Below are 110,470 nucleotides of genomic sequence, written 5' to 3' on the forward strand. Positions count from 1 at the left end.
CGTCGTGATGGTGGCCACGCCCGGCTTGCGGACACCGCGCATCGACATGCACTGATGCACGGCCTCGATCATCACCGCAACGCCCTTCGGCTTCAGGACGCGATCGATCGTTTCGGCGATCTGCGCCGTCATGGTTTCCTGTGTCTGCAGGCGGCGGCCGAACACCTCCACGACACGGGCGAGCTTGGATAGCCCCACGACCCGGTCCGTCGGGAAATAGGCGATATGGGCCTTGCCGATAAACGGGACCATATGGTGTTCGCAATGGGAGTTGAGCTCGATATCGCGCAGCATGACGATGTCGTCGTAGCCGCCGACATCGTCGAACGTGCGGGAAAGGACCTCGATCGGGTCGTCCTTGTAACCGGCGAAGAACTCGTCATAGGCGCCGACCACGCGCTTGGGCGTATCGCGCAGGCCCTCACGTTCCGGGTCGTCGCCCGCATAGGCGATCAAGGTCCGCACGGCCCGTTCGGCTTCCTCGCGCGAGGGACGGGCGATTTGCGGTCCCTTGCCGATCTCGATGCCCGCATAGAGTTTCCGACCTTTGCGGTCATCGGTCTTCGTGGCCATGACGTGACTGATCCTTCAGGTTGTCTAAGCGCTTGATTTTCTTTCAAAGAGAAAGATCGCGCAAGGCGAATGACGCAAGGTGCAGCAGCGCGTCATGTGGCGCATAGAAGATAAAATCCTCCGAGCATATATAGTGCGTAACCATGGCCTGCAAGCCGAAGGGCCGTTGCGACCGAGACGACAGGTTCATCGAAGAGGATTTGGAAGAGGATTTGAATGACGCGGCCCGAGGACATCTACAACGATCGATTGCTTGCCCTGGCCGCTTCGATCCCCCGAACGGAACGGCTGGCGTCGCCGCAAGCCACGGCCAAGGCGCACTCGAAACTGTGCGGCAGCACGGTCGAGATCGATCTCGACATGGATGGCGACGTCGTCACGGATTACGGGCAGACCGTTCGGGCGTGCCTTCTGGGGCAGACCGCGGCCTCGATCATGGGCCGGGAGATCGTGGGCTCGACCGCGGCGGAGTTACGCGCGGTGGGCGCCGCGATGCGGGCGATGCTGAAGCAAGGCGGCCCGCCGCCCGGGGGCCGGTGGGCGGACCTGGCCCTGCTCGAATCCGTCCGGGACTACAAGGCCCGCCAGCCGTCCACGCTGCTGGTCTTCGATGCGGTCGAAGACGCGATCGCCCACATCGAGGAGAAAAGGGCGATGGTCGCGCAGCGTTCGGCATGAAACACGCCAACGACCAGAACGCGCCGTCCGCATGGGGGCCGAAGGTCTGGGGCCGGCGTGTGGCGAAGGCCGTCCTGCTCGCCCCGATCATGGCCTATCGCTATACGTTCTCGGGCCTTGTCGGCGCCCATTGCCGTCATCTTCCGACCTGCTCGGACTATGCGCGCGAGGCCATCGATCTGAATGGCGCTTGGAGAGGCGGCTGGCTCACGCTGGCGCGGCTGTGCCGCTGCCATCCCTGGGGCAGCCACGGGCACGACCCCGTGCCGGACATCCGCGCCGAGCGTCATCGGTTCGCGCCGTGGCGCTATGGCCGCTGGCGTCTGCGGCCTGAATGCCTATATACGGGTGACGCGGCGCGCGATTCCCGATAAAAGGACGCCGCCTACACTCAAGTTCCATCTTACCTGCGCCGGTACGCAGGAGTGAGAGGAGAGATAAGATGATTTCCCTGAAGTTTCCCGATGGTTCCGCACGCGACTTCGAATCCGGAGTCACGGGGCGTGACGTTGCGCAGTCGATCTCCAAGTCGCTCGAGAAAAACGCGGTCGCGGTCGCGATCGACGGCCAGCTCCGCGATCTCGGCGAGCCGATCGAGAGCGATGCGGACATTCGCATCGTCAAGCGCACCGACCCCGAGGCGCTCACGCTGATCCGTCACGACACCGCCCATGTGATGGCCGAGGCCGTGCAGGCGCTCTATCCCGAAACGCAAGTCACGATCGGCCCGGTCATCGAGAACGGGTTCTATTACGACTTTGCGCGCGAAACGTCGTTCACGCCCGAAGACCTGCCGGTCATCGAGAAGAAGATGGCCGAGATCGTCGCGTCCAACCACCCGTTCACGGTGGAGGTCTGGAGCCGCGACAAGGCGCGGAAGGTGTTCGCCGAGAAGGGCGAGCACTTCAAGGTCGAGTTGGTCGATGCGATCCCCGAAGGCGAGGACGTCAAGATCTATCACCAGGGCGACTGGTTCGATCTGTGCCGCGGACCCCACATGGACAAGACTGGCCGGATCGGGAAGGGCTTCAAGCTCCTGAAGATCGCCGGTGCCTATTGGCGCGGGGACTCGAACAACCCCATGCTCCAACGCATCTACGGCACGGCCTGGGCGAACGAGGACGACCTCAAGGCCTATCTCCATATGCTGGAGGAAGCGGAGAAGCGCGATCACCGCCGCTTGGGCCGGGAGATGGATCTGTTCCACTTCCAGGAAGAGGCGCCGGGGTCCGTCTTCTGGCATGCCAAGGGCTGGTCGCTGTTCCAGTCGCTGATCGGTTATATGCGCCGGCGTCAGCAGGAGTGGGGCTACTCCGAAGTGAACTCGCCGGACATGATGGAACGCACGCTCTGGGAGCAGTCGGGCCATTGGGAGAAGTTCCAGGAGAACATGTACATTGCCGAGACGCCGGACGAACGCGTCTTTTGCTGCAAGCCGATGAATTGTCCCGGCCATGTGCAGATCTTCAAGAACGGCCTGAAGAGCTACCGTGATCTTCCCTTGAAGATTGCCGAGTTCGGCAAGGTGCATCGCTACGAGCCTTCGGGCGCGCTGCATGGCCTGTTGCGCGTCCGGCACTTCACGCAGGACGACGCGCATATCTTCTGCACGGAAGATCAGATTACTGAGGAATGCGTGAAGCTCAACGAGCAGGTGCTCTCGATCTATCGCGACTTCGGCTTTACCGATGTCCGCATCAAGTTCTCGGACCGGCCGGAGAAGCGCGTCGGTGCGGACGAGGTCTGGGACAAGGCGGAAGCCGCGCTGAAGCGCGCCGTCGAGGCGGCGGGGCTTTCCTACGAGCTCAATCCGGGCGAGGGCGCCTTCTATGGGCCCAAGCTCGAATATGTTCTGCGCGATGCTATCGGCCGCGATTGGCAATGCGGCACGGTTCAGGTGGACCTCAACATGCCTGAGCGGCTCGGCGCCTACTACATTGGCGCCGACGGCGAGAAGACGGTTCCGGTGATGATCCATCGCGCCATGTTCGGGTCGCTGGAACGTTTCACGGGCATTCTCATTGAGCACCACGCGGGACATCTGCCGCTCTGGCTCGCGCCGACGCAGGCGGTCGTGGCAACGATCGTCTCCGACGCGAACGGTTATGCCGAAAAGGTGCTGGCGCGGCTGAAGGCGGCCGGGCTACGCGCCGACGCGGATCTCCGCAACGAGAAGATCAACTACAAGGTCCGTGAGCACTCCGTGGCGAAGGTGCCGGTGATCCTGGTGGCCGGCAAGCGCGAGGCGGAAGAGGGCACGGTCTCCGTGCGCCGGCTCGGCTCGCAGAAGCAAGAGGTGATGAGCCTCGACGACGCGGTCGCGATGATCGCCGCCGAGGCGGTGCCGCCCGACATGCGGGACGAACCGGACACGGCCGAAGCCGCTTGAGCCTTGCGTGCTCTCAGGCCGGGCTAACGCGACGGGCGCAACAGAGCACCTGGGTTGAGAAGCGGTGCATTGGGATCGGCGGGTGTTGAGAACCCGTCGAAGCCGCCCGGTCCTTCGCCCGCAAGGCCGCCCGTCCCCGGACGCGGCGCCTCCGGCGGATCGAGCAGGGCTTGGAGCGCTTCGGCCGATATGGGGCCGTCCTCGATGGCCACTTCGATCTGTTTGTCGCTTCCCGGTTCGATCGAGAACTTCCGCGAATAGGACTGACCGTCATGTTCGGCGACCACGGCATAGCTGCCGGCGGCGAGGATGTGGGTCGGGAGCGCGCCCACATTGGCTTTCACGTTGTCGCCGGCGGAGGTCAAGATCTGCCATTTGGTGTCGGCCAAGGCTTCGCCGCCCGCGGCTTGGACGAGGCGGAAGGTGATCTTCGCGCCGGTGTGCTTGATGGTGGCTTGGGTAATGCGCCCCGGTTCCACCGTGACGTCCACGCCGACATTCGCGTTGGCGTCGCCGTAAAGGCTCTGGATGTGATAGGCGCCTGCATTGAGGCGCACGACGCGGTTCGGTTTCGCGTCGGCGAGGATCGTTTCGCGCTTGCCGAACTGGTCCTGCTCGTCGGATTGGATATCAAAGTCGACGTCGCCCTCGGGACATTCCACGCCATCGGCAAGGACGGCCCGTAGCATCAGCCCGCCGGTGTTGAGGATAAAGGCTTCGTCCCGCGTGACGCCTCCCTCGACCCTGATCTTCTTCGTCAGGTTGGAAAGTCCGTAGGCGGCGTTGACCAGATATTCGCCCGGCAGCAGCGTCGTCGAGGGCGCCGCCTCGCGGTGCGTGCTGATCAGCGTGAAGCCGCCGTCGGCCTCGGTCTCGGTACTGTAGATGCGCCAGATCAGACCCGACTGCAGCCGCGGCCCTCCCTCGGTCACGAGGGCATGGAAGCTGACCGGTACGGGTTCGGCCGGCGGGGTCGGCACGGGGTCCGGCGGCAGCACGGCGATGATGCTTTCGGCGGTGTTCACGCTGCTCGATCCGCCGGACTTCGTAACGGCGGATTCGCCGGGGGCGCTCAGGCGGGATATGGCGGGTGCGGAGGACGTCCTCGGCGGCATCGCCGCTGGCGGTACGGCGGCCATGGTGGCTTCGGCCGACGCGTCGATGTCCGCGAACACCGCGCCGAGGGCGATCTCAAATCCGGCTCCGTTGGTCGCGGCGACAAATTTGCCGCCAGTGGTATTTGCCAGGCAGGCAAGCGGCTGGACGTCGTCCGGCTTATCGCTCAGGCCCACCACATGGATCCGCAAGTCCTTGTGCTTCTCTTTGAGCGCTTCAGCCGTGGCACAGGGGTCCGCCTCGCAATTGTCCCCGCCATCGGCGATCAAGACGATGTTGAGCGGCGTCCCCATTCCGCCGAGCATGGCGGCCGCGCCGATCGCCGAGGCAACGGGTGCCTTGCCTTTCGGCTCGACACTCTCGAGCAGCGTGGGCGCCGTCGCCGCTGTCACCGTGCCGGGTTCGGCCAGCGCCTCGATATCGGCACAGCTGTCGCTCTTGCCGTTTCCGAAGGCAACCAGCCCCAACGCGCGCTTGTCGGCCTCTTTGGATAGCGCCTTTGCAAGGGCGGCGCGGACGGTGTCGATCTTGGCCGTGTCGCCGATCTTGCCGCTCATGCTCTTCGAGGCATCGAGCACGACGACGGCGTCTTCCAGAGCGGGCGCGGACGCGTCTTCGGCGGCCGCCGATGCGGCGCCGAGGACGAGAACGGGCAAAAGCACAAGCTTTCGCGCCGCTAAGACCTTTCCGCGCATGCTGATTCTCTTTCAGATTTCTCTGCCGTGCGGCGCTCCACTATAGGCTCTGTCGGGGCGCCCCTCCTGTAAATTGACGCGGAATGAGGCCGATTTTTGGAGGGCGCTCCCCGTACGGAGGTCGAAAAGGCGCCATTGTGACGTACGCCGTTTCGCGATATGCACCACAGACTTAGCCAATCCAACGCATTCCATGTCCCAGCCCGTCATCCAACACCTGCTGACACGCCGCTCCGTTTCGGCCAACGCGCTTTCCGAACCCGGGCCTGATTCCGCCCAGCTCGATCAAATCCTGACCGCCGCGGCGAGGGTTCCCGACCACAAGAAGCTGGTGCCGTGGCGCTTTATCGTGTTCCGAGGCGGCGCCCGGGAGGCGTTCGGGCGCGAGCTTGCCGAAATCTGCCGCAAGGAGCAGCCCGAGCCGAGCGCCTTCCGGCTCGAGACGGAGTCCAAGCGCTTCATGCGCGCGCCGCTGGTGATCGCGGTGATTTCGCGCGTGGCAAAGCCGTCTCCCGCGCCCGAGTGGGAACAAGTGCTGTCGGCGGGCGCCGCGTGTCAGAATCTGGTTGTGGCCGCGAGCGCGCTCGGCTACGGCGTCAACTGGGTCACCGAGTGGTGCGCCTATAGCGAGGGCGTCAACCGGGCATTGGGGCTTGCGGAAAACGAGCGGGTGGCCGGATTCATCTATGTGGGCACCGCCAAGGAGCGGCCCGAGGAACGGCCGCGTCCGGCGCTGGACGAGGTCGTGTCGGTGTGGCAGGGCTGACGTCGTCCTGGTGCGGGCGCGCGTGTCATCGCTCACGTTCGCTTCCGGGCAGGACCGATGTTGAAACGGCTTAGGCCGGACGTACGGTAGGCTTCATGTTCTACGATGCAGTGGCCAATACGCATGGGCTGGAGCGCGACCCGTTCACGGCTCTGGTCAGTCCGCGGCCCATCGGCTGGATCTCGACCCTCGACGTGAACGGGGTGGTCAATCTCGCGCCCTACAGCTTCTTCAACGCGGTTTCGACCAATCCGCACTTCGTGATGTTTTCGTCCGGGGGCCGGAAGGACAGCCAGCGCAACGCCGAGGAGACCGGCGAGTTCGTCTGTTCGCTGGCGACGTACGATTTGCGCGAGGCCATGAACCGGACCTCGAAGCACGTGGAACCCCATGTGGACGAGATGGCGCTCGCAGGGCTCAGCCCCGCACCGTCGACCCTGGTCGCGCCGCCGCGCGTGGCGGAGTCCCCGGTGGCGTTCGAGTGCAAGTACTGGCGGACGGTCGAGCTTCCCGGCGTGGACGGAAAGCCGGGAAGCCATGCCATCGTGCTGGGCCAGGTCGTGGGGATTCATATCGACGACGACGCGCTGGTCGCCGGGAAGGTCGACGTCACCAAGCTGCGGCCCATCGCCCGGCTGGGCTATCGCGATTACGCGGTGATCGACGAGGTGTTCGAGCTCGGCGGGTCTCAGTAACCGAACTGTTCGGCCAGGATCCGCTCGGCCAGCGTATGGCCGGGATCGAACATCATGAAGATGTCGACACCGCTGGCTTCGGCGATGTCCACGGAGACCACGTTCCGGAACTCGGTGTGATCGGCCACCGCGCTGACGGGCCGTTTCTCGGGCTCGAGGACCTCGATCAGGACGCGCGCGTCGTTGGGCAGCAGTGCACCGCGCCAACGCCGGGGCCGGAACGGGCTGATCGGCGTGAGCGCCAGCAGCGGCGCCGTGATCGGCAGGATGGGTCCGTGGGCCGACAGATTGTAGGCGGTGCTGCCCGCAGGGGTGGAGACAAGCACGCCATCGCAGATCAGTTCACCCATCCGCGTGGTGCCATCGACGCCGATCTTGAGCTTTGCCGCCTGGTGGATTTGCCGGAACAGCGACACTTCGTTGATGGCAAGGGCCTCGTGGCTGTCCCCGTTCTCGTCGCGCACGAGCATGCGCAACGGGTGGATGACCGTGACCTCCGCCGCCGCCAAACGCTCTTTGAGCCGGTTTTCCTTGTAGTCGTTGAGCAGAAAGCCCACCGAGCCCCGGTTCATGCCGTAGATCGGGATGCGGCTGTGAAGGTGGTCGTGCATGGTCTGGAGCATCAGGCCGTCGCCCCCAAGCGCGACGATCGCGTCCGCCTGCTCGGGCGGGACGTTGCCGTAGCGCTTGACGAGCGCGGCGTATGCGTCTTCCGCATCGCGCGTCTCGCTGGCTACGAACGCGATCTTTTCGAAGTCTGCCATGACAAGTCTGCTGCGCTTTCAACCGCCCATTGAGAGAGGCCACACTAAAGCTGTGGTGTTAATGTCGTGCAAGTATCTCTTACAAGTATCTCTGTCTCGAACCATGTCCGACAGTGGCAAACGCCTCTCAAGAAGGGCGACTAGGGAGCGATCATGGAAGACACCGAACTGCCGGTTCTGATCTACACGACATTCGCCAGCCTCGACGATGCCAAGACCGTGGGCGGCGCGTTGGTCGATGCGCGTCTCGCGGCCTGCGTGAACGTCTTCCCGGGCATGGTCTCCATCTACCAATGGGAGGGTGTGCGGGAGACGGCGGACGAGGTGGCGATGATCGTCAAGACCCGCGCCGGGCTGACGGACGCGGTCCTGACCGAGGTCAAACGGCTGCATCCTTATGAGGTGCCCGCGCTGCTGGTCTTGCCCACGCAAGGGGGCGGCGCGGAGTATTGCGCTTGGATCGTCGAGGAGACGCAAGCCGGGCCACAAGGCGGGAGGGTATGATGGGGCATATCCTGGCCATCGATCAGGGGACCACGAGCACGCGCGCAATCGTGTTCGACGCGGCCGGACGGCCGGGCGCTTCGGCCGCGCGGCCCTTGACCCAGATCTTCCCGCAACCGGGCTGGGTGGAACACGACCCCAATGAGATCTGGCGTGCGGTCCGCGAGGTTTGCGCCGCGGTCGTTCGCGAGGTGGGGGCGGCGAACATCGCCGCGGTCGGCATTTCCAACCAGCGCGAGACGACCGTGGTGTGGGACCGCGCGACGGGTGCGCCGCTGCACAATGCCATTGTCTGGCAGGACCGGCGGACCGCGCCGTTGTGCGCCGATCTCGAGCGGGAAGGCTGGGGCGCGCATATCACCGATGTCACCGGCCTGCTGATCGATCCTTATTTCTCGGCCACGAAGCTGGCATGGCTGCTGGACAATGTTCCCGGCCTTCGTGAAAGGGCCGCGCGGGGCGAGGTGTGCTTCGGCACGGTCGACAGCTATCTCCTGTTCAAGCTCACGGGCGGGGCGTTGCACACGACCGACGCGACCAACGCGGCGCGCACGATGCTGTTCGATATCCGCAAAGGTGCGTGGGATCCGCCGCTTCTGGAGCGTCTCGGGGTTCCGCCCGCCATCCTGCCCGAAGTGCGCGACACGTGTGGCGATTTCGGCCAGACGCAAGACGAGGCGTTCGGCGCGGTGTTGCCCATTCGTGGCGTCGCGGGCGATCAACAAGCTGCGGCCAAAGGGCAGGCCTGTGTGCGGCCCAGCATGATCAAAGCGACCTACGGGACCGGTTGCTTCGTTGTTGCCAACACGGGCGACAGCAAGGCCCAATCCGCCAACCGCATGTTGTCGACCATCCTGTCCCAGGAGCGTGGCGTGCGGACCTTTGCGCTGGAGGGCGCGATCTTCATGGCCGGGGCCACCATTCAATGGCTGCGTGACAATCTCGGGCTCATCGCGGCGGCGGCCGACAGCGAGGCGTTGGCTCGGGAGGCGAACCCGGAGAGCGGAGTCTATCTGGTGCCCGCCTTCCAGGGGCTCGGCGCGCCGGTCTGGGACGCGGGCGCGCGCGGGTCGATCCTCGGCCTCTCCCGCGCATCGACCAAGGCGGACATCGTCGCCGCGGGGCTCGAGTCCGTCGCCTTTCAAACGCGGGACCTTCTCGGGGCCATGCGCGAAGACATGGCGGCGGCCGGAATCGGCGAGAACGACACGCTGCGGGTCGACGGGGGCATGACCGACAACGTCTGGGCCATGCAGCGTCTCGCCGACATCTTGGGGGAGTCTGTCGAGGTCGCGCCGATCCCGGAGACGACCGCCTTGGGGGCGGCCTATTTCGCGGGGCAAGCAGCCGGCGTCTACGGCGACGATGCGGAGCTGGCGAAGGCTTGGGCGCCGGCCCGGCGCTACGAACCGCAAATGGCCGCGGCCGAGCGCGAGGCCCGTTACGCCGGCTGGCTGGAGGCCGTCGACCGCGTCCGCAGCGGGAGAGCCTAGCCTCTTCATCCAAGTCCGAAAGGCTGCTCGCAGGGCCCGTTCTGCAAGGCCTCGGGGCGCGTTAACGCGTTGGGAATCCTTTGCGGGCAAGCTTGGCGCGAGGAGTGGCAACGGGTTGTTGTTGCCGCCGCGTCGTCGAGTATTGCGTTGGAGTTGCCCGTGTCCGCGAGACAGAGTGTCCTGAAGCAGGTCTCAGACAGCCTTGTGTCGTCGGGGCTGTACAGCAAGCCGGCCGCGCTGGCCTTGCTTGCCAAGCAATTCGTGGGTTTCGGCCCGCATCTGCCCGATCCTGACAAGGCTTTGAGTCAGCCGGAGGGACTGGTCGGACGCTGCGGGTCTCTCAACGTGCCGACCATGGTCGCGGCCTATGCGAAAGGGCTTTATCCGCAGGAGAAGAAGTGGTGGGCGCCTGCCGAGCGCGCGGTCTCGTTCCCCGAGCATGTCCGCATCTCCCAGCGCGTCTGGCGGCTGCTGCAAACGCAGGCCTACGGTGTCACCTTCGATGCGGATTTCGCGGCCGTGCTGCGCGGCTGCGCGCCGGAACCCGCCGTCGGAGAAGCCTTCATGGCGTTGCATCAGGCGGGCTATGCGCATTCGGTCGAAGCCTGGGACCGCAGCGGACGTCTCGCGGGCGGTCTTTTCGGACTGTCGGTCGGACGCGCCTTCTTCACCGAGGGCTTGTTTTCGCGCGAGCGCGATGCCGCCAATGTGGGCTTCGTGACCCTGAGCTGCCATCTGCAGCATTGGGGCTTCAAGCTCAATGACGGTAAACGCATGGGCGGTCATCTGAGCCAGCTCGGCTTCGTGGTCGTGCCCCGCTTTGCCTTCAACGGGCTCCTGTCCAAGGCGATCCTGTCTCCGACGCGCGTGCCGGTGGAGCGTCGAAACCGGGCTGGACGCCGCGCGCTGGAATCCGAAATACGCCGGCACGGGCAAGGCAACCGGGCGGTCGCCGCGCAAGGACCCCGTCACGCTGCCCCCATCGGCTTGAGGATTTGCGCCGGTCCGCGTGGGCGGGTGCTTTTTGCTGCGGCCACGGCCAATGCGGGCCTTGTCGGATCGCGGGCGCGGTCGGCGTTGCGGCCAAGAAAATGCTCACCAGGGCATTTTTGCTTGCATTGTCGTGTTGCCCGGCCATGATCGGTCCGAAATCAACCCCGTGAATTCCCGATACGCCTTTGTCTTTATTGGAAAATTTCGCGCCGAAGCGCCCGCAGAACATAGACGTTGCAACGCTTGGGCGCGACGCTATGGCGGGGACGATCTCGGCGATCGTCAATATCGCCTATTGCATCTCCTTTAGCGCGCTGATTTTCCAGGGCTCCATTGCCGCCGGTTTTCCGTTGGGACTGGCCGCGCTCATCATGGGCACCATGGTGACGGGCGTCGTCGTGTCGTTGACCACGACGCTCGTTCCGGCGGATGCGGGGCCGGACACGCCTGCGGTCGCGGTCATGAGCGTTCTGGCCACCACCGTGGCGGCGGGGCTTGCCGCGAAGGGCGTCGATACGGAGACGATGATCATCAACGTGATGATCGCCATCACCGTCAGCACGTTTCTCACCGGAGCGGTTCTGTTCGGCCTGGGCGGGCTGAAACTCGGACAATGGCTGCGGTTCGTTCCGTTCCCGGTCATCGGCGGCTTCCTGGCGGCATCGGGCTTTCTGCTCATTACCGGTGGCGTCGAGGTCATCACAGGCAGCAATCTGACCCTGTCGCCGTCGAGCTGGACCGTCATGGCCGATGGCCGCTATGCGCCTCAAATCGGGGTGGGTCTGGCCTTCGCCTTCTTCATCGTTCTGCTGAAGCGGTGGATGGACGACTACCTGACACTGCCCATCGCCTTCGTGGTCTTCCTGGTCGTACTGAACGTGATCCTGCTTTGGTTCGTGCGCGATCCCGAGACGCAAGCCGATTGGTATCTTGCCGCGGTGGGTGCGCTGCAACTGTGGTGGCCGATCGAGGCGCTTACGACCCATGACATCGATTGGGGCGTCATGGCCATGAGCAGCGCGGAAATCGGCGCCGTCTGCGGCGTGACTGCGATCTCGATGCTGCTCGACGTGTCGAGTCTCGAAGTCGCGCGGCAGAAATCGGCCGATCTCGACAAGGAGTTCCGCACCAACGGTCTGGCCAACGTGCTGGCGTCCGTCCTCGGCGGCGTCGCGGGCAATCTCTCCCTCAACAACAGCCTACTCTTGCAGCAGGCGGGCGCCGTCACGCGGATCAGCGGCGTATCGGTCGCGGCGATCTGCGGGCTGGTTCTGTTCGCAGGCGCCGATGTGGGCTCGTTCGTACCCAAGGCGATCCTCGGTGGGATGCTCGCCTATCTCGGGACGATGATCCTGATCGAGGCGCTGGTGCATTCCCCGGCGCAGCGGTCCCGGACGGATTTGGCGCTCGCGATCGCCATCGCGCTCGTCATTCTGTATTTCGGCTATCTGGTCGGCGTGGTGCTCGGCGTCATCGGCGCCTGCCTGCTGTTTGCTCTGTCCTATAGCCGGATCGGCGTGATCCGGCGTCACCTGACACGCTACGAACTGTCGAGCAGCGTGGATCGCTCGCCCGAACAATCGCGCCTTCTCCAAGAGGAAGGCAAGCGCGTGCATGTCTTCTGGCTGTCGGGCTTCATCTTCTTCGGATCCTCGAACGGCCTGTTCGAACGCATCCGGCGCGTGATCGAGGGACAGAAGGAGAAGCCCGTCGGCTATATCGTTCTCGACTTCAGCGCGGTGCAGGGGCTCGACACCTCGGCGGTTCTGAGCCTGGTCAAGCTGCGCAACTATTGCGAAGAACGGGACGTCACGCTCGTCTTCAGTGGTCTGAGCGATTCAATGCATGCCGCGTTCATGGGCGCGGGCTTCTTCGGCGCCGACCGGCCCCACCAGGCCTTTCCCACGCGCAACGATGCCGTCGAGTGGTGCGAGGACATGGTGCTGCTTTATCACGAGGTGGGCGAGGCCTCGTCGCACACCTTCGAGTCGTGGCTGCAGACCGAGCTCGGCGGCGACATCACCTTCGAGCGGGTCGAGCCCTACATGACACGGAGGGAACTGGACAGCGGCGTCGTGCTGTTCCGGCAGGGGGAGCCGTCCGATTCCGTCGTGTTCCAGGCCTCCGGGTGCGTCGCCATCACGATCACCGGCGAATACGGACGGGCGATCCGCCTGCGGCGCATGCTCGGTCACACGGTGGTGGGCGAGATGGGCTTCTATCGCGACGTGCCGCGCGGCGCGAACGTCGTCGCCGAGGGCGCGAGCGTGGTGTACATCCTAACCCGCGAGTCCTTCGACAAGATGCAGGACGAGGACCCGGCCGCCGCGGCCGCGCTCCATAAGCTCATCATCAGGCTGTTGTCCGACCGGCTTGAATTCGCGAACCGCGAAATTTCGGCGCTTCACTAATACATCGCCCAGACAAGCACGGCGACGATCCCAACATAGGTCAGTCCGTGCAGGAGCTGGTCCATGCCAAGCGCATGCCAATAGATCGATGTTTGTGGCGTTGCGTTGAGGCGGCGGCCGACTTGCTCCTTCGCCCAATCCACGTGGTAGTGGATCACGAACTCGCCAAGGGCGATGCCAAGGACCAGCAGCAAGGACGCGGGTACCAGCACTAGATACACGAACGGCGTCATTGCCACGTGAATGCCCGCGTGGAGAAGGCCGCCAGGATGTCCGTAGATGCCTTTGTTGCAGAACTGGTAGGGCGTCTGAAGGAAGAAATCCGCAGCGGTGTGCTTGACGAGCAGGACGGCGAGTGCGGCAAGACAGAGAATGGCAATTTCGGGCATGAGCGCGTTTGCTGAAGAGGCTTCCGGTTCGAACTGGCGATGGGTGGATGACTTGGCGCGGTGGACTACTTCGAGGTCGCTTGTGCGGTGCCGTCCCAGTCATCCGGCGGCGGCGTTGTCCGGAAGGTCCTGATGCGGTCGCGATAGAGGGCGTAAAGGCCCTTGAGCTTTTCGCCGCCCGGCGTTTCGCATTCCCGGAGCAGCGCGTCCGCACCGTCCCAGTCCCGGTCGCGATAGGCGGACAAGAAGGCCTCGTGTTTGGCCGTAAACGCCTTGAAGGCATCGCTTTGCCGAACGGTGTCGTCGCCCATTAGGGCGAAAATGCGAGTGGCCTCCGTCTTTCCTTTCACCTTCAAGAGATCGAGTTCGAGAAAGGCGAAGTCGTGCGCGCGCGTGGCGGTCTCCTCGCCGGCGATGATCACGAGGTCGTAGGTCTTCGATTGGCCCTCGAGGCGTGAGGCGACATTGACGTTATCGCCGATCACGGAATAGTCGAACCGGGTCTCCGAGCCGAGATTGCCGACGCAGCACAGCCCCGTGTTCAGACCGATGCCGAGTTTGACCGGTTTGAAGGTCCGTCCGGCCTCGTCGGCGGCTTGCTGCCAGCGCTCGTTCAGCACGGCCATCTCGTCGACCATGCGCAGCGCGGCGGCGCAGGCATTGCCCGGATGATTGGGGTCGTCGAGGGGCGCATTCCAGAAGGCCATCAACGCATCGCCCATGAATTTGTCGATCGTGCCGTTCTCGTCGAGGATGATGTTGCTCAGCGGCGTGAAGAGCTCGTTGAGAAAGCGCGTGAGTTCCTCCGCGTCGAGACCCTCGGAGATGGTCGTGAATCCGCGGACGTCGCTGAAAAGGAGCGTCATGTCGCGCGTCTCGCCACCGAGTTTCAGCCGGTCCGGTTCGTCGGCCAGCCGTTCGACGAGGGCCGGGGCCATGTAGTGCGAGAACGCGTTGCGCACGCGATTGCGCTCGCGCTCGGTTCGCAAGAACACGAAGGACGATCCGGTGAGATAGATCGCGGTCAACGCGATCGTCGGATAGACGGGGTCGACCAGCCAGCCCCAGCTCTCGAAGCATGCCAAGAGAGCCAGACGACGAAGCCGACGCAACGCCGCCGACAACGGCGCTGCCGAGTGCGCCGGCGCGGTAGATCAGGACGGCGATCAGGAGGCCCAGCAGGAGGATGTAGAGAAGTTCGGCAGGGGTCGCGAAGTCGGGCCGCAACAGATAGCTGCCGCGAATGATTTGCTCCACCGCCTGGGCGTGCAACTCGACGCCCGGAATCGAGGCTTCGAGCGGCGTGGCACGCAGGTCGAGCAGACCCGCCGCGCTCGTGCCGATCAGAAGAATGCGCCCGGCGATCTCTTCTTCGCCGAGTTCGCCGTTCAGGATCTTCCAGGCCGGCAGGTAGCGATCGCGAGTCTGAGGCGAGACGTGGAGAAACATCTGGCCGTTGGCGTCGGTCGGAATCTCGAAGTCGCCGACACGCACCTTCACGATTCCGGTTTGCTCGCCGAAGGCTTCTCGCCGCTCGCGCCCGAGGACTTGACCACATAGGTCGACGCCCCTTGGGCAACGCGCAAGAGATCCGCCGCAAAGGACGGGTACAGCGTTTCATCCAGGGTCACCAGAATAGGCATCCTCCGGATGATCTGATCGTGTTCGGGGACCCAGTTCAGCGCGCCCGCGCCGATCGCGGGGGTTTGCAGCGCCTTAAGACTCGAGGTTGCCCCCGGATAGTGGGGCGCGAACAGGCGCGGATCATCGCCGCCGAAGGAGATGCCGGACTCGATTCGGGCAGGGCGGTCTGGTTGCTGGGCGATGCGATGAACCCCATCACGACCGGCGCTGTGGCAATGGTCTCGGCGAAGATCTGGTCGTTGGAGGGCAATTCGTCGAGCTCGGTCTTGAGCTGGGTGAGCTGGTCGGATTGGGGCCAGAACTTCACCGCGTTGGCCGGCGACATCCGGTCCGGTTCCGGAAACACCATATCGAAACCGATGGTGGCGGCCCCTGCGTCGCGTAGCTTGGACAGGAGATCGCTCAGGATCGTCCGGGGCCACGGCCATTGGCCGATGCGCTTCAGGGACTCCTCGTCGATATCGACGATACGAACGGGTAGTTCCGGATCGAATTTGAGCGGCGACAGGCGCTGGTAGGAATCGAAGACGAGGGATCTGAGACGCGCGACGGGAGCCGGGTCCCAGACGCGAAGGGCCAGGGATGCCAAAATCGCGGCGCCCACGATGAGGCTATAGAGAAGACGTGGACCCATCCCGCTCGAAGTCCGTTGTTTTCGGCCGGGCGAGGGGCCCGCAGCGGCCAGACCCTAGCCGTTGACACGGGCCTGTCAATCGGGGCGACGGGAGCGGGAGGCCGGCCCGGAAGGGGGGAACGCCCCGAAGGGGGGCGTTCCGGCGCGGGCTAATCGGAGAAGCGCGTCGGGCGCAGGTTGCGCCACACGGCTTCGGTCTCCGTGTCGAGCGTATCGACGAACTTGCGCTTGGTACGGTAGGCGGGGGCGGCCTTTGCGCCGCGCTTCGTCACCACGACATCGTTGGTGTACGGCACGGGGCCGCCGATCCAGCGGGCTTTGCCGCGGTCGGCCAGGGCCGTATCGGTGCTAGCGGCCAGGACGGCCACGCCAAGACCGAGGCCAAAAACGGAAAGGCTCAGTTGCTTCAGCAATTCAGTCATCATGATCGGATCCTCCGGGGCGACAGTTCGCCGATCGGCGGTTGGGGGTCTGCCGTATATGGTGGGAGGCATGACCGGGATCAACGTGGCCTGGAACGGGGTGTGACGAACGTCACAGTTCCCAAATAACGCAGTATTTATCGTGCAGCCCGCGCGTTTGCGCTAAAATCGGGCAAATGGGCCAGACAAAGATGCCGGAGCACCGGCGACCCTTGTTTCGGGATACTTGGGGCACAGCCCCTCTTGGACGGAACGGCGCCGTCTTGCGGTTGCCGGCGTGTCTGGCCGCCGTGATCTCGTCTGTTTTCGTGGCGGCCTGCCTGACGCAGGTTTCGACGCCGGCGCGGGCCGGACGCTTCCTGCCCGAGGTCGAGAACCCGTATTGCAGCATCACGACCTACAAGCTGCGCGGCGTGGAGGAACAGGCCTCGTCGATGACGGACCGGCGCGGACGCCCCGTCATCGTGGTGAACGCCTCGACACTGCGCGACGACCCGAGCTACAGCCAGTTCCTTCTTGCCCACGAGTGCTGCCACCACACGCTGGGCCATGTCGCCAAGGCGAAGCAGGGGCTCGGGCATGTGGGGCCGCAAGCCTTTTTCTACATCGCTCCCGAGCTGAAGCGTATGGAACTCGAGGCCGATTGCTGTGCCGTGAGGCTCTTGCGCGAGCGCCACCAACAGGACGGGATCGATGCGGGGGCCGCTGCCATGGCCGAATTCGGCGAAAAACCGACGGGCGCTCATTACCCGACCGGTTTGCAGCGCGTCGAGACGATCCGCCGTTGTGCGGAGCTCGACCCGTAAGCCGTTACCAAGCCCGCGGTCTTTGGTGTAAGACGGTCGCAAGCACCATATCTTACAAGCGTCATCTCCGATCCGAGTGCGCGCCAATGTTCATTGGTCCGGCTCCCGATGCGGGGAGAAGGCTCACGACTAGGGCAGACAAGTGGTTTTGACTGAAGGCGAGTCACCAAGGACGCAGGCGACCGCATGGTCGAGGGCCGTGCGTTGGGTCGCGACCGCGGTTGCCATCGCGGCGCTTTGCTGTGCGGGGTCGGCCGCCGCAGGCGCGCGCGCGCTGCGCGTTTGTGCCGACCCCAACAACATGCCGTTTTCCAACGCCAAGGGCGAAGGTTTCGAGAACAAGCTCGCGGAGCTCATCGCCGACCGTCTGGGACGCGAGCTCGTCTACACGTGGTTCCCGGAGAATACCGGCTACGTGCCGAATACGATGGGGAGCAATGCCTGCGACCTGGTGATGGGCTATGCGCAAGGAACGGGGCTCATCGAGGATACGAACCCCTATTACTACGCCTCCTACGTTCTGATCACGCGCGGGGACGACGCCGGCCTGAACGGCGTGACGTCCCTTTCGGACCCCCGGTTGAAATCGAAGCGCATCGGCCTTGTGGCGCGGACGCCGCCCGCGAGCATCCTGGCCATGAATGGCCTGATCGCCAATGCAAAGCCGTTCGACGATCACTCCGGAGGGAGCCAAGCGGCTCTGGCACAGGAGATGATCGCCGAGATCGAGTCGGGCGAACTCGATGCAGGGCTTCTATGGGGGCCCATCGGTGGCTACTACGCGTCCCGTTCGAGCGTTCCGTTGACGGTTGTGCCGCTGGTCAAGGAAAACGCCGGGCCGGCGACGTTCTACGGGATCACCCTGGGGGTCCGTCCTAACGACCCGCAATTCAAGCATCAGTTGAACAAGGTGCTGGCCGAGAATTCGGCCGAGATCACCGCGATCCTGCAAGACTACGACGTCCCGGTCCTCGACCATGACGGGGAGCCTGTCACCAGCGACGGCGTGACGCCGCCAAGTCCCTGACGCCTACATCTTGCAGATGCTCTCGGGCTCGTCGATCCCGAGCGTGTCCACCTCGATCTCCGGATGGCTCGCATGGGGGAATCCCTTTTGCGGGGAAACGGAGACCGGCACCTTCTCGGTCGCGATCAGGATGGGCTGGCGGAACTGTCCGTCCCAGGGCCGGAATTGCTGCTTGATGCCTTTGAAGGGAGCAAGCTGGAGGTCCGGGCCATGGATGAAGGCCGAAACCGTGGCGAAATCGTTCTTCGGCTTGCGGGTCACCGCCTCGCCGACGGTCCGTGTCGCCACATAGGCCATGTGGTCGATCGGCAGCATGAGCCGCTCGAAGCGTTTCTCGAAATTGTTGTTCGCCTGGGTCGCGCCCCATTTCTCGTGGCCAGGGCTCCAGGTGGTGGCCGTCAGGCCCGTGGTGCCGGCCACGAGGCGCGCTTGTCCGCCGCCGCGATACGGTATCAGCGGTCCAAACTGCTGGTTTTCGTCCGCCACCACGATCACATCGTAATCCGCGCGCGGGACGATGCCGCTGCCGACGTTCGCTTCCTTGTGCGGCTTCGCGGGCGGGATGGGGCCGACCCCATCCCGGCGCCCGCCCGACACGTCGACATATTCGCGGACGCGACGATGTTGCCGCCAAATCGCTCTGCCGCCCGTTCGACCGCGTCGCGATAGGCGATGTCCGCATCGGTCGAGCCATGAACGACGAGCCAGTCGGTCCAGTCCATCTTGACGAGATATTGGGCGAGCGCGTCGGCCAGCATGTAGCGGTCCGGCACCACATGCATGATATTCGCACGGCAGTCCTGCTGACGCAGCGAGACATCCTCAGCGCGGATGTTGAACAGAAGCACGTCCTTGTCCTTGGCCCAGTCCGAGAGCTTCAGCAGGGTGGTCGCGGAGGCATCCACGACGATGTAGTTGTGGCCGGACTCGTAGAGCTTCTCGAGCGCGGCGACGGCATCCTCGGGGGAGGAAGCCGTTTCGACGTCAAGCGCGTAGAGATGGCCCACGAAACGGCCGCCCGCGTTGTTCTCCTTGATGCCCATTTCAGCGCCGGCGATGCCCGCATTCTCCGGCTCGATATCCAAGCGCGAGGCCGGCTGCGGGCCCCGGACCTCTTCACGCAGATAGCCGATATCGATCGGCACCATTTCGGGGGTTTGCTGAACGCGAATCGAAAAGCCGCCGTCTCGCTGACGGGATGGCCCGCGTTCGTCGGCGGCGGAGGCCGGGCTCGCCGTCAACGCGAGCAACAGGCCCGCGGCGACAAGCGCCACGCAGGCGAGAGGTCCGGCAGAAGCGTCTGTAAGCGTGTGGGTGCGCATAGGAGACCTCAAACGCCGGGCGTGCGTTTCCTCGGAGCCCGGTTCGCCCCTTGCCGGCGGCTTCCTCAGGGGCGGCCGAGTGGTTTTGGGGCATGGTACAGATGGCAAAACGCGTATGGCAAGTTAGAAAAAGTGACGGGAAAATACGGCAAATACTGCTGTTCGTTCATCCCGGCCTTCCAAAATGAGGATTCTGTTGGCGAATCGCGATCCCTCTCCAATATCTCGCGCGGCGGTGGTAGGTTCGGCCCATGCAGTTCTCACCTGGCGATGCAATCCGGTTTGGTTGGGAGACGTTCAAGAGGCGCCCCTGGTTCTTCATTGGCGCCGCGGCGATTTTGGTCTTGGCGAATATCGTCAACATGGGTGTCACGAGCGGGGTCAACAGTTTGACGGGCGGCACGCTCGAAGAGCCGAGCCTGCTATCGAACCTCGTCAATCTCGCTTTGAGCGCCTTGATCGTCATGGGGGCCATCGCCTTCTTCCTGGCCGCCCACGACAATCCGGAGGGCGTCGACTATTCGGCGTTGTGGCATCCGACCCCCTATTGGAAGTTTTTCGCCACCTCGCTTTTGACATCGCTCGCCATTGGCTTGGGACTCGTGCTCCTGATCGTGCCGGGCCTCATCGCCATGGTGCTGTTCATGTTCTCGACCTTCCTCGTCGTCGACCGCGGCTTGGGTCCGCTCGACGCGCTGAAGACGAGCATGGAGTTGACTAAGGGCAATCGCTGGCCCTTGTTCGGCTTTGCCCTCCTTACGGCGCTCATCGTCGCGCTTGGCGTGTTGGCGCTCGGGGTCGGGCTGCTCGTGGCGATCCCGATCGTGGGCCTCGCCACGGCTTATGCCTACCGATTGCTGTCGGGCGTGCCCGGTGCGATCCCGGTTGATGCGCGGCTCGCAGCGTGACGCCCAAGGCGCCTCAAACCTGGCGCCTCAAACCTGGCGGCTCAAACCTGGCGCCTCATACCTGGCGCCTCAAACCTGGCGCCTCACACCTGATCGCTGAAAAGACAAAGGCGCACCGCGACGGGGGCGCCTTTGGAACGGATCTGCGACGGCCGCCTATTCTGCCGGGACTAAAGGTTCGCCGTGCGCCTTGCCGACCTGCGCGGCATTGCGCGTGTTGCGGTAGACGAACTCCGTCGCGGGCTTCGCCGCTTCGGCCTTGGCCAGCTTCACCATCTCGCTGTGATAGGGCGAGAGCGAGCAGGCGGGGTCCGTGTTGCGCGGATCCTTCGTGATGGCCATGGCCTGGCAGCGGCAGCCGCCATAGTCCACTTCCCGGAACGCGCAGGACTTGCACGGCTCCTTCATCCAGTCGGTGCCGCGGAAGGCGTTGAACGCCTCCGAGTCCATCCAGATGTCGAGCAGCTTCTTGTCGCGCACGGTGTCGAAGTGTAGCTCGGGGATGCTTTCCGCCGCATGGCAGGGCAGCACCTTGCCGGCGGGCGTGATGTTCATGAAGCCCTTGCCCCAGCCGCCCATGCAGGGCTTCGGGCGCTTCGCGTAATAGTCCGGTACCACCATGTCGATGGTGAGCACGCCTTTCAGACGCTCGCGGGCGGCCTCCACATACTCGATCGAGGAGACCGTCTCCTCATAGGTCGGGATCAGCGCGGCGCGGTTGAGATAGGCCCAGCCGTAATATTGCGCGTGGGCGATCTCGATGCGTTGCGCGCCGAGTTCGACCGCCAGATCGAGATAACGCGGCACGTTATGGATGTTGTGGCGATGGATGGGGGCGTTGATCGTGAGCGGCATGCCGAGTTCGGTGACCCAGTGCGCGACCTCCAGCTTCTTTTCCAGCGCGTTCTTGAAGGCGCCAATGCGGTCCGCCCCGGCCGGGTCGACATCCTGGACCGAGATCTGGACGTGATCGAGCCCGAGCTCTTGGAGCTTCTCCAAACGCTCACGCTTCAGATTGACGGCGGCGGTAATGAGATTGGTGTAGAGGCCTGCGTCCGCGGCGGCCTTGATGATCTCCTCGAGGTCCTTGCGCGCGGTCGGCTCGCCGCCCGACAGATGAACCTGCAAAATGCCCATCTCGCCGGCCTGGCGCATGACCGAGCACCATTCCTCGGTCGAGAGCTCGTTCTTGACGCTCTCCAATTCCACCGGGTTCGAACAGTAAGGGCATTGCAGTGGGCAGCGGTGGGTGAGTTCTGCAAGCAGTCCCACCGGCGCGACGGCGCACAGCATGGCGGATTCGTCCGCGCTGCCGATGACGCCCGTCGTCGGCTCGTCGTCGACGGCGATGGCGTCGACATGTCCGTCAATCTTGAGGTCCTCGGTCATCCCATTATCCCTTGATGTATCCTTTGTCGGCCATGTCCTGGAGCAGTTCGACCACGTCGGCGGTAATCACGTCGACGGGAGCCGAATACTCCTCGGCCAGTTTCGCCGCGATGTCGTCCACGGTGCTTTCTCCGTTGCACAGCTTCAGCACCGAAACGGCGATGTTGTCCGGCGTCAGAATCCGTTCCGGCGCCAGCAGCACCCAACGGTCCCGCCCCGGGTCGTGGCGTAGCTTCAAGTAACGGGGCATCACCGGTTTCGTCGCCCGGTCGACCACAAGCCGGCCGGGCTGCTTCACGTCTGCCATCAGGCCGCGTCCGGCACGAAGGCGCCAGGCGGGATCATGCCCGGGTCCACATAGGCGAGGTAAAGCGCATCGAGCTGCGCCCACAAGACATGAGTCTTGAAGCGGAGCGCGTCGAGGGCGCCTTGCTGTGCCTCGGGGGTCCGGGCGTTCTGCTTGACATATTCCAGCGCGAAATTGGCGTCGCGCGGCGCTTGGGTCAGGCGACGCTTGAAATAGGCCATCACATCGTCGCTGATGAAGTCGTAGTTCTCGAGCATGCCCGAGATACGCTCCTTGTGAATGCTGGGCGCGAACAGTTCGGTCAGGGAAGACGCGACCGCCTCGACCAGCGTGTTTTCGCGCACGAAATTCACATAGGCCTCGACGGCGAAGACCGTCTCGGGTAGGGCGCCTTTCCGGGAGATCACGTAATCGCGGTCGAGGCCAAGCCCATCGGTGAGCACGAGCCAGCGTTCGATGCCGCCTTCTTCGGCGCCTTCGCCGTCATGGTCGGTGATGCGGTGGATCCACTCCCGCCGCAATTCGCGATCGTGGCAACGGCTCATCAGCGCCGCGTCCTTGCGCGGCACGGCCGCCTGGTAGCAATAGCGGTTCAGCGCCCAGGCCTGCACTTGGCCTTTGTTCAGCTTGCCGCCGTGCAGAAGCTTATGAAACGGATGCTTGTCGTGGTACTGCACGGCGCCGATGGCGCGCAGCTCCTCCTCGAGTTCTTCGGGGCTTAGAATCTTGGTCACGGGCCTACTTCCTCATCGGGTTTCCTTGTGCGGCGCTTCTTCCGGCGCCTCGCGAACGGTCTCTCCTAGATAAATGGGGAGAATCCGCAAGAAATCTACGGCGTGTTCATGAACACGGGCTTGAACCCGGATTAAGAACACCTGAAGCGCGCCGATGCGCGAGGACGGCACGGCTTCTCCAGTCAAGGCACTCTACTGGAAGGCCCTAGTCCGTTCCATTGCGCGCGGGTCGCAAATGGCATGTTCGCGCGGGGTGTGATAAGGAAATGCCCTTTCCGAAGCTGAGTTCATAACTAAGCGTTATCGCCGATGGTGTCTTTCCGACAGCTCCGCTACCTGGAGGCGCTTGCCCGCACGCGGCATTTTGGTCGGGCGGCACGGGATTGCGCGGTGAGCCAGCCCGCGCTCAGCATGCAGATCAAGGATCTCGAGGACGAGCTGAAGCTGAAACTGGTGGAGCGGCGCAAATCCGGGATCGGCCTGACCGACAAGGGCATAGAGGTTGCTGGCCGGGCCCGGACCATTCTCGCATCGGTCCAGGACCTTGTGGACTATGCCAAGGGGCAGGAGGGGATGCTGACGGGTGTCCTCAAACTGGGGGCCATCCCATCGATCGCGCCATACCTGCTGCCCGCCGCGTTGCCCGTCTTGCAGGCGCGGTTTCCAGACCTGTCTTTGCGCTTGCGCGAAACGGTCACCGAGACCCTGGTGCGCGAGCTTGTGAGCGGCGACCTCGACGTTATTCTCGTCGCGTTGCCGATCGACGATCCTGCCGTGGAGACCCATTTCTTGTTCGACGACGCCTTCATTCTCGCGACCAAGGCCACGCCGGACAATGCGGGCATCGAGTCCGCCACCCAAGATATGCTCGCGCAGGGCCGCCTGCTGCTGCTGGAGGAGGGGCACTGCCTCCGGGAGCAAGCCCTGTCCTATTGCCACTTGATGGCGCCCGATCTGCGTCAGAGTTTCGGCGCCTCCAGCCTCGCCACGATCATGCAGATGGTGGCGAATGGGTACGGGATTACGCTGCTGCCGGAGATGGCGAGCTCAATCGAGGTCCATCGCGGCGACGAGATTCGGCTCTTGCGTTTTGCCGAGCCGCGGCCCAAACGGGAAGTCGGACTCGCGTGGCGCAAGAGTTCGCCGCGAAAGGCCGAATTCATGCAGCTTGGCACCTTGTTGTGCCAGGCCGCGCCGCCACACTCGGATCCAGTCGCAACGCAGGGCCGGAAGGGAGACCGAAAATCCTAAGCACACAGCTCTCGCTTCTGATGGCTGCGCTGCTGTTCGCCCGGGCCGGACTGGTCCGGCTGACGCGTCCGCTCGCCGACTACTACGCGGCGGGCCGGCTCGTGCCCGCGTTTCTCAATAGCCTCGCCATTGCGGGATCTTCGGTGGCGGTCCTTGCCTTTGTCGGCGGGGCCGGCGCGATCGATTTCGACTGGCAGGGGGCGATCCTGCTGCTTCTGGGCGCGGGGGTGGGGCTGGTCCTGGCGGGCCTGTTGATCGCACCGTATCTGCGCGGCTATGGCGGCTACACGCTGCCGGACTTTCTGGCCGAGCGGTTCGATGCCGAGACGATGCGCCCGCTGGGCGTCTTCGCCGTTGTCCTGTGTTCGTTTCCGGCGCTGGGTGCCGTGTTGGTCGGCTTCGGCCTGTTGGGCCAAGCCGTGCTGGCACTGCCGGTGTGGACCGGCATCGCGGCCGGGCTCGTGATGATCTTCGTGGCAACGCTCCTTGGCGGCATGCGCTCGCTGAGCCTGTCGCAGATCGCGTATTACGCGGTGATGCTTCTCGCCGGGCTCATCGCCGTTCTCACCGTGCTTTGGCAGACAGGGTCGGCCGCGGCGCTGGACTCGCTGCTGATCGACGAGGTCGTCCCGACTCTGACGTGGCGGCCTTTTGCGCAGACAAGCCCGGTCAATTCGCTTGCGCTCCTCTTCTGCCTCGTCACGGGCTTCGCCTCGTTGCCCTATCTGCTGATGCGGAGTTTCGCCGCGCCTGATGCGGGCGATGCCCGGGTCTCGTTTCTGGGAGCGCCCGTCTTCCTATTCCTGCTTTGCGCCACGGCGCCCGCGCTTGCCGCGCTGTACGAGGCGGCGTCCGTTGCCTCAGGCGATGCGCTGTCGATGATCGGCGAAGCGGTTCTCGTCGTCGGGGCCGTGGCCGCGCTCCTGTCCGCGGGGGCCGCGCTGGCCCTGTCCATGGGAACCGTGCTGGCCTACGACGTCTACTTCAAGAGCGCATCGCCCACGCTCCGGTCAGCCGGCAGCTTTTCGTGGCGCGTCTGTCTGTTGTCCTGGTCGCCGTCTTGGCCGGCGCTGCCGCGCTGCTGAGGCCACAAGAGACGCTGCTCGGCGCCGCGGCAGCCTTGTCGCTGGCGGCAAGCGCCTTCCTGCCGGTTCTGGTGCTGGGACTGTGGTGGAAGCGGCTCGGCAGCGACGCGGCCGTGGCCGGCACGGTCGCGGGCCTCGTCGTGTGCCTCTATTACATGATCGCGCCGCAGACGATCCCGTTCCTATTCTACGAGTCGTCGAGTCTTCTATCGGACGCGACGAGCGCACAAACCTCCGCCTATGAGGCCTTGCGCTACGGCTACTACGCGGCGAGCGATCCGGCCGCACAAGCGGCCATCCTGACCGAGTGGGAGGCGTCGGTACGCCCGATCGCCAATTGGCTCGGTGTGCACGGCGTCTTGGCCGGCGTCTTCGCGGTGCCGGTCGGCTTCCTGGTCACCATCCTTGTGGGGCTGTTCGCATCCGCGCCGTCGGCCAGACGGCGGCGCTTCTTCGAGAACCTGCGGACGAAGGCGGCTTAGCGGCGCTGCGGGGCGGTCCGGGCCCTACTCAGAGTCAGGCGTTTTGGCCAGCTCGGGCGGCGGTCCGCCGAGGAGCCGGAAACTGTCGCGGAAGCGCAGCGCGTCGACGCTGGTGGCGTGCTTCTTGGGACCGGCGGAGATCAGCATGTAAATCCGATCGCCATTGGCGACCATCGTGATCAAGTGATTGAGCTTGCCGCGTCCGTCCTCGGCTTTGGCTTCGAAGCCCGGGCGTTCGTCGATCTTCAGGGCGTCTGGCGGCGCAGCTCCGTATCGCTGCCTTTGGCGTATGCCGTCACGACCTTTTCGAAATAGTCCTTCTTGGGCGGGTTCGGTGCGCGGCCCTCAGGATATTCGAACACGACCACGCAATAGACGGTGTCCTTGCCGGTCTTGACTTTGTATTCGTGCTGCAGCAGCGGATTTTGCCCGGGCACGGGTGTGCTCTCGGCCTTGGGCTTTTCCTCGACGCCCGGAAAAGAGACGACGAAGCCACGCTCGGGATAATGGAACTCGCGCCACACCAGTGGTGCCGCCTCGTCCTTCGAAGCGTCGTCCGTTTTCGCGGTGTCTTCCGTCGCGGCGTCTTGGGCCCCCGCGCGTCCGGGCAGGCCGAACGCCGCAAACCCAGTGCACAGCATCGCCACGGCCAGCGTGACACGCATATCGTGTGTGAAACCTCTAAGAGACATCACCGATCCTCTAATCGCCGATCAATTGGTCAAAGCCGTGGACCACAAAAAAGGGGCATCCGCAAGGGGGCAGAGATCCCCATGCCGCACATTGTCGTGTTTTGACAAAGTTGATCTGGAAACCCGTCAAGACAACAGCCGTGCGACGGCCAGGTTCTCCTTGCGCGAAACTGTCGTCGTTCGGTTACGCGGTTCGCCTAAGGACGTGACATGAAGCGAAAGTTTCAGCCAGCTCGTCCTATGGGGATCGCGCGCCTGTGCGCGGTCGCGACGCTCGTCTTGGCGACCCTCGTTCTTGCCGGTCCCGCCGGAGCGGTCACCCTGGCCGACTTCGACCTGCAGAGGAATTTGCCCTCGCTCCGGGTCTGGGGACCGGTCGCGATCGTCGCGCTGCGCCTCGTCGCAAGCCTCGTCGGCATCGTGCCGACGTCGCCGCTGTTGCTGGCCGCGGGAGCATCCGAGGGCCTCCTGCTCGGCAGTCTCTACGTCCTGATCGGGGCGGAGCTTGGCGCGCTGGCCGGTTTTCTCGTCGGCCGGCATCTCGGCCGCGACTTCGTGGACGCCGCGGCTGGCTCGACCGGGTCGCCCAAACGCGCATCGGCCGCTGGCTGCTCGACGAGAATACGCCGCAGTCGCAATTGATGCTGGCGGTCTTCCTGTGCCGGCTGGTTCCAGGGCTGAATATGGATGCGCTCAGCTACGTGGCAGGCATCACCGCACTCAGCGCGTGGCGCTTTTGCCTCGCGAGTTTCGCCGCGCTTCTGCCCTATACGCTGATCGTCGTGGCGGCGGGGCAGCAATTGGTGGCGTTCGGGTCGGACTCGCTGGCCATCGTCGTCATCGGTCTCGTGGCGTTCAGCGCGCTTGCCATCGTGTGCAAGCAGCACTGGCCGCGCCGCACCGCGCGGACAAAACCCGGCCTGGAAGCCAGCCCTTAGAAATCGGATGCCTAGGACCCGTTGTCGCCGAGCGCGCGGGCGTACATCGCCTTGGCGTCTTGTTTCAGATCCTGACGCGATGAGGCGCGCAGGTACAGCATGTGCCCGCCCGCATAGTTGCGCAGTTCGATCGGGTTCGCGCCTTTCAGCGGCGGCAATTGCGCCACGAGATAGGCAGGCACGGAATAGGGCGTGATCAGATCGGTGTAACCGCTGGCGATCAGGACTTCGAGTTTGCGATTGGCGGCGCGGGCATCCTGGATGTCGTCCAAGACGCCGGCATAGCCTTGCTTTGTCGGACTCGTGCCGAAGTCCCAGCTCTTGCTGACTTTCCGGTTGAGCAGATTGAAGCTCTCGTCGGTTTTGTACTGCAGGTCCTCCGAGACGTAGCGCACGAAGGCCGACGACCACAGCGGGACGGTCGCATCCAGCACCGGATCGGGGCCGCGTGGCCAGGCGCTCGACGGGTGCGGATCGGGGCCGCCGACGCTGCCGTCATACAGGCTGAGGACTTGTCCGCCGCTCCGGTCGAATTCCTTGACGAACAAGGACTGGGGGACGCGGGCGAAATGGCGCTGAACCTTCTCCAACGGAAGACCCGTGAGTTCGGCCACTTTTGCGCTTGCGGCTTCGCCACCCTTCTGCAGCCCTGCGGCGAGCGCCACGAGGTAGTCGGTCATGGCGTAGCGCTCCACGTCCTTCAGGGCGCTCGCGAGCGCTTCGCGCGTGGTGGTTCCCTCGCTTTCCAGCTTCACCGCGGTATAGGAGGGCAGTTGCAGGGCCCAAGGCAGCGGGTCGTAATCCTCGCCACGCAGCATAGAGAACTCGAGCGCCGGGGAGATCAGCACGAGGCCGCTCGGGGAGACGCTGCCTTTGCGCTGCAGTTTCCGGGTGACCACGGCCACGCGGAAGCCGCCATAGCTTTCGCCGGCAAGGAACACCGGCGCGCCCATGCGGCCCGTCTGGGTGAGATAAAGGCGAACGAATTCGGCGAGCGATTCCGCGTCCTGGTCGACGCCCCAAAAATCCTTATCGGACTTCGTGCCGGCGGCCCCGCTATAGCCCGTACCGACAGGATCGACGAACACGAGATCGGTGAAGTCCAGCCAGCTGGCATCGTTGGGAATGAGTCGGGGGGGCGGACCGGTGAGCGCGCCTTCCTCCGTCGTGGCCACGACCTTCGGCCCCATGGCGCCAAGGTGAAGATAGGTCGAGGCCGCGCCGGGGCCGCCATTGAAGACGAAGGTGATCGGCCGGTCGGGGTCCGCCGCTTGCGCGGTATAGGCGGTGTAGAAGATTTCCGCCACGGGTTTGCCGGACGTGTCGTGCGGTTTGATCGTTCCTGCGATCGCCGTGTAGGGAATGTCCTGCCCGTCTTGTTTCAGCACGTGATGGGTCGTCACGTCGGGCGGCAGGCGGAGGGGTTTTTCCGCGGTGCCTTCGCTCTTCTCCGCGCTCTTCGAGTCCTCTGCGCCGGACTCGGTGTTGTTGCTGGTTTCGGTTTTCGGCGCCTCGTCGGACGCGGCGTCGCCTTGATAGGTTTCGTCGGCGAAGCCTGCGCTTGGCAAGGCCGCCGTCATGGCGGCGAGTAAGAGGCCGGCAAGAAGGCAGACAAAGACCCAACTGGCGGGGGCTCCAGGGGAACGGCGTCTGGGGGGCGCTGGGGGAACGGTCACGGTGTCTCCGGTTTCGATATCGTCTGAGGGCATACACGCTCATATAGCCAGCTAAGCGCATATGCGGGCGGTCTCAAGGCAGGCCCGCTGCAATCACGGAGCTTTGACCTTGACCGCGCCATGATTGGGGCTCAAGCAACCGGCGATGGTGAGAAGGTTCTTCATTCCGGCGGCCCTGCTGTCTCTTGCGCTTGTGCTCTCCGCTTGCGCCTCGCGTGGGGAGGTGGAGGCTGGGCGCCTTGCCAAGGAGGAAGCCTTCAAGGCCGAGGACGATGCGAAATGCCGGAGCGCGGACATGACGCCGGGCGAACCGGCCTACGAGGCCTGCCGGCAGGATCTGGCGGCGAAACGGGCCCAAAAGGCCGAAATCGACTATCAGAAAGCACGCGATTTCGACCGGGTTCTCGGCGGCCTCAACGACCTCTAGGCGGCAAGAACCTCTCCGTTCCACCTAAATTCGTCACGATACAGAACGCCTTGCTAGAGGGCTATTGGCCGTCATGGCGATGACGGCTAAAGTGCCGTTTGGCGGAAATTGACAACGTGCTGTTCTCCCCGGCTCAGCCTGGCAGAAGTGGGTCGCACGCAAGGGTCCCGCCGGGGGAACTTGGCGTTCCAGCCCATGGCAGGGTGCATGGCGAGGGACGTGACAAGGCGCGTGGGCGGCGAAGGCCCGCTCATTTCGAAGTCGTTGCCGATCGAGGCTCGCGCCGTGCCGCGAGGCTCGTCGTGGTTGGAAGCCGGTCGCGGAGAAGGGGCCGGCTGGGAGTCAGGTGAGGGCAACCGCATGGGCAGTCCGACGCGAAAACGACGTGCCTGGACGACCTTTGATGACGATGTGGATGCGCAGGAGTCCGCGGCCCTAGAGGCGTCGCTTGCCGCAGCCAAGGATCGGGCCGCCGAATCCGGCGCGCTTCTGTCGAGCGCCAAGGAAGACCTCAGCGATCATCAGCGTTGGCTCCAGGCCCAGAGTGCCGCCGTCCGTCGGGACCGGGAACGTCATGAGCGGTGGCTTCAGCGTCAGCGTGACCTTCGGGCCGCCAGCGTCAAGAAGGACCGCCTCCGGCGTCACCGCAGGGTCATGCGGCAACGTGCACTCCAGGCGCTCCGGCAGGCCTTTCTCGATCTCTTCGGATTTTTCTGGTCGTGGGTCGCCTTTGGGTTAGGCAAGGTTGCGGGAGGCGTCGGTTTCATCGCGCGCTCCATCGCGATGGGCGCCACCTATGTGTGGCGGGCCATCGTGCGGGCCCTCTCGTCCGCGTTCCGAGGCGCGGGTCAATTCCTTGGCGCCGTGGGGGGCGCCTCTGCGCAAGGGGCGCTATGGACCGCGTCCAAGATCGGCGCGGCCGGGCGCGCGGCCGGCAAGGGCGTTGCGGCCGGAGCGGCCTGGAGCGGAGGGAAAGCGAAGGCCTCGGCCCGGGCCGGCGGCCAGGCGCTGTCGGGCCGGCTCGCTCGTCCGTCGCCTCCGAGGCCGCGAACTTCTCTCGCAAGGCCGGGAGTGCTCTCGGCAGCGGGCTGTCGACGACAGGGCACAGCGCGGCGGCTCTTGCCGCGACCACCGGCCATGGCCTTTCCTCCGGCGCTTCGGCCGCCGCTCAAAGGGCGTCCGCCTTGGGGGCGTCGGGCGGCCGTGGCCTGTCGCATGCCTTCGCGTGGACCGCATCGCGCGCCGCCGCCATCCCTTCGAAACTGTACATTCACGTCGCGCGGCTGGGTCACGAGGTTCAGCATTTTGCGCGTGTCCGCGCGGCCGCGCCGCGCTCGCTGCCAGAGGGATCCCAGAGCCATAATGTGCCCCGGGCGGACGTGGATGGTGCCGCGCATACGGCGTCGGTCCATGTGTTCGAGACCTATGGGCCCCACCCCGAGGGCACGATGCTTTTCGGCCAGCCCGCGAACGATCCGTGGACGGCAAGCGCGCTCCGGACCGCAGGTGCCGTCGATGATCGTGGCGTCCGGAGGTTGAGCGACGACGACGTCGCAGGAGCCCAAGGCCGCACGGACGCGCAGGCCTCTTGTCCGCAGCGGTTTCAGGCGTTGCCGTCGGGACGGCGACTGTGGTGTCATCGTGGGCGCGGGACGTGCGGGGCCGGGCCGATGGCTTTGCGGCGCGGGCGCGGCGTAACGCCACGACCGGCTCGGTCTGGCTGCGCGGACAGGCTGCACGCGCCGTTGCCTTTGTGCAGACCGGCGTCGATGCCTTGGGCGACCGCGTCGCAAGCAGGCAGGACAGCGTCGTCGCGCGGGGCGCAGACTGGGCGCGAAAGAAAGGCTCGACCTCAGTCACATGATGATCATCGCCGGTGCCGTGTTGCTGCTCCTTGGGGGCCTCCTGCTCGGAGGCGGCCTGTTGATGCGTTCGGCCTCTGGCCCCGTGATCGCCGCCGAAGCCCCGGAAGAGACCTTCTCGAAGATCTCCTGGGCCTTCGACGAGCCCGCGCTGCCGCTGGCGGAGCGGGCCGTCTTCACCCTTTCGGGGTCGCCCGAGTCGTTCCTGATCAACGGGATCTCCATCGCCGGCGTCAACAATTCCGACGAGACGCTGACGGGCTTGGAAGCCGCCCTCAGCCCCGATGTGAAACGGCCCGAGTTGCGGCTCGAAGTGGCCGTTGTGCCCCAGGATCCCAAGACGGGGACAAACGACGCCTTGAGCGTGCCGCCTGGCGCGTCCTTCCGCTTGAACTTCCTGTTTCCCCCGGAGGCGACGGGTAGCGCGGACGGCCTGTCGGTCGAGGACTTCTTCGAGTCCTATGGCGGCCTCCTGTTGACGCTTCGCTATGCCGCGGACGGCACGGAGAAATCGGTGATCCAATATCTGGAGCCGGAGATGCTCAAGACGCAGCTCGACGAGGTCTCCGCCCAAGCGGGCGAGTCCTAGGCCAAATGCGTTTGAGGGCTAATTGCAGTCGATCTTGAGCGCGGCGCAGTTCCGCATCTGAACGCAGACATTGTAGCGGTTGCAGCAGGACGTGCTGCACCCGGCGACATCGGCGTTCGCCGACAGCGCGCGCGCGGCGCAGACATCGTTGCAGGACTGCAGGCCGTTGGTGCAGACGCGCACGGACTGGCTTCCGGCACTGCAAGCCGACGGCGTGGGCACGAGCGATTGGGCCGGTTGCGAGGCATCTTGGGCGTGCGCCGTTTGGGCAAAGGCCCCGCAGCCGAGAAGAAGGACCACAAGCAAAAGCACTCCGAACCGTGTCATGTGACGCGCCACCCTATCGATCTGATCCTTGAACGTCTCACCCTTGTGGGGTCCCCGTGCCCGTCGGGCGGCGGGCCGCCCCCTCGGCGGCGCCATCATAGGGTCCTCGTCACGCGATGCGAAACCCCTTCTCGTGCCGCAGTTGGCCCTTGGACGGCCCCGGGGACGGGCGGGAGACCCTGTTACGAAAGCATCGCATTCGCGCGTTACCTATGCGTGTTCCTTCGATCCCCATGACGCTGAGGAAATTCAGGTGAAACACGCGCTGAACGGTCTTTCGACGATTGCTCTGGCCGCCGCTGTGACGGCCCTCTCCACGATCTCCGCAGTTGCGGAGGGTCCGATCCTCGTCACGAACGCTGAGGATAGCGGCGAAGGTTCGCTGCGGGCGGCCCTCGAGACGGCCGCCAAGTCCGACGGCCTCACCCAAATCCTGGTCGCGACCGACGGCGATGTCGAAATCGATTCCGCGCTCGTCTATGCGGGCAGGGCGCCGCTTGCGATCCACGGCAAGGGTCAGACCGTGAAGTCGAAGGTGGACACGACGCTGTTCGTCGTCAGCGAAGGCGCCGATCTCACGGTCGAGAGCTTGAACTTCGCAGGACCGGGAAACTTCAGCGTCGAGAACCGGGGCAAAGCCAGCAAGGGCCTCTTCGTGGATATGCGTGAGGACCAGATCGGCGTCGTGACGCTCGTCCTCGACGATGTGAAAGTGTCGGGCGTTGCCTATCACGGTGTCCACATCTCCGATTGCGATCTCGCCGACGAGTGCGGCGCGGGCCGCGGCGGCAAGGGCGGCGGCTCGGAGCCTCGATCGTGGTGCGGCTCAACGACGTGGAGATCGACGATGTCGGCAATGGGCATTTCGATGCGGACGGCATGCGGGTGGACGAGCGCGGCGGCGGCGACATCTTCTTCTATGCCAAGGACTCCGAATTTACGAATGCCGGCGCGGATGGTCTGGAACTCGACGAAGGCCAGGAGGGCAGCGTGTTCGTGACCGTGGTCGACTCCAAGTTCGACGACAACGGCAATTACTGCGACGGCAAGGTCCTGGAGAGCTTCCTGCCCAAGGAGCCGGAAGGCGAATTCGAGGACGGCGAGAAGAAGGATTCAGACATTCCGGCTGCCGTGACGGGCACGCCGGACGATGGTTGCTTCGAGCGCGAGGTCGAACTCTACGAGTCCGGTTCGGTCAAGGAATACGAGATCGGTCTCGACTTCGACGACGGTTTCGATGTCGACGAGGCGGGTCCCGGCGATTTGTGGGCCCTGATCGTCGACACCTCGGTCAACGGCAATCACGACGAGGGGCTGGATTTCGGCGAGGAAGACGAGGGCAGCCTCAAGCTTGGCGTCTGGAACACCGAAGCCAAGAACAACACCGACGACGGACTCAAGATGGTCGAGAGCGGGGCGGGGAATGTCGCGGCTCTGCTGGCCAAGCTGACGTCCAAGGACAATGGCGGCAAGGGCGCGGTCTCAAGCAGAAAGACGACGGCAATCTCAACGTGACCGTCAACAAGAGCCGGACGGCAGGCAATGACGACGGCGAGGAGTCGGGCCTGGAAGTGCTGCAAGAGGGCAGCGGCGAGGGGACCTTGCGGATCGTCGACTCGGAGATCGAAGACGGCGTCGACACCGAGAACGTCGACGTGACCGAAGAATAGCTTCCGGGCGCTTCGGCGGCGGGTCCATCGGCATCGCGGGGCGGCACTGGCCAGAGCCGCCCCGTTTGCGTGCCGGTCGACGTCCACAGCATTTGCGGTCTGGCGCGTTGACGGCCGCTCCGTCAGGACGCTGTATACGCGTCTATGACCGCACGCGAGCTCTCCGCCGTTATCCTGTACGACGCTCAACACAGGATCCTGCTGCAACATCGCACGGACGATGCGCCCACCTTTCCGGGCTATTGGTCCTTTTTCGGCGGCGGGGTTGAGCCTGGGGAGACGCCCGAACAGGCGGCTGTCCGGGAAGCGCTCGAGGAACTGTCCTATACGCTCAAGCGGCCCCAGCACTGGTTGACCCAGCCCTTCGTCCATGAGGGCCGGACCTACACCCAACACATCTTTCTCGAACGATATGACGGTGCGGCGCTGGTCCTCGGCGAAGGTCAGGCCATGAAGTGGTTCGCGACACACGAGACGGGGCCGCTTTTGATGAGCCCCCATTCCAGAGCCGCCGTGGAGGCTCTGGGCCGCTGGTTCGCACGGCACAAGGCACCGACGTGGAAGGTGACGGAGAGGCGGGCTCCTTCGATGCGCATCCTCAAGGAGATCCTGGTCCTGGCGATCATCGTCCTCGTCCTCGCCTATGCCGCGCGTCAACTGGAAGGCCTCGATGCCGGTGAGATTGACCCTCGCGTGCCACCCTTGACGACGACGCTCAAGCAGTGGCTCGGCTTCGACGACACCCCGGAAGAGGGACGATAGTGCGACAATGAACGCGTCCATCGTCGTGGACTTGGAGAGTGGTGGTGCCGGCTGCAGGAGTCGAACCCGCGACCTACTGATTACAAATCATTTTTAGTAAATTATGTATTAAAATCAATAACTTATGTTTTTGGAGGAATCGGTAGATAGACAGGGTTTTCCTAGGAAAAATCAAGCGCAGCCTTGTCAGTGATCGGGGACGATTTCGGCACTTTTCGAAAAGTTGGTAGCTATATGGTAGCTACGAGGGAGCCAGCAATCGAAGCAATAGAGCTGCGACAAAGGGCACTATGGTCGGAAGAATTGCGGGCGGGCGCAAAGTTCGATCGAAGGGGTTGGTAGGTGACGAGAAATCAAAACGATGAGACAGCCAACCGCTATGGCTTTGGCCGCGAGGTGTATCGTGCTGGCGCAATTCCACCCGAGCTGATTGAATTGGTGGAACATGCCAAGGCGTGGGATGCGGCCGCAAGTTTCGATGACGAGATGGCAGTTAAGCAGGGCCGGAGTGGGGACAGAGATCGCCATACAAGGCGAGGCGGCCCTTCCTAGGCACTGGCATCTTCTCGGGCAATTATGTTCGCAATCTGATCCTCCGTTTTCCTAAACATGACGGCGGACCTTCATTGGGGGAGGCTCACTCAGCTGCGGACGCGCGCGCAGTAGTCTTCAAAAGATTGAGCGGACGAAGTGCTACGGACATCAGCGTAAAACTCAGCGATGCGATCGAGACGCACCTCGGAGTTCTGATGGGTCAAGTTGCAATTGAATGCAACAATGGCATCGCTAGGCGGTGCCAACTTAGTCTCATTGACAATGAAGTTGGCGAGCGCACACGCCGAAAGGATACGCTCGTAGGCGCTGGTTAGGCGAGCTTTGTCCGCGGCAGAGCCGACAAAATCGTCGAAGTAAAGAGATACGAGTACGCCCTCGGCCATCGCTTCTTCAATTGCCTGTACTAAAGGCGACTGCAGAGTTACCAGTGTCGCCAGAATGGGAGACTGAACAAAACCGATTGGCAGCGTATACGAAGGCCGGACGTAGGGATTCTTCACACACGACCATTCGGCAGACGTGCGTGCATCTCGATATCGGAGCCCACGGAGCACGCGTGTGACTCTGTTTCTCGCGATCGAGTAGTAGAAGTCCTTCAAGTCGATACGGAAGAAGAAAGAGTTTTCTCGATGAGCATGGAGTGCGGCGACGTGACCTCCGGACCTGTAATGGTAGACGTACGCGGGCAGCTCAATCCCGGCGCAGAATTCGATGATGTCCTTCCCCCGCCTCTTGCACTCATCGTTTGGTACGAAGATGTGCTTGCCCTTACGCTGGTAGGAGAACCTGTAATTTTCGCGCATGGCAGTTGACGACCTTGTCCGCGAGTTCATGGACCGCCTCGATGACCTTCATAAGGGTCAACAAGAGGAACAATACCTCACGAACAAGGTGCGTCCAGCGAATGAATTTCTTCATCTTGGACACTCCATCGTTCTCCCGATGGCTATCCACGGCTCCATCCGAATGGAGCCGTCAACTGAGAGCGCAGCCATGGGATCATTCAATCCCTAGGTGCTCTAAAGGCATGCTCGTCCAAGCTAAACTATTGCATGGTCAAACAGCCAAGCCGTGGGTCATCGCCACCGGGTTAAGCCGAAATGATCACACACAGACCACTCCGTTTTCAAGCCGAACGAATCTCGAATTCTCTAGAAGGGGATTTCATCATCTGACCTGAGCCCCATAAACTCGTCCATAGGAAGGTAGAGTCCGTCGATAGCAGGAGACGGACGAATGAGGCGTTCAAGGTTTACGGAAGAGCAGATCATTGAAGTTTTGAGGGAGCAGGAGGCCGGCCTGGCGACCACCGATGTTTGCCGCAAGTACGGGACAGCCCCGCAAACCGTCGTTCCGATGGATCCAGGGCCGGTCATGCACTAGCAATCGAAATGGACCGCTCAAGCGGGGCTGGTCAGATTATATGCTGGTCAGATTATATATAGAACTTAAACGGCAATTTCGGACTCCCATCTTTCTGGGGGGCGGCGACCAGTATGTCACCCACGGCATTTGCAAAGCGTATTGTCACTGGCAGTCCGTCGTTGAAAAGGCAGCTATTGAAATTGATCTTTGTGAGGCTCATGACGTCACTGAGCACGGTTTGCAGCTCGCACTCGCCCCAGTGGACGTCTACAAAGACTGGGTTCGGGGTTTCCGGGCCGAGGTAAGTGTCTAGCCGGGGGACGTATCCAGACGTCCACAGGAAGGCTGCATGTTCGCTTAAGGGTAGCGACGTGCCGCGAATGACGGGGTAATTGCCCCATCGGAACAACTTGATCTCATTCTTTGAAGGCCTGATCTGGACGCAGACGAGTTTCGTTTCTGGCGGCGCGGCCTCGCTGAAGCCTTCCCACTCTTCCTTTGAGAAGCGGGAGCGACCGTGAAGAAATAGCTCCTTCGGAGGGGCTCCGTGTTTTTCTTCATATTCGCTCAGGACCATGGTGATGAGGTCCTTAGCGGCGGAGCGTGTGAGGTGGAACTCCTTCCGTGAGGGTGTGCGCCAGGGCCCCAACGCACCGCGAAAAACAACGCCGTCACCAGAAGCGAGAAACATCTGAGCGGCGCAGCAGGCGTTGGTGTCGTTCGCGAACGCGTCCGTTTGCTTAAACACCAGGCCTACGTAACAGACGCCGGGACGAACATTGGCTAAACGCCACGGCTGACCGCCTGCCTTGTAGTACGCGGTGGTGCAGAGCTTCCAAGCGATGGTGGCGGGATCCTCGACCGGTCGGAGCGGGAAGCCGCGATCATTCTTGAAGTCATCAGGGGCAATAGTGGTTTCGCGAATAAGCTGCGTAACAATTCGGTGTTCAAGCAAGCGAGCCTTCAGCTGTCGGCGAAAGTCCTGGCCATAATGATATACCTCCGCTTCCTCACTCTCCTCGGGAAAGAGAGGGGGTTCGGTTTGCAATCTCAAGGCGCGCTTTCTTGTGAGGGTTACGCTGCCGCTAGTTTGTTCCGCTTTAGGCACGGTCTGGTTTGGCCTGCCAAGGCGGTAGACAAACTCGGGGACCACGACGAACCACAATTTCGGTGCGCTTTCCTCTCGATCAGCGTGGGCGACGAGTTTTGTGACGAATAGGTCGACGGTTCTTTTGATTCCCTCTGCTCGGTTCCTGATGTGGATTGTGGCATCCAGATAAGCTTCGTCCAATTGGATTTGTGCTGCGGGATGAATCGGCCAAGCGGTGTCGAAAGCGGCCTCAAATCCCGGGAAAGTGATGTGGTGGAGGGCGTCGGGATTGAGTCTGGGTGTGTAACGGGGAATGGCCAAGCTAACTCGTTTAGCCCACCGGGAAAAACGCTCCAGCCCGGCGCTGGTGCCGATTACGCCGTAGTCCATAGACGTGGGGGAGCCGGGCTCCTTCAATGGTCCGTAAAGGTAGAGACCGTCACGTGGATGCTCGGCGCATTGGCCGTGAGCAAATTCCAATAGAGGTTCCGGAACAAAATCGAGCCGACGCGTCCAGGCAGATGGTTTGGGGCGTTCTGCGCGTGCTTTTCGGGTCTTATTTTTCATCATCCGGGCTTTCGTCGTCCGGTTCGCTGCGGAACACCGGATCATCTTCTTCGAGATGGGTTTGATCGGCGGTGTCATTGGCAGAGGTGATGCTAGCCGGCACCTGCATCGTTATTGGCATTGCGCCAAGACGCAGAGTGCGATTCTCCCCAAGGGGAATCTCAATTTGAGTCTTCCCGTCTGAGAGCCAAAAGAGAAACGAAAGCACGAGGTCTCGCCAGCGATCATTTCGCCAGCTCTTTGGTACTGAGCGCCGAAGGGAGTGCATCTTCGCGGCACTGGTGATTGGTTCGCGGCCATTGTCTGAGAAAATCAGACGAGGAGTGAGCTGGATGTAGGGTTCGTCACCAAGGCGTACGTATGGGCTTACGCCGTAATGCCAGTGAATCTTCTTGCCACCACCTCGGGTGATTTGGCCGGCAAGATTGCGGCGGCCTTTCCACCCGTTGTTCCAGTCAAAGGTGATGGGTTGTGTGCCAGGGGCAATGCCAGAGTGAACCCAGAAGGCTAGTGAATGACCAGAGTAGCTATAGGTTGCCAGGCCCTTCTGTTGAAGCAATTTCTCAAAGGCTGTGCGGATGAGAACGGAGACCACGTTCTTGGCCTCGCGAGACTGGATATTGAAGTCGTGGAACCCACGTTCGAGAAAATCATCAAGGGGAATTTCATGGGTAAGACGTGGCGTGGCCGCTCCTGGAGTGCCGGCGTAGTCTTTGGTGCCGCCAAAACCAAAGAAGCCTCTCGCATAGGGATAATGAGAGACCGTAAAGTTTCGCGTTGAGGCAGCTATCTGCTCTTCGGAGGCGGACCCCAAGAAGGAGAAGTATCGCACCGTTATCGGAAGCTGCACTATGGGAAGCCAGCTAGACACAAGCACTTCTGGTGTCGAATCAAGCATTGCAGTTTTACTGCTTTGCGCGGCCAACCAGCGGGCCATGCTCTCTGCGTTAAGGCCGTCGGTTTTGAAAAGGCCGCCAATTGTATCGAGTGTGTCCAGAAGTTCGGCTAGACCGCTGCCCCAGCCGTCTCTGAAGTCGATCCACTGATGTTGGACTGCTAGAAAGGGCGCTTCAAATGGCTCAAGCCGAAGCGGGATAATGAAGCTGTCATCGCCGAGCTTCTTGGCGGTTTCGCTCGCGATCTGAATCTCATTTCTACGCCCTGCTTCTTGACGCCTTGGCAGGTCGCGACGAGGAGCATCTTCCGAGACTTGGTGCGAAGTGCTTGCTCCAGATCCGCGCCCAATCGTCACCACCTTTCAAGCTCAATACGTCTGCCCAAACATCGTAACCAGCCGCACTAAGACGTGCGCCGATCCAGAGGGCAAAGTCCTTGTCCTCAGCTGCATGACTAATGAACAAGCCGCCTGGTACGACTCCATCATCTGAGGGGTGTTGGGTCTTAACAGCACGGCGGGCAGCCAAACTCATGTCTCTTCCACCAACTGAATTTCATCTTCGGAAAGTTGGTATAATTCGTACGCCGTTTCGTTGAGAGAGCGCTCACGTGAGTCGATTGCGGTCTCAACTTCGGAAAGCTCAGCCTGTAGCCCCTCAAGCTGGTCCACCAGAGCGATGTTGTTAGTCGTGGCTAGCGATAGCAGTCTGCGTATGAACTCATTAGGCTTGAGCTTTTCCGTGATGCTTACGGAGCGGGCGACGCGTTTCCAAGACAGTATTGCTTGGCGGCCTTCCTCCTCAGACACGAAGATGCCATCGATCGCAGGTGTCCCATCGATTCTTACGACTAGTTCGCCCTCTACGAATTCTGGCTGTATTGAACCACCAATTCGCATCGATGATTGGAGATCCTCGAACCTCTCTTCGAGGAGTTGAGCGAACTTCTCCTTCCCCCATGCAGTTTTCTGGCGAGCTGAGAGTGCGCAAGGGGCTTGGGCTTTCCAGTATTTGGCATCACGCAGCGAGGGCCACAGCCAGCTCGGCGGCCTAACGTCCTCCTCGCATTTGGAGAAGCGGCGCTCCATCAACTCAATTATGTCCCGGCGGCGGGAGTACAGGTCGGTGAGTTCCTGAGCATGTTCTGCTACTGCCCGACATTGGTCAACGTCTGCTTTTGGGATGTGCAGCGGTGCAATGAATTGCCTGTTAGCCTCGAAGTAGCCGCCGCCTTTCGGCTTCGCAATCCGTTGGAAAACCCAATCGGCTACACGAGAGTTAAGAATCCCCAGGAGATACCAGAAATCGTTAGGGTCGGCAGGGATTATCCCATTGACGCGGACGTTGTTGACGTAGAACTGTCCATCGTGGTCTGGGCACACCGCCATGTTCCGGACGGTCTGTGCCACAATGAGTTTTGTGGTCTCTTGCTTGTCGATGTTCTGATTACGTCCAAAGCGATACCAGATGTCGTCGTCAAACGCGCCGTTCTCTCGGGTGCGCAGTTGCTTCTCATATGAGCGGAGGTGCTTCCATGCGTTAGGGAAGGATGATGCCAGCTCGTTCCTCGACAGCAATCGCACGCTGCCTGCTTTGACCTCATACGGAAAGAGTATGTAGGTCTCCGTTTGGGGAAGCTCGTATCTGTTGGCTTCTTCGCCTGAAACGAGGGGATGCATAATTGCATCCTCGATTTGGATTTCAACAGGGGCTGGCTTGCGAGAGTCACTGTCCTTCTTTTTGGGATGGTGCAAATAGCGCCCGGGCCCCACGCGGTCGAGGTGGTAGACATAGTCTGCGCTTGTTTGGATACCGACAAATATCTCTCTTGTTACGTCGGTGTGGTCGAGCCGTCGATGGATGGCGTCAAGCTTGTTTAGTAGAGCACGTTCATGCCGCGGAACGAAAATCCAGGGGTCTCTCTGTGGCAGCTCTTCATAAGCTACATACCAGTTGGGATCATCCCAATCGGGCGTCTTTGCGATCTCGCCATCAGGTGCGAGCACGAAGCGCACGCGGTCATGAGCCCCCTTCGAATAGAACTGTAGCGCCGTATAGGTGATAGCCTCCTCGAAGATCTGGTAGGAGCCAAAGTCAATCCAGCGGTCGAGATAGCGTCCCTTGTGTAGGTAACTGCGCAGTCCTTCTCCATACTCGTTGTAGCGCCATAAGCTCGGGGCAATGTACCCAAGGCTGCCGTGCGCATTGAGCAGGGTGATTCCTTTTTCGATGAATGGCAGGAACAGGTCGAAGTTGCCGGTTTGAGTGCTGTGGTACAGAGGCAGCCCGGGCGCGGTCTCTGCTTTGACAAGAAACTCAGCCATCTCCGGATACACTTTTCGGAAGTGCTGAAGTTTCACATAGGGTGGATTTCCGACAACGCAGTCAAATCCGGGGCCATTTGCTTGCGAGCCGCCGAACACATTCGGGAATTCCGTGCCCCAATCGAAGGCATTGACGGTCTCTTGCTTCTCCTGCCCCCAACTAAGGAGATCCTCGCGCCAGGAATAGAACTCCGGCCCAACAAGGCTATTGCCACACTTGATGTTGCTGTCGAGGTTTGAAAGAGGCTGGTCGGATTTAGCAGTGTGGAGCCAAAGCGCGAGCTGAGCGATCTCTACCGAGGCCGGATTGATATCGACGCCGTATATGTTCTTCGAAAGGATGCTGCGGATTTCGTCGTCTGGTTTGAACTCAAAGAGACTGGCTCCCTTCCCACCGGTGATGCGCGCTAGTTCATTGATGACGCGGCGGCGCTCACGAAGCAAAAACTCCAATGTGTGGATGAGAAATGCACCGGAGCCACAGGCGGGGTCGCAAACCGTGAATCTGTCGAGTTCATCACGGAATTTGTGGACACCCTCAACATGTCTCGTAAATGCGGCGCTTCTCTTCGAGGGTGAGAGGGCGATCTGCTTGGCTACGAGCTTGTCGTCACCTTCTATCTCAACATCCCATCCGCATTCGGCGCGAAGTTGGTCGAGGCGAGGCGTGAGTGTTTCACGAACGATGTGTTCGACTATTGATTCGGGGGTATAATAGACTCCCGTCCGTTTGCGCTGAGTGACCTTGGTAAGCGATGGTCGGCCCTCGGCCTCAGCCTCTAGAACTTCAAGCTCGGTGATGGACTGCTCGAAGATGCGGCCGAGAGTATAAAGCGTGATGGCGTAACCAGAATTCCCCGCCGCCCCAAAGTTGTAATTCCCCGAGAGGTATAAAAGCGTGTCCGGTGAGCCGACCAGCGTCTCCTCGTTCTCGCCTTGCATTGGAGCGCAGAAAGCCTTGTTTGGGACAGTCAGGTTCTCAAGTGCCGGATCGTCTGCAAAGAGTCCGCCGTTAAAGCGATTTATGGGCTTGGACAGGAACGTCTTGCCTTCGTTCATCGCGTGGAAAAGTTCTTTAAGTTTGTTCCATGCGTCGAGGCCCTCTGGGTCAAAGCTTACCATACGGCTTAGCTCGGCGAGGTAGTCACGAAGTGCATTTGGGGGGAAGCTCAACGCCTCACCCATGTCTTCGCAAAACAAGACGAAGATGCAGCGATCAATCAGCTTCTGCGCGAGGCGGACGAGGCGGCCCTTGGTGCCCGAGAAGCTGGGATTGGCCTCTGTGATGATTGTGATGAGGCGTTCCCGATAAGCGCGATATTCTCGATAAAAGGCGTTCTCGATTTCCTTTTCTTGAACCCACTGCTTATGAAGCAACTGCAGGAGCGGTGATCGCCCGGCCTCTGTTAGGAGGGACTTCTGGCTCAGCAGGGTCAGAAACAGAAAGCGTTGGAAAGAAGCTGCTTCCGAATTATCCAGTAGGGAGATGACGTCGTCTCCCGTTTTGGCCGCGATGGTAAATTTCTGATACTGCGCAGGCATATTGTTCCGCCAGTAGAGGCGGAACTCGTTCATATCAGTGACAATGCCCCATGTGGGTTGAACGGCCTCATTGCCAAAGAGTGGCTTAGAGGCTTCCCTCAGATAATCCGTGCACTGCTTAACGGGCGAGCGCGTATTGCCTTTGCGCTTTTGGGGCGCGTCGAGGTTTGAGCGAACGTCTTTAAATTCGCAAAGTACCTGCGGTGTGGCAGGCACTTTCGGACGATCAAAGAAGCCCAGAGCGACGTCGGCTTCACCAGTGCCTCCGGTCGCGCCGGCACCCGCTACAGGGAATTTTGGATGGCATGTGTAACCCTGACCATCTCCTGTCTTGCCGCTTTGCGTATAGCCCCAGCTTTCCTCGAAGAAGACGTTTAGGAACGCCGCTTCAGCCTGGGTTTCAGTTTGAAAGGCTTTGTCGCGCCACTTGGTGAGGCGCACAATGAGCGCATTCTCTGTGTCGGAGCCGGAGAACTCAGCGAAGTCTTTAGCGAAGACAGACCAGAGAAAATCGTCGGATAGCAGTGGCTGGTAGGTCTTAGTCATGGTTTGCGAAGTCGCGCCCGATGAAGCCATAGAGCTGCTGAATTATTAGTCTGTGGTATGGGTTGTTCGTGCGCGCGGATCAGCCTGATAACTTCACCCGTTCTCATCGTGCCTCCCCCCAAGATCTTTTCTAATTCTACTATGAGGTGCTATCTATAATAAAACAAGTATAGATTGCGGGTGGTCCATATCGTCGATCTGGATCTGGCAGGAGAAATCTTCGCGTCTCATAGGCGAACCTTGCCATTGCGCGTTGGGAGCCGTTCGCAGGATACAGCTATTTAACGGTCGTCGATCCCCATCTAGCCTTTGGATGACTAGGAACGGTGCGTGGTCGTCACCCTAACGTCAATGTGGAAAGCGGTTTAGAACGCTTGGCCGGTCAAGCAGTGGTGCGAGTCGACGGGCTCGAAACTCGAACCTTCGTTGAGCGAGGTCGTGATAGTGATGCTTCGGATGGTTCAGCAAGACGATTCCTTGTGGCTGGGTACATGTCCCTGGCTCCAATCGCAAGAGCACCACAGCGGAGTTTCAGTGGTAGCTATTTGGTAGCTATGGACCCCAAATGTCTTGGTTCGATAAATGAGAAAAACCGTCTAACTTATTGATTTTGTTGGTGCCGGCTGCAGGAGTCGAACCCGCGACCTACTGATTACAAATCAGCCGCTCTACCAACTGAGCTAAGCCGGCACGCTAGAGGACGTTTGGTGCACCTCGCGTTTGCACGCGGGGCGGATCGTTTGCGTCCGTGAGCCCTTTATCCCACTTTGCCTTCAAGTCTCAAGCCCAAGCGCGGCCAGGGGAGCGATTGTCTGGCTTGGGCCCGGCGCTAGAACGTGCTGAAGCGGTAGGACACGTTGCCGAACACGCCGAAGCGTTCGCTCTTGAAGTCTTGCAGGTCCGATTCGACGTTGATGTTGACGAAGTCGCTGATGCCCCCGGTCTCGGCGTACCAGTAGCGGACGCCCGCCCCGAGGGTCCAGTTGTCGTCGACGTCGATCTTCAACTCGCCTTCGAGCTGGTAGCCCCAGCCGGTGCCGCTGTCCTCGATATTGGGCGTCCGCCCCAGATCCGAGCGCAGATAGTGACTGTCCTCGTTCATGAGATAGGCCGCGGGCAGGAAGGCCGCATCGCCGCGGAAGGTCACCCGGTCCAGCAGGCGCGCGGTGATCTCCGTGCCGAGCCGCAAGGACGACCACATCGACTTGTTGTTGATGGCCTCGGTTCCGAACCCTACGACCATGGTGCCCGGCGCCCCGCAATAGGCCCCGCCCACGTCGTCCCGGTTGCAGCGGACGCCATAGGCGCTCATCGATTCCTGCCAGTAATTGAAGCCGACGAAGGGGCTGATGACCAGGTTGCCGCTATAGCCGACGTCGAAGTCCTGACCGACATCCAAGGTGACGTAGAACGTGCCTTCGCCGTCGATCCTGCTGTAGGTGTCGGAGAACTTCACCTGACCGGCAAAGTAGTCCTCGTCGTCGAGGCTGCCGCCGCCGAGCCAGCCGCCGCCGATAAAACCCTTGAAGAATGTGTCCGTCTCGTTGCGCACGGACATGAAGAACTCGAGCGAGTTCCCCGTGACGCCGTCATAGGTGAGCGTGGAGGTGGGGCTGCCGTAATAGTCCGGGTCTGGCGCGAGGAATCGAGGTCGAACCGGTTCGACCCCTCGCTCCACCAATAGCGCATGCCGACTTCCCATTGGGGCCGCGGATTGGCGTTCGGGGGGAGGGGGATGGCGTAGGGGCGCGGAACGTCCACAGCGTTCTGCAGAGGGCCGTCGGTCGCGATGACCGCTTGTGCATATGCGCTGTCCGCGATGCCGGCGACAGCCAGCAGCGCCAGACCTAGGCTCCTCAGCATCTTCTCTTGGCCTCGCCCCTTGTTGGATACCGTTTTCGTTATCCAGAAGGTGCACGGCGCATGGTTAAGAGAGGCTTAAGACGCGTTCCGGAATGGTACGTTCGGCGCCCGAAACGCCTGTTCGGGGGCGCTCCGGCTGCGGCTCAACGGCGGCGGCTGGCGAGCAGGCCCGCGGCGAAGGCCACGGCCAGGAGGGTTAGGGGCCCGACCTGGTTCATGGCCTTGTTCACGCTCTGATCGACCAAGGCCAGGCCCTCCGCTGGCGCATTCACGAAATCCGGTTCGCGCGGGCGGGATTTCTGCAAGCCGATGAACAGCAGGACGAGACCGATCAGCGCAAGGATGCCGGCGATCAGCCCCGCGGCGGCGAGCGGCGAGAAATCGTACACCAGCAGGGCATGGTAGCCCGCGGTCAGGCCGAAGCCGACGGCGAACAGGAGCACCACGATTGCGGCCGCGACGATCACGGCCCGCCGGATGGACTGTTCGACCGATTGTTTGATCCTCGCGCCGGTCCGCAGCGAGGAGACCAGCGTAAGCGCGAGCCGCAGCATGGGCGCTCTCCTAACGGCGGGTCAGGATGCCGACGAGCAAGCCGAGCCCGGCCGCGATCGCGATGGCCTGGAGCGGGTTCTGTTTGATGGCCTCTTCGGCGCTCTCTTTCGTCTCAAGCGCCTTGTCCTGGGCGCGGTGCATGCCCTTTTCGGCGATGCGCCCCATAGTCGCGCTCATATTCTGCATTTCGGCGCGGATCGCCTCGATCTGTGCGGCGAGGTCTTCAGTCTCGTTACGCGAGGTCGCCATGTTCAGTGTCCTCCTTGGAAAACGGTTGACGTGTTCTGCATTCAGGTGAGGTGGGTCGGGGTCGGTATCAAGCTCAGCGGGTATACCATGCCCTGACATTTCTTGCCTGACTGTTGCTCAATCGGCGCAGTCGCTTGATTGCCCGCACCTTTCGCTTCGTTTAGAGTCCGAACGCTTAACGGGGTCCCGCAAATGGCCCCAAAAGGGGATCAGCAGGTATGGCTGGCGTGAAATTGGGATCCTTGTGCGCACTCGGTGCGAGCCTATGCGTCGCCTTCGCGTTGGCGCCGCAAGGCCCTGCGCGCGCCGGTGAGCAGGTGGACATCGTGACCAGCCGCGGGCTGATCGGCTTCGGCCATATGAAGCGGGTCACCGAGGCCCATTGCCTCGACCGGAACTATTGGTGGTTCTACCGGCCCTATACGACGGCCGGCGAGGACTTCCCCCGCTGCGAGCCCTATTTCCATTACCTCGACACCGGGGGCGGTACTGGCAATGCCTGGGCGGACCGCGCGATGAAATAGGGCGGCTCCGGCGCCGGCTCTAAGTTTTTCCGTGCAATTTGTGCCGCAATGCTTGCCGCGATCGAAAGTGTTCCATTTTGATGCAGCCATTAATGCTGTATCAATGCTTTTTCTTGGGCAAGTTCGAACGTATTAACTTTAGCGATACTTGACTCCATTAGCCTCGGAACTGTCAGCCGCGCCGCCTCTCAGAGGCCGGGGGCGGCGGACCTGCAAGTTCCGAGTGGAGTTCCAAGATGAAGATTCTGATGACTGTCGTTGTCGCCGTGATCGTGGCGGCCGGCTTCAGCCTTATGTCGGCACCCGAGGCGGAGGCAGGCTGCGCGGTCGGCTATGGTTGCGCCGGCGCAGTGCTCGTGCCGACGCCTCAGCCCATTCCGCTGCGCCGCCGCTGGGTCCGTCCGCGCGTCGCTGCCGTCGCGCCCTGTGTTTCGCCGTGTGCCGCTCGGCCGGTCGTGGTCGCACCGGTTGCGCCCTGTGTGGCGCCATGCGGTGTCCCTGCGCCGCGGGCCTACTACTACCGGTCGCCGAACTACTACGCGAACTACACGCAGCCGGCCTATGCCGGGGGCTGCAATCTCGGCCCCGGCAATTGCTACTGGCGCCGGAACTGCTGGTACGATTCCTTCGGCCGCCGCTTCTGCGACTAGAGACTTCGAGCTTCCAGTGCGTACTGGTTGATTCCCGGGCGTGAGGGGGAGGGTGCGAAAGTGCCGTCCTCCTCCCGCTCGTCCGGCATCACGGCTTGCGCACGCGCGCCCAGTGCAGCGCGACGGCCGCCGCGTTCGACACGTTGAGACTGGCGAGCGCGCTCGCCGTCGAAATCCGGCACAGGATGTCGCAGCGCTCCCGCGTGAGTTGCCGCAAGCCACGCCCCTCCGCGCCGAGGACGAGCGCGAGCGGGTACGTCAGGGGCGCGTCCTCGAGCGTCTGGTCCGCCTCTTCGGCCAGGCCCAGCCGGGTTGACCCCGCGTTCGCCAAGCTCCGCCAAGCTTCGGCGAGGTTCCGAACCTGCACGATCGGCACGAGGTCGAGCGCGCCGCTCGCCGATTTGGCCAGCACGCCGCTCAAGGGCGGGCTATGGCGCTGGGTCATGATCAGGCCCTTCGCGCCGAAAGCCGCGGCCGAGCGCAATGCCGCGCCCACATTGTGAGGGTCGGTCACCTGGTCCAGCACCAGAAGCGTGCCCGACAGGTCCAGGTCCTCCAGCGCCAGCGAATCGAGCGGCCCGGCTTCCAGGAGAACGCCCTGATGGACCGTGTCGGCCCCGAGTTGCCGGTCGAGGGCCTTGGGCAGAACCCGTTCCGGCTCGAGGCCGCGCCGCGCGATCAGGGGGGCCAGCCGGTGGGCCGCGTTCTCCGTCGCCTGGATGGCATAGACAGGCCGCTTCTCGTTGGCGAGGGCCGCCTCGACCGCATGAAGACCGAACAGTTGAACCCGCCCGGAATCGCGGTCTTTCGCCGGTTTTCGGCCCGGGCGCCCGCCGCCGCGTGTTACGGATTTGGAATGCCTTGGCTTTTGCTGCGTCATGATGGGCGGACTTTCCGGGGCGAGAATCGGCGCTGCTTTCGGTGCCTAGCATAAATCCCAAGGATTCCAGGCGCTCGACCCTGATTTACAGTTGACACGGACCGCCTGGCTACTCATAAACAGCGGCTATTGCGGACCCTGCCGGCCGACGGCGGGGTGTTTTTGCTTGGTTAAAATCACCAGTCAATCCATCTGACGCTATTGGTTTCAGGAGGGGTGCCCGAGTGGCTAAAGGGGACGGGCTGTAAACCCGTTGGCTATGCCTACGTTGGTTCGAATCCAACCCCCTCCACCAGCGCTCTAGGAGTTAGAGGCAGACGGTTGCGGGTGTAGCTCAATGGTAGAGCAGCAGCCTTCCAAGCTGACGATGAGGGTTCGATTCCCTTCACCCGCTCCAGTTTCCTAGGCGTCTAGCCTATTGGTTTGATTGTTGAATTTGGTTTGAGGACGACGAGGACGATAGGAGTGTAGCTCAACTGGCTAGAGCACCGGTCTCCAAAACCGGGGGTTGGGGGTTCGAGTCCCTCCACTCCTGCCACGGTCGGGGACAGGGTTTTGCGGCGGCGGCCAGGCGCACACGGTCCAAACGTTTAACGCAACGGCGGGAACAGTCGATTCCCGCGAGTAAGAACAGAGATGGCGAGAACGAACCCGTTTGAGTTTCTGCAGCAGGTGCGGACCGAGGTGTCGAAAGTCACCTGGCCGAGCCGGCGCGAGACGATCATCACCACGATCATGGTGGTCGTCATGTCGATCATCGCCGCCTTGTTCTTTCTCGGCGTGGATTGGGTGCTCGGCACGGTCGTTCAGCTGATTCTCGGCATCAGATTTTTCTAGGAGGTCGAAGCTTCAGTCCGATGGCTATGCGCTGGTATATCGTCCACGCCTACTCGAATTTCGAGCGGAAGGTCGCCGAATCCATCAGGGAGCGCGCCGATTCCGCGGGGCTCGGAGAGCAGTTCGAGGAAGTGCTCGTGCCCATGGAAGAGGTCGTGGAGATGCGGCGCGGCCGGAAGGTGGCGTCGGAGCGGAAGTTCTTTCCGGGTTATGTGCTGGTGAAGATGGAGCTCAACGACGAGACCTACCATCTGATCAAGGACACGCCCAAGGTGACGGGCTTTCTGGGCACGGAGAACAAGCCCATTCCGATCACCGAGGAGGAGGCGGGCCGCATCCTCCAGCAGGTTCAGGAAGGCGTGGAGCGGCCGAAGCCGTCCGTGACCTTCGAGATCGGAGAGCAGGTTCGGGTCGCCGATGGCCCATTCGCCTCCTTCAACGGCCTCGTGGAAGAGGTCGACGAGGAGCGGGCCCGGCTCAAGGTGGCGGTTTCGATTTTCGGCCGGGCGACGCCGGTCGAGCTCGAATACGCGCAAGTGGAAAAACTGTAGCGAACGCGCGTTTCAAGGCGCGCAACACGTGTAAACGCAGGACGTACTGGGATGGCGAAGAAAGTAGACGGTTACATCAAGCTGCAAGTGCCCGCCGGGCAGGCGAATCCCTCGCCGCCGATTGGCCCGGCGCTGGGGCAGCGCGGCGTGAACATTCAGGAGTTCTGCAAGTCGTTCAACGCGGCCACGCAGAAGATCGAGCCGGGTTCGCCGATCCCGACCGTCATCACGGTCTATGCGGATCGCTCTTTCACTTTCGAGATGAAGACGCCGCCGGCGTCCTATCTCCTGAAGAAGGCGGCGAAGGCGAAGAGCGGCTCCAAGGAGCCGGGCCGCACGGTTGCGGGCAAGGTCACACAGGACCAGTTGCGCGAGATCGCCGAAATGAAGATGCAGGATTTGAACGCCAACTCCATCGAGCAAGCGATGAAGATCATCGCCGGGTCCGCCCGTTCGATGGGTCTTGAGGTCCAGGAGTAGAGACGATGAGCAAGCCCGGTAAGAGGTTTCGTGCAGCGGCCGAGACGGTCGACAACACCAAGCTCTACGGTGTCGAAGAGGCGGTGAAGCTGCTCAAGGGGGCGGCCAAGGCCAAGTTCGACGAGACGGTCGAGATTGCGATGAATCTCGGCGTCGATCCGCGCCACGCCGACCAGATGGTACGCGGCGTCTGTCAGCTGCCCCACGGGTCGGGCCGAACCCTGCGCGTCGGCGTTTTCGCCAAGGGCGACAAGGCCGAGGAAGCCAAGAAGGCCGGCGCCGAGGTCGTTGGCGCCGAGGATCTCGTCGAGCAGGTGCAGAAGGGCACGATCGAGTTCGACCGCTGCATCGCCACGCCCGACATGATGCCGCTCGTGGGCCGTCTCGGTAAGGTGCTTGGGCCCCGCGGTCTGATGCCGAACCCGAAGGTCGGGACCGTGACCACCGATGTCGCCGCCGCCGTTCAGGCGCCAAGGGCGGCGCCGTGGAGTTTCGCGTCGAGAAGGCGGGCGTCATTCACGCCGGCGTCGGCAAGGCGAGCTTCACCGAGGAAGCGCTGGTCGCACATCCGCGCCTTCACGGACGCGGTGATCAAGGCCAAGCCGTCGGGTGCGAAGGGCACCTTTGTGAAGAAGATTGCCGTGACTTCCACGATGGGGCCCGGCGTCAAGATTGAGCCCGCCAGCGTCGGCGGCGCTTAGTCTAAAAAGAATTTCGGGACTTCGGTCCCGAAGGGGACGTTTTGTCCCGAAGGGTCGTCCGGTTCGCCGTACGGCCCAAACCTGTCCGAGATTGCAGGTGTGGGAAACCGCTTAAGCCTTCTGGGCCTGCATGAGACGGGAGACAAACGGTTCGAGGGGTGTGGGCCTTGCTTGGCAGGGACACGCATTCGGAAGATCGGTTGAACCTCGTATGTGGCTCACGCGCGTTTTTGCGTGAACGAGCGGGACAGGCAACAGAGCGCCGCGAACAATCGCGGGATGGCGTCGATGCCTTCTCCCGCATGTCTCGCGGCTCAGTGTGGCCTAAGCCCGCATCGGCTTTTGCTTTCGCGGGTTTGAAACAACGGAGTGAGCATGGAAAGAGCTGAAAAGCGCGAAGTCGTATCTGCGCTTAGCGATGTCTTCGCCAATACCGGCGTGGTCGTCGTGGCTCACTACGCGGGTCTTTCGGTGTCCGAAATGACCAAGCTGCGCAGCGACATGAGAGAAGCTGGCGGCCAGGTCAAGGTGGCGAAGAACAGGCTCGTTAAGCTCGCGCTGGATGGAACCGACGCCCAGGGGATTTCGGATCTCATGGCGGGGCCGACCTGCCTCGCTTATTCCGACGACCCCATCGCGGCGCCGAAGGTGGCCGTCAAGTTCGCCAAGGGGAACGAGAAGTTCGTGATCCTCGGCGGCACGATGGGCGCCACGGTTCTCGACGCCAAGGGGGTGAGCTCGCTAGCCGACTTGCCTTCGCTCGATGAACTGCGTGGAAAGCTGGTTGGTCTGCTTCAGGCACCGGCGGGCAAGATTGCCCGCACGGTCAGTGCACCGGCCGCTCAGCTCGCGCGGGTCTTCGGCGCATATGGCGCGAAGGACGCAGCGTAGGCCTTTGACGACTTACATCGAAACACAAGAGTTGAACGTACGAGGATAACGAAATGGCAGATCTTCAGAAGATTGCAGACGATCTTTCGGGCCTGACGGTGCTCGAAGCGGCCGAACTGGCCAAGATTCTCGAGGAGAAATGGGGCGTTTCCGCCGCAGCTCCCGTTGCCGTCGCGGCTGTCGCCGGCGGTGCCGGTGGGGATGCCGCCGCGGCCGAGGAGAAGACGGAATTCGACGTCATTCTGACCGGCGCCGGCGACAAGAAAATCAACGTCATCAAGGAAGTGCGCGCGATCACGAGCCTCGGCCTGAAAGAGGCCAAGGACTTGGTCGAAGGTGCGCCGAAGCCCGTCAAGGAAGGCGTTGACAAGGAAGAAGCCGAGAAGATCAAGAAGCAGCTTGAGGACGCCGGCGCGTCTGTCGAGCTCAAGTAGACTTGAGTTAAAAGCTTGGGTTGAAGAATTCCCGGGCCGATCCCATATGATGGGGTCGGCCCGGGCTTCCAACCCATCAACATGTGTATGACGTGACGGTTCCCCTGAGTTTCCGCCAAGGCGGGGACTTAGGAGAGCGGTCGCGACGAGCTTTGAGAGGACCACATGGCGCAAACGAACGGTCACAAGCGATATCGGAAATTTTTTGGTCACATCACCGAAGTGGCCGAGATGCCGAACCTCATCGAGGTTCAGAAGCAGTCTTACGATCAATTCCTCATGGTGGAGGAGCCGGAAGGCGGTCGCGGGGACGAGGGGCTTCAATCCGTATTTCGCTCTGTGTTTCCGATCAAGGATTTCGGCGAGCGGGCTCAGCTCGAGTTCGTGCGCTACGCGTTCGAAGCGCCCAAATACGACGTGGACGAGTGCCAGCAGCGGGACATGACCTTCGCCGCGCCGCTGAAGGTCACGCTGCGCCTCATCGTGTTCGATGTGAACGAGGAGACCGGCGCGCGTTCCGTCAAGGACATCAAGGAGCAGGACGTCTATATGGGCGACATGCCGCTGATGACCTCGAACGGCACGTTCGTCATCAACGGCACCGAGCGCGTGATCGTCTCGCAGATGCACCGTTCGCCGGGCGTGTTCTTCGACCATGACCGCGGCAAGACCCATTCGTCGGGCAAGCTGCTGTTCGCCGCGCGCATCATTCCCTATCGCGGGTCCTGGCTCGACTTCGAGTTCGATGCCAAGGATATCGTCTATGTCCGCATCGACCGTCGCCGCAAGCTGCCGGTGACGACGCTGCTTTATGCGCTCGGTCTCGACGACGAAGAGATTCTTTCGACGTTTTACGATCGGATTACGCTCAAGGCCGCCAAGGATGGCTGGAAGATGCCGTTCAACGCCGACGGGATGCGCGGCATCAAGCCGGCGACGGACCTGATCGACGCCAAGACGGGCAAGGTCGCGATCGAGGCGGGCCGCAAGATCACGGCGCGGCTGGCCCGGAAGCTCTCCGAGGAAGGCTTGAAGGAGCTCCTCGTGAAGGACGAGGACCTCTACGGCCGCTACCTCGCCGAGGACATCGTCAACCTGGAGTCGGGCGAGATCTACGGCGAGGCCGGCGAGGAGATCGAGGAGAAGCTGCTCGAGACGCTGAAGGGGCTCAATCTCAAGGAGATTCCGATCCTCGACATCGACCACGTGAATGTCGGTGCGTTCATCCGCAACACGCTCGCGGTCGACAAGAACTCGAACACGGACGAGGCGCTGCTCGACATCTACCGGGTGATGCGTCCGGGCGAGCCGCCGACGCCGGAAGCGGCGCAGAACCTGTTCAACGGGATCTTCTTCGACTCGGAGCGCTACGATCTGTCGTCGGTCGGCCGCGTGAAGATGAACATGCGCCTCGATCTCGATGCGCCGGACACCATGCGCACGCTGCGCAAGGAGGACATCCTCGCGGTCATCAAGACGCTGGTCGACTTGCGCGACGGCAAGGGCGAGATCGACGATATCGATCACCTCGGCAACCGGCGTGTGCGCTCGGTCGGCGAGTTGATGGAGAACCAGTACCGGGTCGGTCTGCTGCGCATGGAGCGCGCCATCAAGGAGCGCATGAGCTCTGTCGACATCGACACGGTGATGCCGCAGGACCTCATCAACGCGAAGCCGGCTGCGGCGGCCGTGCGCGAGTTCTTCGGATCCTCGCAGCTGTCGCAGTTCATGGACCAGACCAACCCGCTGTCGGAGATCACCCATAAGCGGCGTCTGTCGGCGCTTGGCCCGGGCGGCCTCACCCGCGAGCGCGCGGGCTTCGAGGTGCGCGACGTGCACCCCACCCATTATGGCCGCATCTGCCCGATCGAGACACCGGAAGGTCCGAATATCGGTCTGATCAATTCGCTCGCCACGTTCGCGCGGGTGAACAAGTACGGCTTCATCGAGAGCCCGTATCGCCGCGTGGTGAAGAGCAAGGTGACGGACGAGGTGGTTTATCTCTCCGCCATGGAAGAGGCGCGCTATATCATCGCGCAGGCCAATGCCGAGCTGAAGCCCGACGGCAGCTTCGTCGAGGACTTGGTGGTTTGCCGCCATGCCGGCGACGTGGAACTGTACCCGCAGGACCGGGTCGACCTCATCGACGTGTCGCCCAAGCAGCTCGTGTCGGTCGCCGCGGCGCTCATTCCGTTCCTGGAGAACGACGACGCCAACCGCGCGCTGATGGGCTCGAACATGCAACGCCAGGCGGTGCCCTTGCTGATGGCGGAAGCCCCGCTGGTGGGCACGGGCATGGAATCCGTCGTCGCGCGCGACTCGGGTGCGGCGATCAGCGCCCGCCGGACCGGTGTGGTCGATCAGGTCGACGCGACCCGTATCGTCATCCGCGCGACGGAGGAGACCGATCCGTCGAAGTCCGGCGTCGACATCTACAATCTGCGCAAGTTCCAGCGCTCGAACCAGAACACCTGCATCAACCAGCGTCCGCTGGTGCGTGTGGGCGATGCCATCCAGGCCGGCGAGATCATCGCCGACGGTCCCTCGACCGATCTGGGCGAGCTGGCCCTCGGCAAGAACGTGCTCGTCGCCTTCATGCCGTGGATGGGCTACAACTTCGAGGACTCCATCCTCATCTCCGAGCGCGTGGTCCGCGACGACGTGTTCACCTCGATCCATATCGAGGAATTCGAGGTCATGGCCCGCGACACCAAGCTCGGCCCGGAGGAGATCACGCGCGATATTCCGAACGTCTCCGAAGAGGCTCTGAAGAATCTCGACGAGGCGGGCATCGTCTATATCGGCGCCGAAGTGCAGCCGGGCGACATCCTGGTCGGCAAGATCACGCCGAAGGGCGAGAGCCCCATGACACCGGAAGAGAAGCTGCTGCGCGCCATCTTCGGCGAGAAGGCGTCCGACGTACGCGACACCTCGCTGAAGCTGCCGCCGGGCGTGCCGGGAACGGTTGTCGAGGTGCGCGTGTTCAATCGTCACGGCATCGAGAAGGACGAGCGCGCCATGGCGATCGAGCGCGAGGAGATCGAGCGTCTCGCCAAGGACCGGGACGACGAAATGGCGATCCTGGACCGCAACGTGTTCGCGCGGCTGCGCGACGTTCTGCTGCACAAGATCGTCGCCAAGGGTCCCAAGGCGGTCAAGAAGGACGCCAAGATCACCGAGGTCATGCTCGACGAGCTCCCCCGCAGCCAGTGGTGGGAAATCGCGCTCAAGAACGAAAAGGCGATGAGCGAAGTCGAGGCTATCGGCCGCCAGTACGACGAGGCCAAGAAGCGCCTCGAGCAGCGCTTCGTGGACAAGGTCGACAAGCTGCAGCGCGGCGACGAGCTGCCGCCTGGCGTCATGAAGATGGTCAAGGTCTTCGTGGCCGTGAAGCGTAAGATTCAGCCCGGCGACAAGATGGCGGGCCGTCACGGCAACAAGGGTGTGATCTCTCAGATCGTTCCGGTCGAGGACATGCCGTATCTCGAAGACGGCACGGCGGTCGATATCGTGCTCAACCCGCTCGGCGTGCCGAGCCGCATGAATGTCGGTCAGATCCTCGAGACCCATCTCGGCTGGGCGTGCCGCGGTCTTGGTAAGAAGATCGGCGAGGCCTTGGAGGAATATTACGAGTCCAACAAGCCCAAGCCGCTGAAGGACATGCTCAAGACCATCTACGGTGCCGACAAGGCCGTCGCGGCACTGGCCGACGATCAGCTGATCGATGTCGGCAAGGCTCTGCAGCCGGGCGTTCCGGTGGCGACGCCCGTTTTCGACGGCGCGCATGAGACCGATGTGTCCGACCTGCTGGAAATGGCGGGTTACGACCCGTCGGGTCAGGTCACGCTTTACGACGGCCGCTCGGGCGAGCCGTTCGAGCGCAAGGTGACGGTGGGCTACATCTATATGCTGAAGCTGCATCACCTGGTGGACGACAAGATCCACGCCCGTTCGATCGGCCCGTACAGCCTTGTGACCCAGCAGCCGCTGGGCGGTAAGGCGCAGTTCGGCGGTCAGCGCTTCGGTGAAATGGAGGTGTGGGCGCTCGAGGCTTACGGCGCCGCGTACACGCTCCAGGAAATGCTCACCGTGAAATCGGACGACGTTGCGGGCCGGACCAAGGTCTACGAGGCGATCGTCCGGGGTGACGACACGTTCGAGGCGGGTATCCCCGAGTCGTTCAACGTGCTCGTCAAGGAAATGCGTGCATTGGGACTGAATGTCGAACTGGTGCAACCGAAGCCGGACGAGGTGCAGCCGAACGCCATGCAGCTGCCCAAGCCGGCGGCGGAATAAGCGTCTGGCGCGGACGCTTCGACACACACCCGTTTCGACTAACCGAAGGGCGGCGCCCCCGCCCATTTGGAGACAAGCAGAATGAACCAAGATCTCGCGAACCTGTTCAACCCGCAGACTCCGCAGCAGCACTTCGAACAGATCCAGATCGGTATTGCGAGCCCGGAAAAGATCCTGTCGTGGTCGTTCGGGGAGATCAAAAAGCCGGAGACGATCAACTACCGGACGTTCAAGCCTGAACGCGACGGACTGTTCTGCGCGCGTATCTTCGGGCCGGTGAAGGACTATGAGTGCTTGTGCGGCAAGTACAAGCGCATGAAGTACAAGGGCGTCATCTGCGAGAAGTGCGGCGTCGAGGTCACGCTGGCCAAGGTGCGCCGCGAGCGCATGGGCCATATCGAGCTCGCCGCGCCGGTCGCGCATATCTGGTTCTTGAAGTCCCTACCGTCCCGGATCGGCCTTCTGCTGGACATGACGCTGAAGGATCTGGAGCGGGTCCTGTATTTCGAGAACTACATCGTGCTGGAGCCGGGACTCACCTCGCTCAAGCCGCTGCAGCTTCTGTCCGAGGAAGAGTACATCCAGGCGCAGGACGATTTCGGCGAGGATTCCTTCACCGCCGGGATCGGCGCCGAGGCCATCCGCGAACTGCTCAAGGGACTCGATCTCGAGAAGATCGCCGCGGATCTGCGCGTGGAGATCGCCGAGGCGACGACCGAGCTCAAGCCCAAGAAGCTGGCCAAGCGTCTGAAGGTGGTCGAGGCCTTCATCCAGTCCGGGAACCGTCCCGAATGGATGATCCTCACCGTCGTGCCGGTCATTCCGCCGGAGTTGCGTCCGCTGGTGCCGCTGGATGGCGGCCGCTTTGCGACCTCGGACCTCAACGACCTGTACCGCCGCGTCATCAACCGTAACAACCGTCTGAAGCGGCTCATGGAGCTGCGCGCCCCGGACATCATCATCCGGAACGAAAAGCGCATGCTGCAGGAGGCGGTCGACGCGCTGTTCGACAATGGCCGCCGTGGCCGCGTCATCACCGGCGCCAACAAGCGTCCGCTGAAGTCGCTGGCCGATATGCTCAAAGGCAAGCAGGGCCGCTTCCGTCAGAACCTGCTCGGCAAGCGCGTGGACTACTCGGGCCGTTCGGTCATCGTGGTCGGTCCCGAGCTGAAGCTGCATCAATGCGGTCTGCCGAAGAAGATGGCGCTCGAGCTGTTCAAGCCGTTCATCTATTCGCGGCTGGACGCCAAGGGGCATGCTTCGACTGTCAAGCAGGCCAAGAAGCTGGTCGAGAAGGAGAAGCCGGAAGTCTGGGATATCCTCGACGAGGTCATCCGCGAGCACCCGGTCATGCTGAACCGCGCGCCGACGCTCCATCGGTTGGGCATTCAGGCGTTCGAGCCGGTGCTCATCGAGGGCAAGGCCATTCAGCTCCATCCGCTGGTCTGCGCGGCCTTCAACGCCGACTTCGACGGCGACCAGATGGCCGTTCACGTGCCGTTGTCGCTGGAAGCCCAGCTCGAAGCCCGTGTGCTGATGATGTCGACCAACAACATCCTGCACCCGGCCAACGGTTCGCCGATCATCGTGCCGTCTCAGGATATCGTGCTTGGCCTCTACTACCTGTCGCTGGTCATGGACAACGAGCCGGGCGAGGGGATGATCTTCGGCGACGTCGCCGAGATCCATCACGCGCTCGAAGCCGGCGCGGTGACCATGCATGCCAAGGTCAAGGGCCGCTACATTACCAAGGACGAGAACGGCAATTGGGTCGCCTATATCTACGACACGACCCCTGGCCGCATGCTGCTGGGCGAGCTGTTGCCGCGGCGTGCGGAGGTCAGCTTCGATCTGGTCAACCAGCTCCTGACCAAGAAGGCGATCTCGAAGATGATCGACGTGGTCTACCGCCACTGCGGTCAGAAGGAGACGGTGATCTTCTGCGACAAGATCATGGGTCTCGGGTTCCGCTACGCCTGCCGGGCCGGCATCTCGTTCGGCAAGGACGACATGGTGATCCCGGAGACCAAGGACGAGATCATCCACAAGACCACCGATCTCGTGCGCGAATACGAGCAGCAGTACAATGACGGTCTGATCACGCGCGGCGAGAAGTACAACAAGGTGGTCGACACCTGGACCGAGTGCACCGAGCTCGTCGCGAAGGAAATGATGAAGCGCATTTCCTCGGTGCAGATCGACGAGGAGACCGGCCGCGAGAAGCCGATCAACTCGATCTACATGATGTCCCATTCCGGTGCGCGTGGCAGCCCTGCGCAGATGAAGCAGCTCGCCGGTATGCGCGGTCTGATGACCAAGCCGTCGGGCGAGATCATCGAGACGCCGATCATCTCGAACTTCAAGGAAGGCCTGTCGGTGATGGAGTACTTCAACTCCACCCACGGCGCCCGTAAGGGTCTGGCCGACACCGCCTTGAAGACGGCCAACTCCGGCTACCTGACCCGCCGCCTCGTCGACGTGGCGCAGGACAGCATCGTCACCGAGGAGGATTGCGGCACCGACGGCGGTATCACCGTTCGCGCCATTCTTGATGCCGGTGAGGTCACGGTGTCGCTCGGCCAGCGCGTGCTGGGCCGTACGGCCGCCGATTCGGTCAAGAATCCGGCGACCGGCGACGTCATCGTCGAGGCGGGAGAGCTGATCGAGGAAGAGCATGTCGAGGCCATCGAGAATGCGCGGGTCCAAGAGATTCGTGTGCGCTCGGCGCTGACGTGCGAAACCCGTAACGGCATTTGCGGCAAATGCTACGGGCGCGACTTGGCCCGGGGCACGCCCGTCAATATGGGCGAGGCCGTGGGCGTCATCGCGGCGCAGTCGATCGGTGAGCCGGGGACCCAGCTCACCATGCGGACCTTCCATCTGGGCGGCGTGGCGAGCTCCAAGGTCGCCGATCAGTCCTCGCTGGAGTCCGCGTTCGAAGGCACGGTGAAGATCAAGCAGCGCAACGTCGTCGAGGACTCGCAAGGCCGGCACATGGTCATGACCCGGAACACGGCCATCGTGATCCTGGACGAGGACGGCAACGAGCTGGCCACGCACCGGCTGCCTTACGGTACGCATCTGCGGGTGGACGACGGCGACAAGGTCAAGCGCGGCGATCGTCTCGCCGAGTGGGACCCCTATACCCGTCCGGTGCTCACCGAGATCGAAGGTACGGTCGAGTTCGAAGATCTCGTCGAAGGTGTCTCCGTTTCGGAGCAGCGTGACGAATCGACGGGCATCACCAACAGCGTGATCATCGACTGGCGTGCCTCGCCGCGTGGCGCCGATCTCCGTCCGGCCATGGCCATCAAGGACAAGACGGGCGAGATCGGTAAGCTGTCGCGCGGCGGCGAAGCCCGTTATCTGCTTCCGGTGGACGCGGTCTTGTCCGTGGAACCCGGCAGCGAGGTGAAGGCGGGCGATGTGCTGGCGCGTATCCCGATGGAGAGCGCCAAGACCCGCGACATCACGGGCGGTCTGCCGCGCGTCGCCGAACTGTTCGAGGCGCGTCGTCCCAAGGATCACGCCATTATCGCGGAGATCTCGGGCATCGTGCAGCTCGGCCGCGATTACAAGAACAAGCGGCGGATCAGCATCGTTCCGGACGAGGAGGGCGCGGAGCCCGTCGAGTTCCTGATTCCGAAGGGCCGGCATCTGACAGTGCAAGAGGGCGACCGGATCGAGAAGGGCGAGTACCTTCTCGACGGGCACCCGGCGCCGCACGATATCCTGGCCATCAAGGGCGTCGAGGAACTGGCCAACTATCTCGTCAACGAGATCCAGGAGGTCTATCGGCTCCAGGGCGTGACGATCAACGACAAGCATATCGAAGTGATCGTCAGCCAGATGCTCAAGAAGATCGAGATCGACGATCCGGGCGACACCGAGTTCCTGAAGGGCGAACAAGTGGACCGTATCGACTTCGAAGACGCCAATGCGGCCGCGGAAGCCGCCGGCGGCAAGAAGGCGGAAGGTCAGCACGTCCTGCTCGGTATCACGAAGGCGAGCCTCCAGACCCGGTCCTTCATTTCGGCGGCCTCGTTCCAGGAGACCACGCGCGTCCTCACCGACGCCGCGGTCAACGGAAAGAAGGATGCGCTCGAAGGGCTCAAGGAGAACGTCATCGTGGGCCGGCTCATCCCGGCCGGTACGGGCGGCATGCTGGCGCGGCTCAACCGTATCGCTACCCATCGTGACGAGCTGATTCTGGAAGAGCGCCAGCGTTCGGCCCAGGAGGCGATCGAGCAGGCCGGAGAGGCGGTCCCGGAAGAGGCGGAGAGCGCCGAAGCGGTGCCGGAAGACACCGGGGATGGCGCTTCGGCTTAGGCCGTATCCGGAGATATTGGGGGCCAAGCGGCAAAACCGTCAAAAAACGGCGCTTGGCCCCTGAATTCGGGCACTTGAGCCCTTGACGTTGCGAGAAATGGCCTGATACAACGCGGCCACTTAGCGGCAGGCGGTAGCCCACCGAAAGGTTGCCCATTAGGAGATAATACCTAGCGGGCGCGGGTTAGACGCTGCCGGACTAACCGGGATCAGATCGGGGTCATGATCTTGGGGGCTATCCCTCAAGGTCCTCTGTTTTTGGCGCTGAAGGACGCGAGGGACGACTCGCAGCTTCAGCTCTTGTGTTTTGGGCGCTCTCGCCCAGCTGGTTTGGGCGTTGTCGCCCATGGGTGAACGAGGCGATTTCGCCTTCAGAACGATTGGACGCTAAGGCTGCCATGCCAACGATTCAGCAATTGATCCGGAAGCCGCGCAAGGCTCCGGTGAAACGCAACAAAGTGCCGGCCATGCAGGCCTGCCCGCAGAAGCGTGGGGTTTGTACCCGCGTGTACACCACGACGCCGAAGAAGCCGAACTCGGCGCTTCGGAAGGTCGCGCGCGTGCGCCTGACGAACCAGCAGGAAGTGACGAGCTACATTCCTGGCGAGGGTCATAATCTTCAGGAGCACTCGGTGGTGATGATCCGCGGCGGCCGTGTGAAGGATCTTCCCGGCGTGCGCTACCACATCATTCGCGGCGTGCTCGACACGCAAGGCGTCGGCGCCCGCCGTCAGCGGCGCTCGAAATACGGAGCCAAGCGGCCCAAGTAGTGGGGCGCTTTTCTGGTTTTTAAGGAACGGATTGAAGCGATATGTCCAGGCGGCACAAAGCTGATAAGCGGGAGATCATCCCCGATCCCAAATTTGGGGATCAGGTGCTCACCAAGTTCATGAACTCCATCATGCTTGACGGCAAGAAATCGGCCGCCGAGCGGATCGTTTATGGCGCGCTCGACCAGATGGAAGACAAGGTCAAGCAGAACCCGATCGAGCTGTTCCATCAGGCGCTGCAGAACGTCATGCCGGCGATCGAGGTGCGTTCGCGCCGTGTGGGTGGCGCGACCTATCAGGTGCCCGTCGAGGTCCGTGTCGACCGCCGTCAGGCCCTGGCCATTCGCTGGATTATTTCCGCCGCGCGCGGGCGCAACGAGAACACGATGGTCGAGCGGCTGTCGGGTGAGCTTCTCGATGCCGTCAACAATCGCGGTTCGGCCGTGAAGAAGCGCGAGGACACGCACCGGATGGCGGAAGCCAACCGGGCCTTCTCGCACTATCGCTGGTAACCGTCTCAAGGAACTCGAACGATGCCTCGCCAGACGCCCCTCAAGGATTACCGCAACATCGGTATCATGGCGCATATCGATGCCGGCAAGACCACCACGACCGAGCGCGTGCTCTACTACACGGGTAAGAGCCACAAGATCGGCGAAGTCCACGATGGCGCGGCCACCATGGACTGGATGGAGCAGGAGCAGGAGCGCGGTATCACCATTACGTCGGCGGCGACGACGGCGTTTTGGAACGACAAGCGCATCAACATCATCGACACGCCCGGTCACGTGGACTTCACGATCGAGGTGGAGCGCTCCTTGCGCGTGCTCGACGGCGCCGTTGCGCTGCTCGATGCCAACCAGGGTGTGGAGCCGCAGACCGAGACCGTGTGGCGTCAGGCCGACAAGTACCGCGTCCCGCGCATGATCTTCGTCAATAAGATGGACAAGATCGGCGCCGACTTCTTCATGTCGCTCGAGACGATCAAGCAGCGCCTCGGCGCCAACCCGATCGTGCTCCAGCTGCCGATCGGCGCGGAGTCCGATTTCGCGGGCATCGTCGACCTCGTGCGCATGAAGGCGGTGGTCTGGGACGACGAGTCGCTTGGCGCATCGTTCCACGACGAGGATATTCCGGCCGACCTGCAGAAGAAGGCCGAAGAATACCGCGACGCTCTGGTGGAGCAGGCGGTCGAGCTCGACGAGGAGGCCATGGAGGCTTATCTCGAAGGCAAGGAGATCCCCGAGGAGAAGCTGAAGGAGCTGATCCGCAAGGGAACCTGTAACCTCGACTTCGTGCCGGTGATGTGCGGCTCGGCGTTTAAGAACAAGGGCGTGCAGCCGCTTCTCGATGCCGTGGTCGACTATCTTCCCTCGCCGATCGACGTGCCGGCCATCAAGGCCATCGACGTGAAGACCGAAGAAGAGGTCGATCGTCCGGCGTCGGACGATGCGCCGCTGTCGATGCTGGCCTTCAAGATCATGAACGATCCGTTCGTCGGCTCGCTGACCTTCTGCCGCATCTATTCGGGCAAGGTCGAGTCGGGCCAGACCCTGGCCAACACGGTGAAGGACAAGAAAGAGCGTATCGGCCGTATGCTGCTGATGCACTCCAATCACCGCGAAGACATCAAGGAAGCCTATGCGGGCGACATTGTCGCCATTGCGGGCCTCAAGGACGTCACCACTGGTGACACGCTCTGCGATCCCAGCAAGCCCGTGATCCTGGAGCGCATGGAATTCCCCGATCCCGTTATCGAGGTCGCGGTGGAGCCCAAGACCAAGAGCGACCAGGAGAAGCTGGGTGTTGCTCTGAACCGTCTGGCTCAGGAGGATCCGTCCTTCCGCGTGACGGTCGACCACGAATCCGGTCAGACCATCATCAAGGGCATGGGCGAGCTTCACCTCGACATCATCGTCGATCGCATGAAGCGCGAGTTCAAGGTCGAGGCGAATGTGGGTGCGCCGCAGGTGGCGTATCGCGAGACGATCACGAAGCCGGCCAGTGTCGACTACACCCACAAGAAGCAGACTGGTGGCTCTGGCCAGTTCGCCCGCGTCAAGATGGAGATCGAGCCGGCCGAGGCTGGCGAAGGTTTCATTTTCGAGAACAAGGTTGTCGGCGGTAACGTGCCCAAGGAGTTCATCCCGGGCGTCGAGAAGGGCGTTCAGAGCGTCATCGCGGCGGGTGTTCTCGCGGGCTTCCCGATCCTTGATGTAAAGTGCACGTTGGTTGACGGTGCATCGCACGACGTTGACTCGTCCGTCATGGCGTTCGAGATTGCATCCCGTGCGGCCTTCCGCGAAGCGGCCCTGAAAGCCGCGCCGAAACTGCTTGAGCCGATGATGAAGGTTGAAGTGGTGACGCCGGAAGAATATGTGGGCGGTATCATTGGCGATCTTACCAGCCGCCGCGGTCAGGTCCGGGGCCAAGAGGCCCGGGGCAACGCGACGGTGATCAATGCCATGGTCCCGCTAGCCAACATGTTTGGTTACGTGAACACGCTGCGCTCCATGAGCCAGGGGCGGGCGCAATTCACGATGCAGTTCGACAGCTACGCGCAGGTTCCGCAGGCGGTGGCTGAAGAAGTGCAGGCAAAGTTCGCCTAAGCGATTGGGCGTTTGAGTTTTTATCTTCTGGTGAGAGGAATGGAGAGCCACAATGGCTAAAGAGAAATTCGACCGGTCAAAGCCGCATTGCAACATCGGTACGATTGGTCACGTCGATCACGGCAAAACGACCCTGACCGCTGCCATCACCAAGACATTGGCTGAGACCGGCGGCGCGACGTTCACCGCCTATGATGAGATCGATAAGGCGCCTGAAGAGAAGGCGCGCGGTATCACGATCTCCACGGCGCATGTGGAGTACGAGACCGAGAACCGTCACTACGCGCACGTCGACTGTCCTGGCCACGCCGACTACGTGAAGAACATGATCACGGGTGCGGCGCAGATGGACGGCGCCATTCTGGTGGTGTCCGCCGCCGACGGCCCCATGCCCCAGACCCGCGAGCACATCCTGCTTGCCCGTCAGGTCGGCGTGCCGGCGCTGGTGGTGTTCCTGAACAAGGTCGACCAGGTCGACGATGAGGAGCTTCTGGACCTCGTCGAGCTCGAAGTTCGCGAGCTCCTGTCCAAGTACGAGTTCCCGGGCGACGACATCCCGATCATCAAGGGTTCCGCCCTTGCCGCGATCGAGGACTCCAATCCGGAGATCGGCCAGAAGGCCATCATGGAGCTGATGAAGGCCGTGGACGAGTACATCCCGCAGCCGGAGCGGCCGAAGGACCAGCCATTCCTGATGCCGATCGAAGACGTGTTCTCGATCTCGGGCCGCGGTACCGTGGTGACCGGCCGTATCGAGCGTGGCGTCGTCAAGGTTGGCGAGGAAGTCGAGATCGTCGGTATCAAGCCGACCTCCAAGACGACCGTGACCGGCGTTGAGATGTTCCGCAAGCTGCTCGATCAGGGCGAGGCGGGCGACAACGTGGGCTGCCTGCTCCGTGGCGTTGATCGCGAAGGTGTCGAGCGTGGTCAGGTTCTGGCCAAGCCGGGTTCGGTGACGCCGCACACGAAGTTCAAGGCCGAGGCTTACATTCTCACGAAGGAAGAGGGTGGCCGCCACACGCCGTTCTTCGGCAACTACCGTCCGCAGTTCTACTTCCGCACCACCGACGTGACCGGTGTGGTCGAGCTGCCGGAAGGCACCGAGATGGTGATGCCGGGCGACAATATCGCCATGACCGTTGAGCTGATCGTGCCGATCGCCATGGAAGAGAAGCTCCGCTTCGCTATCCGTGAAGGTGGCCGCACCGTCGGCGCCGGCGTGGTGTCGTCGATCATCGAGTAAAGGGAATTGAGAAGTGCGCCGCTCCGTTTTGGGGCGGCGCGCTTTTCTAACTTGAGGCCGTCGAGATGCAGAGCCAGAACATAAGAATTAGGCTGAAAGCCTTCGACCATCGCATTCTCGATGCGTCGACCAAGGAAATCGTCAACACGGCGAAGCGCACCGGTGCGGAAGTCCGCGGGCCCATCCCGCTGCCGACCCGTATCGAGAAGTTCACCGTGAACCGCTCTCCGCATATCGACAAGAAGAGCCGGGAGCAGTTCGAGATGCGGACGCATAAGCGGCTGCTCGACATTGTCGATCCCACGCCGCAGACGGTCGATGCTCTCATGAAACTCGATCTCGCCGCCGGCGTGGATGTCGAGATCAAGCTTTAACCGGCTGCTGGACGAGGCAAGGAACAAGTTCGATGCGATCAGGTGTTATCGCGCAAAAGGTCGGCATGACCAGAATCTTCACCGATGCCGGGGAGCACATCCCCGTTACGGTGCTGCGTCTGGAGAATTGCCAGGTCGTCGGTCAAAGGACCGCTGAGAAGAACGGCTACACGGCCCTTCAGCTCGGTGCCGGCCGTGCCAAAGTGAAGCGTTTGACGCGCGCGGAGCGCGGCGGCTTCGCCGTGGCCAATGTGGAGCCCAAGCGGAAGGTCGCGGAATTCCGCGTCAGCCCCGAGAACTTGATCGACGTGGGCGCGGAGATCACGGCCGACCACTTCGTCGAGGGCCAGTTCGTCGATGCCTCCGGCACGTCGATCGGTAAAGGCTTCGCGGGCGGCATGAAGCGGCACGGGTTCGGCGGTCTGCGGGCCAGCCACGGCGTGTCGATCAACCACAGAAGCCACGGCTCCACCGGTCAGTGCCAGGAGCCCGGCAAGGTGTTCAAGGGCAAGAAGATGGCCGGTCACATGGGTGACGTCAGCGTCACGACGCAGAATCTGCGCGTGGTCAAGACGGACCCCGAGCGCGGGCTCATCATGATCCGTGGCGCCGTTCCCGGCTCCAAGGGCGGTTGGGTTCTCCTGCGCGATGCGGTCAAGCGGGCGCTGCCCGAGGGTGCGCCGGTCCCCGGCGCGTTCCGCAAGAGCGGCGAAGATGTAGCGCCGGCCAAGGCGCCTGCGGCCGAGGCTTCCGCCGAGGCCGGGCAGGCCCAGGCGGCAGAGGGCGGAGAGAACGCGTAATGAAAGCGGATGTGACAACGCTCGACGCCAAGAAGGCGGGAACCGTGGATCTGTCCGAAGACGTCTTCGGACTGGAGCCGCGCGCCGACTTGCTGCACCGCATGGTGCGCTACCAGCTGGCCAAGCGCCGCGCCGGTACGGTTGCGACGAAGGACCGTTCGGAGATCACCGCGACGACCGCGAAGATGTTCCGGCAGAAGGGCACCGGCCGTGCCCGTCACGGCAGCGCCAAGCCCGGTGTGTTCCGTGGCGGCGGCAAGGCCTTCGGTCCGAAGCCGCGCAGCTTCGCTTTCGATCTGCCGAAGAAGGTCCGTGCGCTCGCGCTGAAGCATGCGCTGTCGTCCAAGGCGAAGGCCGAGGAGCTCATCGTGATCGACTCCTGCGATGTGAAGGACGCCAAGACGAAGGCGCTGAAGACGCAGTTCGACAAGCTGGGCTTTGGCTCCGCGCTGATCGTGGACGGCGCCGAGGTGCAGACGAATTTCGCGCTCGCCGCGCGCAACATCCCGCATGTGGATGTGCTGCCGGTTCAGGGCATCAACGTTTACGACATCTTGCGGCATGAGAAGCTCGTGCTGACCAAGGCCGCGCTCGAGGCGCTGGAGGCTCGGTTCAAATGAGTGCGCTTCAAGCCTATGACGTGATTTTGGCGCCAGTCATCACCGAGAAATCGAGTGAGGCGTCCGAAGCCAATCAGGTGGTGTTCAAGGTTCGCCTCGACGCGACGAAGCCGCAGATCAAAGCCGCGGTCGAGAAGCTGTTCGGCGTCAAGGTCTTGGCCGTGAACACGCTGACCCGCAAGGGGAAGACCAAGTTCTTCCGGGGCATCAAGGGCACCCAGAAGGATACGAAGAAGGCCGTCGTCAAGCTCGCCGAAGGCGACAAGATCGACGTGACGACAGGGATCTAGCGCGATGGCGTTGAAGACATTCAAACCGACCACGCCGAGCCAGCGTCAGCTGGTGCTCGTGGACCGCAGCCATCTGTGGAAGGGCAAGCCCGTCAAGCCGCTCACGGAGGGGTTGACCAAGTCGGGCGGGCGCAACAACACCGGCCGCGTGTCGATCTGGCACCGTGGCGGCGGTCACAAGCGGACCTATCGTCTGGTCGATTTCAAGCGGACCAAGCGCGGCGTGCCGGCGACCGTCGAGCGGCTGGAATACGATCCGAACCGCACGGCCTTCATCGCGCTGGTCAAGTACGAGGACGGTGAGCTGTCCTACATCCTCGCGCCGCAGCGTCTTGCGCCGGGCGACACGGTCGTCGCCGACGAGAAGGTCGACGTGAAGCCGGGCAACGCGATGCCGCTTGCCAACATGCCGATCGGCACCATCGTCCACAATGTGGAGATGAAGCAGGGCAAGGGCGGGCAGATCGCGCGCGCCGCGGGCGCCTATGTGCAGCTCGTCGGCCGCGACTCGGGCTACGCGATCCTGCGTCTGAATTCCGGCGAGACGCGTATGGTTCCGGCGGCCTGCATGGCCACGGTCGGGGCCGTCTCCAATCCGGACAACTCCAATGTGTCGTTGTCCAAGGCCGGCCGCACCCGCTGGAAGGGCCGCAAGCCCGTCGTGCGGGGCGTGGCCATGAACCCGATCGATCATCCGCATGGCGGTGGCGAGGGGCGGACGTCCGGTGGCCGGCATCCGGTCACACCTTGGGGCAAGTCCACCAAGGGCAAGCGGACGCGCACCAACAAGGCGAGCGACAAGTACATCCTGCGCAGCCGCCATCTGAAGAAGAAGAAGGGATAAGACGTGGCACGTTCGATTTGGAAAGGCCCGTTCGTCGACGGCTATCTCTTGAAGAAGGCGGAGAAGGCGCGCGAGAGCGGCTCCAACGCCATTATCAAGATGTGGTCGCGCCGCTCCACCATCCTCCCGCAATTCGTGGGACTGACATTTGGTGTCCACAACGGACAGAAGCACATTCCGGTGCTCGTGACCGAGGACATGGTGGGTCACAAGTTCGGCGAGTTCTCGCCGACGCGGACCTATCACGGCCATGCCGCCGACCGTAAAGCGAAGAAGGGCAAGTAGTCATGGGCAAGCCGCACAGAGAGCGCACGCTCAAAGACAACGAGGCGAAGGCCGTCACGCGGCTCATTCGCGTGAGCCCGCAAAAGCTGAACCTGCTTGCTCAGCTCATTCGCGGCAAGAAGGTCGATCGCGCGCTCGCCGATCTCGCCTTCTCGCGCAAACGAGTCGCCAAGGACGTCAAGAAGACCTTGGAGTCGGCGATCGCGAACGCTGAGAACAATCACGACCTCGACGTGGACGCGTTGGTCGTGTCGGAAGCCTATGTCGGCAAGAACATCGTGATGAAGCGCATTCAGGCGCGCGCACGTGGCCGGGCTGCGCGGATCATGAAACCGTTTTCGCAGATGACCGTGGTCGTGCGTCAAGTTGAGGAGCCTGCTTGATGGGACAGAAAGTCAACCCGATCGGGCTTAGGCTCGGTGTCAACCGCACTTGGGATTCGCGCTGGTTCGCCTCGCGTGGCGAGTACGCGGACCTGCTGCACGAAGATCTCAAGATGCGCGAGCACATTCTGAAGACGCGCAAGCAGGCCGGTATCTCCAAGGTCGTTGTGGAGCGTCCGCACAAGAAGTGCCGCGTCACGGTCTATACCGCCCGTCCGGGCATCCTGATCGGCAAGAAGGGCTCCGATATCGAGCTTCTCCGCAGGGAGCTCGCGACGATGACGGACTCCGACGTGCATCTGAACATCGTCGAGGTGCGCAAGCCCGAGATCGATGCGACGCTGGTGGCCGAGGGTATCGCGCAGCAGCTCGAGCGCCGCGTGGCGTTCCGCCGGGCCATGAAGCGGGCGGTGCAGTCCGCGACGCGCATGGGTGCGCTGGGTATCCGGATCAATTGCTCGGGCCGGCTTGGCGGCGCGGAAATCGCGCGCATGGAGTGGTATCGCGAGGGCCGCGTGCCGCTGCACACGCTGCGGGCCAATATCGACTACGGCACGGCGCTCGGGCGCACGGCCTACGGGATCATCGGCATCAAGGTTTGGATCTTCAAGGGCGAGATCATGGAGCACGACCCCATGGCCCAGGAGACCAAGGCTCTTGAGGCCCAAGAGGGCGGACGTTCCGGTGGCCGGCGCGATTCCGCACGGGCGCAGGGCTAAGGGCAGGACTTAAGAATTATGCTGCAACCGAAACGCACAAAGTTCCGCAAGATGCACAAGGGTCGCATCAAAGGTGCGGCCAAGGGCGGTTCTGCGCTCAACTTCGGGACCTTCGGGCTGAAGGCGCAGGAGCCGCGCCGCGTCACCGCCAGACAGATCGAAGCGGCGCGCCGTGCCATGACGCGTCAGATGAAGCGTGCGGGCCGTGTGTGGATCCGCATCTTCCCGGACGTGCCGGTTTCGAAGAAACCGACCGAAGTCCGCATGGGTAAGGGTAAGGGTACGCCCGAGTTTTGGGCGGCCAAGGTCAAGCCGGGCCGCATCATGTTCGAGATCGACGGCGTGGGCGAGCCGGTGGCCCGCGAGGCGCTGCGGCTCGCCGCGGCGAAGCTGCCGATCAAGACGCGTGTTGTCGCGCGCATCGAGGGCTAGGCGATGAAAGCGAGCCAAGTAAACGATATGACGATCGATCAGCTCAATGACGAGTTGGTCAAGTTGAAGAAGGAGCAGTTCAACCTGCGCTTCCAGGCCGCTTCCGGGCAGCTTGAGAACACGGCGCGGGTTCGGCAGGTGCGCCGCGACATCGCACGCGTGAAAACGATCGCGCGCGTCAAGAGCGCCGCAGCGAAGGCTTAAAGGTAGGAACGATGCCGAAACGCGTTTTGATTGGGACCGTGGTGAGCGACAAGAACGACAAGACCGTCGTGGTCAAGGTCGAGCGCCGCTTCACGCATCCTCTGTTTCACAAGGTGGTTCGCCGCTCCAAGAACTACCACGCCCACGACGAGAACAACGAGTTCAAGGTCGGCGAGAAGGTGTGGATCGAGGAGTGCGCTCCGATCTCGAAGCAAAAATGTTGGGTGGTTTTGCCGCGCGAGCAGGCGGCCAGCTAAGGCGACTAACGAAGGGCCTCGATGAAGGCCTGAATAAGGCGAATGCCATGATTCAGATGCAGACCAATCTCGATGTCGCCGACAACTCCGGTGCGAAGCGCGTGCAGTGCATCAAGGTGCTGGGCGGCTCGAAGCGGAAATACGCCTCGATCGGGGACACGATCGTGGTCAGCGTCAAGGAAGCGATTCCGCGCGGCCGCGTGAAGAAGGGTCAGGTCATGAAGGCCGTGATCGTGCGCACCGCCACGGGCGTGCGCCGTCAGGACGGTTCGCTGATCCGTTTCGACCGCAATGCCGCGGTTTTGGTGAATGCGCAGGGCGAGCCGGTGGGTACGCGCATCTTCGGCCCGGTCACGCGCGAGTTGCGGGCGAAGAAGCACATGAAGATCGTTTCGCTCGCACCGGAGGTGCTGTGATTATGGCTGGCTTGAAGATCAAGAAGGGCGACCACGTGGTGGTGCTCACGGGCAAGGACAAGGGCAAGCGCGGTGAAGTGCTGAAGGTCCTGCCGGCCGAGGACCGTGCCGTGGTGCAGGGTGTGGCGCAGGTGCGCCGTCACCAGCGCCAGACGGCGTCGCAGGAGGGGGGCATCATCACCAAGGAAGCCCGATCCATATTTCCAATCTCGCGCTTGAGGACCCCAAGGACGGGGAACCCACGCCGCGTCGGCTACAAATTCTTGAAGGACGGACGCAAGGTGCGTTTTGCCAAGCGTTCGGGCGAGGTCATCGATGGCTGAGCAGGTATACACACCGCGGCTGAAGCAGCAGTACCACGACGTTATCAAGGGCGATCTCGAGAAGGAGTTTGCCTACAAGAACGTCATGCAGATTCCCCGCCTCGACAAGGTGGTGTTGAACATCGGCGTCGGTGAGGCCGTGAGCGACTCCAAGAAGGTCAAGGCGGCGGCGAACGATCTCGGCCTGATCGCCGGTCAGCGTCCCGTGATCACCAAGGCGCGCAAGTCGATCGCCGGCTTCAAGCTGCGTGAGGGCATGCCGGTGGGCGTGAAGGTCACGCTGCGCAAGAACCGGATGTACGAGTTTCTCGACCGGCTGGTGAATATCGCGCTTCCGCGCGTTCGCGACTTCCGCGGGCTCAATCCCAAGAGTTTCGACGGGCGCGGCAATTATTCGATGGGCCTGAAGGAGCACATCATCTTCCCCGAGATCGATTACGACAAGGTGGAAGACGTGCTCGGCATGGACATCATTGTGTGTACGACGGCGCAGAACGACGACGAGGCGCGTGCGCTTTTGAAGGGTTTGAACTTTCCGTTCCGCAGCTAGGCCTGGATCGGCTGCGACAGGAGGACTGAATGGCTAAAACGAGCATGATCGAGCGGGACAAGAAGCGCCGCCGCCTTGCCAAGAAATACGAGGCGCGGCGCGCGCGGCTGAAGGCGATTGCCGCCGACCAGTCGATTCCGGCCGAGGAGCGTTTCGCGGCGCGGCTGAAGCTGGCGGAGATTCCGCGCAATGCCTCGCCGACGCGTATTCACAACCGCTGCGATCTCACCGGGCGACCGCGCGGCTACTACCGCAAGCTTCGCATGTCGCGCATCGCCTTGCGCGACCTCGCGAGCAACGGACTGATCCCCGGCATGGTTAAGTCGAGCTGGTAAGGACTTCGATGAGCATCAACGATCCTCTTGGCGATATGCTGACCCGCATCCGCAATGCGCAGATGCGGCGGAAGACCAAGGTCTCAACGCCAACCTCCAAGCTGCGCGAGCGTGTGCTCGAAGTGCTGGCCGACGAGGGCTATATCCGCGGCTATGCGCGCGTCGACTATGACGGCGGCAAGTCGGAGTTCGAGATCGAGCTGAAATATTTCGACGGCGAGCCGGTGATCAAGGACATCAAGCGGGTGTCGACACCGGGGCGGCGCGTGTACTCCTCGGTGAAGGATCTTCCGACCGTCGCGAACGGTCTGGGTGTGTCTATTCTCTCGACGCCGAAGGGCGTCATGTCGGATTCGCAGGCGCGCAACGAGAATGTCGGCGGCGAGATTCTCTGCAGCGTATTCTAGCGGAGCTATTTGAAGCGAAGGTTTGAACAATGTCGCGCATCGGCAAGAAACCAGTCTCTCTACCCGGCGGCGTCACCGCCTCGGTGGACGGTCAGGAAATCAAGGTCAAGGGACCCAAAGGTGAGCTCAGCCACGTGCTGGTCGACCAGGTCATCGCCAAGATGGGCGACGACGGGATCGAGATCGGCATGGTCGAGGACACCAAGGATGCCCGGGCGATGTGGGGCATGTCGCGTACGCTCGTGGCCAACCTCGTGACCGGCGTGACCGAAGGGTTTTCGAAGACGCTCGAGATCAACGGCGTTGGCTACCGCGCGGCGATGAAGGGGCAGACCCTTCAACTGCAGCTCGGCTTCAGCCACGACGTCGACTTCGAGATCCCGAAAGGTATCGAAGTCCAGTGTCCGAAGCCGACAGAGATCGTGGTGAGCGGTATCGACAAGCAGCAGGTCGGCCAGGTCGCGGCGGAGATTCGCCGTTATCGTCCGCCGGAGCCCTATAAGGGCAAGGGCGTGAAATATGCCGGCGAGTACATTTTCCGTAAGGAAGGCAAGAAGAAGTAGCGGGACAAGAAGATGGGTACGTTGAACAACAGCTTTGCGCGGCGTGCGCGCCGAGTACGGCATTCGCTGAAGCGGGCGGCCAACGGACGTGCGCGTCTGTCGGTGTTCCGTTCCTCGAAGCATATCTATGCGCAGGTGATCGACGATCGCGAGGGCAAGACGCTCGCATTCGCATCGAGCCTCGACAAGGATCTCAAGGGCGCGCTGCCAAAGGGTAGCGACACGGCCGCGGCGCAGGCCGTCGGCAAGCTCGTTGCCGAGCGCGCCGTGAAGGCCGGGGTCAAGGACGTGATCTTCGATCGTGGCGCTTACATTTATCACGGGCGCATCAAGGCGCTCGCAGACGCGGCCCGCGAGGCGGGTCTGAACTTCTAGGGTATTCGGAAAGGATCGATCGTGGCACGAGGCCCGCAAGGTAGAGAGCGCGACGATCGCGAACGCGATAGCGAATTCGTCGACAAGCTCGTTCACATCAACCGCGTCGCCAAGGTGGTGAAGGGCGGACGTCGCTTCGGTTTTGCCGCGTTGGTCGTTGTTGGCGATCAGAAGGGCCGGGTCGGTTTCGGCCACGGCAAGGCGCGCGAAGTGCCCGAGGCGATCCGCAAGGCGACCGAGTCGGCGAAGCGCAACCTGGTCAAGGTGCCGCTGCGCGAGGGCCGGACGCTGCACCATGACGTGCGCGGCCAGCATGGCGCGGGCAAGGTGATCCTGCGCGCGGCGCCTCCCGGTACGGGCATCATCGCGGGCGGCCCGATGCGCGCGGTGTTCGAGACGCTCGGCATCCAGGACGTGGTTGCCAAGTCGCTCGGAAGCTCGAACCCGTACAACATGGTGCGTGCGACGTTCGACGCGCTGCGCCATGAGGACAGCCCGCGTGGTGTTGCGGCACGGCGTGGCAAGAAGGTCAGCGAAATCGTGTCCCGCCGCCGCGATCAGGCGGGCGAAGGGGCCGAGGCGCAGGTCTAAAGCCGACAGACAGGGTTGAAGTAAGATGGCCGAGAACAAGAAGACAATCGTCGTGGAGCAGATCGGAAGCCCGATCCGCCGGCCCGGCAATCAGCGCGCGACCCTTATCGGGCTCGGCCTGAACAAGATGCATAAGCGGCGGACGCTGGTCGACAGTCCCGAGGTGCGCGGCATGGTGGCCAAGGTGAGCCATTTGGTGCGGATCGTCGAGGACGAGGCCGAAGCCTAAGGATAGAGATGATGCGACTGAACGATCTTCGCGACCTTCCCGGCGCGACAACGTCGAAGAAGCGTGTTGGACGCGGTCTGGGCTCCGGCCTGGGCAAGACCTCCGGTCATGGCCAGAAGGGTCAGAAATCGCGTTCGGGTATTGCCATCAAGGGCTTCGAAGGCGGCCAGATGCCGCTGCACCGGCGCCTGCCGAAACGTGGCTTCAGCAACATCTTCGCCAAGGACTATAACGAGGTGAATGTCGGCCGCATTCAGGCTGCCATCGACGACAAGAAGCTGGACGCCTCCAAACCGGTCACGGTCGAGGCGCTGGTGAACGCCGGCGTTGTCCGGCGCGCACGCGACGGTGTCCGCCTGCTTGGCAAGGGCGAGCTGAAGGCCAAGGTCTCCTTCGAGGTGACGGGTGCCTCCAGCGGTGCCGTGAAGGCGGTCGAAGCGGCCGGCGGAACGGTGACGCTGACGCCGATGCCGCAGCGGACGGCCAAGCCGGAAGGCGAGGCTGCACCGAAGAAAGCTGCAAAGAAGGCGGCGAAAGCCGCTGCCAAGTCGACCGCGAAGAAGCCGGCGGCGAAGAAGTCCGCCCCCAAGAAGGCGGCGACGAAGAAATCCGCAGCGCAGAAGGATGCGTCCGACTAGGACAGGTCCGAACCGATGCGCGGCGGCCTTGTTGTGAGGCCGCCGGATCGACTTGGGGAAGGGAAGAGCGCTAATGGCATCCGCCGCAGAACAGCTCGCGTCGAACTTGAATTTCGGGGCGTTCAAGAACGCTACCGAACTCAAGCAGCGCATTATGTTCACGCTCGTTGCGCTCGTGATCTACCGGCTCGGAACCTACATTCCGATCCCTGGGATCAACCCCCAGGCGCTCGCCGACGTCTTCAAGCAGCAGCAGTCCGGCATTCTGGGCATGTTCAACATGTTCTCCGGCGGTGCTGTCGGCCGTATGGCGATCTTCGCGCTCAACATCATGCCGTACATCTCGGCATCGATCATCATTCAGCTCCTGACGACCGTTTCGCCGACGCTCGAGCAGCTCAAGAAAGAGGGCGAGCAGGGCCGCCGCCAGATCAATCAGTACACGCGCTACGGGACGGTACTTCTGGCCGCGCTGCAGGGTTACGGCATTGCCGTCGGCCTCGAGGGTGCCGGCAATATCGTCACCGATCCGGGCTGGTTCTTCCGCATCACGACCGTGATCACCCTGGTGGGCGGCACGGTCTTCCTGATGTGGCTCGGCGAGCAGATCACGGCGCGCGGCGTCGGTAACGGCATTTCGTTGATCATCTATGCGGGCATCGTGGCGGGGCTGCCTGCGGCCTTGATCGGGACGCTTGAGCTCGGCAAGCAAGGGGCCTTGTCCACAGGTGTGATCCTCGCCCTGTTCGTGGTCGCAACGCTCGTGATCGGCTTCATCGTTTTCATGGAGCGGGCGCAGCGGCGGCTCTTGGTTCAGTATCCGAAGCGACAAGTCGGCAACAAGATGTTCCAAGGCGATGCCTCTCATCTGCCTTTGAAGCTGAACACCGCCGGTGTGATCCCGCCGATCTTTGCATCGTCCCTGCTGCTGCTGCCGATTACGGTTGCGAATTTTACGGCCGGTCAAGGGCCCGAATGGTTGACGTCTGTGACGGCCATGCTTGGCCGCGGGCAGCCGCTCTACATCTTGATCTATGTTTCGCTGATCATCTTTTTCGCCTTCTTCTATACGGCCGTTGTGTTCAACCCCAAGGAAACGGCCGACAATCTGAAGAAGTATGGCGGCTTTCTGCCGGGGATCCGTCCCGGCGAACGCACGGCCGAATATATCGACTACGTGCTCACCCGGATTACCGTGGTCGGCGCGCTCTATCTGGCCGCCGTCTGCGTGCTGCCTGAGATTCTCATCGCCGAATGGGGCGTTCCGTTCTATTTCGGCGGCACCTCGCTCCTCATCGTTGTGAGTGTGACCATGGATACGGTGGCCCAAATTCAGAGCCATCTCCTGGCCCACCAATATGAGGGGCTGATCAAGAAGGCGAAGCTGAGAGGACGGCGCAGATGAACTTGGTGATGCTGGGCGCGCCTGGCGCCGGCAAGGGAACACAGGCCAAGCGGCTGCAGGACATGCGCGGCCTGGTACAGCTGTCGACGGGCGATATGTTGCGGGCGGCGGTCGCGGCGGGCACCAAGCTCGGCCAGGAGGCCGGCGACATCATGGAGCGCGGCGAACTCGTGCCCGACGACCTCGTCATCGGCCTCATCTCCGAGCAGATGGACCAGGAGGAAGGCGGCGCGGGGTTCATTCTCGACGGCTTCCCGAGGACCATCGCCCAGGCCGAAGCCCTCGACGAGCTTCTGACCTCCCGCGGGGACGCGGTGGACCGGGTCGTGGTGATCGATGTGGACGACGATGCGCTTGTCGGCCGGATTACCGGCCGGTATACATGTGCAAGTTGTGGCGAGGGGTATCACACCCTTTTCAAGAAGCCGAAGGTCGAGGGTGTGTGCGACCGGTGCGGTGGGACCGAGTTCAAGCGCCGTAAGGACGATACCGAAGAAGTCGTCCGCGAGCGGCTCAAGGCATATCACGCACAAACGGAACCGCTGGTCGGCTATTACACGGCACAAGGTAAGGTCAGGACCGTCGATGGGATGGCCGATATTGCGGCGGTTCAGAAGGAGATAGATCAAGCGCTGGACGGTGAATAGGCTCAAACACGGTTTTTCGGGGCTCCGGGCCAGTTGACCTTGTCAAGCGGAATCGCTACATAGACGCGTTCCATGGCTTGATGGACTGACCGGACCCGGGGGCGCTGCCTGTCCGCGGTCGGTCTTGTTGTGTTTCATATAGGCTAATTTGGTTTTTAATTTCAGCACGTTGGCGCGTGCTGTGTGAGGAGGCGACGACGTGGCCCGAATTGCAGGCGTGAATATTCCGACCCACAAGCGGGTTGAGATCGCGCTGACCTATATCCATGGGATTGGCGATGCTTTTGCCAAGGAAATTTGCCAGAAGGTTTCGATTCCTTCCGAACGGAGGGTGAACGAGCTCACCGAATCCGAAGTGATCCAGATTCGTGAGACGATCGACCGCGATTATGTGGTCGAGGGCGACCTCCGGCGCGAAGTGTCGATGAATATCAAACGCCTCATGGATTTGGGATGCTATCGCGGCCTGCGGCACCGCCGTGGTCTGCCGGTCCACGGCCAGCGCACCCATACCACGCGCGGACACGCAAGGGACCGGCCAAGCCGATCGCCGGTAAGAAGAAGTAGAGACGAAAGCACGCGCGGCACGCCTCGATCCGATGCGTTCGCCGCCGCTCAATGGAATTTGCGGGAATAGAGCATGGCCAAAGAAAAAGCACGGGTACGCCGCCGGGAACGGAAGAATATCACGTCCGGCGTGGCCCATGTGCATGCAAGCTTCAATAACACCATGATCACCATCACCGACGCCCAGGGGAACGCGATTTCCTGGTCTTCGGCCGGTGCCATGGGCTTCAAGGGATCGCGGAAGTCGACTCCTTACGCGGCCCAGGTGGCTGCCGAGGATGCCGGCAAGAAGGCGACCGAGCACGGCATGAAGAACCTGGAGATCGAGGTTCGCGGTCCTGGCTCCGGTCGCGAGTCCGCGCTTCGCGCGCTTCAGGCGTCGGGCTTCAACATCATCTCCATCCGCGACGTGACACCGATCCCGCACAATGGCTGCCGGCCGCGCAAGCGCCGCCGCGTCTAAGACAAGAAGGCAACCCGACCCACGATGCTCGACGAAGACATTCGTATTCCGGAGCCCCAGGCTCCACACAACGATCAAGAAAGGGCGACACCGGTGCTGCAAAAGAACTGGCAAGATCTCATTAAGCCCACCAAGCTCAATGTCACGCCCGGCCGCGACCCGGCGCGCTTCGCGACCGTCGTCGCCGAGCCGCTCGAGCGTGGCTTCGGTCTGACGCTCGGCAACGCCCTGCGCCGCGTGCTGCTGTCTTCGCTTCAAGGCGCGGCCATCACCTCCGTCCATATCGACGGCGTCTTGCACGAGTTCTCGTCCATTCCGGGCGTGCGCGAGGACGTGACCAACATCGTCCTCAACATCAAGGAAATCGCCGTCAACCAGCATTCCGAAGGCGTCAAGCGCATGGTTCTTCAGAAGGAAGGACCTGGCGTCGCCACGGCCGGGGACATTCAGGGCGGTTCCGACGTCGAGATCCTCAATCCGGACCATGTGATCTGCACGCTCGACGAAGGCGCGGCGATCCATATGGAGTTCACCTCCGCGTCCGGCAAGGGCTACGTGCCGGCCGAGCGCAACCGTCCGGACGATGCACCGATCGGGTTCATTCCGGTGGACTCGCTGTTCAGCCCGGTCCGGAAGGTCTCCTACCGCGTGGAGAACACCCGCGAGGGTCAGATCCTCGACTACGACAAGCTCACCATGAACATCGAGACGGACGGGTCCGTTCGCCCCGACGATACGATCGCGCTGGCCGCCCGCATCATCCAGGATCAGCTCTCGGTCTTCGTCAATTTCGAAGAGCCGAAGAAGGAGCAGACCTTCCAGCAGCAGCCGGAGCTGGTGTTCAACGCCGCGCTGCTCAAGAAGGTCGACGAGCTGGAATTGTCGGTCCGTTCGGCGAACTGCTTGAAGAACGACAATATCGTCTATATCGGCGACCTGATTCAGAAGACCGAAGCGGAGATGCTGCGGACCCCGAATTTCGGGCGCAAGTCGCTGAACGAGATCAAGGAGGTCTTGGCCTCCATGGGCCTGCACCTCGGCATGGACGTGCCGGATTGGCCGCCTGAGAATATCGAAGAGCTGGCGAAGCGCTTCGAAGATCATTATTAGCCGCGGGGCCGCGTCTTGGGCGGCCTGACGCGCTTCGAAAGAGGATAAGTCAATGCGACACCGCAAGTCAGGCCGGAAGCTGAACCGGACGTCAACGCATCGCAGTGCGATGTTTGCGAACATGGCATCCGCGCTCATCAAGCATGAGCAGATCGTGACGACCTTGCCGAAGGCGAAGGAGTTGCGGCGCGTGGTCGATCAACTGATCACACTGGCCAAGCGGGGCGATCTTCATGCCCGCCGTCAGGCCTATGCGCGCATTCGCGACGAGGACATGGTGGCGAAGCTGTTCTCGACATTGGGCCCGCGCTACGCGGAGCGTCCGGGCGGCTATACGCGCGTTCTCAAGGCCGGCTTCCGCTTCGGCGATTCCGCGCCGATGGCCGTGATCGAGCTGGTGGACCGCGACGAGGATGCGCGCGGTCAGGACTCCGGGCCGACTCAGAACCACGACGAGGAGGGCGAGCCCGTCGCGGCGTAGCGGTCGCCGTACGGCACTCCCGAGACTACCCGGCTCCACCGGAATCGAAGAAAGGCGCACCGCTCGGCGATGCGCCTTTTCTGTTTGTCCTGTTCCGGTTGGCGTATTGCCGGAGCTCCAGCGAACGGGTCCGGGAGGAGGGCCTGTCGCGGCTATTGCGCCTCGTCGGCGGCCTTGGCCTTCTTGCGGATACCCTTCACACCGTCTTTGAAGATCCCGGTGATGACCTCGACGGCCTTGGCCTCTTCCACGCCATCGGCGGCATCGAATTCAGCCTCCCACTCGATCTCGACGGCGTTCTCTTCGTCGTCTTCATCGATTTCGAGCGTCGCGGAGTAGTTCTTCACGGGCAGCGGGCTCTCGATGATCTCGTAGCTGTAGCTGGTGTCGCCCGTCTTGGTCAGCTTCTCCTTGATCTTGCCCCCGTCGCCCAAGGTGAGCGTGCGGAAGGTCTCGCCGCCTTCCTCGAACTGCTCACAGTCGGCCACGGCCGGGTGCCAGTCCTTGATGGCGCAGAAATCGCCCACAATGGCCCAAACGCTCTCCGGTGTGCCGGGCGCCTCGGCGCGCTTTTTGACCTCCACGGCGTGCGCGGCGGCGGTGAGGGCTACTGTAGCCGCCAGCGCGGCCAAACCTGTTTTGACAATACGCATGTGTTTCTCTCCAATCGTTTGTCATTCCTTGTCGGCGAAGGTCTTCACCGGCGCGGCATCTTAGTTCAAAAGGGTCCGGCGGCAATCCTTGCGCGCCGTCCCCGAGGTCCCTTTTTCGCTCGTTTTCGAGGGGTTTGATTGCGTCAGGTTTTGCCGCAAGAAGGCCCGTTTTCTTTGGAAGACGGTTGATCTGTCTTGCACGCACCAAGGTGCGCGTTCCATCTTCCTGGGAATCGTTAACAGAGCCAAAGATGACACGTTTGGAACTTTTGCTGCGAAGAGGTGGCAATCTTGTCCTTATTGGGCTGGCACTTTGCCTGGGTGGTTTGAGTCCGGCCGGCGCGCAAGACGAGGTGGTGACCAGGGTCGTGCCGAAGAGCGCGGCCGCGATCAAGCAGTCCTTCGCTCCGGTGGTGAAGCAGGCCGCGCCCACCGTCGTGAACGTCTATGTCCGTCACAAGGTCCAGCAGTCCGTCTCGCCCCTGTTCAACGACCCGTTTTTCCGGCGCTTCTTCGGCCATCAATTCGGCGTGCCGCGAGAGCGTATCCAGAACTCGCTCGGGTCGGGCGTTCTGGTCGACGCCGAGGGCGTGGTGGTGACGAACTACCATGTGATCCGCAGCGGCGGGGAGTCGGAGATCACGGTCGCGCTGAACGACGGGCGCGAGTTCCCGGCCACGCTGATCCTCAAGGACGAACAGACGGATTTGGCGGTGCTGCGCCTGGAAGGCAACGGGGCCAGGTTCCCTGCGATCCAGTTCGCCAATTCCGACGGCCTCGAGGTCGGCGATCTGGTGCTCGCGATCGGCGATCCGTTCGGCGTGGGGCAGACCGTGACGAGTGGCATCGTCTCGGCGCTGGCGCGCACCAAGGTCGGCATCTCGGACTATCAGTTCTTCATTCAGACCGACGCGGCCATCAATCCAGGCAATTCGGGGGGCGCGCTGGTCGATATGGATGGGCAACTGGTCGGGATCAACACGGCGATCTTCTCGAAGAGCGGCGGGTCGCACGGCATCGGATTCGCGATTCCTTCCAATATGGTGCGGGTGGTCGTTCAATCGGCGCTCAAAGGCGGCAAGGTTCAGCGGCCTTGGCTTGGCGCGTCGCTCCAGCCGCTGACCTCCGACCTCGCGGAGTCGCTCGGCCTGGACCGTCCCGCCGGTGCCATGGTCACGCGGGTGCATGCCCGGGGGCCTGCGAAGGGCGCGGGGCTCCAGGTGGGCGACGTCATCGTGAGCTTCGACGGCAAGGACATTCAGGATCCGGAAGCGCTCCAATACCGGTTTGTCACGAAAGGCATCGGCAGCACCGTGGAGCTTGGTCTTTATCGCAACGGCAAGCGGTTTCGCACGACGATTGCGACTGTGGTGCCGATCGAGGATCCCCCGCGCAATGAGCAGGATCTGACCGGGGCCAATCCGTTCTCCGGCAGCCGCGTGGCGAATCTGTCTCCGGCGGTAAGCGCCGAATTGGGCCTGGACAACGACGGCTTGACAGGCGTTGTCGTGATGAATGTGGAGCGCCGGTCCAATGCGGACCGCCTCGGCTTACGTCCCGGCGACCTCATCGTCGGGGTCAACGATCGGGAAATCGAGTCCGTGAAGCAATTGACCGACGTCCTGCAAGTGCCGACCGGCCACTGGCGCCTTGCCATCGAGCGGGGCGGCAAGGTGTTCGATCTTACGGTGCGGGGCTGAGCGATGGCCAAAGGGGCGGCTAAAGGGGCAACAAATCTGTTCGAGGCCGCGGGGCTCGGCGACGACGCCCCCCGTCCATTGGCCGATCGTCTGCGCCCGAAAACGCTGCAAGAGGTCATCGGTCAGGACCACCTTCTGGGCGACGGACTCTTGGGCCGTATGGTGCGGGCCGGGCGCCTCACCTCAGTGATCTTCTGGGGCCCGCCCGGGACCGGAAAGACCACGGTGGCCCGCCTCCTGGCCGAGGTGACCGATCTTCATTTCGAGCAGCTTTCGGCGATCCAGTCGGGCGTCGCGGACTTGCGCAAAGTGTTCGACGCGGCAAAGGCCAAGCGCGAGGCGGGGCGCGGGACGCTGCTCTTCATCGACGAGATCCACCGCTTCAACCGCTCGCAGCAGGATGCGTTTCTCCCGCATATGGAAGACGGCACCATTGTCCTGGTCGGCGCGACCACGGAGAACCCGTCCTTCGAGTTGAACTCGGCCCTTCTGTCCCGGGCCAGCGTCTTGACCTTCAAGCGGCTCGACGAGGCGGCGCTCGAAGCCTTGATCCAGCGCGCGGAGGCCCATGAGGGACGCAAGCTCCCCCTCGACGCGGACGCCCGGGCGGCCTTGATCTCCATGGCCGACGGCGATGGGCGCGGCCTCATCAACCTGGTCGAGGACGTGTTCCTGTCCGTTCCTGCCGGCACCGAGGCGCTTGTGGACCGGGAAGGGCTTGTCGGTCTGGTTCAACGGCGCGCACCGCTGTACGACAAGGGTCAGGACGGGCATTACAACCTCATCAGCGCGCTGCATAAATCGGTTCGGGGGTCCGATCCCGACGCGGCCCTCTATTGGCTCGCGCGCATGTTTGCCGGCGGCGAGGACCCGCTCTATATCGCAAGGCGTCTCGTGCGCATGGCGGTGGAGGACATCGGCATGGCGGACCCGGCGGCGCTGCTGCAGGCGAACGCGGCGAAGGACGCCTACGACTTCCTCGGCTCGCCCGAAGGCGAACTCGCGCTGGCCCAGGCGACCGTCTATCTCGCCACCGCGCCCAAGTCGAACGCGGCCTATATGGCCTTCAACGCCTCGGTGCGTGTGGCCAAGGAGAGCGGGTCGCTGCTGCCGCCCAAGCACATTCTCACGGCCCCGACCAAGCTCATGGAGCAGGAGGGCTACGGCCGCGATTACGCCTACGACCACAACGAGGCGGAAGGCTTCTCAGGCCAGAACTACTTCCCGGAGCGCATGGAGCGGCAGCGCTTCTACACGCCGACGGGCCGCGGCTACGAGGCGGAGGTCAAGGCCCGGCTGGACCGCTGGGCGGCGATCCGGGCCAACAAGGCGCGCTAGGCGCTATCGTCTGGCTTACCGTTGCCGTAACGGATCACCTTGACCTTCTCGAGCGTCACGAGGGCGCTGCCCATCATGGGCTCGATGGCGTCCACGAAGCCGCGCACGGCATCCTCCCGGTCGACGATCTCGATGACGAGCGGCAAGTCTTGGGAGAGCCGGAGAATCTTTGTGGTGTGCAGCGTGCTGGAATGGCCAAAGCCCATGGCGCCCCGCAACACGGAGGCGCCGGAAAGCCCCATCTCGCGTGCCTTCAGCACGATCGCTTCGTAGAGGGGCTGGTGCTCGAACATGTCGTCCTCGCCGATAAAGATGCGCAACAGCGCGGCGTCGCTCGAAAGTGGCATAGTCAGATCCACTTCATGGTGTTGATAGAGAGGGCCAGAATATGCCCGAGCCAAACAGCAACGAGGCAGAGCATGATGGAGCCGACGATGTTGCTGCCCGCATGGAGCAACTCGCCGTCTTGAACGAGATTGAGGGTCTGGAGGCTGAACGAGGAGAACGTGGTGAAGCCGCCGAAGACCCCGAGCATGACGAACTGGCGCACGGTGGAGCCGGCGAAGATGCGTCCGTCGGGCCCCGTCAGTGTGGCGAAGAAGCCGATGAGGAAGGACCCGGCCACGTTCACGAGCAGCGTGCCCCAGGGAAAGGTCTCGCCGAAGAGCCGCGCCGCTACCCCGGAGCACCAGTATCTGCCCACCCCGCCAAGCGCGCTGCCGGCGGCAATGGACAAGTAGACGACGAGCGTATTCGGAAGAGAGATCATGCCCCCACGGTCCCTGGGCCGCTTGGTCTGACGCAACGAGACCGGGTGCGGAAAATGTCCAAGTCAAAATGGGACATATTTGCTCCTTTGCATCGGTCCGCAAATGGAGGCCGCGGCCAAAATAAAACCCGCCTCCCGGCGGGTTCGCGGACCGAAGTTCCCACCGCGCACGCCTCGACACGGCAGGAGTCATCAGCCAAGGGCGGTTCAGGGGGACTCCATCCCCTTCGAATTGTCGTCAAGTATGCTACTTGAATTGATCCGCGGATCAAGCGCGGCCGGGTGTCCTGTCGCTGGCCTGTGGATTCCCGTCCGCCAACCCCTCCTGGTTCTGGCAAGATGACCCAACGATCGCCCGTCGAAACACGTCACGTCGCAGAGGACGAAGACGGCATGCGGCTGGACCGCTGGTTCAAGACCCATTACGCGCAAGTCCCCCATGGCCGTCTTGAGAAGCTCCTGCGCACCGGCCAGGTCCGGGTCGACGGGGGCCGGGTCAAGGCGAGCACCCGTCTCGAGGCCGGTCAGAGCGTGCGCGTGCCGCCGCTCCCCGATACGGCGCCGCCCGCCGGCGCGGCCAAGCCGCTGTCCAAGGCGGACCGGGCGTTCCTCGAATCCATCACGCTCTATGAGGACGACGACCTTCTGATCCTCAACAAGCCCTCGGGGCTCGCCGTGCAAGGCGGCACGAAGACCACCCAGCATATCGACCGGCTGCTGGAGGGGATGGGAGACAGCCCGCGGACGCGTCCGCGGCTGGTCCACCGGCTGGACCGGGACACATCCGGCGTGCTGGTGGTCGCCAAGAAGCGCAGCGTTGCCGCCAAACTCGGCAAGGCCTTTCAGACCCGGTCGGTGCGGAAGATCTATTGGGCGCTGGTGCACGGCGTGCCGAAGCCGCCCCAAGGGAAGATCGACGCGGCACTGGTGAAGGCCACGACGCCCGACGGCGACCGGGTGCGCAAGGCGCGCCCCGGCGAGCAGGACAAGGCGCAGTCCGCCGTCACCCACTATGCGGTGATCGACCGCGCGGCCCAGCAGGTGGCGCTGATGTCGCTGAAGCCCGTCACGGGGCGGCAGCATCAGCTCCGGGCGCATATGGCGATCCTGGGCCATCCGATCCTCGGCGATGAGAAATACCCGAGCGGCATCGAATTGCCCGAGGGGATCGAACGGCGCTTGCATCTGCATGCGCGGCGGATCAGCTTTCCGCATCCGAGCGGCGAGGGTGTCGTGGACGTGACCGCGCCCTTGCCGCCCCATATGGAGACGGCCTTCGCGGCCTTCGGGTTCTCGCCCAAAGGGTTGGATGCCGAACACGATGCCGAGATTTGCGGGACGTCCTGCGGCTAGCAACGGCGAGCCCTCGGTGGTGCCCCGGCAAACGATGGAGACAGGGTGAGCGATCAGGACAAGAAGACGGCAGATGGCTTGAAGGCGGCCCTTGGCTTCGAAAAGCCGAGTCTTCCGAAGCGCTTCTACAAGGACGTGACCGTTTCGGACGAGGACGGGCACGCCGCCATCCTCCTTGATGGGCGTCCCGTGCGCACGCCGGGCAAGGCGCATCTGGCCGTGCCCAATGCCGCGTTGGCCGAGGCCATCGCCGACGAGTGGCGCGCGCAAGGCGAGGAGATCGACCCGCACACCATGCCGCTCACGAAGCTCGCCAACTCGGCCATCGACGGCGTTGAGGGCCAGGAGGCGGCCGTCGTCGACGACATTGTGGCCCATGCGGGCTCGGACCTGCTGTGCTACCGGGCGAGCGGTCCCGAGGGGCTGCTCGCGCTCCAGACGCAGCATTGGGACCCGGTGCTGGCCTGGGCCGCGGACGCCCTCGGTGCGCCCCTGAGCCTTGCCGAAGGCATCGTGCATGTGACCCAGCCGGAGGCGTCTCTGGCCGCTCTGCGCGGCCAAATCGAGGCCCTCAACGCCCATGCCCTGGCCGCCCTCCATGTGATGACCACGCTCACGGGATCGGCGCTCCTGCCCCTGGCCGTGGCTCGTGGGGAACTCTCTCCGGAGGCCGCATGGGAGGCCGCCCATGTGGACGAGGACTGGCAGATCGGCCAATGGGGCGAGGACGCGGAGGCGAGGCAGCGCCGTCAGAACCGCAAGCGGGACTTCGAGGCCGCCGCCCGCATGCTGGCTCTTTCGTGAATCCTTTGAATCGGTTGGGCCGGCCGCTTTGCGATAGCGATTCAGGGCGCTCACAGATTGGTTGAGCTTTGCGCCGGCGGGCGCGTTCTCCCATTTGCGTGGCTTGAAGCCCATGCTATGGACCATGCCAAAGTGGAATAGTGGCAAAACTGTCATACTGATCGAGGCCTCCGCCGTGGGGCCCCTTTGTCGCGTTCGCCGGGGGAGCCGATAGAATGAAAGAAGTCATCGAAGAGCTGGAAATCCGCCGTGCCAAGGCGCGCATGGGCGGCGGCCAGGCCCGCATCGACGCCCAGCACAAGCGCGGCAAGCTCACCGCGCGGGAGCGGCTTCAGCTTCTTCTCGACGACAACTCGTTCGAAGAGTTCGACATGTATGTGGAGCACCGCTGCGCCGATTTCGGCATGGCGGACACCAAGGTGCCGGGCGATGGCGTCGTGACCGGCTGGGGCACGATCAACGGCCGCGTGGTCTATGTGATCGCCAAGGACTTCACCGTGTTCGGCGGCTCGCTGTCGGAGGCCCACGCCAACAAGATGATCAAGGTCCAGGACATGGCGCTGCGCAACCGCGCGCCGGTTATCGGCCTGTTCGATGCGGGCGGCGCGCGCATCCAGGAAGGCGTGGCGGCGCTCGGCGGCTACGGCGAGGTGTTCCTGCGAAACGTTCAGGCCTCGGGCGTCATCCCGCAGATCAGCGTGATCATGGGCCCGTGCGCGGGCGGCGACGTCTATTCGCCGGCCATGACCGACTTCATATTCATGGTGCGCGACACGTCCTACATGTTCGTCACCGGTCCCGACGTGGTGAAGACCGTCACCAAGGAAGAGGTGACGGCGGAGCAGCTGGGCGGGGCCTCGGTCCACACCACCAAGTCCTCCATCGCCGACGGGGCCTACGACAACGACATCGAGGCCCTTCTACAGATGCGCCGGCTCATGGACTTCCTGCCGTCGTCGAACCTGTCCGGCGTGCCGGAGATGCCGACCCGCGATCCTTGGGACCGGGAGGACATCTCGCTCAACACGCTGATCCCGGACAACCCGAACAAGCCCTACGACATCAAGGAGCTGATCCACAAAGTCGTGGACGAGGGCGATTTCTTCGAGGTGCAGGAGACGTTTGCCCGCAACATCGTGATCGGCTTCGCCCGCATGGAAGGGCGCACGGTGGGCATCGTCGCCAACCAGCCCATGGTGCTGGCGGGCGTGCTGGACTCGGACGCCTCCCGCAAGGCCGCGCGCTTCGTCCGGTTTTGCGACTGTTTCTCGATCCCGATCGTGACCTTCGTGGACGTGCCTGGCTTCCTGCCGGGCACCGACCAGGAATATGGCGGCCTCATCAAGCATGGCGCCAAGCTGCTCTTTGCTTTCACCGAGGCGACCGTGCCGAAGATCACCGTCATCACGCGCAAAGCCTATGGCGGCGCCTACGACGTCATGAGCTCAAAGCACATCCGGGGCGATCTGAACTATGCCTGGCCGTCCGCCGAGATCGCGGTGATGGGCGCCAAGGGCGCGGCGGAGATCCTCTACCGCTCCGAGCTCGGCGATCCGGAGGCGATCCAGAAGCGCATCGACGAATATCAGGCGCGCTTCGCCAATCCATTCGTCGCCGCCGAGCGCGGCTATATCGACGAGGTGATCATGCCGCAAGGGACGCGCATGCGCATCTGCCGGGGCCTGCAGATGCTGCGCAACAAGCACATCGAAAACCCCTGGAAGAAGCACGACAACATTCCGCTTTAGGGGTCGGGAGAGCAAGCGCGCCATGGAGAAGTGGAAGTGCCAACTGATCCGCAAAAAGTTCCACTATTCAATGCGGCGCGTGGATGTAGAGACCGGATTTCGAATCAAAAATTCCCACATTCCTCAAGCCCTATACAAGTATCGGACATTTGATACGAAACATACCGATGCGTTGGCTAAAGGGGAGCTTTGGTGGGTTGCGCCCGAGCTCTTCAATGATCCCTATGATTCCTTTGCGACCTTTGACACTGATAGATTCCTGGTCGAGGACATGTCGATTGACGAAGCCCTGACGCAAGTGGAAGCGCTGAAGCAAGCCTCCGAAGCGGAGGAATCCTTTGTCCCAAAGAAAATCGATAGGCCTATCCAGCATCGAGCGTGGGTAGATAAAATTCACACCGAGTTGTTCAATGACGAACGGCTGGAGGTCAGAAATGCACTGCTGCGTTCGATAAGTGCGTTCAGGGAGCAGATGAATGAGGAGATGGTCCGGTCTTTGTCCCGGCAGTCTCGTGAGGGACTAAGCGTCCTGTCGCTCTGTGAGAATCCAACCTCTGCACTTATGTGGTCACACTATTCAGACAATCATAAAGGCTTCTGTATTGCGTACGATTTTTCCGCGCTATCTCCAAAGGATCTCAGGCGTCGTCTTTGTTTTCCGGTCTTTTATCGCAAAAAGCTCGTAGACATTACGCGTTACATGGCCCGAGGAGACCTTCAGGACTTCAACAACTATTTCGGGACATACCTTTGTCTTTTGAAGAGCAATGAATGGAAGTACGAGAGAGAATGGCGGATCGTGTATCCACTCGGACCATCGGAGGCAACGAGGCCTCTGGAAATGCCAAAGCCATCAGCCATCATTCTCGGAGCGCACGTTGAACCTGCGAACCAAGCTTGGATGACGTCATTTTGCGCTGAGCGAGAAATTGCTCTGCGACAAGTGATTCAGCGTCACGACCAGTTTCGCTTTGAAATAGGAGAGGTAGGCGAAGTCAGACCCGAGCCGTTCGTTGGTTCGAAGCGGTCATGAAGCCTTGTCCTCAAACCGGGTGATGCAATGATGAGCGATGCCGAGGAAGACGAGGGCAATCGGTACCGTCGCAAGGCGAACTGTCAGAAGCTGAAGGGCATTTTCGCCAATCCGTTCGTGGCCGCAGAGCGGGGTTATATCGACGAGGTGATCATGCCCCAAGGGACCCGCATGCGGATCTGCCGGGGCCTGCAAATGCTGCGCAACAAGCACGTCGAAAACCCCTGGAAGAAGCACGACAACATTCCGCTGTAGGGGTGTGCCGCTTCTACGGTGTCATGGCCGGGGGTTGCGCTCAAGTAGGCCGAAGGCCGGTAGTGCAAGCGCGAACTCTCCGGCCGTCCACGGCTCGAAATTCTGCACGGCTGGTCTGCGTGGATGCCCGGATCAAGTCCGGGCATGACGACGAGAGGAACGCGACTCGTTGAGCTACCTTACGCCGCGAGGGGCGTGTCGTGGCGGTCGGGGCATTGGTGGACTTCGATGGTGACGTGCGACAGGCCGAGGCCGGCGAGGCGCTCCTTGTAGACGTCCGGCGCTTGCGGTGTATCCGAGACGATGGCGGCGATGACGCCCAAATGGCCTGGACCGAGCCGCCAGACATGCAAGTCCGCCACGCGGTCCAAGCCGACTTCCAAGCGCTCCTTGACGCGAGAGGCTAGGCGCCGGTCCGGGACGGCGTCGAGCAGCACCGTGGCCGCCGACTTGAGCAATCCGAACGACCAGACGCCGATCACCACGGCGCCGACAATGCCCATGATGGGGTCCATCCACACCCAGCCGTAAAGGAGGCCGGTCACGAGCGCGACCAGGGCCAGGACGGATGTGAGCGCGTCCGCAAGAACGTGGATATAGGCTGCCCGCAGATTGTGATCGTGGTCGTGACGATGCGCCTCTCCATGGTGGTGATGGTGTCCGTGATTGCCGCCCTCATGGAGCAGCCAGGCGCTGACGAGGTTGACCACGAGCCCCACGGCGGCCACGGCAATGGCCCATTCGAACCGGATCGGCACGGGATTGATCAGCCTGAGGACCGATTCATACCCGATGAGCAGCGCGATGATCGCGAGAATGATGGCGCTGGAGAAGCCGGCGAGCTCTCCAACCTTGCCGGTGCCGAAGGCGAACTGCGCATCCTGCGCATGGCGCCGGGCGTAGCGGTAGGCCAAAGCGGCGAGGACAAGCGCGCCGGCGTGTGTCGACATGTGCCAACCGTCGGCGACGAGCGCCATCGAACCGAAAATGCTGCCGGCGACGATCTCGACCACCATCATGGTTGCCGTCAGGGCCACGACGAACCATGTCCGCCGCTCGTTCTGGTCATGCTGGGATCCGAGAAAGATATGCTCGTGCCGCCAGGCATCCATCGTTTGCGTATGCATCGCCGTTCTCCTGTGCCGTCCACGACCCTCGCGCTTCGGGTCGCCCGCCATAAGAGCGGACTCGCCGAACAATTGCACGCCTGGAAGGACGCCGATGAGCGGACGGATCGGGCTCGCAACGCCATGAGGCGCCGGGCATTCCGCTCGCGGGCAAGATCAATCGCGTAGGTTTGGCCGCCTCACGGGACGGGCTGGGTGATCGTGAAGGCGCCGCGCAGGTCGCCCAGCGCAAAGCCTGTCGCCTGGTCCTCGGGGTAGAACTCCGCGATCTTCGCCTTGACCGACGGACTGACATTCGAACCGTGGCAGGTGAGGCACGGGCCTTGGGTCGGAATGGCCTTCATGTAGCGAAACACGCGCTCGCCGTCCTTCGTCGTGGTTTCGTAGTGTTCCAGCGTCGCGATGTCGGCGCCTTGGTCGATCTGGTCCTGAAACTTCAGCAACACGGACCGCTCCCAGGCGTCGGGGGCGTTCTTCGGATTCCGTAGTTTCAAGGCCGTGCGGCTCAGGGACCAGCCCGAGCTCGCCGTGTCGCGCTTCGCGATCGCGGGAGCCGAGACGTTGCACACGGCAATGGCCGTTTCGGGTCCGCCGGCCTTGATGGCCCGAACGAGCGCGCTCTTGAGCTTCTCGCCATAGGTCTTCGACAGGTGTCTCGATTGGTCGGCTCTCTCGGCTTCAGTCGGTTCGGCGTTCTCGGCGGCAGCCTCAAGTGCCGGGACGGCGAACAGGAGCATGAGGGCAACCCAGGCAGATCGGTAATTCATCGAGGAATCCTGACACGAAAGGAGACGGATCGGCGTATTCGTCCGCGCGGGCGTGCCGCGCGCGAAATGCGCCACGACGCCGAAGGTAGAAGCAAACAATCGAGCCGAGAACCCCTGGAAGGCGCGCGATAGCCTTCCCCTTTGATTTGAATCGGTTGCCGCGGTCGCTTTTCGGTGTTTCTTATGCCTGCGGGCCCTCGTGCCGCCCAAGCCGGCCGTGGGCTCCGCCGCGGCCTCACCAAGGGGAGGAGTACGGTCATGATGAGAGATGTGCCGGCATTGGCGAGTCTGGCTTTCGCTCTCCTTCTGGCCACCGCCGCCCATGCGGAAGATGCGGCCGTCACGGCCAAGTTCGCCTGCGCCGACGACAAGTCCATCGCCGCCAATTTCGGTTCGGACAATGTCGAACTCAGCCTCAGCGACGGGCGCGAAATGACCCTGCCGCAGGTCATTTCCGGCTCCGGCGCCCGCTATGCCAACAGTGATGAGAGCGTGGTCTTCTGGAACAAAGGCAACACGGCCTTCATCACCGAGGGCCCCGACGAGACCATGACCTACGCGGACTGCACGACGGACTGAGCGCCGCCGCGCGGACGACGTGGTTGGCGTACACGCTAGACCGTGCCGCAGTCGCAGCGGCACCGCGAAGGGCCCGGCCGGGCAGGAGCCATCTGCCCTATTCAGTCATCAAGTGTTGCCTTCCGGTCATTGTTGCGCCGCAGTGTTTTGTTTACGAAAACGCGCTTCGATAGGTCTTCCGGAAAAAGGGGAAATGAGATGCGGCTTGGGGCTCGCCGTTTCGGCGTGTGGGGACTGCTTGTGGCCGGTGCCGGCTTGATGGGGACGCAGGCGGATGCGGCGATCAGTTTGGCGGTGGCGCTGAAGAACTACTATGCCGAGTACGAGATCGTGCAGCAATGCGCGCGCCAGGCGCAGCTGAGCGTCGAGGATGTCGAGACGGCCGGCGCCGCGATGGCGGCGATCGAGAAATACTATTTCGGCAGGGACGACGGTCTCAACAAGGCGCATCTGAAGAAGCAGGCGATCGCCGACAAGAACGACAGCTTCAAGATCCTGGAACGCAGCGGCGAGTCGGGATTCCGGCCCTATTGCCAGATGTCGATGAACGAGCTGTTGCGCAAGGCCAAGGAAGTCGAAGCGCCTGCGGGCGCGCAGTAGCGCACGGCGCTATTGCGGGTCGGCCGATGGGCCCGAGAGGGCGGTCCGCTCCAGATACATGATCGAGGTCCGGCGCCGTCCGTCTTGCGAATAGGCGAAGGACAAGATGGCGCCGCCGAGCCGTCTTGCGTCAGCTTCCGACAGTTCCGCGGCTTCCAGGTAGAAGCGTGCCCCGGGGGGAATGGACGCCCCCGGCGCCGCAGTTCCGTCGCGCCGCTCGACCCGCAAGTTCAACGCGACCGTGTCGATGCCGAGCGCATTTGCGTCCGAATCGGGTTTCAGCACCGCCTGGATATTCTCGAGCGGCGTATTCGAGGTGTTGGTGCCGGTGAGCATGATCTTGTCCATGCCATCGGGCGCCGATGCATTCGCCAGCCATTTCACCGGTGCACCGGACATCGAGGCGGGGTTGCGTCCGCTTGCGGCGGGGCCGTCAGGATCCGATAGGACGGCGCGGCGGCCGCCTGTTGCTGGGCTGTCTCGCCTTGCTCCCGAGCTTCGTCTTGCTCGCGCATCATCGAGCGCACCGTCGGCACGGGGGTTTGGGAGGCCTGCGGCGCCTCTGTTTCGGCCGGTGGCCTGGCCGCGGCGGTGGTCTCGGCACCTTGCTGCAGCTTGAGATGAACCTCGGGCTTGCTGGGCTCTGTCGCCTCGAACCAGTTCAGTGGGTTGAGCCCGCTGGCAACAGACGACAGCCAGTCGGAGGGGTCCAACCAATTCAGGTCGATTGCGCTCAGGTCGAGCCACTCCGCCCGCGCGCCCTGATCCGCGGCCGGCGTGGAGGGGGGTGGCGCTTGCGTTGCGGCACCCATGCGGCGCGACGCTTGCCCATGCGAGGCCGCGAGGCGTTCGGCAGCGACGGCAAGGTCCTGGAGACCTGCGTCGAAGAGCGCCGGCGCTTGCGCGGCAAGGGCGTTGAAATACGGACCGGCGCTTCTGGCATTGGCGATGAAGGCGCAGCCGGCCACGAGCAGGACGGACAGCGTCGCAGAGGCAAGCGCCACCCAGGTGCGCCGCCCGCCATAGGACGCCACGAAAAGGAGAAGAAGGACGATTGCGGCAAGGAGAATATACATCTGGTGTCCCGGTCGCTCCGAGCATCATGATCTGGCCCTCATGATGGCCCGCAACCGTGGCATGAGTTCGGCGTCCGTGGCCTGCGCAATCTGGAACTTTCACAAGCTCCAGCCGGGTTCGTGCGGGGAAGATTGGTTCCGGGGGCATCCGTCGGCCGTCCGGACGCCGCCCCTGCCGGGTTGCTTGAAACAGTGCAAAAGCCCTTGTTTATCAACCGTTCATAACGCCTCGGTTAAACTATGGCGTTTGCTTCCGGGGGTGCCGAGCCAACTGGAGTAATGCCCATGTCAGGGAGACTTCTCCCCACACTGGTGTTCGGCGCGATGCTTGTTGCGGTCGCGTCTTCGGCCTTGGCGTCTTCGGCCTTGGCGTCTTCGGCCTTGGCGTCTTCGGCGTTGGCGTATTCCGGCGCCGTCAAAGGTGCGTGCAGGGCGGACTATAAGCGTTTCTGCGCGGCCCATGCGGTCGACGATCCCGGCCTGCGCCGCTGTATGGACAAAGCGGGGCACAGCCTGTCGCGGACCTGCGTGGCGGTTCTGATCAATTCCGGCGAGGTCAGCAAGTCCCGCGCGGCCCAGCGCTGGGGGCATGAGTTCTAGCGCCCGCGCGCCGAGGCCGTTTCAGGGACCCGAGCCAGGGACCCCAAAGAACCACGGAACCCATAGAAAATGCCCGCCTTCGTGAGAGGGCGGGCATCTTCATCGCGACTCTAGCGATCGATCGGACGTCGGCTAGCCTTCGTCGTCATCGTCATCGTCATCATCATCATCGTCGTCATCGTCTGCGGCAGCGCCTCTCTTCATCGGCGCGATATCCATGCTCTCGGCACCTTCAACGGTGATGGTCCCGACCATGCCGCGGTCCATCAGGCCGCGGGGACCGAACTTGTATGTCCCAGGCCGGACTGCGACGAAGAACAATTCCAGTTCGCCGCCATTCTCGAATTCCAGTTCGTCGAAGGTCACGACCTTGATCTCGACTTCGGGATCTCCGGCTTCGATCTTGCGGATCCAGATATTGCGCGCGAACTCCGGCATGACGAGCGCGTACTCGGTCAGGTCGGAGGCCTCGATCTTCCAGCGGTAGCCCTGGCCGACTTTCAACGTGTATTCGGTGGGGGTCATCTTGGTGCTGTCACCGTCGACACCAAGCTTCAGCGGCTCGAGCCGCTTCAGGCCATGGACCGCCGGGTCCAGGATCATTTTGGCCTTGGACTTCGTCTCGGCATAAGTTGCCGTGGTCAGGCCCGTCAGACCGACGCACAGGGCGAAGGCGGCAAGGATAATTGCTCGTAGCATAGGTGTTTCTTCCCTAGTTTGAACTCGTGGAACCCAGTCGCGGGCACTGGATGTTAGGCGTTCTTGGCCTTGAGGCATAAGAGAGTATTGGCATAGTGGCTTGCCAAGTTTGCTGCAAGTGTTGCCAAATCTGGAACCTTCCGGGTCAAACGCCGGTCCGGCGGGGCCCGGCAGGGCGAAGATCGCTGTTTTTGGTGTGCAAATGGGGCTACCGGCGCGCCGGATGCCATGAGCAAGACACAAACAATCGTCATGAGACGTTAAGGTTTCAGTGCTGCGTTTGGGGAATGTAGCCGCTCCGGGGGGACACGGACGGTGGGGAAATTTCCTAGCGCTGCGGGGGATTTAGCGTGATCGATCTGTACAAAATTATGGGAATCAAGCGGTCCGCGCCGCGCAAGGACATTCACAAGGCCTATCGGAAGAAAGCGAAAACGGCGCATCCGGACGGCGGGGGCTCGACCGAGGCTTTCAACCAGCTTGTTGTGGCGTACTCGGTGCTGTCCGACGAGGGGCGCCGCGCCCGTTACGACGAGACCGGCGAGATCGAACCTCAACAGCCCGACAATCTGGACGGCGGGGCCATCGAGATTATCGCCGAGAAGCTGGGGCTCGTGATCCACGCGGAGCAGGATCTGGCGTCCCTGGACGTCGGCGCCTTGATCGAAAGGGCGATTCAGGACGACATTGCCGCGCGGAAAGCCAGCGTCGCGCACCAGCAGCGGGCTGGCGAGCGACTTTCCAAGCTGCGCGGCGCGCGCAAGCGTAAAGGCGAAGGCGAGGGCGACCTGGTGGCGCGCGTGCTCGATTGGCACGAACTCGCCATTCAGGGCCAGATCAAGAAGAACGAAGGGACGATCCGCCACCTCGAGCGAGCCCTCGAAATCCTCAAGGACTACTCGTTTGCCGATGAGAGCGCCGTGGCGCCGTCGGAGGAAGTCGTCGAGGCCTTGAACGACATCCTCGTCTCGCTCGACGAGTTGGCCGCCATCCTCAATTCGAGCCCGTCCCGCGCCGAGGCCATGCCGAAAGAGGCCGAACCGACCGCTTTCGGCTAGCGGCCCGCGGACGGCTGTCTTGACCGACGCAAAGTGTTCCGCGCAGGCGCGGCACATCGTTCGTCCGGGGCCCGAGTTTGACGCACCGCCAGGCAAATCAGCCGGCGGTCTGCGGCCGGTCCGCGCGGTCTTGGCGTTTCGCCCGGCGCCCGGCGCGGCCGCGCCACCACTCCGAAACGTTGTCGCCCAACATCAGCAGGCACGGCGTCAGCAAGAGCGTAAGAATCGTCGCGAAGGTCAGACCGCCGGCAATGGAACTGGAGAGCTGCGTCCACCATTGCGTCGAGGGCGCGCCGATCGAGACATCCTGACCGATGATGTCGATGCTGATGGCGAAGACCATGGGAACGAGCCCCAAGACGGTCGTGATGGAGGTCAGGAGAACGGGGCGGACACGCTGGGCGGCGGTCCTCAGGATCGCCTCTTGCGCCGGCAGACCCTGCGATCTCAGGTCGTTATACGTATCGATCAGGACGATATTGTTGTTCACGACGATGCCGGCAAGCGCGATGATGCCGATCCCGCACATCACAATGCCGAAGGGCTGATCGGTCGCAAGCAGACCGATCATGACACCGGCCGTCGAGAAGACGATCGCACTCAGCACCAGGGCTGTCTGATAGAAGCTGTTGAACTGGGTCACCAGGATCGCAACCATCAAGAAGATGGCGATGAAGAAGGCCGAGATGAGGAAATTGGCCGCCTCGCGCTGATCCTCGTCCTGCCCTTTGAACCGCAAGGATACGGCGGGGTCGATGTCCATGTCCGCGACCGCGGCCTTGAGCTTGCGTACTTGCTCGTCGACCAGGATACCTTCGGCAACGTCAGCCTTGATTTCGAGGACACGGCGGGCGTCGGTGCGCTTGAGGAAACCCGTCTTCTGCGCGGGCTCGAAGTGCACGAAATTGCCGATCGGGACCTGACCCTTTTCCGTCGTCAAGCGCAGGCGGTCCAGTTGCTCGAGGTTGCGCTCGGCGAACGGCATGCGCAGCCGAATTTCCACCTCTTCGTCGGCATCGTCGGGCCGGTACTCGGCCACGAAGAGTCCGTTGGTGACCATGCTCACGACTTGGCCGATGAGGGTGATATCCGCGCCCTGCCGCGCGGCTCTCTCCCGGTCGACCTTCAGGCGCCACTCGATGCCGGGCAGGGGACGGCTGTCTTGAACGTCGACAAAGCCTCCGATTTGATCCATCTGTGTACGGAGTTGTTCGACGACCCCGGTCATCTTCTTCGGGTCTCGCGAGGTCACCAGAAGTTCGAGCGGCTTCCCGGCCGAGGGGCCGGCTTCCTGTTTGCGAACTTCCAGGATGACCCCGGGGATGTCGGCGGTGCGCTTGCGGACCTCTTGGAGAACCTCCGAGGAGCGGGGGCGGTTGCGCCAATTCTTCATTTCGAACTGGACGACGCCGATGACGTCTTCGGCCATCTCGTTCTGCGACGGTCCCGCGCCCGAGCCGATGGTTCTCGCGTAGACCGCGTCGAAATAAGGCATTGTCAGCAGGCGCGCCTCGACCTTGCGGACGATGGCGTCCATTTCCGTGATGGACAGGTCGCCACGGGCGCGGACTTGAACCTGACCGATATCCTGATCGACATCGGGGAAGAACTCCACGCCGCGTCCAAACAGGCCGAACGCGACATATGTTCCGATCAGGAGCGTCACCGCGACGCCCAGAACCTTGGCGGGGTGCGCGAGCAGCCCTTCCAGCGTTCGAAGATAGGCGCCGGCCATCCCGCCGATCTTGCCGAGATCGCCGTCTTCGGCGGCCCGGATGGCCTCCAGCAGGTGCGTGTTGCTCTTGTCGGCGGAGCCGATGAGGCCGCCAAGCACCGGAATGAATACAAGAGCCATCGCCAACGAGGCGGCAAGCGTCACGAGGACCGTGATCGGCAAGAACTTCATGAACTCACCGACAATGCCGGGCCAGAACAGCAATGGCAGGAACACGGCCAGCGTCGTGGCGGTGGACGCGGTGATCGGCCAGGCCATGCGTTTGGCGGCTTCCGCGTAGGCGCGCTTGGGAGCGTGACCTTCCAGCATCTTGCGATCGGCCAGCTCGGTCGTGACGATCGCGCCATCCACAAGCATGCCGACGACAAGGATCAGGCTGAACAGGACGACGATGTTCAGGGTGAGACCGATCCACGAGATGGCGAGAATGCCGGCGAGAAACGAGCCGGGGATCGCCAGTCCGACCAGGATGGCCGGCCGCACGCCGATCGCGGCGACAATCACGATCATCACGAGGGCAATCGCGGCGAGCACGTTGTTCTGAAGGTCGGCGAGGATGTCGCGGATCTGCTTCGACTTGTCCTGCATGTAGCTGACTTCGACGCCCACGGGCCAGTTGGCCTGCTCCTCGGCGACGATGGCGCGCACCTCTTCGATGGTCTCGACGATATTGGCGCCAACGCGCTTCTTGACCTCCAGGGCCAAAGCCGGATTGCCGCCGACCCGTGCGAAGCCTTGCGGGTCTTTGAAAGTCCTCCGGATGGAGGCGACGTCGCTGAATTTCACGACCGTGTCGCCGACGACCTTGACGGGCAGACTGAAGATGTCCTGGACGTCTTCGAGGACGCCGGGAACCTTGAGCACCATGCGCCCGGCGACGGACTCCATGGCGCCCGCCGCGACAAGCCGGTTGTTGCGCGCGACGGTGTTGGAAATGTCGGCGAAGGAGATGTTGTAGGTCTCGAGCGTCATCGGATCGACGACGATTTCCAGCAGCTCCTCCCGGTCGCCGCCGATATCGACATCGAGCACGCCGCTCAGACCTTCGATCTTGTCCCGGAGATCGCGGGCGATGCGCACGAGCGTGCGTTCGGGGACGTTTCCGGACAACCCGACCGTGATCACGGGGAAGAGCGCGATGTTGACCTCGTTGACGCGGGGTTCGTCGGTTTCGAGCGGCAACTCCGCCCGCGCGATGTCCACCTTCTCCCGCACGTCCTCGAGCGCCTTGTTGGAATCGAATCCGGCGTAGAATTCAAGCGTTATGGAGCCATAGCCTTCGCTCGCCATGGAGCGCATCTCCTTGATGCCCTCGATGGACTTGAGCTCCTTCTCCATCGGGCGCACGAGGAGCCGCTCGGAGTCCTCAGGCGAGATCCCCTCATAGGTCAGCGACACGTAGATGATGGGAATCTGAATATCCGGATCGGCTTCTTTCGGGATGGTCGTGTAGGCGATCGCGCCCGTCACGACGATCATGACGAACGCGAGGACAACGGTGCGTGTGCGTTCGAACGCCGCGTCGATGAGCGCATTCATTGGGCTGTCGTCGGCTCGTCGGAACGGCCTGCCGTCAGGTCCACCGATACGCCGGTCGAACTGGCGATGCCGCTGCTGTTATCTTCGTCGGCCACTTGCACCTTCTCGCCGGTCTGCACGTAGCCGTGCCCCAACGTGATGATGCGCGCCTTCGTGGGCAAGCCCGTAACCCAGGCCCCGTTGACATCCGACATGACGATGGTCGCCTCGTGGAATTCAACCCGGTCCTTGTCGTCGACCGTCTTGACCCCGAGCGCGCCGGCCTCGTTCAGAGACAGGTCGGCCGGCGACAGAAAATGCGCCAACACCGACCCGGTGGGGATCGTCGCTTCGGCACTGATGCCGGACGGTATGGCGCCGTCCGCGTTGGGCAGTTCGATTTCGACCCGAAATGTCCGGGTCCCTTGGTCCGCGCGGGCGGCGATGTACCGGATCTTGCCCTGACGCTCCTGGCCGGTCGCGAAGCTCACGGACGCGCTCTGACCGACCCGGAGATCGGTGATCTTTTGCTGGGTAATCTGAACGCTGACGACGAGAGGGTGGTTGTCGACGATCGTTGCGATCTCGCCGTTGGTGTCCACATAGGCGCCGAGTTCGACGGGGACCGACAGGACGTCGCCCTCGAACGGCGCCTTGATCTCAAGGCGCTCGAACTCGATCAGCGCTTCTTCCAGCTCGGCCTTCGCAGTCTGTAGCGACGAGTAGATCTGATCGGACTGTCTCTGGGTCTGGTAGCCCTTCTTGCCGAGGGCCTGGGCGGCATCGTAAGCGCTCTGCTGCTCGCGCACGCGCGCCTTTGCCCGCGCGATCCGCGCCTCGCGGTCATTCTCTTCCAGGCGAACGATGACGTCGCCGGCGGCCACGGCGCTGCCTTCGTCGGCCAGGATCTCGGCCACCTGTCCCATGGTCTCGGCGCGCACGGTTACAGTCCTGTTCGGCTCCGCTTGCCCTTGGGCGACGATGACCTGGGCTACGGGCTTTGCCTCTTGCGTCCGAACGGAAACCGTCATGGCGGGAAGCGTCTTCGCGTCTTCGGGCGCCGTCGCGACCTCCTTTCCGGCGGTTCGCAAGACATAGCCGCCGAGCACCCACGCGGTGAGTGCCAAGGCCAGGACTGCAGCGATGATGTATGACTTCTTCAAGGCTGAAGCCTCACTCGTTAATTTGGTGACCTGCTGCTTCCGACTACGGGGACGGCCTTACGCCGTCCCGCTTCTGCTTCGTCGAACCCTGTGTCTCCGCATCCCACGCATCGATGACATTCAAGAAGCTCTCCGTGAGCGCCTCGTAAAAGGCATCGAGTTCCTGGAGCCGCTCTTGGGCGTCCGCCATCCCCTCCGGTAGCGCGTCCCGCGTGCTCTCGATCACGTCGCGCGCGCGGCGCATCCGCCGAACCACCCCGCGCAAGATGCGCGCATAGGGCTGCTGGCCCAGCCTGAAATAGTCCTGCCGGTCACCGGGCTTTGCGTGTCGCACGATGACACCGAGATCCTCCAAGAGCCGCGTGTTGGTACTGATGCTCGCGCGACTGACGCTCAGACGTTCCGCCAGCTGTGTCAGGCTGAACGGTCCCTCATGCATGATCATGAGGCCCACAATGTGGCCGGCAATGCGCGGCAGACCCTCCGACTGGATGATCAGGCCCATCTGCTCGACGAATTCCGAGATCGCTTTGTCCGCTGTATCAGGCATGCCGAACAGGTAGGTTGTTTAGTTTGTTCAGTCAAGACTGAACAAACTAAACAAAGCCTGTTGCCCAAGCGGGGGAAGAGGCGGAGGGATCGTGAGATTGCGCCGTGGCCGAGCCGCTGTGAGGCGCTGCAAGGCGCTGCCCGGAGCCGCAGAATAGGCTCTCTGGCTAGTTTACTCGCCACGCGCTTCCCTCTAGAAAGCCTGGACGAATTTTTGGGCTGGGGACCGATGATCAAAAAACTACTCGTCGCCAATCGTGGAGAAATTGCCTGCCGGATCATGCGCACGGCGAAGCGGCTCGGGATCGAGACCGTCGCTGTCTATTCGGAGGCCGATCGCGATGCGCTGCACGTCTATATGGCCGACGAGGCCGTCGGAATCGGGCCCGCGGCCGCCGCACAGTCCTATCTTGTCATGGACAAGATCATCGCGGCCGCCAAGGAGACCGGCGCCGACGCCATCCACCCCGGCTACGGCTTCCTGTCCGAAAATGCCGCCTTTGCCAAAGCGCTGAAGAAGGCCGGCATCGTCTTTGTCGGTCCGAACCCCAAGGCCATCGAGGCCATGGGCGACAAGATCGAATCCAAGAAGCTCGCGGCGGATGCGAAGGTCTCGACCGTGCCCGGCTATCTCGGCGTGATCGAGACGCCGGAAGAAGCGGTCAAGATCGCCGACGACATTGGCTACCCCGTCATGATCAAGGCCTCGGCCGGCGGCGGCGGCAAGGGCATGCGCATCGCCTATAGCAGCGGCGAGGTGGCCGAGGGCTTTGCCTCGTCGCAGTCCGAAGCGAAATCGAGCTTCGGCGACGATCGCGTCTTCATCGAGAAATTCATCGAAGAGCCGCGCCATATCGAAATCCAGGTGCTGGGCGACAAGCACGGCAACGTCATTCATCTGGGCGAGCGCGAGTGCTCGATCCAGCGCCGCAATCAAAAGGTGCTTGAAGAGGCGCCGAGCCCGTTCCTCGATGCCAAGACCCGCGAGGCCATGGGCGCCGAGGCCGTCGCGCTGGCCAAGGCGGTGGATTACGATTCCGCCGGCACGGTCGAGTTCATCGTCGACAAGGACAAGAACTTCTACTTCCTGGAGATGAATACGCGCCTTCAGGTGGAACATCCGGTCACGGAACTCGTGACCGGGCTCGACCTTGTCGAGCAGATGCTCAAGGTCGCCAGCGGCGAGAAGCTTGCCATCAAGCAGAAGGACGTGACGCTGACGGGATCGGCCATCGAATCGCGCATCTATGCCGAAGACCCGGTGCGCAACTTCCTGCCGTCCACCGGGCGCCTGGTCCGTTTCCGGCCCCCGAAGCTCGGCACGGAGAACGGTGTGACCACGCGCCTCGACACGGGCGTGGAAGAGGGCGGCGAGATCTCGGTCTATTACGACCCGATGATCGCCAAGCTGATCACCTATGCGCCGACGCGGATCGAGGCGATCGACGAGATGGGGCGCGCGCTGGACGCCTTCGCCATTGACGGCTTCCGGCACAACATTCCCTTCCTCGCGGTGCTGATGCGCAACGCGCGCTGGCGCGCGGGCGATATCTCGACGAAGTTCATCGCCGAGGAGTTTCCGGACGGGTTTCACCCGCCCGTGCCGGAGGGACGCGTTCGCGATGTGCTTGCGACCGTCGCCGCGAGTATCGATCATCTCTCCAATAATCGCCGCCGCATGATCACCCAGCAGATGCATGGGGAGCCGGTCTGTTTTTCCGAGGTCCGTCTGGTGGAGCTCGGCGGAGGGGATCTGGTCCGTGTCAAGGTGGAGGGCCGCGACTTCCCGACGACTGCCACGCTTGGCGGGGCGGGGACGGACGAGCCGGCGCGGACGATCGTGCTCGACTCGCGCTGGTGGTTCGGCGAGCCGGTCTTCGAGGGGACCGCCGACGGCGAACCGGTTGCCGTCCAGGTCCGCTCCATACTCAACGGCGTGCATCTGACCTATCAGGGCGTGGAAGTGCCGGTCCGCGTCTTCACCGAGCGGGAGGCGAACTATCTCGCCCTCATGCCGGTGAAGGAAAAGCCGGACATGTCCAAGTTCCTGCTTTGCCCGATGCCGGGGCTCGTCGTGTCGCTCGCGGTGGAGGAAGGGCAGGAGGTGTCGGCCGGCGAAACGCTCTGTGTCGTCGAGGCGATGAAGATGGAGAACGTGTTGAAGTCCGAGGTGGACGGCACGGTCGCCAAGATTCACGCCGAACCGGGCGACAGCCTGAACGTGGACGCCGTCATCCTCGAGTTCGAGTAAGAGCGCGGGCGTGACGCCGCCTGGCACCAAGACCGTCACCGTTCGCATCGAAGGCCGCGTGCAGGGCGTCTATTACCGCGCCTGGACGGAGCAGATCGCGCGCCGCCTCGATCTCGATGGCTGGGTCCGCAATCGCCGGGACGGGAGCGTCGAGGCGGTGTTTTCAGGGCCCGCGCTGCAGGTGGACGAGATGCTCCGCCGCTGTGCCGAAGGGCCGCCCGACGCCCGGGTCACCAATGTCGTTGTGACGGATGAAGGCGGGGCGCCGCCCTCCGGGTTCCAGGTCTTGCCGACGCATTAGTCTTGCCCGCACGTCGGTCCGGCGGGCTCACGCTGTCCCGCCCAGTCCGAACACCTGCGCGAAGCTTGCCCGCAGGGCCGCATCGACGCAGGTCATCTCGGCCTCGGCGCCGAGCGCCTCCAGGCTCGTCACCGGTGTGCCGTGGAGGCCGCACGGCACGATGCCCGAGAAATGGTCGAGGTCGGGGTTAACGTTCAGGCTGACGCCATGGAACGTGACCCAGCGGCGGACGCGGATGCCGATCGATGCGATCTTGGCCTCGTCCACGAATATCCCGACCGCACCGTCCCGGCGTTCTCCCGCGACGCCGAGCGCCGCCAGGGTGGCGATCAGCCAATCTTCCAGCGCCGCCACGAAGGCCCGCACGTCGCGCCCGCGCCGATTGAGGTCGAGCATGACATAGGCCACGCGCTGGCCGGGCCCGTGATAGGTGTAACGGCCGCCGCGCCCGGCTACGTGGATCGGGAAGCGGTCCGGATCCACGAGCTCTGCCCGGTCCGCGCTCGTGCCCGCCGTATAGAGAGGCGGGTGTTCGAGCAGCCATACGCATTCGCCCGCGCGCCCCGCGGCGATGGCGTCCGCGCGGGCCTGCATGAAGGCCAGACCTGCCTCGTAAGGGACGGGCGCGGGTGCCACGATCCACTCCAAAGGCGCGGGGGCTTCGGCAGAAGGCGCAAATTGGGGCTCGAGCGAGGGTCTCATCGTCCCGCCATCTTAAGGCAAACCGCTGCCCGGCAAACCTTGCACCAAAGGGGCAGGTTTGCTAATTCAGCGCACCGAAACGAAACGGTTCGCCTGGACTAGCCGATTGGCATGGCTGGGCGGCTTTCGGAACATCTTGCGGTCGTGGCGGAATTGGTAGACGCGCAGCGTTGAGGTCGCTGTGGGGTAACTCCCGTGGAAGTTCGAGTCTTCTCGACCGCACCAACACTCATCCCAATCAGAGATCACAAACCGGCCTTCGCGGGTGGAGTTGCGCGCTTCCAAGAGAGGGCCGAAGTGCGCTGGCATGGCCATAGGGTCGGTCCAAGATCCTCAGCGCACTTTGCCGGATAACGTCAGTATGTCGGGCAAAGGCCTCCTTGCGACCAATCCTTTTCTTCGCGTGCCATTGTGCTATCTGGTCCTGTTGATCGGGCCTAAAGAGTCTCTCGTCAGGGCAAAAGGGCCATCCACGTGCAACGCCGCTCGGCAGGTTCAATCGATGCGATCGCTCCCGGCATTGAATCTTGAAGTAGCGAAGAATGACGAAGCATGCCTGCCTCGCCGCACTCCTGGCGGCGATTTCCATTTGTGGCCTATCGACCGCTATGGCACAGCCCGCGGCCGAGCCCGTGACCGACGTCTCTCAAGCGGCATCAAATCCCGCCTCAGTTTTGGGGCCTCCGACGGAAGACGGTCCGGTCCTGGTTCGGGCCAGCTTCGAGTTCCATGACATCGATGAAATCAGCGAAGAGAACGAGTCCTTCGAATTCACAGGTGTTCTAACGCTAGCGTGGCAAGACAAAAGACAGGCCTTCGACCCCGCCGCCGCAGGGGTAAGCGAAAAGGTTTACCAAGGCGACTATCAGTTCAACGAACTCGCTCCGAGCTGGTTTCCCCAAGTTGTTCTTGTCAACAGTTCCGACTCGTTCGAACAGCAAGGGGTCGTGCTCCGCGTGCAGCCGGACGGGACCCAGATCCTCAAGACGAAGCTGCTGGCCGTTGCCAAAACGAAATTCAACTTGAGGCGTTACCCGTTCGACAAACAACGGTTGGAGGCTGTTTTCGAGGTCTTGGGATTCGACGACAACCAGGTTGTGCTGGAGGTGGACCCGCAGGCTCCCGTTTCGGCGGGCAAATTGTGGGTGCCTCAATGGATCATCGCCGGTGTCAGTATGTCCGTCCGGCCCCACGCTGCATCCCATTCCGGCGGCCGGGATATCGAGTCCGCGCTCATAGCCAGCGTGGACGTGGAGCGAAAGCCGTTCTACGTCAGCCGCCTCGTCATCCTCCCTCTCATCGTGATTGTACTCCTCTCCTTTTCAGTTTTCTGGATGGATCGAGCCTCGCTGGGCGATCGGATCAGCGTCTCGTTCATCGGGATCCTGACCGCCGTCGCCTACCAAGTGGTGATGAACGACATCTTGCCCCGGATTGCCTACCCCACGTGGATCAACGCCTTCTTGAATGTCAGCTTCCTACTGATGGTTGGAACGGTCATCATAAACCTCGTGGTGGGCAGGCTTGATAAGCGTGGAAAGCACGACGTATCGCATCGTGTCGATCTCCTGTGCCGGTGGATTTTTCCGCTTTCCTATTTCGGGCTCATCCTGATCTTGTTTGGAGTGGCCTTCCTGCTCTACTAGGCCCGGCGCGCGGAAGGCGCGCCAGGGGATAGGCGCTGTTCGGCCGGAAGCGGACCTTAAGCGTGTCTCGCGTCGGTCCCGATGATCCGCTCGGCCACGCGCTCCATGGTCGTTCCTGGATCTCCGGACGGCGGTAGAGCGGGTTGTAAGGGGCGCCGGTGCGGTCGAGATAGGCCGCCTGCATGCCGGCGACCATGGCGCCGTGCGTATCCCAATCGTGCGCGGCCACGAGACGTAACGCACCGATGGGCCGGTCGAGACGGGCGGCGGCAAACGCGTAAACCTTGGGGTCGGGTTTGAAGCTGCCGGCTCCTCGACGGAGATCACCGCATCGAAGCTTCCGGTCAGCCCGGAGTTCGCGATCTGCCTGCTGATGAGGTCCAGTGACGAGTTGGAGAAGGCCACCGTCCGATAGCCGCGCGACCGCAACCGGGCCAGGGCCGGCGCAACGTCCGCATGCGGTGCGAGATTCGCGAAGGCCCCAAGGAGGTCCGACCGATCCTTCTCACCGATCATGCGTCTGTGAAGGCTGGCGAGCCGGTCCAGCGTCAGACCGGCCAACTCGGCGAATCCGGTCCTCACGCCGGTCAGCGCGCAAACGGTGGAGCCGTGCAGCAACATGGCAAACCACGTGGATGCCACGGCCGGGTCCCCGAAGATGCCTGCGAATTTCGGCCTGAGGGCCGTGAGGTCGAGGACCGTCTCATTGATGTCGAACAGCACGGTGTCGCGTGGCACGTGTCCCCCTCCTATGGGCGTCAGCCGACACTACCTGCGTTTTGCCCTCGCGTCCGCTCGCAGCGTATCGGCAAACGAGCCGTGAGGCCGCGTCGGCGCGGACGGCGCTGCGGGGATTTCGATGTCGGGGAGGGAGGTCTCAGCCGCGCGGCGGGCGGCGGCGTTCGCTGAACCACGGGCGGTAGTCGGAGGCCATCTTCCGGCGCTGGGCCACGGGCGCGCGCTTGCATGTCGCCGCTTCCTCGCTGCCCTCCAGCGCGCCCCACCGCATCTCCGCGCAATCGTTGATGTTGTACGCCATCTCGAGATCGTTGATGCGCACGAGCAGGTCGTCGAGCGACAGGGTCCAAGAGGAGCCGTCGCTTCGCGTATAGGAGAACTTGCGTGTGCTGAGCTCCGACAGGAGCGTCTCCTCCAGTTCCTTGCGGACTTCCCCCGGCGACTTGCCCGCCGGCATCGCATAGCGCTCGGGGCGCCGCTCGACACGCTCGGGGAACTTGCGCACCACATCCATGGCGATCAAGAGGCGGAGGTCGCGAGACGGCGTCGCGAAGTTCTCCCATGCGCCACTCGTTTCGAAGATCGACGGGCCGCTCGGCATCGCCACGGTCACGCGATTGCCGACCAGGAATTTGCGGCCGTTCTCGACGGACGTCACGCGCGCGTTCACTTGCTCTTCGAGGGCGGTGACGGCCTCCGTCATGGCCTTCACGGGATCGAGCGGCGCTGGCGACATCACGTCGTCCATGCGGTCGTAGAACGCTTCGACGTCGATCGTCGATTGCTGCAGCGAAAAGTCGCCGTAGTCGGGGTGCTCGGCAATCTGCGCATTGGTCAGACGCCGCAACGTGCCGTTGGCGTTCCGCTCGATGGGCCGAATGCGCTTGAAACCCGGGCCGCCGAGCGCGGGATTCTGCGCAAACAGGAAGTTGCCGCGCCAGAAGCGTTTGCGGGCGACGGTGCCGTCCGGCTGTCCGTCAACCGCAAGGAACACACCGGCGCCTTCGTCGGTCTGCGGGACGCGCTTCACCAGCATGAGAATGTGCCCATAGGGATCCGCGTAGATCGTTCCGGGACGCAGTGCTTCGCGCGTCAGCGGCACCGGATAGAAATCGGTGTCGTCGTCATCGTTGGCCGTCCGGCCGTTACCCGAATGCACGCCGTCCGCGACCGTCCGGCTCAGATAGTGCTGAAAGCCCGGGACCAGGCCTTTCGGCCTTGCCGGCACGCGGTAGCGGACCGGCGCGGGCCTGGACGCGCTCCCGAACAGACTGTTCGATCGGGCACTCCCGCCCCCGGCTGTGCCGACGGGCAACGGCTCTTCCTGCACGATGTTCCACCATTTCGGGCATCGTGGCGGTCTGCCGCCGTCGCCGCGCGTGCACTTTGCATAGCCGAACGGCAATCCCATCTTGAAGGCAAAATAAGCCCGCAAGAAATAGGGGAGGTCCGCGCAATCCGGCCGGATGGTCGCGCGCGTCTGGTCCTCGCGCAGGCCGAGATGGTTGAACAAGACGTTTCGCGAATCGTCGTGCAGAACCTCGCCCAAGGCCTTCCACGACAGGTCTTCGTCGAGCGGCGCGTCGAACAGGATCTGGAGCCAGGCCGAATAGAGATTTTCGTTGGCGCGATCCCACGAGTCGCGCAAGGGCCAGACGGCCTTGCTGCCACCCGGGCCCCGCGGCCGCTTAGCCGCGACTTCGATCTCGCGCGTGACGTCGCGGCAGTCCGGGGTCGCGCCGTCCCGCGTGAGCTTGGCTTGCCACGTGCCGGCCTCGGGGGCGGCGACTTCGGCGTGCCAGAAATAGGGGGGCCCGCCCTGCCGGCCGGAGGTCTGGGCCACGACTTTGCCTGAAGGCGCGATCAGCGTCAGTGCGCCGTCTTGCGGCTTCTCGGTGGCGACAACGACGCGCAGCGGCGCCCCTTTCCAGGGCGCGACCGGCGTCGACAGCAGCGCCAATCCGAATTCTTCGCAGACAGAAGCCGCGTCCTCGGCCCTCGCCTGCGTTTGCAGGAGAGCGACCAGGGCACAGGCGACCAGGAATGGCGTGATCGCAGCACATACACTGGGCTGGCGTACAGGCAGCATGGACCCTCCGTCCCGACTCCCTCGGCCGATGGCCAAAGCTACCGCGAAAACGGTGGTGACAAAACCTCAAATACACGCTTTCCGCGCGCACGGACCCCCGCGGTGGGTAGTTTGGGGAAAACAAGCGACAGGGCCGTCTCGGGAGCGGTCTCAAGTCCCATTGCAACCCGATCGCGAATCGCGCCAAACGCATCCTTGCCCTTAAGGTCCATCACGCCATTCTTGCCGGTGCCGCGGGCGCTGGCCTAGGCTGCAGTCCGAATGCTCGACCCCGTCTTCTCGTTCTTTGCCAATTTCTCCGACTACGAGCGTGTCCTGTCGGCGACGATGGTCACCTTTTCCATGCTTGGCATGGGGGCGACGCTGACGGTTCGCGACTTTGCGAACACGCTCGTCGCCTGGCGGGGACTGGCGGTCGGCCTCGTCGTGCAACTGGTGCTGGTCCCGATCTGGGCGGGGCTGACGATGTTCGTCGTCGGACTGGTGCCCGAGGACTTTGGCGGCTTGTCGTTCGCGGGCGCCGTCGGCATCGCGACGGGGATCGCCCTGATCGCGGCGATGCCTGGCGGTTCGCTCTCGAACCTGCTCACCTTCATCGGCAACGGTAATGTCGCCCTGTCCGTGTCCTTGACGGCGATCACGACGTTCATCTGCCTCTTCGCGACGCCGATCGTGCTGGCCGCGCTCGTGACGGTTCAGGTGCCCGGCGATTTCGAAATCGATACGTCGCAGATCATGTTGGACATCGGCCTGTTCCTGATCGTGCCGCTGCTTGTCGGCATGATCGTCCGGCGGTGGACGCACTCAAAGCAGCAGATCCTGTTCACGAAATACATGGTGCGCGCGAGCCTCTTCCTGCTTGGGGTGATCATCGTCGGGTCGCTCGGGGCAGGGCGGCTGCAATTCGCCCCTTATGGCTGGCTGGGGCCGGCCATCATCATCGTGTTCGGCGTCGGCGCGCTCCTTGTGACGCGCCTTTGCGCCTTTGCCTGCGGCATGATCGAGCGCGATACGCTTGCGATCGTCATCGAAGTCGTCGTGAAAAACGGGCTGCTCGCGCTCCTGGTCGTGACGTCGATGTTCCCGAGCCGCGTGCTGGTGTCCGCGGACAGCCAAACGGGCGACCTGATCGCGGCCGCGCATGACGGTTGCATCTTCGTCGTGTTGTTCTTCAGCGGCTTCGCCCTGGTGGCCGGCTCGGTGACGTCGCTCCGCAGGCATAAGGCGCGCGCGCAGCAGGGCGAGGCCGCAGCCTAGCTCGGAGAGCCGCGGCCCGCGCGCGCCACGTTTGGGCTAGGGCGTGATGGCGATGCCCCAAGGCAGGCGCCCGACGGGGACCGATTTCTCAGGCTTGAGGGTCGCCAGATCGATGACCGTCATATCGTTGGTGAGACCGTTCGCGACATAGAGCTTGGAGCCGTCCGGTGCGATCTCCACGTGCCAGGGACGCTGCCCGACGAGAACGTAGTCTTCCACCTCGAACGTGTCGGTGTTGACCACCGCAACCCGGTTGCCGGACCGAGCGCCACATAGGCCTTCGTGCCATCCTTGGAAAAGCGAATGCCCACGGGCTGGATCTGTTCCGGCGACACACCCGGAATCTCGAACCCGATCACCTTCGCGATCTCGTACGTCCCGCCGTCGATGACCGACACGGTGCCGCCCACTTCGGAGGAGACCCAAACGTTCTTTCCATCCGGCTGCCATTCCGCGTGGCGGGGGCGCGTATCGACAAGGACGTTGGCGACCAGATCGTTGCTTTCTGTGTCGATGAAATGCGCCATGCTGGAACTCTCCGACGTGGCGACGGTCATCGTACCGTCCGGGCTGACACGCATGCCTTCCGGTTCGACGCCAACGGGAACCTCGACGATGAGATCGCCGGTGTCGGGCTTCATGATCGTCACCATCGAATCGTCTTCGTTGGCGATGTAGATCGTCTTTCCGTCCTTCGAGACGTCCATCAGTTCCGGGTCGGGGCCGGAGTCCAGGTTGCGGACGATCTCGAGCGAACCTGCATCGATGACCTCGACGGCATTGTCGTCACCGACGCACACATACACTTCGGACTTGTCGGGCGAAGTGACGATGCCGCGGGGGCGGCGCCCCGTCGCGATCGTCTTGATGGTTTCCAAGCTGTCGGA

General features: G+C 62.8%; 119 protein-coding genes, 5 tRNA genes, 5 pseudogenes and 1 riboswitch (2 of these 130 only partly in view). Of the genes and pseudogenes, 85 read left to right on the forward strand and 44 right to left on the reverse strand.

Annotated elements, in window-relative coordinates; genetic code table 11:
• Nucleotides 1-573 carry the 5' portion of a GTP cyclohydrolase I FolE gene (folE, locus tag AUC68_RS12880; RefSeq protein ID WP_069438012.1) on the reverse strand. 81 nt of this gene lie to the left of the window's left edge, so only the first 573 of its 654 coding nucleotides appear in the window; the start codon lies at nt 571-573; the stop codon falls past the left edge of the window.
• Between the two features lie 216 nt (nt 574-789).
• On the opposite strand from folE, the gene AUC68_RS12885 reads away from it, so the two are divergent.
• The 3 genes from AUC68_RS12885 to thrS all read left to right on the forward strand — a co-directional run bounded on the left by AUC68_RS12885 (nt 790) and on the right by thrS (nt 3,640).
• A complete protein-coding gene (locus AUC68_RS12885) occupies nt 790-1,251 on the forward strand; it encodes an iron-sulfur cluster assembly scaffold protein (protein WP_069438013.1) in 462 nt (153 codons plus the stop codon).
• Nucleotides 1,248-1,625, forward strand: coding sequence for a membrane protein insertion efficiency factor YidD (gene yidD / locus AUC68_RS12890; RefSeq protein ID WP_083240724.1), 378 nt, complete (start codon nt 1,248-1,250; stop codon nt 1,623-1,625). The genes AUC68_RS12885 and yidD overlap by 4 nt, the downstream gene beginning before the upstream one ends.
• 68 nt (nt 1,626-1,693) lie before the next feature.
• Nucleotides 1,694-3,640: a threonine--tRNA ligase gene (gene thrS, locus AUC68_RS12895; RefSeq protein ID WP_069438014.1), complete on the forward strand. Its 1,947-nt coding sequence runs from the start codon at nt 1,694-1,696 to the stop codon at nt 3,638-3,640.
• 23 nt (nt 3,641-3,663) lie between these two features.
• Here thrS and AUC68_RS12900 read toward each other — a convergent pair whose 3' ends face one another.
• A complete protein-coding gene (locus AUC68_RS12900; protein WP_069438015.1) occupies nt 3,664-5,451 on the reverse strand; it encodes a vWA domain-containing protein in 1,788 nt (595 codons plus the stop codon).
• A gap of 193 nt (nt 5,452-5,644) precedes the next feature.
• On the opposite strand from AUC68_RS12900, the gene AUC68_RS12905 reads away from it, so the two are divergent.
• Together AUC68_RS12905 and AUC68_RS12910 are read left to right on the forward strand one after the other, a co-directional pair.
• On the forward strand, nt 5,645-6,217 hold the full coding sequence (locus AUC68_RS12905; protein ID WP_069438016.1) for a nitroreductase family protein: 573 nt from the start codon (nt 5,645-5,647) through the stop codon (nt 6,215-6,217).
• Nucleotides 6,218-6,312: 95 nt separating this feature from the next.
• Nucleotides 6,313-6,912 (forward strand): flavin reductase family protein, encoded by a 600-nt coding sequence (locus tag AUC68_RS12910; RefSeq protein WP_069438017.1) that lies wholly within the window; start codon nt 6,313-6,315, stop codon nt 6,910-6,912.
• On the opposite strand, the gene AUC68_RS12915 is transcribed toward AUC68_RS12910, so the two are convergent.
• Nucleotides 6,906-7,676, reverse strand: a complete 771-nt coding sequence (locus AUC68_RS12915; RefSeq protein ID WP_069438018.1) for an NAD kinase — start codon at nt 7,674-7,676, stop codon at nt 6,906-6,908. The genes AUC68_RS12910 and AUC68_RS12915 overlap by 7 nt on opposite strands.
• Before the next feature lie 153 nt (nt 7,677-7,829).
• Here AUC68_RS12915 and cutA point away from each other — a divergent pair, with 153 nt between their 5' ends.
• The 4 genes from cutA (at nt 7,830) to AUC68_RS12935 (ending at nt 13,077) form a co-directional block, all read left to right on the forward strand.
• A complete protein-coding gene (gene cutA, locus AUC68_RS12920; RefSeq protein WP_069438019.1) occupies nt 7,830-8,180 on the forward strand; it encodes a divalent-cation tolerance protein CutA in 351 nt (116 codons plus the stop codon).
• Nucleotides 8,177-9,673, forward strand: a complete 1,497-nt coding sequence (glpK, locus tag AUC68_RS12925) for a glycerol kinase GlpK (RefSeq protein WP_069438020.1) — start codon at nt 8,177-8,179, stop codon at nt 9,671-9,673. Before cutA ends, glpK begins: the two co-directional genes overlap by 4 nt.
• Nucleotides 9,674-9,832: 159 nt before the next feature.
• Nucleotides 9,833-10,813: a leucyl/phenylalanyl-tRNA--protein transferase gene (locus tag AUC68_RS12930; RefSeq protein ID WP_141701275.1), complete on the forward strand. Its 981-nt coding sequence runs from the start codon at nt 9,833-9,835 to the stop codon at nt 10,811-10,813.
• Nucleotides 10,814-10,923: 110 nt separating this feature from the next.
• Nucleotides 10,924-13,077: a SulP family inorganic anion transporter gene (locus tag AUC68_RS12935; protein WP_069438022.1), complete on the forward strand. Its 2,154-nt coding sequence runs from the start codon at nt 10,924-10,926 to the stop codon at nt 13,075-13,077.
• Here AUC68_RS12935 and AUC68_RS12940 read toward each other — a convergent pair.
• The 5 genes and pseudogenes from AUC68_RS12940 to AUC68_RS12950 form a co-directional block, all read right to left on the reverse strand.
• Nucleotides 13,074-13,466, reverse strand: coding sequence for a DUF3307 domain-containing protein (locus AUC68_RS12940; RefSeq protein WP_069438023.1), 393 nt, complete (start codon nt 13,464-13,466; stop codon nt 13,074-13,076). The two genes, AUC68_RS12935 and AUC68_RS12940, sit on opposite strands and share 4 nt — an antisense overlap.
• 65 nt (nt 13,467-13,531) lie before the next feature.
• Nucleotides 13,532-14,551 (reverse strand): adenylate/guanylate cyclase domain-containing protein, encoded by a 1,020-nt coding sequence (locus tag AUC68_RS16120; RefSeq protein WP_083240725.1) that lies wholly within the window; start codon nt 14,549-14,551, stop codon nt 13,532-13,534.
• 136 nt (nt 14,552-14,687) lie between these two features.
• A pseudogene (locus AUC68_RS18800) lies at nt 14,688-14,915 on the reverse strand (CHASE2 domain-containing protein); the annotation flags it as partial.
• 229 nt (nt 14,916-15,144) lie between these two features.
• Nucleotides 15,145-15,744 carry a CHASE2 domain-containing protein gene (locus AUC68_RS16130; RefSeq protein WP_083240726.1) on the reverse strand — a complete coding sequence of 200 codons (600 nt, stop codon included), beginning with the start codon at nt 15,742-15,744 and terminating at the stop codon, nt 15,145-15,147.
• A 149-nt stretch (nt 15,745-15,893) separates the two neighbouring features.
• Nucleotides 15,894-16,169, reverse strand: coding sequence for a hypothetical protein (locus AUC68_RS12950; RefSeq protein ID WP_069438024.1), 276 nt, complete (start codon nt 16,167-16,169; stop codon nt 15,894-15,896).
• A gap of 260 nt (nt 16,170-16,429) precedes the next feature.
• Here AUC68_RS12950 and AUC68_RS12955 point away from each other — a divergent pair, with 260 nt between their 5' ends.
• Complete coding sequence (locus tag AUC68_RS12955) at nt 16,430-16,972, forward strand: M48 family metalloprotease (RefSeq protein WP_158008313.1); 543 nt, start codon at nt 16,430-16,432, stop codon at nt 16,970-16,972.
• Between the two features lie 199 nt (nt 16,973-17,171).
• Complete coding sequence (locus AUC68_RS12960) at nt 17,172-17,999, forward strand: quinoprotein dehydrogenase-associated putative ABC transporter substrate-binding protein (RefSeq protein WP_069438026.1); 828 nt, start codon at nt 17,172-17,174, stop codon at nt 17,997-17,999.
• Between the two features lie 3 nt (nt 18,000-18,002).
• Here the strand turns inward: AUC68_RS12960 and AUC68_RS12965 are convergent, their stop codons facing one another.
• On the reverse strand, nt 18,003-18,488 hold the full coding sequence (locus tag AUC68_RS12965) for a type 1 periplasmic-binding domain-containing protein (RefSeq protein WP_158008314.1): 486 nt from the start codon (nt 18,486-18,488) through the stop codon (nt 18,003-18,005).
• A gap of 2 nt (nt 18,489-18,490) precedes the next feature.
• Nucleotides 18,491-19,273, reverse strand: a complete 783-nt coding sequence (locus tag AUC68_RS12970; protein WP_158008315.1) for an ABC transporter substrate-binding protein — start codon at nt 19,271-19,273, stop codon at nt 18,491-18,493.
• A gap of 299 nt (nt 19,274-19,572) precedes the next feature.
• Here AUC68_RS12970 and AUC68_RS12975 point away from each other — a divergent pair, with 299 nt between their 5' ends.
• Nucleotides 19,573-20,229, forward strand: a complete 657-nt coding sequence (locus AUC68_RS12975) for a DUF7847 domain-containing protein (protein WP_069438029.1) — start codon at nt 19,573-19,575, stop codon at nt 20,227-20,229.
• A gap of 156 nt (nt 20,230-20,385) precedes the next feature.
• Here AUC68_RS12975 and pqqE read toward each other — a convergent pair whose 3' ends face one another.
• The 3 genes from pqqE to pqqC all read right to left on the reverse strand — a co-directional run bounded on the left by pqqE (nt 20,386) and on the right by pqqC (nt 22,659).
• On the reverse strand, nt 20,386-21,522 hold the full coding sequence (gene pqqE / locus AUC68_RS12980; RefSeq protein WP_069438186.1) for a pyrroloquinoline quinone biosynthesis protein PqqE: 1,137 nt from the start codon (nt 21,520-21,522) through the stop codon (nt 20,386-20,388).
• Between the two features lie 100 nt (nt 21,523-21,622).
• On the reverse strand, nt 21,623-21,925 hold the full coding sequence (pqqD, locus tag AUC68_RS12985; protein WP_069438030.1) for a pyrroloquinoline quinone biosynthesis peptide chaperone PqqD: 303 nt from the start codon (nt 21,923-21,925) through the stop codon (nt 21,623-21,625).
• Nucleotides 21,925-22,659, reverse strand: coding sequence for a pyrroloquinoline-quinone synthase PqqC (gene pqqC / locus AUC68_RS12990; protein ID WP_069438031.1), 735 nt, complete (start codon nt 22,657-22,659; stop codon nt 21,925-21,927). The genes pqqD and pqqC overlap by 1 nt, the downstream gene beginning before the upstream one ends.
• Before the next feature lie 309 nt (nt 22,660-22,968).
• Here pqqC and AUC68_RS12995 point away from each other — a divergent pair, with 309 nt between their 5' ends.
• From AUC68_RS12995 to AUC68_RS13005, 3 genes are read left to right on the forward strand one after another with little or no spacing between them, the layout of a single operon-like run.
• Nucleotides 22,969-23,910 (forward strand): hydrogen peroxide-inducible genes activator, encoded by a 942-nt coding sequence (locus AUC68_RS12995; protein WP_069438032.1) that lies wholly within the window; start codon nt 22,969-22,971, stop codon nt 23,908-23,910.
• A gap of 20 nt (nt 23,911-23,930) precedes the next feature.
• On the forward strand, nt 23,931-24,995 hold the full coding sequence (locus tag AUC68_RS13000) for a sodium:solute symporter family transporter (RefSeq protein ID WP_069438033.1): 1,065 nt from the start codon (nt 23,931-23,933) through the stop codon (nt 24,993-24,995).
• Complete coding sequence (locus AUC68_RS13005) at nt 24,938-25,477, forward strand: hypothetical protein (RefSeq protein ID WP_158008316.1); 540 nt, start codon at nt 24,938-24,940, stop codon at nt 25,475-25,477. The genes AUC68_RS13000 and AUC68_RS13005 overlap by 58 nt, the downstream gene beginning before the upstream one ends.
• Nucleotides 25,478-25,501: 24 nt before the next feature.
• Here the strand turns inward: AUC68_RS13005 and AUC68_RS16850 are convergent, their stop codons facing one another.
• A complete protein-coding gene (locus AUC68_RS16850; protein WP_158008317.1) occupies nt 25,502-25,660 on the reverse strand; it encodes a hypothetical protein in 159 nt (52 codons plus the stop codon).
• Nucleotides 25,661-25,722: 62 nt separating this feature from the next.
• Entirely contained in the window at nt 25,723-26,169 is a 447-nt protein-coding gene (locus AUC68_RS13010; protein WP_141701279.1) for a hypothetical protein, read from the reverse strand.
• A gap of 210 nt (nt 26,170-26,379) precedes the next feature.
• On the opposite strand from AUC68_RS13010, the gene AUC68_RS18440 reads away from it, so the two are divergent.
• Nucleotides 26,380-26,811: a TVP38/TMEM64 family protein gene (locus AUC68_RS18440; protein WP_342027500.1), complete on the forward strand. Its 432-nt coding sequence runs from the start codon at nt 26,380-26,382 to the stop codon at nt 26,809-26,811.
• Nucleotides 26,811-27,107: a VTT domain-containing protein gene (locus tag AUC68_RS18445; protein WP_069438037.1), complete on the forward strand. Its 297-nt coding sequence runs from the start codon at nt 26,811-26,813 to the stop codon at nt 27,105-27,107. Before AUC68_RS18440 ends, AUC68_RS18445 begins: the two co-directional genes overlap by 1 nt.
• An 11-nt stretch (nt 27,108-27,118) precedes the next feature.
• Here the strand turns inward: AUC68_RS18445 and AUC68_RS13025 are convergent, their stop codons facing one another.
• Nucleotides 27,119-28,675, reverse strand: a complete 1,557-nt coding sequence (locus AUC68_RS13025; protein WP_158008318.1) for a S10 family peptidase — start codon at nt 28,673-28,675, stop codon at nt 27,119-27,121.
• 253 nt (nt 28,676-28,928) lie between these two features.
• On the opposite strand from AUC68_RS13025, the gene AUC68_RS13030 reads away from it, so the two are divergent.
• On the forward strand, nt 28,929-29,210 hold the full coding sequence (locus tag AUC68_RS13030) for a hypothetical protein (RefSeq protein WP_069438039.1): 282 nt from the start codon (nt 28,929-28,931) through the stop codon (nt 29,208-29,210).
• Between the two features lie 435 nt (nt 29,211-29,645).
• Here AUC68_RS13030 and AUC68_RS13035 read toward each other — a convergent pair whose 3' ends face one another.
• A complete protein-coding gene (locus AUC68_RS13035; protein ID WP_069438040.1) occupies nt 29,646-29,873 on the reverse strand; it encodes a hypothetical protein in 228 nt (75 codons plus the stop codon).
• A 1,197-nt stretch (nt 29,874-31,070) separates the two neighbouring features.
• Between AUC68_RS13035 and AUC68_RS13045 the strand changes: the two genes are divergently transcribed.
• Nucleotides 31,071-31,661: a hypothetical protein gene (locus AUC68_RS13045; protein ID WP_069438042.1), complete on the forward strand. Its 591-nt coding sequence runs from the start codon at nt 31,071-31,073 to the stop codon at nt 31,659-31,661.
• A gap of 18 nt (nt 31,662-31,679) precedes the next feature.
• Here AUC68_RS13045 and AUC68_RS13050 read toward each other — a convergent pair whose 3' ends face one another.
• Nucleotides 31,680-31,988: a hypothetical protein gene (locus AUC68_RS13050; RefSeq protein ID WP_069438043.1), complete on the reverse strand. Its 309-nt coding sequence runs from the start codon at nt 31,986-31,988 to the stop codon at nt 31,680-31,682.
• Nucleotides 31,989-32,241: 253 nt separating this feature from the next.
• Here AUC68_RS13050 and AUC68_RS16550 point away from each other — a divergent pair, with 253 nt between their 5' ends.
• From AUC68_RS16550 to AUC68_RS13065, 4 genes are all read left to right on the forward strand, one after another.
• Nucleotides 32,242-32,988: a hypothetical protein gene (locus AUC68_RS16550; RefSeq protein WP_141701280.1), complete on the forward strand. Its 747-nt coding sequence runs from the start codon at nt 32,242-32,244 to the stop codon at nt 32,986-32,988.
• On the forward strand, nt 32,979-33,503 hold the full coding sequence (locus AUC68_RS13060) for a hypothetical protein (protein ID WP_141701281.1): 525 nt from the start codon (nt 32,979-32,981) through the stop codon (nt 33,501-33,503). Before AUC68_RS16550 ends, AUC68_RS13060 begins: the two co-directional genes overlap by 10 nt.
• Nucleotides 33,500-33,658 carry a hypothetical protein gene (locus AUC68_RS16855; protein WP_158008319.1) on the forward strand — a complete coding sequence of 53 codons (159 nt, stop codon included), beginning with the start codon at nt 33,500-33,502 and terminating at the stop codon, nt 33,656-33,658. The genes AUC68_RS13060 and AUC68_RS16855 overlap by 4 nt, the downstream gene beginning before the upstream one ends.
• 144 nt (nt 33,659-33,802) lie before the next feature.
• Entirely contained in the window at nt 33,803-34,420 is a 618-nt protein-coding gene (locus AUC68_RS13065) for an NUDIX hydrolase (RefSeq protein ID WP_069438046.1), read from the forward strand.
• A gap of 641 nt (nt 34,421-35,061) precedes the next feature.
• On the opposite strand, the gene AUC68_RS13070 is transcribed toward AUC68_RS13065, so the two are convergent.
• Entirely contained in the window at nt 35,062-35,778 is a 717-nt protein-coding gene (locus AUC68_RS13070) for a reverse transcriptase domain-containing protein (RefSeq protein ID WP_069438047.1), read from the reverse strand.
• A 433-nt stretch (nt 35,779-36,211) separates the two neighbouring features.
• On the opposite strand from AUC68_RS13070, the pseudogene AUC68_RS16140 reads away from it, so the two are divergent.
• Nucleotides 36,212-36,322: pseudogene (locus tag AUC68_RS16140) on the forward strand (transposase); the annotation flags it as partial.
• An 88-nt stretch (nt 36,323-36,410) separates the two neighbouring features.
• Here the strand turns inward: AUC68_RS16140 and AUC68_RS13080 are convergent.
• The 8 genes from AUC68_RS13080 to AUC68_RS13110 form a co-directional block, all read right to left on the reverse strand.
• Nucleotides 36,411-38,000 (reverse strand): argonaute/piwi family protein, encoded by a 1,590-nt coding sequence (locus AUC68_RS13080; RefSeq protein WP_244500523.1) that lies wholly within the window; start codon nt 37,998-38,000, stop codon nt 36,411-36,413.
• Nucleotides 37,987-39,252 (reverse strand): toll/interleukin-1 receptor domain-containing protein, encoded by a 1,266-nt coding sequence (locus AUC68_RS13085; protein WP_069438050.1) that lies wholly within the window; start codon nt 39,250-39,252, stop codon nt 37,987-37,989. The genes AUC68_RS13080 and AUC68_RS13085 overlap by 14 nt, the downstream gene beginning before the upstream one ends.
• Nucleotides 39,152-39,427, reverse strand: coding sequence for a toll/interleukin-1 receptor domain-containing protein (locus tag AUC68_RS18805; protein WP_083240733.1), 276 nt, complete (start codon nt 39,425-39,427; stop codon nt 39,152-39,154). The genes AUC68_RS13085 and AUC68_RS18805 overlap by 101 nt, the downstream gene beginning before the upstream one ends.
• The gene (locus AUC68_RS13090; protein WP_069438051.1) at nt 39,424-43,305 is read right to left on the reverse strand and encodes an Eco57I restriction-modification methylase domain-containing protein; all 3,882 of its coding nucleotides are present in this window, start codon (nt 43,303-43,305) and stop codon (nt 39,424-39,426) included. Before AUC68_RS13090 ends, AUC68_RS18805 begins: the two co-directional genes overlap by 4 nt.
• 614 nt (nt 43,306-43,919) lie before the next feature.
• A tRNA-Thr gene (locus AUC68_RS13095) sits at nt 43,920-43,995 on the reverse strand.
• A 139-nt stretch (nt 43,996-44,134) separates the two neighbouring features.
• Entirely contained in the window at nt 44,135-45,007 is an 873-nt protein-coding gene (locus AUC68_RS13100) for a hypothetical protein (protein WP_141701282.1), read from the reverse strand.
• Nucleotides 45,008-45,311: 304 nt separating this feature from the next.
• Nucleotides 45,312-45,722, reverse strand: a complete 411-nt coding sequence (locus AUC68_RS13105) for a phage holin family protein (RefSeq protein WP_069438053.1) — start codon at nt 45,720-45,722, stop codon at nt 45,312-45,314.
• 10 nt (nt 45,723-45,732) lie between these two features.
• The gene (locus AUC68_RS13110) at nt 45,733-45,972 is read right to left on the reverse strand and encodes a DUF883 C-terminal domain-containing protein (protein WP_069438054.1); all 240 of its coding nucleotides are present in this window, start codon (nt 45,970-45,972) and stop codon (nt 45,733-45,735) included.
• Between the two features lie 218 nt (nt 45,973-46,190).
• Between AUC68_RS13110 and AUC68_RS13115 the strand changes: the two genes are divergently transcribed.
• Both AUC68_RS13115 and AUC68_RS13120 read left to right on the forward strand, forming a co-directional pair.
• Nucleotides 46,191-46,496, forward strand: coding sequence for a hypothetical protein (locus tag AUC68_RS13115; RefSeq protein WP_069438055.1), 306 nt, complete (start codon nt 46,191-46,193; stop codon nt 46,494-46,496).
• Between the two features lie 236 nt (nt 46,497-46,732).
• Nucleotides 46,733-47,146 (forward strand): hypothetical protein, encoded by a 414-nt coding sequence (locus tag AUC68_RS13120; RefSeq protein WP_069438056.1) that lies wholly within the window; start codon nt 46,733-46,735, stop codon nt 47,144-47,146.
• A gap of 88 nt (nt 47,147-47,234) precedes the next feature.
• Here the strand turns inward: AUC68_RS13120 and rlmB are convergent, their stop codons facing one another.
• Nucleotides 47,235-48,026: a 23S rRNA (guanosine(2251)-2'-O)-methyltransferase RlmB gene (gene rlmB / locus AUC68_RS13125; RefSeq protein ID WP_069438057.1), complete on the reverse strand. Its 792-nt coding sequence runs from the start codon at nt 48,024-48,026 to the stop codon at nt 47,235-47,237.
• Nucleotides 48,027-48,236: 210 nt separating this feature from the next.
• Here rlmB and AUC68_RS13130 point away from each other — a divergent pair.
• The 43 genes and pseudogenes from AUC68_RS13130 to rplQ all read left to right on the forward strand — a co-directional run bounded on the left by AUC68_RS13130 (nt 48,237) and on the right by rplQ (nt 79,475).
• Nucleotides 48,237-48,321 (forward strand) — tRNA-Tyr (locus AUC68_RS13130).
• 28 nt (nt 48,322-48,349) lie between these two features.
• A tRNA-Gly gene (locus AUC68_RS13135) sits at nt 48,350-48,423 on the forward strand.
• A 64-nt stretch (nt 48,424-48,487) separates the two neighbouring features.
• A tRNA-Trp gene (locus tag AUC68_RS13140) sits at nt 48,488-48,564 on the forward strand.
• 98 nt (nt 48,565-48,662) lie between these two features.
• Entirely contained in the window at nt 48,663-48,863 is a 201-nt protein-coding gene (gene secE, locus AUC68_RS13145) for a preprotein translocase subunit SecE (protein ID WP_069438058.1), read from the forward strand.
• A gap of 20 nt (nt 48,864-48,883) precedes the next feature.
• Entirely contained in the window at nt 48,884-49,414 is a 531-nt protein-coding gene (gene nusG, locus AUC68_RS13150; RefSeq protein WP_069438059.1) for a transcription termination/antitermination protein NusG, read from the forward strand.
• A 51-nt stretch (nt 49,415-49,465) separates the two neighbouring features.
• Nucleotides 49,466-49,894, forward strand: coding sequence for a 50S ribosomal protein L11 (gene rplK / locus AUC68_RS13155; RefSeq protein WP_069438060.1), 429 nt, complete (start codon nt 49,466-49,468; stop codon nt 49,892-49,894).
• 5 nt (nt 49,895-49,899) lie between these two features.
• Nucleotides 49,900-50,595, forward strand: a complete 696-nt coding sequence (gene rplA / locus AUC68_RS13160; protein WP_083240736.1) for a 50S ribosomal protein L1 — start codon at nt 49,900-49,902, stop codon at nt 50,593-50,595.
• Between the two features lie 375 nt (nt 50,596-50,970).
• Entirely contained in the window at nt 50,971-51,486 is a 516-nt protein-coding gene (rplJ, locus tag AUC68_RS13165) for a 50S ribosomal protein L10 (protein WP_069438062.1), read from the forward strand.
• A 53-nt stretch (nt 51,487-51,539) separates the two neighbouring features.
• Complete coding sequence (gene rplL, locus AUC68_RS13170) at nt 51,540-51,920, forward strand: 50S ribosomal protein L7/L12 (protein WP_069438063.1); 381 nt, start codon at nt 51,540-51,542, stop codon at nt 51,918-51,920.
• 165 nt (nt 51,921-52,085) lie between these two features.
• Nucleotides 52,086-56,216, forward strand: coding sequence for a DNA-directed RNA polymerase subunit beta (gene rpoB, locus AUC68_RS13175; RefSeq protein WP_069438064.1), 4,131 nt, complete (start codon nt 52,086-52,088; stop codon nt 56,214-56,216).
• 81 nt (nt 56,217-56,297) lie between these two features.
• Nucleotides 56,298-60,545 (forward strand): DNA-directed RNA polymerase subunit beta', encoded by a 4,248-nt coding sequence (rpoC, locus tag AUC68_RS13180; RefSeq protein WP_069438065.1) that lies wholly within the window; start codon nt 56,298-56,300, stop codon nt 60,543-60,545.
• Between the two features lie 398 nt (nt 60,546-60,943).
• On the forward strand, nt 60,944-61,315 hold the full coding sequence (gene rpsL, locus AUC68_RS13185; protein WP_069438066.1) for a 30S ribosomal protein S12: 372 nt from the start codon (nt 60,944-60,946) through the stop codon (nt 61,313-61,315).
• A gap of 41 nt (nt 61,316-61,356) precedes the next feature.
• Complete coding sequence (rpsG, locus tag AUC68_RS13190) at nt 61,357-61,827, forward strand: 30S ribosomal protein S7 (protein ID WP_069438067.1); 471 nt, start codon at nt 61,357-61,359, stop codon at nt 61,825-61,827.
• 21 nt (nt 61,828-61,848) lie between these two features.
• The gene (gene fusA / locus AUC68_RS13195) at nt 61,849-63,924 is read left to right on the forward strand and encodes an elongation factor G (protein ID WP_069438068.1); all 2,076 of its coding nucleotides are present in this window, start codon (nt 61,849-61,851) and stop codon (nt 63,922-63,924) included.
• A gap of 52 nt (nt 63,925-63,976) precedes the next feature.
• Nucleotides 63,977-65,167, forward strand: coding sequence for an elongation factor Tu (gene tuf, locus AUC68_RS13200; RefSeq protein WP_069438069.1), 1,191 nt, complete (start codon nt 63,977-63,979; stop codon nt 65,165-65,167).
• Between the two features lie 65 nt (nt 65,168-65,232).
• Nucleotides 65,233-65,541, forward strand: a complete 309-nt coding sequence (gene rpsJ / locus AUC68_RS13205; protein ID WP_069438070.1) for a 30S ribosomal protein S10 — start codon at nt 65,233-65,235, stop codon at nt 65,539-65,541.
• A 32-nt stretch (nt 65,542-65,573) separates the two neighbouring features.
• Nucleotides 65,574-66,341 carry a 50S ribosomal protein L3 gene (rplC, locus tag AUC68_RS13210; protein ID WP_069438071.1) on the forward strand — a complete coding sequence of 256 codons (768 nt, stop codon included), beginning with the start codon at nt 65,574-65,576 and terminating at the stop codon, nt 66,339-66,341.
• Nucleotides 66,341-66,961 (forward strand): 50S ribosomal protein L4, encoded by a 621-nt coding sequence (gene rplD, locus AUC68_RS13215; protein ID WP_069438072.1) that lies wholly within the window; start codon nt 66,341-66,343, stop codon nt 66,959-66,961. The genes rplC and rplD overlap by 1 nt, the downstream gene beginning before the upstream one ends.
• Nucleotides 66,958-67,251, forward strand: coding sequence for a 50S ribosomal protein L23 (locus AUC68_RS13220; RefSeq protein ID WP_069438073.1), 294 nt, complete (start codon nt 66,958-66,960; stop codon nt 67,249-67,251). Before rplD ends, AUC68_RS13220 begins: the two co-directional genes overlap by 4 nt.
• 4 nt (nt 67,252-67,255) lie before the next feature.
• On the forward strand, nt 67,256-68,095 hold the full coding sequence (rplB, locus tag AUC68_RS13225; RefSeq protein ID WP_069438074.1) for a 50S ribosomal protein L2: 840 nt from the start codon (nt 67,256-67,258) through the stop codon (nt 68,093-68,095).
• A gap of 3 nt (nt 68,096-68,098) precedes the next feature.
• Nucleotides 68,099-68,380 (forward strand): 30S ribosomal protein S19, encoded by a 282-nt coding sequence (gene rpsS / locus AUC68_RS13230; protein ID WP_069438075.1) that lies wholly within the window; start codon nt 68,099-68,101, stop codon nt 68,378-68,380.
• 2 nt (nt 68,381-68,382) lie between these two features.
• Nucleotides 68,383-68,763: a 50S ribosomal protein L22 gene (gene rplV / locus AUC68_RS13235; RefSeq protein WP_069438076.1), complete on the forward strand. Its 381-nt coding sequence runs from the start codon at nt 68,383-68,385 to the stop codon at nt 68,761-68,763.
• Nucleotides 68,763-69,482, forward strand: coding sequence for a 30S ribosomal protein S3 (gene rpsC, locus AUC68_RS13240; protein ID WP_069438077.1), 720 nt, complete (start codon nt 68,763-68,765; stop codon nt 69,480-69,482). The genes rplV and rpsC overlap by 1 nt, the downstream gene beginning before the upstream one ends.
• Before the next feature lie 18 nt (nt 69,483-69,500).
• Entirely contained in the window at nt 69,501-69,914 is a 414-nt protein-coding gene (gene rplP, locus AUC68_RS13245) for a 50S ribosomal protein L16 (RefSeq protein ID WP_069438078.1), read from the forward strand.
• Nucleotides 69,915-69,917: 3 nt separating this feature from the next.
• Complete coding sequence (rpmC, locus tag AUC68_RS13250) at nt 69,918-70,118, forward strand: 50S ribosomal protein L29 (RefSeq protein WP_069438079.1); 201 nt, start codon at nt 69,918-69,920, stop codon at nt 70,116-70,118.
• Between the two features lie 11 nt (nt 70,119-70,129).
• Nucleotides 70,130-70,375, forward strand: coding sequence for a 30S ribosomal protein S17 (gene rpsQ, locus AUC68_RS13255; protein WP_069438080.1), 246 nt, complete (start codon nt 70,130-70,132; stop codon nt 70,373-70,375).
• Nucleotides 70,376-70,422: 47 nt separating this feature from the next.
• Nucleotides 70,423-70,791, forward strand: a complete 369-nt coding sequence (rplN, locus tag AUC68_RS13260) for a 50S ribosomal protein L14 (protein ID WP_045367542.1) — start codon at nt 70,423-70,425, stop codon at nt 70,789-70,791.
• 2 nt (nt 70,792-70,793) lie between these two features.
• A pseudogene (gene rplX / locus AUC68_RS13265) lies at nt 70,794-71,045 on the forward strand (50S ribosomal protein L24); the annotation flags it as partial.
• Nucleotides 70,991-71,137: a hypothetical protein gene (locus tag AUC68_RS18880; protein ID WP_483127782.1), complete on the forward strand. Its 147-nt coding sequence runs from the start codon at nt 70,991-70,993 to the stop codon at nt 71,135-71,137. The pseudogene rplX and the gene AUC68_RS18880, both read left to right, overlap by 55 nt.
• Complete coding sequence (rplE, locus tag AUC68_RS13270; protein WP_069438081.1) at nt 71,107-71,664, forward strand: 50S ribosomal protein L5; 558 nt, start codon at nt 71,107-71,109, stop codon at nt 71,662-71,664. The genes AUC68_RS18880 and rplE overlap by 31 nt, the downstream gene beginning before the upstream one ends.
• A 29-nt stretch (nt 71,665-71,693) precedes the next feature.
• Complete coding sequence (gene rpsN / locus AUC68_RS13275) at nt 71,694-71,999, forward strand: 30S ribosomal protein S14 (protein WP_069438082.1); 306 nt, start codon at nt 71,694-71,696, stop codon at nt 71,997-71,999.
• 8 nt (nt 72,000-72,007) lie between these two features.
• Nucleotides 72,008-72,406 carry a 30S ribosomal protein S8 gene (rpsH, locus tag AUC68_RS13280; protein WP_069438083.1) on the forward strand — a complete coding sequence of 133 codons (399 nt, stop codon included), beginning with the start codon at nt 72,008-72,010 and terminating at the stop codon, nt 72,404-72,406.
• A gap of 29 nt (nt 72,407-72,435) precedes the next feature.
• On the forward strand, nt 72,436-72,969 hold the full coding sequence (gene rplF / locus AUC68_RS13285; RefSeq protein ID WP_069438084.1) for a 50S ribosomal protein L6: 534 nt from the start codon (nt 72,436-72,438) through the stop codon (nt 72,967-72,969).
• 12 nt (nt 72,970-72,981) lie between these two features.
• Nucleotides 72,982-73,344, forward strand: coding sequence for a 50S ribosomal protein L18 (gene rplR, locus AUC68_RS13290; protein ID WP_069438085.1), 363 nt, complete (start codon nt 72,982-72,984; stop codon nt 73,342-73,344).
• Nucleotides 73,345-73,365: 21 nt separating this feature from the next.
• Nucleotides 73,366-73,935 (forward strand): 30S ribosomal protein S5, encoded by a 570-nt coding sequence (rpsE, locus tag AUC68_RS13295; protein WP_069438086.1) that lies wholly within the window; start codon nt 73,366-73,368, stop codon nt 73,933-73,935.
• Between the two features lie 25 nt (nt 73,936-73,960).
• On the forward strand, nt 73,961-74,164 hold the full coding sequence (gene rpmD, locus AUC68_RS13300) for a 50S ribosomal protein L30 (RefSeq protein WP_069438087.1): 204 nt from the start codon (nt 73,961-73,963) through the stop codon (nt 74,162-74,164).
• An 11-nt stretch (nt 74,165-74,175) separates the two neighbouring features.
• Nucleotides 74,176-74,802 carry a 50S ribosomal protein L15 gene (rplO, locus tag AUC68_RS13305; RefSeq protein WP_069438187.1) on the forward strand — a complete coding sequence of 209 codons (627 nt, stop codon included), beginning with the start codon at nt 74,176-74,178 and terminating at the stop codon, nt 74,800-74,802.
• Between the two features lie 73 nt (nt 74,803-74,875).
• Nucleotides 74,876-76,207, forward strand: a complete 1,332-nt coding sequence (gene secY, locus AUC68_RS13310) for a preprotein translocase subunit SecY (protein WP_069438088.1) — start codon at nt 74,876-74,878, stop codon at nt 76,205-76,207.
• Entirely contained in the window at nt 76,204-76,854 is a 651-nt protein-coding gene (locus tag AUC68_RS13315) for an adenylate kinase (protein ID WP_069438089.1), read from the forward strand. Before secY ends, AUC68_RS13315 begins: the two co-directional genes overlap by 4 nt.
• A 199-nt stretch (nt 76,855-77,053) precedes the next feature.
• Nucleotides 77,054-77,421, forward strand: a pseudogene (rpsM, locus tag AUC68_RS13320) (30S ribosomal protein S13).
• A gap of 73 nt (nt 77,422-77,494) precedes the next feature.
• The gene (gene rpsK, locus AUC68_RS13325) at nt 77,495-77,884 is read left to right on the forward strand and encodes a 30S ribosomal protein S11 (RefSeq protein ID WP_069438091.1); all 390 of its coding nucleotides are present in this window, start codon (nt 77,495-77,497) and stop codon (nt 77,882-77,884) included.
• Nucleotides 77,885-77,977: 93 nt separating this feature from the next.
• Nucleotides 77,978-78,994 (forward strand): DNA-directed RNA polymerase subunit alpha, encoded by a 1,017-nt coding sequence (locus tag AUC68_RS13330; RefSeq protein ID WP_069438188.1) that lies wholly within the window; start codon nt 77,978-77,980, stop codon nt 78,992-78,994.
• A gap of 52 nt (nt 78,995-79,046) precedes the next feature.
• Nucleotides 79,047-79,475, forward strand: coding sequence for a 50S ribosomal protein L17 (gene rplQ / locus AUC68_RS13335; RefSeq protein WP_069438092.1), 429 nt, complete (start codon nt 79,047-79,049; stop codon nt 79,473-79,475).
• Nucleotides 79,476-79,627: 152 nt separating this feature from the next.
• Here the strand turns inward: rplQ and AUC68_RS13340 are convergent, their stop codons facing one another.
• Entirely contained in the window at nt 79,628-80,128 is a 501-nt protein-coding gene (locus AUC68_RS13340) for an SRPBCC family protein (RefSeq protein WP_069438093.1), read from the reverse strand.
• 356 nt (nt 80,129-80,484) lie between these two features.
• Between AUC68_RS13340 and AUC68_RS13345 the strand changes: the two genes are divergently transcribed.
• Entirely contained in the window at nt 80,485-81,828 is a 1,344-nt protein-coding gene (locus tag AUC68_RS13345; protein WP_244500525.1) for a DegQ family serine endoprotease, read from the forward strand.
• 3 nt (nt 81,829-81,831) lie between these two features.
• The gene (locus tag AUC68_RS13350) at nt 81,832-83,166 is read left to right on the forward strand and encodes a replication-associated recombination protein A (protein ID WP_069438095.1); all 1,335 of its coding nucleotides are present in this window, start codon (nt 81,832-81,834) and stop codon (nt 83,164-83,166) included.
• Here AUC68_RS13350 and AUC68_RS13355 read toward each other — a convergent pair.
• Nucleotides 83,163-83,513, reverse strand: a complete 351-nt coding sequence (locus tag AUC68_RS13355; protein ID WP_069438096.1) for a DUF190 domain-containing protein — start codon at nt 83,511-83,513, stop codon at nt 83,163-83,165. The genes AUC68_RS13350 and AUC68_RS13355 overlap by 4 nt on opposite strands.
• Nucleotides 83,514-83,515: 2 nt before the next feature.
• A complete protein-coding gene (crcB, locus tag AUC68_RS13360) occupies nt 83,516-83,935 on the reverse strand; it encodes a fluoride efflux transporter CrcB (RefSeq protein WP_069438097.1) in 420 nt (139 codons plus the stop codon).
• A 176-nt stretch (nt 83,936-84,111) separates the two neighbouring features.
• Nucleotides 84,112-84,170: riboswitch (Fluoride riboswitch) on the reverse strand.
• A 158-nt stretch (nt 84,171-84,328) separates the two neighbouring features.
• Here crcB and AUC68_RS13365 point away from each other — a divergent pair.
• The 5 genes from AUC68_RS13365 (at nt 84,329) to AUC68_RS13385 (ending at nt 89,128) form a co-directional block, all read left to right on the forward strand.
• Nucleotides 84,329-85,288: an RluA family pseudouridine synthase gene (locus AUC68_RS13365; protein ID WP_244500526.1), complete on the forward strand. Its 960-nt coding sequence runs from the start codon at nt 84,329-84,331 to the stop codon at nt 85,286-85,288.
• A 45-nt stretch (nt 85,289-85,333) separates the two neighbouring features.
• Nucleotides 85,334-86,092 carry an ATP12 family chaperone protein gene (locus tag AUC68_RS13370; protein ID WP_069438099.1) on the forward strand — a complete coding sequence of 253 codons (759 nt, stop codon included), beginning with the start codon at nt 85,334-85,336 and terminating at the stop codon, nt 86,090-86,092.
• Nucleotides 86,093-86,307: 215 nt separating this feature from the next.
• Nucleotides 86,308-87,840: an acyl-CoA carboxylase subunit beta gene (locus tag AUC68_RS13375; protein WP_069438100.1), complete on the forward strand. Its 1,533-nt coding sequence runs from the start codon at nt 86,308-86,310 to the stop codon at nt 87,838-87,840.
• A 22-nt stretch (nt 87,841-87,862) separates the two neighbouring features.
• Entirely contained in the window at nt 87,863-88,873 is a 1,011-nt protein-coding gene (locus AUC68_RS13380; protein ID WP_069438101.1) for a DUF2971 domain-containing protein, read from the forward strand.
• 30 nt (nt 88,874-88,903) lie between these two features.
• Nucleotides 88,904-89,128, forward strand: a complete 225-nt coding sequence (locus AUC68_RS13385; RefSeq protein ID WP_425283236.1) for a carboxyl transferase domain-containing protein — start codon at nt 88,904-88,906, stop codon at nt 89,126-89,128.
• Between the two features lie 179 nt (nt 89,129-89,307).
• On the opposite strand, the gene dmeF is transcribed toward AUC68_RS13385, so the two are convergent.
• Both dmeF and AUC68_RS16860 read right to left on the reverse strand, forming a co-directional pair.
• Entirely contained in the window at nt 89,308-90,255 is a 948-nt protein-coding gene (gene dmeF, locus AUC68_RS13390) for a CDF family Co(II)/Ni(II) efflux transporter DmeF (protein ID WP_069438189.1), read from the reverse strand.
• 179 nt (nt 90,256-90,434) lie between these two features.
• Nucleotides 90,435-91,022, reverse strand: a complete 588-nt coding sequence (locus AUC68_RS16860; protein WP_069438190.1) for a Tll0287-like domain-containing protein — start codon at nt 91,020-91,022, stop codon at nt 90,435-90,437.
• A gap of 258 nt (nt 91,023-91,280) precedes the next feature.
• On the opposite strand from AUC68_RS16860, the gene AUC68_RS13400 reads away from it, so the two are divergent.
• On the forward strand, nt 91,281-91,601 hold the full coding sequence (locus tag AUC68_RS13400) for an MliC family protein (RefSeq protein ID WP_204377035.1): 321 nt from the start codon (nt 91,281-91,283) through the stop codon (nt 91,599-91,601).
• 198 nt (nt 91,602-91,799) lie between these two features.
• Nucleotides 91,800-92,201: a hypothetical protein gene (locus tag AUC68_RS13405; protein WP_069438104.1), complete on the forward strand. Its 402-nt coding sequence runs from the start codon at nt 91,800-91,802 to the stop codon at nt 92,199-92,201.
• 9 nt (nt 92,202-92,210) lie between these two features.
• On the opposite strand, the gene AUC68_RS13410 is transcribed toward AUC68_RS13405, so the two are convergent.
• Together AUC68_RS13410 and AUC68_RS13415 are read right to left on the reverse strand one after the other, a co-directional pair.
• A complete protein-coding gene (locus tag AUC68_RS13410; RefSeq protein ID WP_141701284.1) occupies nt 92,211-92,600 on the reverse strand; it encodes a hypothetical protein in 390 nt (129 codons plus the stop codon).
• Nucleotides 92,582-93,277 (reverse strand): hypothetical protein, encoded by a 696-nt coding sequence (locus AUC68_RS13415; protein WP_069438106.1) that lies wholly within the window; start codon nt 93,275-93,277, stop codon nt 92,582-92,584. Before AUC68_RS13415 ends, AUC68_RS13410 begins: the two co-directional genes overlap by 19 nt.
• 285 nt (nt 93,278-93,562) lie before the next feature.
• Here AUC68_RS13415 and AUC68_RS13420 point away from each other — a divergent pair, with 285 nt between their 5' ends.
• Nucleotides 93,563-93,877, forward strand: a complete 315-nt coding sequence (locus tag AUC68_RS13420; RefSeq protein ID WP_141701285.1) for a hypothetical protein — start codon at nt 93,563-93,565, stop codon at nt 93,875-93,877.
• Nucleotides 93,878-94,009: 132 nt separating this feature from the next.
• Here the strand turns inward: AUC68_RS13420 and AUC68_RS13425 are convergent, their stop codons facing one another.
• Nucleotides 94,010-94,576: a cupredoxin domain-containing protein gene (locus tag AUC68_RS13425; RefSeq protein ID WP_069438107.1), complete on the reverse strand. Its 567-nt coding sequence runs from the start codon at nt 94,574-94,576 to the stop codon at nt 94,010-94,012.
• A gap of 350 nt (nt 94,577-94,926) precedes the next feature.
• Here AUC68_RS13425 and AUC68_RS13430 point away from each other — a divergent pair, with 350 nt between their 5' ends.
• On the forward strand, nt 94,927-95,634 hold the full coding sequence (locus AUC68_RS13430) for a DnaJ domain-containing protein (protein ID WP_069438108.1): 708 nt from the start codon (nt 94,927-94,929) through the stop codon (nt 95,632-95,634).
• Between the two features lie 97 nt (nt 95,635-95,731).
• On the opposite strand, the gene AUC68_RS13435 is transcribed toward AUC68_RS13430, so the two are convergent.
• The 3 genes from AUC68_RS13435 to AUC68_RS13445 are packed head-to-tail and all read right to left on the reverse strand — an operon-like array spanning nt 95,732 to nt 100,600.
• The gene (locus AUC68_RS13435; RefSeq protein ID WP_069438109.1) at nt 95,732-98,908 is read right to left on the reverse strand and encodes an efflux RND transporter permease subunit; all 3,177 of its coding nucleotides are present in this window, start codon (nt 98,906-98,908) and stop codon (nt 95,732-95,734) included.
• Nucleotides 98,905-100,050 carry an efflux RND transporter periplasmic adaptor subunit gene (locus tag AUC68_RS13440; RefSeq protein ID WP_069438110.1) on the reverse strand — a complete coding sequence of 382 codons (1,146 nt, stop codon included), beginning with the start codon at nt 100,048-100,050 and terminating at the stop codon, nt 98,905-98,907. Before AUC68_RS13440 ends, AUC68_RS13435 begins: the two co-directional genes overlap by 4 nt.
• A gap of 43 nt (nt 100,051-100,093) precedes the next feature.
• Nucleotides 100,094-100,600: a GbsR/MarR family transcriptional regulator gene (locus AUC68_RS13445; protein ID WP_069438111.1), complete on the reverse strand. Its 507-nt coding sequence runs from the start codon at nt 100,598-100,600 to the stop codon at nt 100,094-100,096.
• Between the two features lie 228 nt (nt 100,601-100,828).
• On the opposite strand from AUC68_RS13445, the gene AUC68_RS13450 reads away from it, so the two are divergent.
• Both AUC68_RS13450 and AUC68_RS13455 read left to right on the forward strand, forming a co-directional pair.
• Complete coding sequence (locus tag AUC68_RS13450) at nt 100,829-102,850, forward strand: acetyl-CoA carboxylase biotin carboxylase subunit (protein ID WP_069438112.1); 2,022 nt, start codon at nt 100,829-100,831, stop codon at nt 102,848-102,850.
• A gap of 10 nt (nt 102,851-102,860) precedes the next feature.
• A complete protein-coding gene (locus AUC68_RS13455) occupies nt 102,861-103,151 on the forward strand; it encodes an acylphosphatase (protein WP_069438113.1) in 291 nt (96 codons plus the stop codon).
• 27 nt (nt 103,152-103,178) lie between these two features.
• Here the strand turns inward: AUC68_RS13455 and lipB are convergent, their stop codons facing one another.
• A complete protein-coding gene (lipB, locus tag AUC68_RS13460; RefSeq protein ID WP_069438114.1) occupies nt 103,179-103,853 on the reverse strand; it encodes a lipoyl(octanoyl) transferase LipB in 675 nt (224 codons plus the stop codon).
• A gap of 138 nt (nt 103,854-103,991) precedes the next feature.
• On the opposite strand from lipB, the gene AUC68_RS13465 reads away from it, so the two are divergent.
• Nucleotides 103,992-104,078, forward strand: a tRNA-Leu gene (locus AUC68_RS13465).
• Nucleotides 104,079-104,395: 317 nt separating this feature from the next.
• On the forward strand, nt 104,396-105,499 hold the full coding sequence (locus AUC68_RS13470; protein WP_069438115.1) for a ligand-gated ion channel: 1,104 nt from the start codon (nt 104,396-104,398) through the stop codon (nt 105,497-105,499).
• 294 nt (nt 105,500-105,793) lie between these two features.
• Here AUC68_RS13470 and AUC68_RS18810 read toward each other — a convergent pair.
• Nucleotides 105,794-106,237, reverse strand: a pseudogene (locus AUC68_RS18810) (HAD family hydrolase); the annotation flags it as partial.
• 139 nt (nt 106,238-106,376) lie between these two features.
• On the reverse strand, nt 106,377-108,326 hold the full coding sequence (locus AUC68_RS13475; RefSeq protein WP_069438116.1) for a hypothetical protein: 1,950 nt from the start codon (nt 108,324-108,326) through the stop codon (nt 106,377-106,379).
• Between the two features lie 261 nt (nt 108,327-108,587).
• On the opposite strand from AUC68_RS13475, the gene AUC68_RS13480 reads away from it, so the two are divergent.
• Nucleotides 108,588-109,583, forward strand: a complete 996-nt coding sequence (locus AUC68_RS13480) for a bile acid:sodium symporter family protein (protein ID WP_069438117.1) — start codon at nt 108,588-108,590, stop codon at nt 109,581-109,583.
• A gap of 36 nt (nt 109,584-109,619) precedes the next feature.
• Here the strand turns inward: AUC68_RS13480 and AUC68_RS18450 are convergent, their stop codons facing one another.
• The gene (locus tag AUC68_RS18450; protein WP_342027498.1) at nt 109,620-109,706 is read right to left on the reverse strand and encodes a hypothetical protein; all 87 of its coding nucleotides are present in this window, start codon (nt 109,704-109,706) and stop codon (nt 109,620-109,622) included.
• On the reverse strand, nt 109,703-110,470 hold the 3' portion of the coding sequence (locus AUC68_RS13485) for a PQQ-dependent catabolism-associated beta-propeller protein (protein ID WP_342027494.1). It continues 123 nt past the right edge of the window; the window shows 768 of its 891 coding nt (coding positions 124-891); the start codon falls outside the window, past its right edge; its stop codon occupies nt 109,703-109,705. The genes AUC68_RS18450 and AUC68_RS13485 overlap by 4 nt, the downstream gene beginning before the upstream one ends.

This window comes from Methyloceanibacter methanicus (assembly GCF_001723285.1).
Taxonomy (GTDB): domain Bacteria; phylum Pseudomonadota; class Alphaproteobacteria; order Rhizobiales; family Methyloligellaceae; genus Methyloceanibacter; species Methyloceanibacter methanicus.

Coding starts and splice junctions, on each gene's coding strand:
- AUC68_RS12885 (WP_069438013.1), top strand. CDS start 790: ATGACGCGGCCCGAGGACATCTACAACGATCGATTGCTTGCCCTGGCC.
- yidD (WP_083240724.1), top strand. CDS start 1,248: ATGAAACACGCCAACGACCAGAACGCGCCGTCCGCATGGGGGCCGAAG.
- thrS (WP_069438014.1), top strand. CDS start 1,694: ATGATTTCCCTGAAGTTTCCCGATGGTTCCGCACGCGACTTCGAATCC.
- AUC68_RS12900 (WP_069438015.1), bottom strand. CDS start 5,451: ATGCGCGGAAAGGTCTTAGCGGCGCGAAAGCTTGTGCTTTTGCCCGTT.
- AUC68_RS12905 (WP_069438016.1), top strand. CDS start 5,645: ATGTCCCAGCCCGTCATCCAACACCTGCTGACACGCCGCTCCGTTTCG.
- AUC68_RS12910 (WP_069438017.1), top strand. CDS start 6,313: ATGTTCTACGATGCAGTGGCCAATACGCATGGGCTGGAGCGCGACCCG.
- AUC68_RS12915 (WP_069438018.1), bottom strand. CDS start 7,676: ATGGCAGACTTCGAAAAGATCGCGTTCGTAGCCAGCGAGACGCGCGAT.
- cutA (WP_069438019.1), top strand. CDS start 7,830: ATGGAAGACACCGAACTGCCGGTTCTGATCTACACGACATTCGCCAGC.
- glpK (WP_069438020.1), top strand. CDS start 8,177: ATGATGGGGCATATCCTGGCCATCGATCAGGGGACCACGAGCACGCGC.
- AUC68_RS12935 (WP_069438022.1), top strand. CDS start 10,924: ATGGCGGGGACGATCTCGGCGATCGTCAATATCGCCTATTGCATCTCC.
- AUC68_RS12940 (WP_069438023.1), bottom strand. CDS start 13,466: ATGCCCGAAATTGCCATTCTCTGTCTTGCCGCACTCGCCGTCCTGCTC.
- AUC68_RS16130 (WP_083240726.1), bottom strand. CDS start 15,744: ATGGGTCCACGTCTTCTCTATAGCCTCATCGTGGGCGCCGCGATTTTG.
- AUC68_RS12950 (WP_069438024.1), bottom strand. CDS start 16,169: ATGATGACTGAATTGCTGAAGCAACTGAGCCTTTCCGTTTTTGGCCTC.
- AUC68_RS12975 (WP_069438029.1), top strand. CDS start 19,573: ATGCAGTTCTCACCTGGCGATGCAATCCGGTTTGGTTGGGAGACGTTC.
- pqqE (WP_069438186.1), bottom strand. CDS start 21,522: ATGCTGTGCGCCGTCGCGCCGGTGGGACTGCTTGCAGAACTCACCCAC.
- pqqD (WP_069438030.1), bottom strand. CDS start 21,925: ATGGCAGACGTGAAGCAGCCCGGCCGGCTTGTGGTCGACCGGGCGACG.
- AUC68_RS12995 (WP_069438032.1), top strand. CDS start 22,969: ATGGTGTCTTTCCGACAGCTCCGCTACCTGGAGGCGCTTGCCCGCACG.
- AUC68_RS13000 (WP_069438033.1), top strand. CDS start 23,931: ATGGCTGCGCTGCTGTTCGCCCGGGCCGGACTGGTCCGGCTGACGCGT.
- AUC68_RS13010 (WP_141701279.1), bottom strand. CDS start 26,169: ATGTCTCTTAGAGGTTTCACACACGATATGCGTGTCACGCTGGCCGTG.
- AUC68_RS18440 (WP_342027500.1), top strand. CDS start 26,380: ATGAAGCGAAAGTTTCAGCCAGCTCGTCCTATGGGGATCGCGCGCCTG.
- AUC68_RS18445 (WP_069438037.1), top strand. CDS start 26,811: ATGCTGGCGGTCTTCCTGTGCCGGCTGGTTCCAGGGCTGAATATGGAT.
- AUC68_RS13030 (WP_069438039.1), top strand. CDS start 28,929: ATGGTGAGAAGGTTCTTCATTCCGGCGGCCCTGCTGTCTCTTGCGCTT.
- AUC68_RS13045 (WP_069438042.1), top strand. CDS start 31,071: ATGATGATCATCGCCGGTGCCGTGTTGCTGCTCCTTGGGGGCCTCCTG.
- AUC68_RS13050 (WP_069438043.1), bottom strand. CDS start 31,988: ATGACACGGTTCGGAGTGCTTTTGCTTGTGGTCCTTCTTCTCGGCTGC.
- AUC68_RS13065 (WP_069438046.1), top strand. CDS start 33,803: ATGACCGCACGCGAGCTCTCCGCCGTTATCCTGTACGACGCTCAACAC.
- AUC68_RS13070 (WP_069438047.1), bottom strand. CDS start 35,778: ATGCGCGAAAATTACAGGTTCTCCTACCAGCGTAAGGGCAAGCACATC.
- AUC68_RS13080 (WP_244500523.1), bottom strand. CDS start 38,000: ATGATGAAAAATAAGACCCGAAAAGCACGCGCAGAACGCCCCAAACCA.
- AUC68_RS18805 (WP_083240733.1), bottom strand. CDS start 39,427: ATGAGTTTGGCTGCCCGCCGTGCTGTTAAGACCCAACACCCCTCAGAT.
- AUC68_RS13090 (WP_069438051.1), bottom strand. CDS start 43,305: ATGACTAAGACCTACCAGCCACTGCTATCCGACGATTTTCTCTGGTCT.
- AUC68_RS13100 (WP_141701282.1), bottom strand. CDS start 45,007: ATGGGAAGTCGGCATGCGCTATTGGTGGAGCGAGGGGTCGAACCGGTT.
- AUC68_RS13105 (WP_069438053.1), bottom strand. CDS start 45,722: ATGCTGCGGCTCGCGCTTACGCTGGTCTCCTCGCTGCGGACCGGCGCG.
- AUC68_RS13110 (WP_069438054.1), bottom strand. CDS start 45,972: ATGGCGACCTCGCGTAACGAGACTGAAGACCTCGCCGCACAGATCGAG.
- AUC68_RS13115 (WP_069438055.1), top strand. CDS start 46,191: ATGGCTGGCGTGAAATTGGGATCCTTGTGCGCACTCGGTGCGAGCCTA.
- AUC68_RS13120 (WP_069438056.1), top strand. CDS start 46,733: ATGAAGATTCTGATGACTGTCGTTGTCGCCGTGATCGTGGCGGCCGGC.
- rlmB (WP_069438057.1), bottom strand. CDS start 48,026: ATGACGCAGCAAAAGCCAAGGCATTCCAAATCCGTAACACGCGGCGGC.
- secE (WP_069438058.1), top strand. CDS start 48,663: ATGGCGAGAACGAACCCGTTTGAGTTTCTGCAGCAGGTGCGGACCGAG.
- nusG (WP_069438059.1), top strand. CDS start 48,884: ATGGCTATGCGCTGGTATATCGTCCACGCCTACTCGAATTTCGAGCGG.
- rplK (WP_069438060.1), top strand. CDS start 49,466: ATGGCGAAGAAAGTAGACGGTTACATCAAGCTGCAAGTGCCCGCCGGG.
- rplA (WP_083240736.1), top strand. CDS start 49,900: ATGAGCAAGCCCGGTAAGAGGTTTCGTGCAGCGGCCGAGACGGTCGAC.
- rplJ (WP_069438062.1), top strand. CDS start 50,971: ATGGAAAGAGCTGAAAAGCGCGAAGTCGTATCTGCGCTTAGCGATGTC.
- rplL (WP_069438063.1), top strand. CDS start 51,540: ATGGCAGATCTTCAGAAGATTGCAGACGATCTTTCGGGCCTGACGGTG.
- rpoB (WP_069438064.1), top strand. CDS start 52,086: ATGGCGCAAACGAACGGTCACAAGCGATATCGGAAATTTTTTGGTCAC.
- rpoC (WP_069438065.1), top strand. CDS start 56,298: ATGAACCAAGATCTCGCGAACCTGTTCAACCCGCAGACTCCGCAGCAG.
- rpsL (WP_069438066.1), top strand. CDS start 60,944: ATGCCAACGATTCAGCAATTGATCCGGAAGCCGCGCAAGGCTCCGGTG.
- rpsG (WP_069438067.1), top strand. CDS start 61,357: ATGTCCAGGCGGCACAAAGCTGATAAGCGGGAGATCATCCCCGATCCC.
- fusA (WP_069438068.1), top strand. CDS start 61,849: ATGCCTCGCCAGACGCCCCTCAAGGATTACCGCAACATCGGTATCATG.
- tuf (WP_069438069.1), top strand. CDS start 63,977: ATGGCTAAAGAGAAATTCGACCGGTCAAAGCCGCATTGCAACATCGGT.
- rpsJ (WP_069438070.1), top strand. CDS start 65,233: ATGCAGAGCCAGAACATAAGAATTAGGCTGAAAGCCTTCGACCATCGC.
- rplC (WP_069438071.1), top strand. CDS start 65,574: ATGCGATCAGGTGTTATCGCGCAAAAGGTCGGCATGACCAGAATCTTC.
- rplD (WP_069438072.1), top strand. CDS start 66,341: ATGAAAGCGGATGTGACAACGCTCGACGCCAAGAAGGCGGGAACCGTG.
- AUC68_RS13220 (WP_069438073.1), top strand. CDS start 66,958: ATGAGTGCGCTTCAAGCCTATGACGTGATTTTGGCGCCAGTCATCACC.
- rplB (WP_069438074.1), top strand. CDS start 67,256: ATGGCGTTGAAGACATTCAAACCGACCACGCCGAGCCAGCGTCAGCTG.
- rplV (WP_069438076.1), top strand. CDS start 68,383: ATGGGCAAGCCGCACAGAGAGCGCACGCTCAAAGACAACGAGGCGAAG.
- rpsC (WP_069438077.1), top strand. CDS start 68,763: ATGGGACAGAAAGTCAACCCGATCGGGCTTAGGCTCGGTGTCAACCGC.
- rplP (WP_069438078.1), top strand. CDS start 69,501: ATGCTGCAACCGAAACGCACAAAGTTCCGCAAGATGCACAAGGGTCGC.
- rpmC (WP_069438079.1), top strand. CDS start 69,918: ATGAAAGCGAGCCAAGTAAACGATATGACGATCGATCAGCTCAATGAC.
- rpsQ (WP_069438080.1), top strand. CDS start 70,130: ATGCCGAAACGCGTTTTGATTGGGACCGTGGTGAGCGACAAGAACGAC.
- rplN (WP_045367542.1), top strand. CDS start 70,423: ATGATTCAGATGCAGACCAATCTCGATGTCGCCGACAACTCCGGTGCG.
- rplE (WP_069438081.1), top strand. CDS start 71,107: ATGGCTGAGCAGGTATACACACCGCGGCTGAAGCAGCAGTACCACGAC.
- rpsN (WP_069438082.1), top strand. CDS start 71,694: ATGGCTAAAACGAGCATGATCGAGCGGGACAAGAAGCGCCGCCGCCTT.
- rpsH (WP_069438083.1), top strand. CDS start 72,008: ATGAGCATCAACGATCCTCTTGGCGATATGCTGACCCGCATCCGCAAT.
- rplF (WP_069438084.1), top strand. CDS start 72,436: ATGTCGCGCATCGGCAAGAAACCAGTCTCTCTACCCGGCGGCGTCACC.
- rplR (WP_069438085.1), top strand. CDS start 72,982: ATGGGTACGTTGAACAACAGCTTTGCGCGGCGTGCGCGCCGAGTACGG.
- rpmD (WP_069438087.1), top strand. CDS start 73,961: ATGGCCGAGAACAAGAAGACAATCGTCGTGGAGCAGATCGGAAGCCCG.
- rplO (WP_069438187.1), top strand. CDS start 74,176: ATGCGACTGAACGATCTTCGCGACCTTCCCGGCGCGACAACGTCGAAG.
- secY (WP_069438088.1), top strand. CDS start 74,876: ATGGCATCCGCCGCAGAACAGCTCGCGTCGAACTTGAATTTCGGGGCG.
- AUC68_RS13315 (WP_069438089.1), top strand. CDS start 76,204: ATGAACTTGGTGATGCTGGGCGCGCCTGGCGCCGGCAAGGGAACACAG.
- rpsK (WP_069438091.1), top strand. CDS start 77,495: ATGGCCAAAGAAAAAGCACGGGTACGCCGCCGGGAACGGAAGAATATC.
- rplQ (WP_069438092.1), top strand. CDS start 79,047: ATGCGACACCGCAAGTCAGGCCGGAAGCTGAACCGGACGTCAACGCAT.
- AUC68_RS13340 (WP_069438093.1), bottom strand. CDS start 80,128: ATGCGTATTGTCAAAACAGGTTTGGCCGCGCTGGCGGCTACAGTAGCC.
- AUC68_RS13350 (WP_069438095.1), top strand. CDS start 81,832: ATGGCCAAAGGGGCGGCTAAAGGGGCAACAAATCTGTTCGAGGCCGCG.
- AUC68_RS13355 (WP_069438096.1), bottom strand. CDS start 83,513: ATGCCACTTTCGAGCGACGCCGCGCTGTTGCGCATCTTTATCGGCGAG.
- crcB (WP_069438097.1), bottom strand. CDS start 83,935: ATGATCTCTCTTCCGAATACGCTCGTCGTCTACTTGTCCATTGCCGCC.
- AUC68_RS13365 (WP_244500526.1), top strand. CDS start 84,329: ATGCGGCTGGACCGCTGGTTCAAGACCCATTACGCGCAAGTCCCCCAT.
- AUC68_RS13375 (WP_069438100.1), top strand. CDS start 86,308: ATGAAAGAAGTCATCGAAGAGCTGGAAATCCGCCGTGCCAAGGCGCGC.
- AUC68_RS13380 (WP_069438101.1), top strand. CDS start 87,863: ATGGAGAAGTGGAAGTGCCAACTGATCCGCAAAAAGTTCCACTATTCA.
- AUC68_RS13385 (WP_425283236.1), top strand. CDS start 88,904: ATGAGCGATGCCGAGGAAGACGAGGGCAATCGGTACCGTCGCAAGGCG.
- dmeF (WP_069438189.1), bottom strand. CDS start 90,255: ATGCATACGCAAACGATGGATGCCTGGCGGCACGAGCATATCTTTCTC.
- AUC68_RS16860 (WP_069438190.1), bottom strand. CDS start 91,022: ATGAATTACCGATCTGCCTGGGTTGCCCTCATGCTCCTGTTCGCCGTC.
- AUC68_RS13400 (WP_204377035.1), top strand. CDS start 91,281: ATGATGAGAGATGTGCCGGCATTGGCGAGTCTGGCTTTCGCTCTCCTT.
- AUC68_RS13405 (WP_069438104.1), top strand. CDS start 91,800: ATGCGGCTTGGGGCTCGCCGTTTCGGCGTGTGGGGACTGCTTGTGGCC.
- AUC68_RS13410 (WP_141701284.1), bottom strand. CDS start 92,600: ATGTCCGGTGCACCGGTGAAATGGCTGGCGAATGCATCGGCGCCCGAT.
- AUC68_RS13415 (WP_069438106.1), bottom strand. CDS start 93,277: ATGTATATTCTCCTTGCCGCAATCGTCCTTCTTCTCCTTTTCGTGGCG.
- AUC68_RS13420 (WP_141701285.1), top strand. CDS start 93,563: ATGTCAGGGAGACTTCTCCCCACACTGGTGTTCGGCGCGATGCTTGTT.
- AUC68_RS13425 (WP_069438107.1), bottom strand. CDS start 94,576: ATGCTACGAGCAATTATCCTTGCCGCCTTCGCCCTGTGCGTCGGTCTG.
- AUC68_RS13435 (WP_069438109.1), bottom strand. CDS start 98,908: ATGAATGCGCTCATCGACGCGGCGTTCGAACGCACACGCACCGTTGTC.
- AUC68_RS13445 (WP_069438111.1), bottom strand. CDS start 100,600: ATGCCTGATACAGCGGACAAAGCGATCTCGGAATTCGTCGAGCAGATG.
- AUC68_RS13450 (WP_069438112.1), top strand. CDS start 100,829: ATGATCAAAAAACTACTCGTCGCCAATCGTGGAGAAATTGCCTGCCGG.
- lipB (WP_069438114.1), bottom strand. CDS start 103,853: ATGAGACCCTCGCTCGAGCCCCAATTTGCGCCTTCTGCCGAAGCCCCC.
- AUC68_RS13470 (WP_069438115.1), top strand. CDS start 104,396: ATGACGAAGCATGCCTGCCTCGCCGCACTCCTGGCGGCGATTTCCATT.
- AUC68_RS13475 (WP_069438116.1), bottom strand. CDS start 108,326: ATGCTGCCTGTACGCCAGCCCAGTGTATGTGCTGCGATCACGCCATTC.
- AUC68_RS13480 (WP_069438117.1), top strand. CDS start 108,588: ATGCTCGACCCCGTCTTCTCGTTCTTTGCCAATTTCTCCGACTACGAG.
- AUC68_RS18450 (WP_342027498.1), bottom strand. CDS start 109,706: ATGACGGTCATCGATCTGGCGACCCTCAAGCCTGAGAAATCGGTCCCC.